At 61.9% G+C, this 115,343-nt stretch carries 89 protein-coding genes (2 of these 89 cut by a window edge); 61 read left to right on the plus strand and 28 right to left on the minus strand.

Features of this window, described 5'->3' with window-relative positions; all coding sequences use genetic code 11:
• The 17 genes from VSP_RS02395 to VSP_RS33490 all read right to left on the minus strand — a co-directional run.
• Positions 1 to 593 carry the 5' portion of a hypothetical protein gene (locus VSP_RS02395; protein WP_009958479.1) on the minus strand. It extends 337 nt beyond the left edge of the window, so 593 of the gene's 930 nt are visible here — the first part of the coding sequence; the start codon lies at positions 591 to 593; the stop codon falls past the left edge of the window.
• On the minus strand, positions 569 to 1,348 hold the full coding sequence (locus VSP_RS02400) for an ABC transporter permease (protein WP_009958480.1): 780 nt from the start codon (positions 1,346 to 1,348) through the stop codon (positions 569 to 571). Before VSP_RS02400 ends, VSP_RS02395 begins: the two co-directional genes overlap by 25 nt.
• The gene (locus VSP_RS02405; RefSeq protein ID WP_157210693.1) at positions 1,345 to 2,031 is read right to left on the minus strand and encodes an ATP-binding cassette domain-containing protein; all 687 of its coding nucleotides are present in this window, start codon (positions 2,029 to 2,031) and stop codon (positions 1,345 to 1,347) included. The genes VSP_RS02400 and VSP_RS02405 overlap by 4 nt, the downstream gene beginning before the upstream one ends.
• A 25-nt stretch (positions 2,032 to 2,056) precedes the next feature.
• Complete coding sequence (locus VSP_RS02410; RefSeq protein ID WP_029190114.1) at positions 2,057 to 2,479, minus strand: type II secretion system protein; 423 nt, start codon at positions 2,477 to 2,479, stop codon at positions 2,057 to 2,059.
• A gap of 5 nt (positions 2,480 to 2,484) precedes the next feature.
• Complete coding sequence (locus VSP_RS02415; protein WP_009958484.1) at positions 2,485 to 2,964, minus strand: hypothetical protein; 480 nt, start codon at positions 2,962 to 2,964, stop codon at positions 2,485 to 2,487.
• A 15-nt stretch (positions 2,965 to 2,979) separates the two neighbouring features.
• Positions 2,980 to 4,197, minus strand: a complete 1,218-nt coding sequence (locus VSP_RS02420; RefSeq protein ID WP_009958485.1) for a type II secretion system F family protein — start codon at positions 4,195 to 4,197, stop codon at positions 2,980 to 2,982.
• A 6-nt stretch (positions 4,198 to 4,203) separates the two neighbouring features.
• A complete protein-coding gene (locus VSP_RS02425; protein ID WP_009958486.1) occupies positions 4,204 to 5,895 on the minus strand; it encodes a GspE/PulE family protein in 1,692 nt (563 codons plus the stop codon).
• Positions 5,892 to 6,515 carry a hypothetical protein gene (locus tag VSP_RS02430; RefSeq protein ID WP_009958487.1) on the minus strand — a complete coding sequence of 208 codons (624 nt, stop codon included), beginning with the start codon at positions 6,513 to 6,515 and terminating at the stop codon, positions 5,892 to 5,894. Before VSP_RS02430 ends, VSP_RS02425 begins: the two co-directional genes overlap by 4 nt.
• Positions 6,512 to 8,596 carry a type II secretion system protein GspD gene (locus tag VSP_RS02435; RefSeq protein WP_029190115.1) on the minus strand — a complete coding sequence of 695 codons (2,085 nt, stop codon included), beginning with the start codon at positions 8,594 to 8,596 and terminating at the stop codon, positions 6,512 to 6,514. Before VSP_RS02435 ends, VSP_RS02430 begins: the two co-directional genes overlap by 4 nt.
• Entirely contained in the window at positions 8,593 to 9,213 is a 621-nt protein-coding gene (locus VSP_RS02440; RefSeq protein WP_009958490.1) for a hypothetical protein, read from the minus strand. The genes VSP_RS02435 and VSP_RS02440 overlap by 4 nt, the downstream gene beginning before the upstream one ends.
• A complete protein-coding gene (locus VSP_RS02445; protein WP_009958491.1) occupies positions 9,210 to 9,773 on the minus strand; it encodes a hypothetical protein in 564 nt (187 codons plus the stop codon). The genes VSP_RS02440 and VSP_RS02445 overlap by 4 nt, the downstream gene beginning before the upstream one ends.
• A gap of 3 nt (positions 9,774 to 9,776) precedes the next feature.
• Positions 9,777 to 11,654: a hypothetical protein gene (locus VSP_RS02450; RefSeq protein ID WP_009958492.1), complete on the minus strand. Its 1,878-nt coding sequence runs from the start codon at positions 11,652 to 11,654 to the stop codon at positions 9,777 to 9,779.
• Positions 11,655 to 11,699: 45 nt separating this feature from the next.
• Positions 11,700 to 12,107 (minus strand): type II secretion system protein, encoded by a 408-nt coding sequence (locus VSP_RS02455; protein WP_009958493.1) that lies wholly within the window; start codon positions 12,105 to 12,107, stop codon positions 11,700 to 11,702.
• Between the two features lie 275 nt (positions 12,108 to 12,382).
• On the minus strand, positions 12,383 to 12,871 hold the full coding sequence (locus tag VSP_RS02465) for a hypothetical protein (protein ID WP_009958494.1): 489 nt from the start codon (positions 12,869 to 12,871) through the stop codon (positions 12,383 to 12,385).
• A gap of 102 nt (positions 12,872 to 12,973) precedes the next feature.
• Complete coding sequence (locus VSP_RS02470) at positions 12,974 to 13,948, minus strand: D-2-hydroxyacid dehydrogenase (protein WP_009958495.1); 975 nt, start codon at positions 13,946 to 13,948, stop codon at positions 12,974 to 12,976.
• Positions 13,949 to 13,987: 39 nt separating this feature from the next.
• Positions 13,988 to 14,692 carry an LrgB family protein gene (locus VSP_RS02475; RefSeq protein WP_009958496.1) on the minus strand — a complete coding sequence of 235 codons (705 nt, stop codon included), beginning with the start codon at positions 14,690 to 14,692 and terminating at the stop codon, positions 13,988 to 13,990.
• The gene (locus VSP_RS33490) at positions 14,676 to 15,050 is read right to left on the minus strand and encodes a CidA/LrgA family protein (RefSeq protein ID WP_009958498.1); all 375 of its coding nucleotides are present in this window, start codon (positions 15,048 to 15,050) and stop codon (positions 14,676 to 14,678) included. The genes VSP_RS02475 and VSP_RS33490 overlap by 17 nt, the downstream gene beginning before the upstream one ends.
• Positions 15,051 to 15,131: 81 nt before the next feature.
• On the opposite strand from VSP_RS33490, the gene VSP_RS02485 reads away from it, so the two are divergent.
• The gene (locus VSP_RS02485; RefSeq protein WP_009958500.1) at positions 15,132 to 16,034 is read left to right on the plus strand and encodes a LysR family transcriptional regulator; all 903 of its coding nucleotides are present in this window, start codon (positions 15,132 to 15,134) and stop codon (positions 16,032 to 16,034) included.
• 598 nt (positions 16,035 to 16,632) lie between these two features.
• Here the strand turns inward: VSP_RS02485 and VSP_RS02490 are convergent.
• Both VSP_RS02490 and VSP_RS02495 read right to left on the minus strand, forming a co-directional pair.
• Complete coding sequence (locus VSP_RS02490; protein ID WP_029190118.1) at positions 16,633 to 18,825, minus strand: sialate O-acetylesterase; 2,193 nt, start codon at positions 18,823 to 18,825, stop codon at positions 16,633 to 16,635.
• A 109-nt stretch (positions 18,826 to 18,934) separates the two neighbouring features.
• Positions 18,935 to 20,221 (minus strand): hypothetical protein, encoded by a 1,287-nt coding sequence (locus VSP_RS02495; protein WP_009958503.1) that lies wholly within the window; start codon positions 20,219 to 20,221, stop codon positions 18,935 to 18,937.
• Between the two features lie 153 nt (positions 20,222 to 20,374).
• On the opposite strand from VSP_RS02495, the gene VSP_RS33495 reads away from it, so the two are divergent.
• The 12 genes from VSP_RS33495 (at position 20,375) to VSP_RS33505 (ending at position 40,585) form a co-directional block, all read left to right on the plus strand.
• Complete coding sequence (locus VSP_RS33495) at positions 20,375 to 24,571, plus strand: PVC-type heme-binding CxxCH protein (protein ID WP_009958504.1); 4,197 nt, start codon at positions 20,375 to 20,377, stop codon at positions 24,569 to 24,571.
• A gap of 265 nt (positions 24,572 to 24,836) precedes the next feature.
• Positions 24,837 to 26,000: a PepSY-associated TM helix domain-containing protein gene (locus VSP_RS02505; RefSeq protein ID WP_009958505.1), complete on the plus strand. Its 1,164-nt coding sequence runs from the start codon at positions 24,837 to 24,839 to the stop codon at positions 25,998 to 26,000.
• 25 nt (positions 26,001 to 26,025) lie between these two features.
• On the plus strand, positions 26,026 to 28,158 hold the full coding sequence (locus VSP_RS02510; protein ID WP_009958506.1) for a TonB-dependent siderophore receptor: 2,133 nt from the start codon (positions 26,026 to 26,028) through the stop codon (positions 28,156 to 28,158).
• Positions 28,159 to 28,367: 209 nt separating this feature from the next.
• Positions 28,368 to 29,204 (plus strand): hypothetical protein, encoded by an 837-nt coding sequence (locus tag VSP_RS02515; protein WP_009958508.1) that lies wholly within the window; start codon positions 28,368 to 28,370, stop codon positions 29,202 to 29,204.
• A gap of 286 nt (positions 29,205 to 29,490) precedes the next feature.
• Entirely contained in the window at positions 29,491 to 31,299 is a 1,809-nt protein-coding gene (locus tag VSP_RS33500; protein WP_157210694.1) for an IucA/IucC family protein, read from the plus strand.
• On the plus strand, positions 31,296 to 32,567 hold the full coding sequence (locus VSP_RS02525; RefSeq protein WP_009958510.1) for an AMP-binding protein: 1,272 nt from the start codon (positions 31,296 to 31,298) through the stop codon (positions 32,565 to 32,567). The genes VSP_RS33500 and VSP_RS02525 overlap by 4 nt, the downstream gene beginning before the upstream one ends.
• 1 nt (position 32,568) lies before the next feature.
• A complete protein-coding gene (locus VSP_RS02530; RefSeq protein ID WP_009958512.1) occupies positions 32,569 to 33,864 on the plus strand; it encodes a DUF6005 family protein in 1,296 nt (431 codons plus the stop codon).
• Complete coding sequence (locus VSP_RS02535; protein ID WP_009958513.1) at positions 33,861 to 34,724, plus strand: sugar phosphate isomerase/epimerase family protein; 864 nt, start codon at positions 33,861 to 33,863, stop codon at positions 34,722 to 34,724. Before VSP_RS02530 ends, VSP_RS02535 begins: the two co-directional genes overlap by 4 nt.
• 14 nt (positions 34,725 to 34,738) lie before the next feature.
• Positions 34,739 to 35,890, plus strand: a complete 1,152-nt coding sequence (locus VSP_RS02540) for a carboxynorspermidine decarboxylase (RefSeq protein ID WP_009958514.1) — start codon at positions 34,739 to 34,741, stop codon at positions 35,888 to 35,890.
• A gap of 33 nt (positions 35,891 to 35,923) precedes the next feature.
• Positions 35,924 to 37,186, plus strand: a complete 1,263-nt coding sequence (locus VSP_RS02545) for a saccharopine dehydrogenase family protein (RefSeq protein ID WP_009958517.1) — start codon at positions 35,924 to 35,926, stop codon at positions 37,184 to 37,186.
• Between the two features lie 16 nt (positions 37,187 to 37,202).
• The gene (locus VSP_RS02550; protein WP_009958518.1) at positions 37,203 to 38,597 is read left to right on the plus strand and encodes an MATE family efflux transporter; all 1,395 of its coding nucleotides are present in this window, start codon (positions 37,203 to 37,205) and stop codon (positions 38,595 to 38,597) included.
• A gap of 11 nt (positions 38,598 to 38,608) precedes the next feature.
• Positions 38,609 to 40,585, plus strand: a complete 1,977-nt coding sequence (locus VSP_RS33505) for an IucA/IucC family protein (RefSeq protein WP_009958519.1) — start codon at positions 38,609 to 38,611, stop codon at positions 40,583 to 40,585.
• Positions 40,586 to 40,817: 232 nt separating this feature from the next.
• Here VSP_RS33505 and VSP_RS33510 read toward each other — a convergent pair whose 3' ends face one another.
• Both VSP_RS33510 and VSP_RS02565 read right to left on the minus strand, forming a co-directional pair.
• Positions 40,818 to 41,141 carry a DUF2218 domain-containing protein gene (locus VSP_RS33510; RefSeq protein ID WP_009958520.1) on the minus strand — a complete coding sequence of 108 codons (324 nt, stop codon included), beginning with the start codon at positions 41,139 to 41,141 and terminating at the stop codon, positions 40,818 to 40,820.
• Positions 41,142 to 41,163: 22 nt separating this feature from the next.
• A complete protein-coding gene (locus VSP_RS02565) occupies positions 41,164 to 42,870 on the minus strand; it encodes a flavin-containing monooxygenase (RefSeq protein WP_029190120.1) in 1,707 nt (568 codons plus the stop codon).
• A gap of 670 nt (positions 42,871 to 43,540) precedes the next feature.
• On the opposite strand from VSP_RS02565, the gene VSP_RS02570 reads away from it, so the two are divergent.
• Both VSP_RS02570 and VSP_RS02575 read left to right on the plus strand, forming a co-directional pair.
• Positions 43,541 to 44,290 (plus strand): ABC transporter ATP-binding protein, encoded by a 750-nt coding sequence (locus VSP_RS02570; RefSeq protein WP_044133866.1) that lies wholly within the window; start codon positions 43,541 to 43,543, stop codon positions 44,288 to 44,290.
• Complete coding sequence (locus VSP_RS02575; protein WP_009958527.1) at positions 44,287 to 47,070, plus strand: FtsX-like permease family protein; 2,784 nt, start codon at positions 44,287 to 44,289, stop codon at positions 47,068 to 47,070. The genes VSP_RS02570 and VSP_RS02575 overlap by 4 nt, the downstream gene beginning before the upstream one ends.
• A gap of 19 nt (positions 47,071 to 47,089) precedes the next feature.
• Here the strand turns inward: VSP_RS02575 and VSP_RS41855 are convergent, their stop codons facing one another.
• A complete protein-coding gene (locus tag VSP_RS41855; protein WP_157210696.1) occupies positions 47,090 to 47,470 on the minus strand; it encodes a hypothetical protein in 381 nt (126 codons plus the stop codon).
• Between the two features lie 25 nt (positions 47,471 to 47,495).
• Positions 47,496 to 48,500 carry an MBL fold metallo-hydrolase gene (locus VSP_RS33520; protein WP_009958529.1) on the minus strand — a complete coding sequence of 335 codons (1,005 nt, stop codon included), beginning with the start codon at positions 48,498 to 48,500 and terminating at the stop codon, positions 47,496 to 47,498.
• Between the two features lie 256 nt (positions 48,501 to 48,756).
• On the opposite strand from VSP_RS33520, the gene VSP_RS02590 reads away from it, so the two are divergent.
• The 37 genes from VSP_RS02590 (at position 48,757) to VSP_RS02770 (ending at position 90,863) form a co-directional block, all read left to right on the plus strand.
• Entirely contained in the window at positions 48,757 to 51,471 is a 2,715-nt protein-coding gene (locus VSP_RS02590) for a hypothetical protein (protein WP_157210697.1), read from the plus strand.
• Between the two features lie 71 nt (positions 51,472 to 51,542).
• Positions 51,543 to 52,094 (plus strand): transcription termination/antitermination protein NusG, encoded by a 552-nt coding sequence (gene nusG / locus VSP_RS02595; RefSeq protein WP_157210698.1) that lies wholly within the window; start codon positions 51,543 to 51,545, stop codon positions 52,092 to 52,094.
• Between the two features lie 416 nt (positions 52,095 to 52,510).
• On the plus strand, positions 52,511 to 53,587 hold the full coding sequence (locus tag VSP_RS02600) for a 3-deoxy-7-phosphoheptulonate synthase (protein WP_009958533.1): 1,077 nt from the start codon (positions 52,511 to 52,513) through the stop codon (positions 53,585 to 53,587).
• Between the two features lie 51 nt (positions 53,588 to 53,638).
• A complete protein-coding gene (gene rfaE1 / locus VSP_RS02605) occupies positions 53,639 to 54,625 on the plus strand; it encodes a D-glycero-beta-D-manno-heptose-7-phosphate kinase (RefSeq protein WP_009958535.1) in 987 nt (328 codons plus the stop codon).
• Between the two features lie 47 nt (positions 54,626 to 54,672).
• Positions 54,673 to 55,629: an FkbM family methyltransferase gene (locus tag VSP_RS02610; protein ID WP_009958536.1), complete on the plus strand. Its 957-nt coding sequence runs from the start codon at positions 54,673 to 54,675 to the stop codon at positions 55,627 to 55,629.
• Complete coding sequence (locus VSP_RS38810; protein ID WP_009958537.1) at positions 55,626 to 56,471, plus strand: glycosyltransferase; 846 nt, start codon at positions 55,626 to 55,628, stop codon at positions 56,469 to 56,471. Before VSP_RS02610 ends, VSP_RS38810 begins: the two co-directional genes overlap by 4 nt.
• A 28-nt stretch (positions 56,472 to 56,499) precedes the next feature.
• Positions 56,500 to 57,108 carry a D-sedoheptulose 7-phosphate isomerase gene (locus VSP_RS02620; protein WP_009958538.1) on the plus strand — a complete coding sequence of 203 codons (609 nt, stop codon included), beginning with the start codon at positions 56,500 to 56,502 and terminating at the stop codon, positions 57,106 to 57,108.
• 5 nt (positions 57,109 to 57,113) lie between these two features.
• Complete coding sequence (locus VSP_RS02625) at positions 57,114 to 58,025, plus strand: glycosyltransferase (RefSeq protein WP_009958539.1); 912 nt, start codon at positions 57,114 to 57,116, stop codon at positions 58,023 to 58,025.
• Between the two features lie 12 nt (positions 58,026 to 58,037).
• Positions 58,038 to 59,159, plus strand: coding sequence for an acyltransferase family protein (locus VSP_RS02630; RefSeq protein ID WP_009958540.1), 1,122 nt, complete (start codon positions 58,038 to 58,040; stop codon positions 59,157 to 59,159).
• A 52-nt stretch (positions 59,160 to 59,211) separates the two neighbouring features.
• Complete coding sequence (locus VSP_RS33530; protein WP_009958541.1) at positions 59,212 to 59,901, plus strand: CmcI family methyltransferase; 690 nt, start codon at positions 59,212 to 59,214, stop codon at positions 59,899 to 59,901.
• 28 nt (positions 59,902 to 59,929) lie between these two features.
• Positions 59,930 to 61,291, plus strand: a complete 1,362-nt coding sequence (locus VSP_RS02640; RefSeq protein ID WP_009958542.1) for an oligosaccharide flippase family protein — start codon at positions 59,930 to 59,932, stop codon at positions 61,289 to 61,291.
• 3 nt (positions 61,292 to 61,294) lie between these two features.
• A complete protein-coding gene (locus VSP_RS38815; protein WP_009958543.1) occupies positions 61,295 to 62,182 on the plus strand; it encodes a class I SAM-dependent methyltransferase in 888 nt (295 codons plus the stop codon).
• 28 nt (positions 62,183 to 62,210) lie between these two features.
• Positions 62,211 to 63,749, plus strand: a complete 1,539-nt coding sequence (locus VSP_RS02650) for a hypothetical protein (protein WP_009958544.1) — start codon at positions 62,211 to 62,213, stop codon at positions 63,747 to 63,749.
• Positions 63,750 to 63,769: 20 nt separating this feature from the next.
• The gene (locus VSP_RS02655; protein ID WP_009958548.1) at positions 63,770 to 64,882 is read left to right on the plus strand and encodes a glycosyltransferase family 4 protein; all 1,113 of its coding nucleotides are present in this window, start codon (positions 63,770 to 63,772) and stop codon (positions 64,880 to 64,882) included.
• 9 nt (positions 64,883 to 64,891) lie between these two features.
• Complete coding sequence (locus VSP_RS38820) at positions 64,892 to 65,581, plus strand: class I SAM-dependent methyltransferase (RefSeq protein WP_009958550.1); 690 nt, start codon at positions 64,892 to 64,894, stop codon at positions 65,579 to 65,581.
• Positions 65,578 to 66,750: a glycosyltransferase family 4 protein gene (locus VSP_RS02665; RefSeq protein WP_009958551.1), complete on the plus strand. Its 1,173-nt coding sequence runs from the start codon at positions 65,578 to 65,580 to the stop codon at positions 66,748 to 66,750. Before VSP_RS38820 ends, VSP_RS02665 begins: the two co-directional genes overlap by 4 nt.
• A complete protein-coding gene (locus tag VSP_RS38825) occupies positions 66,743 to 67,939 on the plus strand; it encodes a glycosyltransferase (RefSeq protein ID WP_009958552.1) in 1,197 nt (398 codons plus the stop codon). The genes VSP_RS02665 and VSP_RS38825 overlap by 8 nt, the downstream gene beginning before the upstream one ends.
• A 6-nt stretch (positions 67,940 to 67,945) precedes the next feature.
• Positions 67,946 to 69,070 (plus strand): glycosyltransferase family 4 protein, encoded by a 1,125-nt coding sequence (locus VSP_RS02675; RefSeq protein ID WP_009958553.1) that lies wholly within the window; start codon positions 67,946 to 67,948, stop codon positions 69,068 to 69,070.
• Positions 69,067 to 70,059: an exosortase/archaeosortase family protein gene (locus VSP_RS02680; protein ID WP_009958554.1), complete on the plus strand. Its 993-nt coding sequence runs from the start codon at positions 69,067 to 69,069 to the stop codon at positions 70,057 to 70,059. The genes VSP_RS02675 and VSP_RS02680 overlap by 4 nt, the downstream gene beginning before the upstream one ends.
• Before the next feature lie 13 nt (positions 70,060 to 70,072).
• Positions 70,073 to 70,822: an exosortase-associated EpsI family protein gene (locus tag VSP_RS02685; protein WP_009958555.1), complete on the plus strand. Its 750-nt coding sequence runs from the start codon at positions 70,073 to 70,075 to the stop codon at positions 70,820 to 70,822.
• The gene (larE, locus tag VSP_RS33550) at positions 70,812 to 71,660 is read left to right on the plus strand and encodes an ATP-dependent sacrificial sulfur transferase LarE (protein WP_157210701.1); all 849 of its coding nucleotides are present in this window, start codon (positions 70,812 to 70,814) and stop codon (positions 71,658 to 71,660) included. Before VSP_RS02685 ends, larE begins: the two co-directional genes overlap by 11 nt.
• Before the next feature lie 38 nt (positions 71,661 to 71,698).
• Positions 71,699 to 72,610 (plus strand): class I SAM-dependent methyltransferase, encoded by a 912-nt coding sequence (locus VSP_RS38830; protein WP_009958557.1) that lies wholly within the window; start codon positions 71,699 to 71,701, stop codon positions 72,608 to 72,610.
• Positions 72,607 to 73,359 carry a nickel pincer cofactor biosynthesis protein LarB gene (larB, locus tag VSP_RS02700; protein ID WP_009958558.1) on the plus strand — a complete coding sequence of 251 codons (753 nt, stop codon included), beginning with the start codon at positions 72,607 to 72,609 and terminating at the stop codon, positions 73,357 to 73,359. The genes VSP_RS38830 and larB overlap by 4 nt, the downstream gene beginning before the upstream one ends.
• Before the next feature lie 37 nt (positions 73,360 to 73,396).
• A complete protein-coding gene (gene larC, locus VSP_RS02705; RefSeq protein WP_009958560.1) occupies positions 73,397 to 74,593 on the plus strand; it encodes a nickel pincer cofactor biosynthesis protein LarC in 1,197 nt (398 codons plus the stop codon).
• A 1-nt stretch (position 74,594) separates the two neighbouring features.
• Positions 74,595 to 75,992, plus strand: a complete 1,398-nt coding sequence (locus tag VSP_RS02710; RefSeq protein ID WP_053332297.1) for a DUF362 domain-containing protein — start codon at positions 74,595 to 74,597, stop codon at positions 75,990 to 75,992.
• Positions 75,993 to 76,008: 16 nt separating this feature from the next.
• Positions 76,009 to 77,385, plus strand: coding sequence for a phenylacetate--CoA ligase family protein (locus VSP_RS02715; RefSeq protein WP_009958563.1), 1,377 nt, complete (start codon positions 76,009 to 76,011; stop codon positions 77,383 to 77,385).
• A 678-nt stretch (positions 77,386 to 78,063) separates the two neighbouring features.
• The gene (tnpA, locus tag VSP_RS02720; RefSeq protein WP_009958564.1) at positions 78,064 to 78,510 is read left to right on the plus strand and encodes an IS200/IS605 family transposase; all 447 of its coding nucleotides are present in this window, start codon (positions 78,064 to 78,066) and stop codon (positions 78,508 to 78,510) included.
• A gap of 334 nt (positions 78,511 to 78,844) precedes the next feature.
• Positions 78,845 to 81,010, plus strand: a complete 2,166-nt coding sequence (locus VSP_RS33560; protein ID WP_009958566.1) for a bi-domain-containing oxidoreductase — start codon at positions 78,845 to 78,847, stop codon at positions 81,008 to 81,010.
• Between the two features lie 15 nt (positions 81,011 to 81,025).
• Entirely contained in the window at positions 81,026 to 82,849 is a 1,824-nt protein-coding gene (locus VSP_RS02730) for a heparinase II/III family protein (protein ID WP_081452362.1), read from the plus strand.
• Positions 82,850 to 82,884: 35 nt separating this feature from the next.
• On the plus strand, positions 82,885 to 84,186 hold the full coding sequence (locus VSP_RS02735; protein ID WP_009958568.1) for a nucleotide sugar dehydrogenase: 1,302 nt from the start codon (positions 82,885 to 82,887) through the stop codon (positions 84,184 to 84,186).
• A gap of 5 nt (positions 84,187 to 84,191) precedes the next feature.
• Complete coding sequence (locus VSP_RS02740) at positions 84,192 to 85,382, plus strand: glycosyltransferase family 4 protein (protein WP_009958569.1); 1,191 nt, start codon at positions 84,192 to 84,194, stop codon at positions 85,380 to 85,382.
• Positions 85,383 to 85,397: 15 nt separating this feature from the next.
• Positions 85,398 to 87,293, plus strand: coding sequence for an O-antigen ligase family protein (locus tag VSP_RS02745; RefSeq protein WP_009958570.1), 1,896 nt, complete (start codon positions 85,398 to 85,400; stop codon positions 87,291 to 87,293).
• Positions 87,294 to 87,413: 120 nt separating this feature from the next.
• Positions 87,414 to 88,352 (plus strand): ribose-phosphate diphosphokinase, encoded by a 939-nt coding sequence (locus tag VSP_RS02750; protein ID WP_009958572.1) that lies wholly within the window; start codon positions 87,414 to 87,416, stop codon positions 88,350 to 88,352.
• Between the two features lie 69 nt (positions 88,353 to 88,421).
• Positions 88,422 to 89,096, plus strand: coding sequence for a 50S ribosomal protein L25 (locus VSP_RS33565; protein WP_009958573.1), 675 nt, complete (start codon positions 88,422 to 88,424; stop codon positions 89,094 to 89,096).
• Positions 89,097 to 89,116: 20 nt separating this feature from the next.
• On the plus strand, positions 89,117 to 89,746 hold the full coding sequence (gene pth / locus VSP_RS02760; RefSeq protein ID WP_081452364.1) for an aminoacyl-tRNA hydrolase: 630 nt from the start codon (positions 89,117 to 89,119) through the stop codon (positions 89,744 to 89,746).
• Positions 89,743 to 90,027: a 30S ribosomal protein S6 gene (rpsF, locus tag VSP_RS02765; protein ID WP_009958576.1), complete on the plus strand. Its 285-nt coding sequence runs from the start codon at positions 89,743 to 89,745 to the stop codon at positions 90,025 to 90,027. Before pth ends, rpsF begins: the two co-directional genes overlap by 4 nt.
• A gap of 236 nt (positions 90,028 to 90,263) precedes the next feature.
• A complete protein-coding gene (locus VSP_RS02770; protein ID WP_009958577.1) occupies positions 90,264 to 90,863 on the plus strand; it encodes a single-stranded DNA-binding protein in 600 nt (199 codons plus the stop codon).
• Positions 90,864 to 91,107: 244 nt separating this feature from the next.
• On the opposite strand, the gene VSP_RS33570 is transcribed toward VSP_RS02770, so the two are convergent.
• The 3 genes from VSP_RS33570 to zwf all read right to left on the minus strand — a co-directional run bounded on the left by VSP_RS33570 (position 91,108) and on the right by zwf (position 94,934).
• Positions 91,108 to 92,013, minus strand: a complete 906-nt coding sequence (locus VSP_RS33570; protein ID WP_009958578.1) for a methyltransferase domain-containing protein — start codon at positions 92,011 to 92,013, stop codon at positions 91,108 to 91,110.
• A gap of 267 nt (positions 92,014 to 92,280) precedes the next feature.
• A complete protein-coding gene (locus VSP_RS02780; RefSeq protein ID WP_009958580.1) occupies positions 92,281 to 93,336 on the minus strand; it encodes a glucose-6-phosphate dehydrogenase assembly protein OpcA in 1,056 nt (351 codons plus the stop codon).
• Positions 93,337 to 93,392: 56 nt separating this feature from the next.
• Positions 93,393 to 94,934, minus strand: coding sequence for a glucose-6-phosphate dehydrogenase (gene zwf / locus VSP_RS02785; protein WP_029190125.1), 1,542 nt, complete (start codon positions 94,932 to 94,934; stop codon positions 93,393 to 93,395).
• A gap of 284 nt (positions 94,935 to 95,218) precedes the next feature.
• On the opposite strand from zwf, the gene VSP_RS02795 reads away from it, so the two are divergent.
• The gene (locus tag VSP_RS02795; RefSeq protein WP_009958584.1) at positions 95,219 to 96,310 is read left to right on the plus strand and encodes a winged helix DNA-binding domain-containing protein; all 1,092 of its coding nucleotides are present in this window, start codon (positions 95,219 to 95,221) and stop codon (positions 96,308 to 96,310) included.
• Between the two features lie 5 nt (positions 96,311 to 96,315).
• On the opposite strand, the gene VSP_RS02800 is transcribed toward VSP_RS02795, so the two are convergent.
• Positions 96,316 to 97,143, minus strand: coding sequence for a DeoR/GlpR family DNA-binding transcription regulator (locus VSP_RS02800; RefSeq protein ID WP_044133411.1), 828 nt, complete (start codon positions 97,141 to 97,143; stop codon positions 96,316 to 96,318).
• Between the two features lie 129 nt (positions 97,144 to 97,272).
• Here VSP_RS02800 and VSP_RS02805 point away from each other — a divergent pair, with 129 nt between their 5' ends.
• From VSP_RS02805 to glpX, 5 genes are all read left to right on the plus strand, one after another.
• Positions 97,273 to 99,024 (plus strand): PTS fructose-like transporter subunit IIB, encoded by a 1,752-nt coding sequence (locus VSP_RS02805; protein WP_009958586.1) that lies wholly within the window; start codon positions 97,273 to 97,275, stop codon positions 99,022 to 99,024.
• Positions 99,021 to 101,552: a phosphoenolpyruvate--protein phosphotransferase gene (gene ptsP, locus VSP_RS02810; RefSeq protein ID WP_009958589.1), complete on the plus strand. Its 2,532-nt coding sequence runs from the start codon at positions 99,021 to 99,023 to the stop codon at positions 101,550 to 101,552. Before VSP_RS02805 ends, ptsP begins: the two co-directional genes overlap by 4 nt.
• A gap of 30 nt (positions 101,553 to 101,582) precedes the next feature.
• The gene (gene pfkB, locus VSP_RS33575; RefSeq protein WP_009958590.1) at positions 101,583 to 102,512 is read left to right on the plus strand and encodes a 1-phosphofructokinase; all 930 of its coding nucleotides are present in this window, start codon (positions 101,583 to 101,585) and stop codon (positions 102,510 to 102,512) included.
• A gap of 185 nt (positions 102,513 to 102,697) precedes the next feature.
• On the plus strand, positions 102,698 to 103,996 hold the full coding sequence (locus tag VSP_RS02820; protein ID WP_009958592.1) for a carbohydrate porin: 1,299 nt from the start codon (positions 102,698 to 102,700) through the stop codon (positions 103,994 to 103,996).
• A gap of 35 nt (positions 103,997 to 104,031) precedes the next feature.
• Entirely contained in the window at positions 104,032 to 105,108 is a 1,077-nt protein-coding gene (gene glpX / locus VSP_RS02825) for a class II fructose-bisphosphatase (protein WP_198141298.1), read from the plus strand.
• A 144-nt stretch (positions 105,109 to 105,252) separates the two neighbouring features.
• On the opposite strand, the gene VSP_RS43900 is transcribed toward glpX, so the two are convergent.
• On the minus strand, positions 105,253 to 105,465 hold the full coding sequence (locus VSP_RS43900) for a hypothetical protein (RefSeq protein WP_009958594.1): 213 nt from the start codon (positions 105,463 to 105,465) through the stop codon (positions 105,253 to 105,255).
• Between the two features lie 3,041 nt (positions 105,466 to 108,506).
• On the opposite strand from VSP_RS43900, the gene VSP_RS02840 reads away from it, so the two are divergent.
• The 3 genes from VSP_RS02840 to VSP_RS02850 form a co-directional block, all read left to right on the plus strand.
• Complete coding sequence (locus VSP_RS02840) at positions 108,507 to 113,291, plus strand: beta strand repeat-containing protein (protein WP_009958598.1); 4,785 nt, start codon at positions 108,507 to 108,509, stop codon at positions 113,289 to 113,291.
• A 67-nt stretch (positions 113,292 to 113,358) separates the two neighbouring features.
• Positions 113,359 to 114,768: an arylsulfatase B gene (locus VSP_RS02845; RefSeq protein ID WP_029190131.1), complete on the plus strand. Its 1,410-nt coding sequence runs from the start codon at positions 113,359 to 113,361 to the stop codon at positions 114,766 to 114,768.
• Positions 114,769 to 114,912: 144 nt separating this feature from the next.
• Positions 114,913 to 115,343, plus strand: partial view of a hypothetical protein gene (locus VSP_RS02850; RefSeq protein ID WP_029190132.1) — the 5' portion only. 217 nt of this gene lie beyond the right edge of the window; the window shows 431 of its 648 coding nt (coding positions 1–431); the start codon lies at positions 114,913 to 114,915; its stop codon lies off the right edge, out of view.

A 115,343-nucleotide genomic window follows, 5' to 3' on the forward strand; every position in this document is an offset into this window, starting at 1 on the left:
AGTTCTTCAGAGGCCTTCAGAGCAGCTTCGGGAGAGCCCGCCCTGGATTGAATCTGGAAGTGAAGGATCTCGTAGAGCACCGCGTCGCCGGGGTCCAGCTGGCAGGCCAGACGCAGGCGCCAGTCGGCGGCGGCGTTGAGGTAGCGGCTGTGAGCTGCGGAGAGAGCCAGCGGGCCATCCCTGCGGGTGCGGGCGGCATCGAGGCGGGCGATGAGTTTGACTCCTCGATCCAGAACGGAGCCGCTGGCTTCCTCTGGAGTCTCCACGACCGATGCAGGGGCTGAGGGGGGCGGAGGCATGGGAGGCTGGCCCCGACGCGCCAGCCGGCCCGGCATGGCGGGTGGTGGTGGCGTTTGGCTGGTTGCGCCCGGTGCGACGGCTGCGGGCTGGTGATTGCGCGTTTGCTCTCCGCCATGCCAGTAGGCATACAGGGAGTCTCGCATGAGCCTGGCGACCAGGCTGCCATAGGCGCTGCCTGCCATGCCAAACGCCGGCGGGGCCGCGTGCGGCATGGCGGGGACAGGGGCGGCAAAACGGCCGGCGCCCCACACTGCGGCCGCGGCACCAATCAGGAGCGGGTACGAAATGCGCATATGCCGAGAAGGAAGAACGCCAGGCCTTCAAGACCCAGGCAGATGACGGTTTGGAGGAACGAGGCCATGGGTAGCGGCCCCATCTTGAAAACCAGGCGCGGGGTGAGGTCCGCCAGATGATAGTGGGGGATGAGCATCCACACCGTCTTGAACACCCCATTGTCACCGGAGGTGAGCATGGGTTCGAGCCAACCACTGCCGAAGAGTCCCAGGAAGAGCAAAGCCACCGGTACCAGGAAGGCGATCACCTCCGAGGTACGGGTGCCCAGGGCCACACTGAGCATGAGCAGCGGCACGGCCACCGCGCCATAGAGCACCGCGTACTGGACGACGAGCCCAAACCAGCGGGCGGCCTCCGTGGGATTGGAAGGGCTGCAGAAGACGACGCATATACCGGACGCGATGACCGCCAGGGCGGCCGCCCAGATGAGTACGGAGGCATTGATCTGCATGAAGAGCTGGGCGGGCTTCAGGCCGCCGGCGCGCAGATGCTCCAGAATGCCCTCCCGCCGCAGACGATGGCCCAGGGCAGCGCCTTGAAACGGCAGCCAGGTGAAGAGTGCCAGCCAGGCATAGAGCCAGGCCGCCTGGGCCCGGGCGGGCTGTAGGATCACTGGCTTCTCCTCCCAGGGTGTGACCAACGGGGCGAGCCAGGCAAACAGGAGAGCTCCCCCCAGAAGCAGCCAACAGCTTCCCCTCACAGTGAAGCTCGAGGTGCATACATGAAACAACGGCCAGGTACGTTCGGATCTCATTGGTGAAGGGCTTGATAGGTGTCGAACCAGGAGTCTCCTTGGCGGGATCCCGTGTGGTGCAGCCGGCCGGACCGGATGGTGAACAGAGAGTCGGCCCGGCGGACGCTTTCCAGTTCATGGAGGATAACGAGACGCAGCGCATCTTTGCTGGCTTCTGCCCAAAGCGCGGTGACGACTTCCCGGGTCTCTGCATCCAGGCCGGAGAGCGGTTCGTCCATGAGGAGCACGCTGTGGCCTGTTTGATGGAGGCGCGTCTCTGCGATAATGAGAAGCACCTTCTGGCGGTTGCCGCGAGAGAGCCTGCCGATAGGGCAGGAGAGATTGAGATTGAGGATCTCCGCCAGCCGTTCGGCTTCATGGAGCGCCCGGCCTTTGAACAGGGAGCGGAAGAGGGCCATCGGTTTGAGCTCCTCGTCCATCTTCAGTTCATCTGAGAGATAGAGCACGCGCCCGTCCACTTTCAGTCTGCCGCCCAGGGTGGGGCTCAGACCGGCCAGGGAACGCAGGAGGGTGGTTTTACCGGCCCCATTGGGTGCTACGAACAGGTGGAGCCCGGTGCCAATATGGACGGGCTCACTGGCCTCGACAAGCGTCCGGGGCTGGCGGTGCCAGAACGGGCCGACATGGTAGCCAAAACGCGTGCCGGGGGCGATGCTGAGGCTGGGAGAGGGGATGGCTTTCATGATGAAAACATCGCGGTTCAAGGAGTCACTGTCCCGCATCCCAGAGCCCGTCTGTCTGGGTGGTCGAGGGATCGTAGCGGGTCGTGCCGACGGCGAAATAGGGAGGCATGACGGAATGGACCACGGTCAGGGGCTCACCCTTGAGTCCGGTGGCGGTGGGGATGGTTGCCCATCCCTCTGGCAGGTAAGGCAGAAGATCGGCGGCGGAGACGCCCTGGATGTCGGTGGTGGGGTGGTCGGCGAGATAGCTTCTCTGGGCGGCATGCACTGCCTGGAGGGAGATCGCGGCACTCTTTGCCTTCTTCCAGTCTTGAACAGCATTGATGCTGAAGCCAGTGAGCATGCCGAGACCGAGAATCAGAGAGATCACGAGACTGATCTCCAGCAGCGTAAAGCCAGCCACGGCGCGGTGGTTCTGACGGTGGGGAGTGACACGGATGGTTTTCATGGCAATCACGGTTTGGTGGGCGGGGCCGGGCTGGTGGGGGGCACCAACGCTCGGGGAATGATCCGGATTTTTCCTTCGGCCAGCGGTTCCTGGAGAGTGATGGGGACTGAAGCTTCAGCCGTGTCGCCAGTGGCCGGTTCACCTGCCTCTGGAACGGCACGGGGAGGAATCTTGAATGTGCCGCTACGACGGACGACCAGGATGCGGGCCCGGTCCATGTCGAGGGGGATTGGAGCTGCCCTCGCGAGGTCGGCGGCCGGTGAAGGCTCCGGCGCGGGGATAAAGGGAATAACAGGTGGCTGCACCTCCGTCCCTTTGTCCTGTGCCGTTGTCGTGCCGGGAAGGGGGCGGGGGGCAAGCTTGGGTTTCACCACAAAAATCTCCGGTTTCGGAGGGTCGGCAGACGCACCTGCGAGGGGTGCAAACGCCATCGCCAGCGTCAGGGAGCCAAGGTGAAACTGGAGGGGTGAAAGCCGCAATTTCATGGGGAGGACGGGTGCTTACATGGCCCCGGAGGCCATCATGCGGGGACCCATGAGGAAGATGGGCAGCATGGCTCCGGCAAAGACGAGAGCGATGAGGCACATGGCCATGGCCAGGGTGATGAAGTTGATGATCTGCGTGAAGTCCGACATGGTCTGGGCGGTGTCCTCCTCGTAGATGTCCCGGAGCATTTCGAGCTGTTCGGGAAGGGAGGCGGACTTTTCCCCGATGCCGATCATGTGGATGACCTGGGGGTCGAGCACGGCGTTTTTCTTGAGCGCCTCCGCGAACGGGAGGCCGGAGGATTCGTAGATCTGCGCTGATGTGAGCAGCGGGGTGTAGATGGGTGTTTCCTGAACCACCTTGGCGGCCAGGGTGGCGGCTCGTGCCAGGTTGATGCCGTTGGCATAGAGCATCTGGAGGGTGCCCACATAGGCGGTCTGCCGCAGGCCCATGACCAGCTTGGTGAGAAGCCGCCAGCGGCCCATGAAGAATTGCAGGAGGCGGGCGCGGAGCTCCTTGGAGCGGAACATGCCGACGATGAAGGCCGTCAGGGCGATGATGAAGAACGGCCAGGTCATCTGGACGACGTGACTGAAGGAAAAGATCACCTTGGAAAGGGGATCGGGTTCCTGGCGGATGCTTTTGAGCGTGCCCTCCACCTGGCTGACGACGCTGACCTGGGACCAGATGAAGAGGACAATCTGGAAGAGGATGACGAGGCAGGGCACCATGAGAGCGTTGCGCAGCTTGCTGGCAAACATCATCTCCACCTTCAGCTTCCGGGCCATGGAGCTGAAGGCTTCGTGCAATTGGCCCGCGTCGGCACCGGCCTCGATCATGGTGATGATGGTCGCATCAAACTTGCGTTCCTTGGCAAAGGCGATGTGAACCGGCAGACCTGCTTCAAGCCGGTTGCGGATGCTGATGAGCGAGCCCTGCAGTGCCGGATCCGGCAGGCCCTGGGCGTAGTAGAGGAGTGCGTCTGCCGTGCTGATGTTGGCCCTCAACATGGAGGCGAGGCCCCGGAAGAGCTTGATCGCGTCCTTGGTGGAGATGGGACGATTGGTCTGGGTGCGCTGGTGACTGCTGGGCAGGGGTTTCACCAGCGCCACCCGGAATCCTTCACGGGCGGCGAGCAGGGAGGCCTGGTCCCGGTTGAGCGCTTCAACAGAGATCACCTTGGAGACCTCAGGCTTCTTGATGTTCCGGAGGGTGACTTGGAAACCGTTCATGACTGGCTAGGATTCATAGGTGAGGTCCAGCACCTTGCGCAGGGCATCCATGTCCGTGCGCCCGGCTTCCAGCAGTTTGAGACCGTTGTCCCGCAGGGAGGGCAGATTGCTCTCTTTCCGGATCGCCTGCTCCAGCTCGAACGGGGTGATCTGGCCCTTGGCAAGGGCATCGCCAATGCGCGGGCTGATGGGCAGGATTTCCAAAATGGCGGTGCGGCCGGCGTAGCCGCGGCCTTTGCACTCCGGGCAGCCTTCTTTGCGATGGGTGTAAACCGTGCGCTGGAGCCACGCCGGATCCAGCTGGAACAGACGCACTTCGCGCTCGCTCAGCCCCGTTTGCTTCTCGCGACAGGCTGGGCAGAGCAGCTTGACCAGACGCTGAGCGCAGGCGGCCTTCAGAGTCTGGGCAATCTTCCAACGCTCCATGCCGAGCTGCTCGAACCGCTCAATGATCTGGGAGGCGCGCGGGGTGTGGATGGTGGTCAGCACCTTGTGACCGGTGATGGCGGCCTCGATGGCCAGCTCGGCGGACTCGCGGTCCCGGACCTCCCCCATGAGGATGATGTCCGGATCCGACCGCATGAAGCTGGTGATCATGGGCTTGAACTCCGAGGAGTCGCGCAAATCGCAGTGAGTCACACCAGGAATTTCGTCCTCCACCGGGTTTTCCAGGGTCAGGATGTTGTCCTCTGGCCGGTTGAGCTCCCGCAGCATGGCGTTGAGGGTTGTCGATTTCCCAGAACCCGTAGGCCCCGACATGACGATGATGCCTGTCGGCACAGCCATGGCCTTCTCCAGCTCGAACAGCGTTTCCTCGTCGAAGGCCAGCGTCCCCATGCCAAGCCGGGCTTCAAGATGGGTCTTGTCCAGCAGGCGCATCGTCACGTGATAACCACGGTAGGTGCGGTGTCGCTCGTAGCGCACCCCGACCGCACGTCCGTAATAGGTGGCGGTAAAACGCCCAGATATGCCCGGACGTTTGTTGCGTTCCTCGGGAGGCAGACGCATGAGGTTGAGCAAGAACGCATCAATGCGGTCGCGAAGTTTGACTGGCATCTCCACTTTGGAACCCAGGTCTCCATCGATGCGGTAACTGTAGGCGATTGAAGTTTTTTCCGTCTTGATGTGAATGTCGGAAGCGTGGAGTTTGATCGCATCCGACACCATGCTGGCCACCAGCTGGGCGATGGGTTCCTCGTACTGGCGGGTGACGTCGAAGTCTGGGATCTCCAGGCTGAACTCGTCCACCTCAAGCGCTTCCAGGTCAGCACGGCTGGGCCCGGAGCTTGCGGCGGAGCCTTCGATCACCGTGGAGACCTCGGAGGCCAGGGTCACGACCTTCAGTATTTCCTCGTCAGGGAAGCGGGTGGCGCAGTAGTCGTCCGCCCTGTAGTCCCAGGGATTGGCGACGGCGAGCAGGATCTGCTCGTTGCTGCGACGCAGCGGGACAAAGAGCCCACGCGAGAGGGCGGAGGGATCACAATAGCCGACCAGTTCGGAGTCGGCGAGGTCGCGCACCTGGGGGAAGGCTGGCAGGCCTGACGCCTTGCCCACCGCACCCAGAATCCGCACCTTGGAGCTCTTGCGCACGATGGCTTCGTCCGAGAGAAACTCGTCTTGCGAGTTGTTCTCCCGGAGCTGCTCCACGATCAGCGACCGGATGGTGTCGTTGAATTCGACGCCAAGGTTCAAGTTCATGCGGCAAAGTGGCGTTGGACCAGACCTTCCCAGAGCGGGAGATCCACGATGAAGGAAAAAATGAAGGGCGCGTCTGCCTGCCCACCTGCGGTCATCTCATGACGGATCCAGTCTGCGGCGACCACAGCGGACATGGGGTTCAAGGAGGCAATGTGCACGATGCTGGTCTCACCGGCCAGGACGGCGGGGCAGCCCAGCAGGGAGCAGGCGACCCGGAGGGCGGGGCTGTGCTCATAAAGGGACTTCGGCCTTCCTGGCAGCGGACCCACGCTCCAGTAGTGCACATGATCATGCAGGCGGTGGCGCAGCACTTTCTGCATCCGGGCCACTTCTCCTTCGGACGTCAGCTCGTGGATCTTCGATTGCGTGCGCGCGGCGAAAGACAGGAAATCGGTGATAGTAGGCGAGTCTTGAGCGCTTCCTGAACGGAGGTGCGCGCGATAGTTGGCCAGGATCTCCCGGGCCTCGTCGTCCGTCATATAGCCCCCCTGCTGCAGGTGGCTGGCGGTGCAAGATGCGATTTTCTCCAGAGCACCCATGCCCGCGCTCAGCTGCCGCGAGGCCTCCTGGGGGAGGTACGCCAGGCCACTGATGTTGGCAGTGATCCTTGCAGAGTTCATGGACGGTGGGCGGAGCCGGTGATCGGGGGTTGTTCTTCGCGGGAGAAAATGCGCTTGAGCCAGGGGCGGGACGGCGGATTCCCCTGGGGGGGCGGTGAACTTTCGCCGCCTTCAACAGGCAGAGCGCGGGATGGGCCGGGGGATTTTCCGGAAGGGCCGCCGCCCATGGGCACGAGCCATGAGGGTTCAAGCCTCCGGCTCATTTCTTCCAGCTGGGGCCGTTCCATGCCGGAATAGGCACGGACTTCTTCGTTCACGCGCTGGATGCTGGGGACGCTGCCAGCATCATACGCACTGGGCGTGATGATGAACACCAGGCTGACCTTCTCCATGGTTTTTTCCTTGTACCGGAAGAGGTGTTTGAGCACGGGAACGTTGCCCAGCACCGGCACCTTGTTCTTGTTGTTGCTGCTGCTGTAGTCGTAGAATCCGCCGAGAATGAGCGACTGCCCGGCGGGGATGCGGCTGATGGCGTCGGCGGTGGATTCGCTGACCCGGGGATAGACATTGCCGTTGTTGCCCTGAACCAGCTCCACGATCTTGGCCACACGGGGGCGGAGCTTCATGCGCACGGTCCCATCGGGCAGCATGGTGGGGGTGACGGTCAGGGTGACGCCGATTTCGCGGCTCTTGTCCGGCTCCTCCATGGCATCCGGGTCGTCCTTGTCCACCTTGTAACGCACCTCGTCCGTGATGGTCTGCCCGGCGTCGGTCTGGGAGACGTTGGTGGTGACGATGGGGAAGCGGTCCACGATGGAGATGATGCCCTGTTCATTGTCCTCTGTGATGATGGTGGGGCAGGACTCCTGGGAGACGATGCCGTTCTGCTCCAGGGCGTGCACGATGGCCTGCACTTGCATGGCATCGAAGACGAGGCCCGGGCCATCCTGGTAGAGGCTGTTGTGTTCTGAGCTGCTGGCGGTCGTTTTGAACCCCTCAGAGGTGCTGGCATTGTCGTAGTTGGAGGTCCCGGGGACTCCCACCACTCCCGCTGCCGTGGTGATATTCGTAAAGGAGTCGGTCATCTCCCGAGCCACGCTGCTCGCCTTCGTCAGCGTGCTGGTGTCTGGGAGGTTGAACATGGCGTTCAGGCTCTGTTCGGCTGAGATGGTGATGCCGTCTCCCAGGGAGGTTCTCCAGTCCACCCCCAGCTTTTTGCCCCGTGTGTTGGTGACGCGCAGCACGCGCACATTCACGGCGATCTGCTGCTTCGGACGGTCCAGCTTTTCCAGGAGCTCCCGCACGCGCCGGAGCTTCACCGTGTTGTCCGTGATGAGCAGGGTGTTGGTTTTTTCCTCAAACTCGATCTGGCCCACGTTTTTCGTGAGCAGGGGGCGCATGATGGATTTGAGCTTCTCAAAGTCCTGCTGTTCAGTTCCGGAGGAGGCGGCCGCCTCGCTGCCCGCGCTGGCCGAGTTGCGGCTGAGCGGTGAACCGCGCAGGTACTTGAGCGGGTAGCTCATGATTTCCACGGGCAGCCTTGCGAGCTGCATCTCGTTCATCATATAGACCGTGGAGCCCTGCTGGTAGAGACTCAGCCCGTAGGCCACGGCGATCTCCTCCATCTGGCGGAGCGGGTTGTCCAGCTCCAGATGACCGGTGAGGATGAACTGCGGCCCGTTGATCTCAGTGTTGTAGAAATATTGCAGCCTAGCCTTGCGGGCGAGGTACTGGAAGACTTCGTTGAGGGGAGCGTTGTCCACCCAGTAGCCGGTGGCATCCACAGAGGGGAGTGAGGCGGTCGAGGAAACTCCTGCTGCAGAGGGGCTGGACACCTGCGGGAGGGGGGCGGGCAGTCCCAGTTGGGGAAGAGGTTCGGAGACCGGGGCGGAGGGAGCAGGAGCATCCTCCGGGCTGGCCGGCACCACCAGGGCGGCGGCGGGAATGTCCACCATCGGAGCCGGGGACGGGGAAGCGGAAGGCGTGGGAGAAACGGGTGCAGCGGACGGTGCTGGAGCCGCAGGTGCCGGAGCCTCTGGCGCGGCCGGGGCTGAGGCGGGTTTTAGATGCAGGGGATCACCCAGCAGCAGGACCGGGCCTGCGAGGGATGCCAGGGTGATGATAGCCTTCCAGACGGTCATGGATTGGGGGGGCTCGGGGGTTCGAGGGGGGCAAGATGCGCGTCCAGCCGGGAGGCAGTCGTCTGCATCGGTTCCAGCCGGAGGTTGCGGACCATGGAGTGGGGCATCAATCCGGTTTCGGCCCTGTCAATGTCCCGGAAGACCACTGCCGTGGCGCCCACTTCGACTACCAGGGCACGGAAGAGTTCTCCGCGGAAGGAGAGTTCGATGACATCACCCTCGAAAACGCTGCGTGCGCCGATGATGAACTCCCTGGTGTCCAGGTTGACGGCGTTGAGCTTCAGCGTTTGCAGCGCCTGGTTCAAGGTAAGCTTGGGTGTGGGCCGGGCGGGGTCCTCCTCCACAATGAGGGGAAGGGTGTCTTCCCGGGGAAAGGTCGGCACACCGAAGGGGTCCAGGTTTCTCACACGGGAGCTGAGGCGCTGGGCGAGGACTTCCACGTCTCCGGCCTTGGGCAAACTGGGGGCCTTGGGCAGCCAGGGGGCGGTGTCGATGCCAAAGAAGAGGGGTTTGGCTTTTTCTGCGGGCTTTGAGACAGGGGCCTTCGGGGCGGGGGCACCCAGAGTGGTGGCTGCTGTGGCGAGGGCCACTGCGGTGAGGAGGCGGGGGAACTTCATGGCCGGGCCTCCCCTGCTTTCCAGCACGCGTGGGTGGTGTCGATCACGAGGTAGTCTGGCCGCTTCATGAGCAGGTCGGACTTCCGGGTAATCTTCAGTTCCTCCAGCATGGCCTGGGGCATCAAGCTTTCAACCTGGAGGAGGGATTCCTGCATGGGGCCGATCCCGCCCTGGTAGCTGGCCTTCACGCGGGTGACGTCGCACTTCACGCTTTTCCCAACCTTGCCGCGGTCCTGCGGGAAGATGAGGCTGCTGCGTTCCAGTTCGATGTCCTTGTACCGCGGCAGAGCGGTGTCGAGGATCTTGGTGTAGAGCTGGCCAGGATCCGCCCCTAGCATCTTTTTCTGGTCTTCAAAGGCTTTGCGCCGCGGGGCGATGCGGGCTTCCAGCACCTTCATGCCGGCGAGCCGCCTGGTCTCTTCATCATAGCGCAGTTCCTTTTCCGCCCGTACGGAGGCAAGCTTGGCGGTGCCTGCTGCGACGCCGGCCAGCAGGACACAGTTGAAGATGGCCGGAGTGACCAGACCGAATCGGATGATGGGCTTGGTGTAGGCACTCATGTTCTAGAACGGTTTGGCGATCGGCACCGCGAGGGGGTCCTTTTCCGAGAGGGTCTGGACGATGGTGGTCTCGAAGGTGTACGAAAAAGAGAGCGAAGGATCGCGGGCCACATCGGCCGCGCTGGCAGCGGTGGTGTAGCGGGGGTTCCGGTTCTGGGTGAGGGTGATCCGGAACTGGCGTTCGGCGCTGGGCGCGAAGCTGGTGTCTTGGGTGACGTCGGCGAGGCTGGCAAAGAAGGCTGTGAGTCCGCGCTGGCTGTTCAAGTTGTTGAGAAGCTCCAGGCCCTTGGCTTTGGCCAGGCCCTTGAAGGTCCACTCCCGCTCAAGGCCAACCGCATCTTTCGTTGCTGCGGCACCACCTGGTTGAGGCCCCGATGGCACAGCACTGTTTAAAGTGTAACTGAAGGACTCCAGCCGTACGCCGGATTCCTCCGGAAAGAGCTGCAGCAGAAGCTCCACATTCGTCCACCCCTTGGAGCGGGGCAGAAGCAGACGCTCGGTCACATTAATCTGCCGCTCCTCGGTGATCAGCTTGGCGTGGTTGGCCTCAGTCAGCTTCACCTGCTCAGGAGTCAGATGCCAGGAGGGGTGGTTCATCGCGGCGAACAGCGAGAAGGTGGTGTACCCTCCGAGTCCGATGAGAAGGAACCCGAGGAAATAAACAAACCAGGTGGAAAGCTTCAGCAGCCGGAGGTCCGCCAGTGAAGGGTAGAGGGCGTCCAGCTTCGCCGTGTGGAAAAAATTTTGCGAAGCCCAGCCGTCCCAAAGATTCCTGAACGTCTCCGCCTTTGCCAGCGGCGTTTGACGGGCGGCGACAGCCTGGGCCATCTTGGGGTCGTAAAGCAGGAATTCAGGGCGGTGGCCTGGGAGTGACTCCGTGGCCGCCAGGCTGGCCAGCTCGACTTTCCTGCAGTCCAGCTTCTGGCGTGAGAGGGAGTAGATCTCCAGATCCCGCATGGCTTCCTCCAGGGAGGCGGGGTTTGATGAAACAAGGATGATCTTGGGCGGAACGGGGCCTGACTCACCAGAGGCGACCAGCTCTGCCCCCACGGCGATGTTCCAGAGCAGATCGCCGAAACTTGCGGGCACGGTGTTGTTGCCGCGATGCGAAAGGCTTCGGGCGGACCGGAGTTCACCTGAGTGCGTGAGCGCGAAAACGGCGGTGAATTTCAAGTAAGGCAGCACGATCAAGCAGCCGCCAGAAAGTTCAGGCATGGCCACGGCCATGGCGGCAAACGCCTCGGCAGGGGCGCTGGTGACAGAGACGCGAACCGGAAGGCGGAGTTGCTCACCGCTTTCCACAAGCCGGTTGAGAAAGGCTTCACGCTGGCGGGTCAGGGCGATGGCCGCGGAACGTTGCTGGCCTGCCGCCGCACCCCAGAAGGGGAGGAGTCTCCAGGACATTGTATCCACTGAAACTTCGCGGTCCGCGAGCGTTTCCTTGGGAGAGTCCACCAAGTTATACCGGATCAATCCAAATTCATCCGCAGAGTCCCCGGCGGAATCCGTGAAGGCAGCCACTTCCGCCAGGGAGAAGTCATCAGCAACGTGGAGGACTACGCCCAGTGCCTTGGGCCGTGTGCCAAAGTACTCGGCCGAGAGCAGGTTCCCAAGCATTTCGGGCATGCCCTCGGCCGTGGTCAGGCTGGCCAGCGGCAGGGATGGTCCCTGCCGCCAGCGTCCTTCAGAGCGGGAGAAGGTGGCGGAACACACCTCCCTCCCCCCGTCGAACCAAAGGTGCCATTGGAAGGCGATCTCCCCAGGTTCCTTGTACCAGTTGCTGTCAGATGCCCGGCTCGTCTTGGACGCCACCATCCGTGCCTGACGATAGACATCGGCAGGCTTGAGATCATAGGGGTCCGAGATGGTGGTAACAGCCACAACAACTGGGGTGGGAGAACTCTGGGAGAGACTTCCAAGGGAGGCTTACCAGTCGGCGATGGTGCTGGCGACCAAGGCGTGGGAGGGAGGTCCCGTCACGGCGCAAGTCGCGAAGGCGGAGCCAATCGCGGGCACCAGACCGGTGACCGCAGGGGTGGACCCGTCGCTGGGGCATGGGGGAAGAGCGTCCATGTAGCTGCCAGGAGCAGCAGCGGGCACCGCGTCACCCACAGCCAGGTTGTTGTAGTTGGCGTAGGAACGCACCGCTTTCTGGATCGTGGCGAGCTGCATCCGGCACTTGGCCTGATCTGCTCCTTTACGATAGGCACCGAGACCGAGGAAGACCACGGCGATGAGGCCAAGGAGAAGGGCGATGACCAAGCTAACTTCAATCAATGTGAAGCCAGCAGCACGATTGAAACGACGGGTTTTGTGGAGGTGATGGATTTTCATGGCGTTAGATTATTTGCAGCACGCCATAAATTATTTAGAAATTATGGAAAAAGCAATCATCCGTGTCGCTTGCGAACAATGCGACTGGGTGAAAAAAATTCGCTTGACGCTCAAACCCTTATATTTCTAGGGGAAAATTTCTGGCCTCGATCGGGCAATGGAATTAATTTTCTAGCGAACAATGGACAAAAATTGTCCATTTTGAGCCACGTGATAGTGCAATTTAAGACCGAAAATGTCCACTTTTTACCAGATTTTTCGGTATTTCCTGGAAATTACAGATCCGACGGAAGGCCTACTCCTTCGAGTTCCTTGTTCGTCACAGACATCAGTTTCCAGTCAGACGGCTTCCAGCCTTCCTTCTTCCAGGTGAAGACCCAGGGCTCCTGCATCTGGTTGACCTTGGTCATGACCATCTGGCTCACGCCCATGCCGTTGCCTTCCATCCGTGCGTGACCCCGGACTTTGACGATGGTCTCATTGGCCGAGATTTCTGTGTCCTCCCACTTGATCTCCAGGATGATGAAGCCCGCCATCAGGTCACGGGCCAGATCCAGGGCTTCAGAGGGGCGGCTGCCCCACTGATCCTCGTAGTTGGGGGAGAGGAAGGTCCCCGCCGTTTTCCAGTCACGTTTGGAGGCCAGCTTGAAGAGTTCCCTGTGGCGGGCCTTGGCCTGTTTTTCGGCAGACTGGAGATAGGGCCAGGCCAGCCAGCCCAGTACGAGGACAGCAACAACGACGGCGATACGAATGATGAGGCGCATGGGGTTTTTTTATGGGGTTTGGGGTACCCCATTTCAACACGATCCCTGCCTGCATGGCAAAACCAATCGGAGGTCACGCAGGCATTGCGTCATCTCAAGGGATTACATCACCCTGTTGTTCAGGGGTTTGCCAGCGAGGTGGCGATCGAAGTTGTCCAGAAAATGCCGGAATACGGTGTCCAGTTCATCGTGGTGGCCTCCGGCGATATGTGGCGTGATGAAGCAGTTTGGCAGCTCGCGGAGCGGGTGACCTTCAGGAAGCGGTTCTGGGTCGGTCACATCCAGCCAGGCGGCGGCGGGCTTGCCGGATGGCAAGGCGCTGGCGAGAGCCGTTTGATCCACGGTCGTTCCCCGCCCGATATTGTAAAAAATGGCCCCTGGCTTCATGGCCGAGAAGTGGGCAGTCCCAAAAAGCCCGCGGGATTCGGCATTTTCCGGCAGAATGTTGATGACGTGATCTGCCGCAGGCAACTCAGGCAGAAGGGATTCGGGAGGGATGATGCGGATGCCTTCGTCGCCCCGGGCGGTGCGGCGCATGGCGGTGATGTTCATGTCAAACGGGGCCAGCAGCTTCACGAGCCTGGCCGCGATGGCTCCGTACCCGGCGATGAGAATGGATTGCCCCTGGAGACTTCGGCACCCGTGGCGCAGGGCCATCCACGCCTCGCTGCCGTTGGGGAGATGGGAGCCCAGCGATTGCGGGAGGAGTCGGGCCTGGGCCAGCATGAACGAAAAGACGTGCTCTGCACAGGCCTGGTCATAGACGCCAGAGCTATTGGTCACGGTGAGGCCCCGGGACTGTGCTGCGAGCCGGAACTCGGGAGTGTCATAGCGGGTGAATCCCGCGGAGCTGACCTGGAGCCAGCGAACTCTGGGGGAGCTCAGGACACCCTCAGTTCGTGGTTGCCCCAGAAGGATGTCGGCCTCCGCCATGAGAGGATCAACCGGAGCTTCTGCCAACACTGAGGTCCCGGGTTGGGTGGGGAGGAGGAGTTGATGGGGCTGGATTTGTTCCTGGAACCAGGCCAGCAGCTCCACTGGGGCTTTGATGTCGGTGAAGATCTTGAGAGGAGTCATCAGGCTGAAGAAGGGGGAGTGAAACCAATACGACTGAGATCAGGTGATGCGGGGGAAGATTGCCAGCAGGAGGGTGATGCCCACCACATTGAGCAGTCCTGCCATGATCATGATCACGCCTGCCACGGCACCTTCCTCCCGGCCCAGTTCGTAGGCCTTGGCCGTGCCCGCCCCATGGGCGCCCATGCCGAGCATGGCACCCCGGGCAAATGCGGTGCGAAGGGGGAGCCAGGAGATGAGTGCCTCGCCCATCGCCGCTCCGAAGAGGCCCGTCACTGCCACCAGACACGCGGTGAGTTCTGGCAGACCGCCGATCTCCCGGGATACGGCTTGGGCAAACGGTGTGGTAACTGAGTGTGGCAGCAGGCTGGCCTGCCATTCGGGGGAAAAGTGCAGGACCTTGGCCAGGATCCATGCACTGGCCAGGGCGAGCAGACTGCCGAAAACCACGCCGACCGCGAGTGTGCCCCAGTGCTTGCGGATCAACTGCCGGTGCTCATGCACCACCACGGCAAAGGCCACAGTGGCGGGACCGAGCATGCTGCCCAGCCACCAAGTGCCGCGCAGGTATTCGCCATAGGGAATGCCAGTGAGCAACAACAAGGCACCGCAGCCCACCCAGGCGATCACCATGGGAGAGGTCCACCAGCGCGGGAGACGCTGGTAGAGCTGACGTCCACCGGCGTAGAGGCCCAGGGTCACACCGGCCCAGAGGCCCGGAGACAGGTCAATTTCCATCGCCATGGCGCACCCTCCATCGCAAGCTGGCTTCCACCACCAGTGCGGTTCCGATCATCACCGTCAGCGTGCCCGCGATGGTGGCGAGCACCAGCTTCACGCCATCAAGGCTCACGAGCTCTTTGTACTTCACCACGGCGAGCATGGCAGGAACGAAGAACAGCGAGAGGTGCTTCAGCATGCCGGTGGATCCATACTGCACCCAGGAAACGGGAATCCAGCGGAAAAGCAGGCAGCTCAGGAGGCCGAAGAATCCGAGCACGCTACCGGGTACGGGAAGGTGGAGCGCCTTGACGATCATCTCGCCAGCCAGCCAGAAGGCCACGAGGACCAGACATTGGAGGAGGACGAGGGACTGGCGCATCGCGGAGCATCCCTCACCTACTTGAATAGATGAAATGAATCCATGGAATACTTTGGATTCCAGTTTAGAATACAGGGCGCTATGGAATCACGAGCTTTGGCCGTCTTTGCGGAAGTCGTGCGGCAGAAGAGCTTCTCTGCGGCGGGCAAGATCTTGGGGTTGACCCAGCCCACGATCAGCAAGGCGGTGCAGCAGCTGGAACACGATTGTGGGTGCCTCCTCTTTGACCGACAGGGGAAGAAGTTCAGGCTGACTGCCGCTGGTGAGGTGGTGTACCAGCGTGCCCAGGTCATCCTCAAGGAACACGAGCGCCTGCGGGACGAACTGGCGGGCATCCACGGGCTGGAGCGTGGCCGGCTTCGGTTGGGGCTGCCGTCTTTGGGCAGCAGCCTGCTCTTTGCGCCTCATGTGGCCAGCTTTCGCCGCCAGCATCCGGGGATCGAGATTGAGCTCCATGAGCAGGGCAGCCTGCATCTCCAGGAGCGGGTGCGCGCCGGGGAGATTGAGGTGGGAGTGTCCCTGGGCCCCGTGCCAGAGGAGTTCGACTGGCAGCCGGTGAGTGATGAGCCGCTGGTGGCGCTGCTGCCTGCGGGGCATCCACTGGAGCGGGAGACCAGCTTGGAACTGGCGGATCTGAAGGACACGCCGTTCGTGCTCTTTGAGCCCGGCTTTTCCCTGAATGCGGTCATTCTCGATGCCTGTCGTCAGCGGGGCTTTTCCCCTGTGGAAGCTGCGCGAAGTGGGCACGTGGATTTCATCATTGCCCTGGTCGCGGCGGGGCTGGGCGTGGCCCTGCTGCCCCGTTTGATCGTGAATTCGAGGGAACAACGGGTCTGTACCGTGGTGCCGCTGCGCGATGAAGATTTGCGCTGGCGGCTGGGCCTGATCTGGAGACGGGGCGGGGATCTGTCGCCAGCCGCGAGGCGCTGGCTGGAGGTGGTGCAAGAAGGCTCCAGATTCGAAGACACAAGACCCAAGACTTGAGCTGGCGCACCAGAGCCAGTGCGTCAGTACGTCAGTGGGCAGTGCGTCAAGGCGTTGAAACCGATGCTCCAAGGGGGCCACGGCTCCAGCCTGCGCACGTCAGTAGAGCAACTCCGACGAAGCTGTCAGCAAAGGGAGCGAGGGACATTCCTGTCCCGGTTCGATCCAAACGTCCCATGATGTTGCTGTTTGGTCAGTCGACACATCCCACGCTTCTGGGAAGCTCGGGGGAGCGCACGCATCCTGTGTGCAGTTCGCGGCATCTTGCCGCGATCGTCAGTCAGCGCGCGACATGACGTCCGACTGTCGTGGAGGTGTTGACGGCGGTGGGGAGGAAACGGATGTCGTCGGCCTTCCCACCTGATCAATCTCTGCGGAGGCCCCCAACGTTGACTCGCTTAAGGCTCGTCCAACGTTGGGCTGTGTGAGAGATCCCCGCTGGGGATCAGCTTCGAACTGAGATGGATGCCGCCGGTTCCTTGTCGGTCACCCCAAGTAAGCGCCAGCGGGTCGGTGCCTGGTCAGGGGACGCGCGAGGGAAGGGGAGATGGAATCCCCAGCTCCTTTTCTGGGTCGCGCGCCTCCTGGCCGGGGTGAGTTATTTCATCTTCACCAGCACACGCAGGCGCTTGTACAGATAACCTGAGGCGTTCTGCGTGAAGGTCCAGTCCTTGGTCTGGCCGGGGCTGTTGCCGATCCCGATGTCCGCCTGGGGGCCGACCACCCAGTGGTTGATGGCGATCAGGGTGGTGTTGCTCCCATGGTGGTTCACCTGCATGGAGCCATAGCCATCGACCAGTTCGCTGATCTGGTCGCCGGTGTCGTACTCGGCGTCGGAGGCACCGGGCACTGCGGCGGTGTTGGCGGGACCGTAGTTGTCGGGCCAGAACTCGAGGTTCAAGGCGTCACCTGCCGGGCCGGTGGGAACGCCGGGGACGTTGCTCAGGATCACGCCGTTTTTCACAGGGATCTGGAACTTGGCACCCGAGGCGGAGGTGGGCACCCCCAGCTTTTTCAGGTCATTGGTGAAGGCGTCCACGGAGACAAAGCAGTACTTGGCGGGGCTGGAGGGTTCCTTGAGCTCGAGGAGCCACGCCACCTTTTCCACCGTGCCCTTCAGGGTGCCGGCGTTGTTGACCTCATAAGCAAGGGTGTTGCTCAGTTTGGCGAGGTCCAGATCATAGAGCACCTGGAAGCCGGCGGTTTCCGGCAGCTTCTTCTCCAACAGATCAGGCCACTGTACCTTGCCCGCCTGGAAGGGATAGGCAGGCCATCCCGCCCCGTTCACAAGATTGGGCTCAGCGAGCTTGCTCCAACCAAACCGGACCGCTGTGGGCTTGGCCACACCTGGCGCAGCGAGCACCACGGTGTTGCCTTCAATGGTCGCCTGTGCCTTCACGTAGCCCGTGTCCTCGCCGATCACCTCGAACCAGTCGAGCGGCTGGCCATTGCGGGACTTCAGGCCGCCATCGGCGTGTTCAAAGGTGACCCGCAGGCGTCCTTCTTCTGGCTGCACGGATTTGACGATGGGGCCGGAGGCAACCACGTCCTTCCTGCCATAAGTGTGCTTGAGCGCCTGCTGGGCCAGACGGCGGCCCACCTCTTGTTTGTTCTTGGGGTGGATGTCGTTGAGCTCAGCAATATCCGTGGTGGGCACGATGCCGGTGTAGGGGATGGAGAGCGCCGCGTACTGTGCCTCCCAGAAGGAAGGCAGGATATCCGGCGGGGATTCACCATACTGGAACGGGGCGATCTGCACATAGTAGAACGGGAAGTCCCCCAGTCCCCAGGCCTTGCGCCAGCCGCCCACGAGGGCCTTCATCTTCTCGGTGTAGAGAGTGCCCTCGCCATGGTTGGATTCACCCTGGTACCAGATGGCACCACGGATGGGAAAGCCCACATAGGGATGAATCATTGCATTGTAGAGCGTGGTCGGATCACCATGCGTGGCAAAGGGAGTCAGCTCGCCGGGGAAGGCTGGGCTGGGCGGGACACCGTTGCCAGAATCCAGCGCGCCGGGGACGGCTTTGGTCCAGGCTTCAAGGTCCGCTGCATGCTTCAAGACGCGCTCGCGGTACTGGGGATTGCCGGGTTGTTTCAGCTTCACGAGGGTGGCAATGTCACGGAGCCGCTCCAGTCCCTCGAAGCCTGCCGCAGGAACCCAGGGTTCAATCCGGGTGCCGCCCCAGGAGGCGTTGATCAAGCCCACCGGCACCTTCAGGTGCTTCTGCAGTTCCCGGGCCATGAAATAACCGGCGGCGGTGAACCCGCCCACCGTGGCAGGGCTGGCAGTCTGCCAGGAACCGTTGAAATCATCCTGCGGCACGGGCTTGGGCACCAGCGGCACTTTGATGTGGCGGATGGTGGGATCATTGGCCGAGGCAATCTCCTGGGCGCTGTTCAAACTGTTCTGCACCACCCACTCCATGTTGGACTGGCCGGAGCAGAGCCAGACCTCACCCACCAGGATGTCGCGCACCGCGAGGGTGTTGGAGGCGGTCACATTCAGCTCCAGAGGTCCGCCACCGGCAGCCAGGGCGGGCAATTCCACCCGCCACTTGCCGTCCTTGCCCGCAGTGGTTTCCACCGGAGCTGACAGGCCTAGTTTGACCGAGACCTTTTCGCCCGGATCCGCCCAGCCCCAGACGGGGATCTTCACGTCCCGCTGGAGCACCATGTGATCCGTGAAAATATGCGGCAGCTTGACCGCTGCATGCATGAAGGCGGGCAGGAGACCCGCCAGCGCCAGCAGCGCCAGGGATCCGCGTCGAGAGAGGGAGGGTGAGAGCATGGTGAGGAGAGAACAGTGGTTGGGCGTCAGGGGCCCGGAATCGCCGACCATACAGAAAATCATGGCCGGAAAGTACAAAAATCCTCAGCTCAGCAACCGAAGGTGCGGATCAGAGAAGGCCTTCCCGGCGGGCCTTCCAGTACATGGCGATGTGATAGACGATCCCGCAGCTGGACATGTGGGCGTAGTCAGACTGAACCAGGAACTTCCGCATCCACTCCTGCTGGGAGGCGGGGATTTTGGGGTCGTTCACCATCATCGGCACCAGTGCAGACTCTCCCGCCTCGCGGATGTTGTGCCAGACCTTGCGGTACTCGCCCCACTGCGGGTTCATGTAGCCCTTCTGGTTCTTCCATTCCGGAACGTAGCGCCAGTCGGGGCCGACCATGGCCAGCATTTCCGGGCTCATCTGCGCGAGACGTGCGCCTGTTTCGGCGGTCCGTTTCATGGCGATGTCACCCACATGCACCATGGTCTCGCGGATGCGGATCTTGAGGGCGGGATCGGACTCCAAGTGGTAGAGCACCTCAAGGGAGCACTGCATCTGGAGCATGGCGTAGGCGGGTTTCTTCTCATCGGGATGAGCTGACTGCTCCACAGCGGGCACCAGGTAGCGGCGGTATTGTTGATGAAATGTTTCGTTGCCGGTGACGTCCCAGGCCACGGCATAGATCATGGGCAGACGGGCTGCTTCATGAGCCTGCACCTCCCACATCTTGCAGATGCCCAGCCCGCATGGCTTGTCATCGGCGCGGAGGAAGTCGTAGCCGTTTTCCGGAGTGACGTTCTTGATCATCCGGTGGGCGATCGCGGTCATGATGGCCCTGATCTCCAGCTTGGTCGGCTCGTCGCAGAGCGGGCTGTGATAGTAGCGCCAAAGGCCATGGACGCAGTGGGTGACCTGGTCCCGGGAGGAGTTGATGTACACGCCGCCGGGGTAGTTCGGGCTGATGCCCCGGGCGACGAAGCCTTCTTTGCCATGCACTGTGACGCATGCCTTGATGCCGTTGAAAACGCGACGCGCCTCGGCTTTCAGTGAAGACTCCTGGGTGACGTCATAGCGGTCACTCAGCACGCTGAGCATCGCCCCGCCCAGGATCATGCAGTCTTCCATGCCCGTGCTGTAGCCGCAGGGGTTGGGGTACTGGCGTTTCACTTCCTCCCCAGTCGGCAGATGAGCGAGTTCCTTGCCAGGTTCGTAGCTGCTCAGGTAGTCGTAAAAGAGTTCCGTCTTGGGACTAAAAAAGCGCTGCCAGGCGATGGTCCACGCTTCCTCGGCCTGTAGGGCGAGCTGTTTGGCGGAGTCCTTCACGGGCTCCCCGCTTGCGAGCGTCGCCGTAGTGAGCGTGACGAGTGCGAGGATGGAGGCGAGTAGAGACGAGAAGGGGAGTGCCATAAGGGAAAGGGAATCAAACGGTCGCAGGGAGGTTTTTTTGAACCGAACACGACTTTTGAATGCGGGAAGCTGCAAAAAATTCTTGTTTTTGATGTCTCAACCCGTTCAGCATCCGCCATTGCCCCTCCCAAGCCCCCCTTACTCAATCCTTCCATGATCCGAAAACTCATTCCCTTCACCGTTTTCGTCGCTTTGGCGGCGATGGCGGGCGCTCAGGAGACGTTGCACTTCCCTGCCAAATCTGGCGTGGGTGCGGGCAACGGCAAACGTGTCGTCCTCGTCTCGGGCGACGAAGAATATCGTACCGAGGAGAGCTTCCCCATGCTGGCGAAGATCCTCAGTCAGAAGCATGGGTTTGACTGCACCGTGCTCTTCGCCGTCAACCCGGATGGGGGATACATTGACCCCAACTTCCAGAAGAACATTCCTGGCACGGCGGTTCTGGACAATGCAGACCTTATGATCATTGGCACCCGGTTCCGCCAGCTGCCAGACGATCAACTTGCCCGTTTTGCGGCGTATTTGAACGCTGGAAAGCCCGTGATCGGAGTACGCACCGCGACGCACGCATTTACAGGCAGCGCGATGACCGGCGACTTCAAGTGGGCGGAGTTTGGGCTCAAGGTGTTGGGGGAAAAATGGGTGAACCATCACGGTGCCCATGGCAAGCAGGGCACCCGGTCCGTCGTGGAGTCGGCCAACGCCTCCAATGAGGTCCTGCGGGGGGTGGGCGAGATCTTTGCCCCCACGGATGTGTACGGCATTGCCAATCTGGACCAGAAGGCGGCCACCATCCTGCTTCGTGGCGCAGTGACGGAGTCGCTCGACCCCGCTTCCAAGGCGATCGATGGCCCCAAAAACAATCCCATGATGCCGCTGGCCTGGCTGAGGGAGTACGCTGGTCCCAATGGCACGGCCAAAGGGCGCGCGTTCTGCACGACGCTTGGGGCTTCTTCGGACTTTGCCGATGAAGATCTGCGTCGTCTCGTGGTCAATGTGTCTCACGCCTTGCTCGGGCTGAAGGTGCCGGACAAGGCTGATGTGGCCTATGTGGATGCCTTTGAGCCGACCTTCTACGGCACGAACAACAGCGCCTTCTACAAGACCCTGAACCGGAAGCCGGGTGACTACGCCCTGGGCAAGAGCCCGGCCACAGGCAAAGCAGCGTCCAAGCCCGCGGATGCGAAGCCTGCGGCGGAAAAGAAAGATGAGGTGCCTCCGCACGCCTTCAATGTCGAGCCCGCCCCCGCCAAGACCAGGCGCGATCAATCCGTGGCCGCCCCTGCCAAAGGCGAGCGCATTGTACTGGTTGGCAACGGTCTGGCCGAGCGCGACGTTTACTACGGTCGGATCGAGACGGAACTGAACCTGCGCTATCCTGAGAAGGAGCTCTTCTTCCGCAATATGGGCCATGTGGGGGACACCCCCGGATTTCGCCCGCACCCTGCGCGTGTTTCGCAGTGGGCCTTCCCCGGGGCGGAGAAGTTTCACCCAGACAAGAATGTGCACCATGGCAAGGGTTTCTTCCCCACACCGGACCAGTGGCTCACCCACCTGAAGGCGGACACCATTGTCGGGTTCTTTGGTTACAATGAGTCCTTCGACGGTGCCAGCAAAGTGGGCAACTTTGAAGCGGAGCTTGATGCGTGGGTGGCCCACACCCTGAGCAAGGCCTACAATGGCAAAGAAGCCCCCCGTGTGGTGCTGGTGTCTCCGATCGCCTATGAAGACCAGAGCGCCAAGCGCGATCTGCCGGACGGTCATACGGAGAATGCCAACCTGCTGCTCTACGCTGCCGCCATGGAGAAGGTGGCCAAGAAGCATGGGGTGACCTACATCGACCTTTTCACGCCCACCAAGGAGATCTACGCCAAGGGGGGACCGGCCTTTACCACAGGCGGATTCATCCCCACCAGTGAAGGCTACAAGACCATCGCTGAAGTGCTGGCCACAGGCCTCTATGGCCACCAGTCCCGCGTCTCCAAGGCAGACCCGGAGAAAGTGCATGCTGCGGTGCAGCAGAAGCAGTGGTTCTGGAACACGGACTACAACATCCTCAACGGGGTGCACACCCACGGTCAACGGTACAAACCCTATGGCCCGCAGAACTATCCGGACGAGGTGAAGAAGTCCCGTGAGATGACCGCTCTGCGTGATCAGCTCATCCATGACCTGGCCAGCGGCAAGAAGAATGATCTCGTGGTGGATGACTCCAAGACGCATGTGCTGCCTCCGGTTCCCTCCAACTATCAGCCGAGTGCCAAGAACGGCAGCGAGAAGTACCTCTATGGCGAAGAGGCTGTAAAAACCCTGTCTGTGCCCGAGGGGTACAAGGTGGAGCTTTTTGCCAGTGAGAAGGAATTCCCCAATCTGGCCAACCCCATGCAGGTCTCCTTCGATGACAAGGGGCGTCTCTGGGTGGCCGTGATGCCGACCTATCCGCACTACCGCCCTGGCGATGCGATGCCGAACGACAAGCTCCTCATCTATGAGGACACCAACGGCGACGGCAAGGCGGACAAGGAGACGGTCTTTGCAGACCACCTGCATCTGCCCATCGGGTTCGAGTTCGCCCCTGAAGGCGTCTATGTCTCCCAGGAGCCGAATCTTGTGCTGCTGCGCGACACCAACGGTGACGACAAGGCGGACAGCACGGAGATTGTTCTGGGCGGGTTTGACTCCCATGATACTCACCATGCCATCAGCGCCTACGCGGCGGATCCCAGCGGTGCCTTCATGCTTTGCGAAGGGGTGTTCCTTCACTCCAATGTCGAGACCCCCTATGGGCCGGTGCGTTGCGTGGACGGCGGGTTCCTGCGCTACAGCCCGCAGCGGGGCCACCTGGAGCGCACCGCGCAGCTTTCCATCCCCAATCCCTGGGGAGTGGTCTTCGACAAGTGGGGCCAGGATTTCTTCCTGCACACCTCAGGCCCCAGCATGAACTGGATGCTGCCTGTCTCGGTAAAGCCCACCTTTGGCAGCAAGACGCCCTCCACCCCGGACCTCATCCCCAAGGGGCAGTCCGTGCGTCCCACGACCGGGCTTGAGGTTGTTTCCTCCCGCCACTTCCCGGATGAAGTGCAGGGCGATCTCATCCTCTGCAATGCCATCGGCTTTCTGGGCATCAAACAGCACCAGATCCAGGACGAAGGCACCGGTTGGAAGACCACCTTCCGCCATGACCTGCTGAAGAGCACGGACGGGAACTTCCGTCCGGCGGATCTGGAGTTTGCCCCGGACGGTTCATTGTATGTGCTGGACTGGCACAACGTCCTCATCGGCCACATGCAGCACAATGCGCGTGATCCGCTTCGTGACCATGTGCATGGCCGCATCTACCGCATCACCTATCCCTCGCGGCCACTGGTGAAGCCGGCCCAGGTGGCGGGAGCGTCTGTGCAGACCTTGCTCAACAACCTCAAGGAGCCTGAACTGCGCACCCGCTACCGCTCGCGCCGCGCGCTGCGTGGTCATTCCACCAGCGAGGTGCTGCCCGCGGTGAAGGCTTGGGTTGCCGGGCTCGACAAGAACGACGCCCAGTACGAGCACAACGTGCTGGAGGCCCTTTGGGTGACCTGGGGCATGAACGAGGTGGACGAAACCCTGCTGCGCCAGATGCTTGATGCCAAAGACTTCCACGCCCGCGCCGGCGCGGTGCGGGTGCTGAGGTACAACACCCATCGCGTGGCGGATCATGTGGCCCTGCTGGAAAAGGCCGCTGCCGATGAGCACGGCCGCGTGCGTCTGGAAGCCATCGTCGCTGCCTCCTGGCTGCCAAACACGACCGCTGCCAAGAACATCGTCGCCATCGGTTCCAAACAACCGCTTGATGAGTGGAGCAAGAACGCCGCAAAGACGGCCGCCGACCGGCTTGCCGGGGTGGCGGAGGTGGCCGCACCGGAGAACCCGGTGATTCCGGCCCCGGCCTATCTCTCGCCCGAGGCGAAGAAGCAGTTCATGCTGGGTCAGGAAGTTTACTTCCGCGAAGGACACTGCACCACCTGCCACCAGCCCCACGGCGGTGGTCTGGATCCTGCCTTCCCCTCACTCCAAAAGAGTCCCTGGGTCACGGGCGATCAGGATCGCTTGATCAAGCTGGTGCTCTACGGATTGATCGGACCCATTGAAGTGGACGGCAAGAAGTACAACGGCCAGGTGCCCATGACCCCCTTTGGCGGCATGCTGAAGGACGAGGAAGTGGCGGCGGTGGTCACATTCGTGCGCAACCATTTCGGCAACAAGGCCGAGCCGGTGACCGCGAAGGACGTGAAGGCCATCCGCGATGCCAACCCGGGACGGATGATGTTCTACACGGTCGAGGAGTTGCTGAAGCAGCATCCGATGAAATAACAACGTTGAAGTTGTCCCACCCGGCCCGCTTCGCCATCGCTTGATGGTTGGAGCGGGCCTTTTTGTTTCTGGCAAGGTGGCATCGTCAGCCAGTTCATTGGGTCAACACCAGTCCTTTGGGCGGCTTGTACTAGTCCCTTGATTTGCGAAAGCAGGCTGCTGGGTCTGACTGCTTTGGGTTGTCACTTTTGTTAATACTGCGCTTGCATTGACATTGAAACTGCGTCTCAGTAGCGTTCTCATTAGGCATTTCTGTTGGAATTGCATGACTCTTCGCAAAAGCTTCTTCTGGTGCCATCTCGTCGCCGGCCTCATTGCCGGCCCGATCATCGCGATCATGTCGGTGACCGGGATTGCGATCGCCTTCGAGGAAGAGATTTTGCGATGGCATGACCGGCGGGAGAGCCGCCTGGAAGGCATTCCCGGAAAAGAAAGGGTTCCTTTGCCCATCGCAGAACTCACCCGGAAGATCGAAGCGGACCACGCGGGGGGAAAGGTCTCCTCCATCGCGATGTTCAGCGATCCCGGGCGCGCTTGGGAGGTGCATCTGGGTGATGACGGGCCGTTTTATCTGGATCCGTTCACCGGTGACACGCGAGCATCACGTGCCCACCGCGCTCATGAAATCATCCACAAGCTGGAGGAGTGGCACCGATGGTTGGGAGCCGACGAGGGGCAGACCTCCATGGCGCGCATCGTTACGGGCGTCTCGAACCTCGCGCTTGTGGCCCTTTGCGTGACGGGCCTGTATTTGTGGTTTCCCCGCCAGTGGACCTGGAGGGCGCCCCCCCCCCTGCTGCTGCTCAAAACGGGCTTCAAGGGCAGGGCTCGGGACTTCAATTGGCACAACGTCTGCGGCTTCTGGGCGCAGCCCGTGGTCCTCGTCCTGGCGCTCACAGCGGTGGCCATTTCGTTCGAGTGGGGTCACCGCCTGGTTTTCATCCTGGCTGGCGAGGAACCTCCGAAATCTCGCAACTACGGGATGATGGCCGTACCGCCGCCCTCGGTGCCTGCCCCAGCCCCAGGGACAACTCCCGTCCCCCTTGATACTTGCTTCGCGCACATCGCCGCGGCATTCCCGAACTGGGAGTCCATCACCCTGGAATCGATGCCCGATCCCGCCGGCAGCCCGTTGGAGCCTCTGGAATTCGGCGTCACGGTGCCGGACCACATGCCTAGCCGGGCCTACATCCCGGTGAAGTCTCATCCGTTCACCGGAGAGATTCTCCAGCAAGTGCCCTTCCAGGACCGCAGCGTTGGGCTTCAGGCGCGCGTGTGGATCCGCTTCCTGCACACCGGTGGGGCGTTCGGACTGCCGGGCAAGATCATCGCCTCCCTGGCCACTGCAGCACTGCTCGTCCTCGTGTGGACCGGCTTTGCGCTGAGCTGGCACCGGTTTTTTCGCAGAGCCCGTACCCAGGCCGCGTGAGCCATTTCTTCCTGCCTCTCTCATCATGAAACGAAAACACAACAACCTAACAAGCACTCCCGCCGCCATCGCCGTTTGCTGTGGTCTGGCAGCCTCCAGCCTCCTTGGCCAAAGCTCTCCGCCCCCAGCGACGCCAAAGCCTGAGGACACCGAAACGATGGCCGAGGTTGTGGTGACCTCAGAGTTCCCAATTCGCTATCTGGAAACTTCCACCACAGCCGCGCTGTTCTCGGACATTCCGCTGATTGAGACGCCTTTCAGCGTCAGCGTGTACAACGAGGAGTTGATCGAGGATCGGCGTGCCTTCACCCTCAAGGATGTCCTGCAACACGACCCGAGCATCGCGATTCAGATGCCTGGCGGCTACTACGGCACGCAAAACTTCGGCCTGCGCGGCTTCCGGGTGGACAACTTCAACGGCTACCGCATGGACGGGGTGCCGATCATCAACACCGTTGCCCCCACCCTTGACGACAAGTCACGGGTAGAACTGCTTAAAGGCCCCTCCGCACTTCAATTCGGTTTCATGCCCCCCGGCGGTGCCATCAATCTTGTGCGTAAACATCCCCAGGACTTCTCGACCAGCCTGCAATTTGACGTCGACACCTTCGGGAGTGTGTATGGCCAGATTGATACCAGCGACATCGTGGCCGGAGGAAAGTTTGGCTACCGTCTGGTGCTTGCGGCCGACGAGTTTGACAGCTTCTACGACAACGCTGACGGCAACCGCTTCATGGGCTCGTTGTACACCGAGTGGAAGCCGACCGATGGGGTGACCATTTGGAGCGCGATCGGTGGCCAGGATCTTGAGCGCAGCGGCTACTACGGTCCTATGATCACGGCCAACGGGCGCGTGCTGGACACTGGCGTGAAGACCAACATCATGCAGGATTGGGCGCGCAACGAGCAGCAGACCTTCGACGCCGCGGTCGGCATCGACGCTGAGCTCAGTGAGGACTGGAAGTTGCGTCTCGCCGTGAACTACCAGGATGCCCAGAGGGATTCCCGTTTGAGCTATCCCTACTCGGTACTGGAGAACGGTGATTTCACAGACGGTGCCTTGCTCACCAATGGCCCCTTCGAGTGGGAATCCTGGGGCATTCATGCTCACGTGGAAGGCAACTTCAACACCGGCAGCCTGAAACACAAAACCGTGGTTGGCACCCAGTGGCGCGCCTACGACACCTCTGGCGAGCGCAGCTTTCCTGACGTGGGGCCCAACAACGCCTATAACTTGAGTTCACTTCCCATCCCGGCTGCGGCTGGTTGGACGGCGCTCGATTTCGAATACAATGAGATCGGCGTTTTCGCGACCGACATCATCGAATTCAACGAGTACTGGTCGATCTTGTTGGGCGGGCGCTTTGGCCGCTTTGAGAACACCTATCCGACGGATCCCGCCGCCGATGACACGGTTGATGCATGGACCCCGACGGCAGCATTGATGTTCTCGCCGACCGAGAATGTGCACACCTACTTCACCTACACTCAGGGTGTGCAGGATGGTGGAACCGCCAGCCGCGCGGCAACGAACGCCTTTGCGCCGCTCGGTGTACAGAGATCCGAACAATTCGAACTCGGCGTGAAGACTGAATTGTTGGAAGGCCGGCTTGCAGGCGAGCTTGCCCTGTTCCAAATCGATCAGGATCTCGCCGCCATGAATCCGGCCACTGGCATCGAATCGTTCTCAGGCGTCCAACGTCATCGGGGCATTGAGGTTACCCTTCGGGGCAAAATCACAGACTCCCTGCAGACGGGTTTCGCCTTCATGCTTCTGGATGCCGAGCAAAAGGACACCGGCTACGCCGAGCTCGACGGGCGGACACCGCAGTATGTTCCGGAGTATCAGGCAAATCTTTGGGCCATTCTGGACATCCCGCAAGTGCCTGGCCTCTCGCTGAACGCGAACGCCCGTTTTGTGGACAAGCAGTATCTTGATCAGACGGAGCAGTTCGCCACGGATTCCTACGTTGTGGTGGATGTGGGAGCCACCTACCGGCGCAAAATTGCCGATGCGGACTGGACGTTCCGCGTGGGCATTCGCAACCTGCTGGATGAGCGCTACTACGAGTCCGGCGAGTTCTACCCCGGAGACGCTGGCTATCTGGCTCACGGATCACCGATCTCCGCGGTGTTTTCCATTCAGGTGGACTTTTAACTCGTAACGGAGGCTCACCTCCGCCGCCATGGCTGCGGCACCCGGAAAGTTCCAGGTGCCGCGGCTTGTTATCAGAACGCATTTCCCTCAAGGAAAGGGCATGGCGGTCCCTGATGCCGCTCAATGGCTATCAATGATTTCCTCGATCTGTGATCTGACGCCGCTGAGAGGGCGCATCCTTTCGATGTTGTGATCCCAGTCTATTGATCATGTCTGCCCATCACCTTGCTTGCCTCGTGATTCTCGCTGCCTCCGCGACCTGCCTTCGCGCGGGGGGGCAAGCTGTTGCTGAGCCCGAAGCCGGATCCATGTTCAGTGGGGAAATTGGCATTGCGGTGGCGAATCAGTACATCACCCGCGGATTCGTCGTGCAAGATGAGGGGACCTCTTTTCAGCCCCATCTCGATCTGAGCGTCACCTTGTACCAAGGCAACGGCTTCATCAACTCGGCCTCGGCCTTCACTGGCATGTGGGGGGCCATTGGATCGACTCCCTACGAAGGTCTTGGCAAAGATGGCGGCCGGTTCACAGAATTCGACTACGGATTAGGTGCCTCCATCACCTTCGCCGAACGCTGGACGATCTCCAGCTTCTACAACCGCTGGACAAGCCCCGCAGGAGCCTATGGCGACGGCCACTGGATCAGCGCGACGCTTGAGTTTGATGACCATGGTCTCTTCCCAGGGTCTTTCTCCCTGGAGCCCTTTTTCCAGATCGCACACGAGTTTGGCAGCGACCTCGCGCCTGGTCTTTGTTTAGAGCCCGGCATCCGCCCCAATGTGACGTTGTTTCCCGAAAGCGACACGCCCTTCAACGCTGCCCTGCTGGTCATGGCAGGACTGGGGCGCGGATACTATGGTGTGGACTACGGTTACTTCGTCATCGGCCCGCAGCTATCCATCCCCCTTGGTTTCATCGATCCCACGGCCGGAAACTGGACCTTCACCGCGGAATGCCTTTACTACGATTTCGGCCGCACCACGACGGCTGAGAATGGACAGGGCCACAGCTGGTTGGTCAGTCTCAAACTGGCCGTTAGTTTCTAACTGCCGACGCCTCACTGTGGCTTGCCTGGACGCTGCAGCCTGAGCGGGCACCGGATGCAAGAGATACAAGAAGTGATGACCGAAAAAAAAGAAAAAGGTCGGAGCATCTGGAACTGGCCTTCCAGATTTGTGCCCAAAAAGCATCCCCGGGTTATTTTCAAATTAGGATAATCCCTAATGCCGTAACGGCTTAAAAATTTAGGTTGCACTAATGGCATCACAGCAAACAATGTGACTGCGACGCAGTCTCAGTCGCATCTTTCAACAGTTGTAACCATTGAATTCCTTGGATCCACAAAACCCCATTCGTGCTGAGAAACTGCAAGAAGGCGTTGGATACACTCCGGACGAGGCAGACAGCCGCGTCATCCGTCAGTTCGTTGAAGCCTTGTTGTTTGAGCGGTTGGTGAAATACCACGTTGCGCCTCGTACCGCGTCCTCTCCCGGAGCGCACGATGCAGCGCCCATCTACGACATGCAGGTGGACTTTCCGGTGGGAGAACTGCATTTCCGGTGTCTGGCAGCTTTTTCGTCCTTCGACCGCGTGCGGATCGCGCATGGAACCGTGGTCCAGATTGTCGGGGACAAACCCACAGCCTTCCGCCTGGCAGATCTCCTCCGGGCGATGGAGGTGCCACCGGCGGGGAAACAACGCCTGCTTGAGGAACTGACGCAGACGATTGAACTCCACCGGTGGAACCGCGCCCACCTCGATCACCACCGGAACCCTCGCCGGGAACTTGGTTTTCAGGCGTTGGAATCGGCCATCGTCGAAGGACACCAGTACCACCCGAGCTTCAAGACTCGGACGGGGTTTTCCCTTGCTGATCATCAAGCCTATGGCTCGGAAGCGGGCAGCACCTTCCAGTTGCATTTCGTGGCCGTGAGCCGTGACCTTCTGCGGACCGCATTGCCCGGGAACGAAGCCGACTTCTGGAAGGCGGAACTGGGTGCCGCCACCTGCGACTGGCTCGCCGGGCGGCTTGAAGAGCTCGGCGGCGACTTCGAGCATTATTTCATCGTTCCCACCCACCCCTGGCAGGCCAAGGATCTGCGGGAACGTGGCTTCGGAGAGGCTCTCGACTCAGGGGCCTTGATTCCGCTCGGCCCGGCGGGCGATTATTATCATGCTTCCCAGTCGCTGCGCACGCTGGTCAATGCCTCTCATCCCGAGAAGGCGAATATCAAGCTGCCGCTCGACATCGTTTGCACCTCGTCACGCCGCAATCTTGAGCCGCACTTCGTCTGCACGGCTCCTCTCCTTTCCCAGTGGCTGGTTTCCCTCGTCGCGGAGGATCCCTTCCTCCAGGAGGGCAACCGCCTGCAACTGCTCAGCGAGTACGCCGCGGTCTCTTACGAGCCAGAGGAAGACGAGGACACGGCGGGGCTGCTCGGGGTCATTTTCCGAGAGAGCATCGTCGGCCGACTGGGAGAGGGGGAGGTGGCGATCCCCTTTACCTCCCTGACATTGGTTGAATCTGATGGGCGCCCCTTCATTGCTGACTGGATCGAAACCTACGGTGCCGAACGCTGGGCCGAACGACTCATCGAGGTCGTGGTGATGCCTATCTGGCACATGCTCGTCCATCACGGCATCGCCTTCGAGGCGCACGCACAGAACCTCATTCTCGTCCAACAGAACGGTTGGCCGAAACGGATCGTACTGCGCGACTTCCACGAAGACACCGAATTCGTTCCCGAGTTCCTCGGTCGTCCCGAAACCGAACCGGACTTCGCCTCTGTTGATCCCTTCTTCGAAACCATCCCGCTCGACGACGGCTATCGCATGGACTTGGTCGAGTCCCTGCGACAGCTCTATGTGGACACGGTTTACGTCTTCAACCTCGCGGATGTGTCGTTCCTGCTGGAGCGCTTTCATGGCCTCGCCGAAAAGGAATTCTGGGGCCTTGTAAGAGCGAAGCTGGACGCCTATGCCGCATCCGGAGTCACTGAAGCCTCGCGCATCGCGAGCCTCGAAGCGGACAAAGCCGGCATCATTGTGGAGTCACTTTTGACCAAAACCATCCACCGCGGCGGAACGCTCGACTACTACGAGCACGAAGTCCGGAACACTCTGAGCCGCGAAGCGCCATGATCCACGTTGACGACCAGTCCTACGACAAGGGATATTTCAAAAACCGGTTCGCCCAGTTTGACTCCCACCCCGTGCTCTCCGGATGCGCCGGGCGCCGCCTCGCGGTGTGCCTGCAAGACACCGCCCTGTGGGTTGCCCTCTGCCTCTACATCAAGGAAAAAGGCGGCGCCGTATTTCCTCTACCCATCGACACACCGCTGGAGGGCGCACGCCGCCGCGCCGAGCGCAGCGGCTGCGAGGTCCTGCTTGTCACCTCTCACGACGAGGAGCTTGGAGTCGTCGCGATCGATGCGGGAAATGCTCTTCCCGACGCCCCGGCCGGGCTCATCCAGACGAGTTCCGGAACCACCGGCGAACCCAAGTTCATCGAACGGAGCTGGGCCAGCATCAACACGGAAATCGAAAGCTATGTGAGCCATTTTCCTGAGGCGAACGACTGGGCGCCCATTGTGGCCTGCCCGGCCACCCACTCGTATGGGCTGATCTGCGGGATTCTCGTCGCGCTACGGCGGGGCCTGCAGCCGGTCATCATCCGGAACTTCAATCCGAAGTTTATTCTCCGGAAATTACGCGAGGCGCCATCCTCCATTCTCTACTCGTCCCCGGCCATGATCACCACGCTGGCCATGCTGGTGAAGGAGGGGGAACCACTGTGGGCGGTGATGACCTCAGGCACGGTGCTCCAGAAGGCGACCTTCGAAAAGCTTGCGAAAAAGGTGCGCCATCTCTACCAGCAGTACGGCTGTTCCGAGGCGGGCTGCCTGTCCCTCGGCACCGGGCTTCTCGCAGCGAATGACCAGGGCAAACCTCTGCCACACATCGCCATTGCCGCAGGAACCAACGCCGGGGAACCTGCTGACATCGTCGTGACCCTGCCCGATGGCCGGACCGTGGAGACGCGCGACCTGGGTTATTTCATCGGTGACCGGCTGCACTTTGTCTCGCGGATCGATGAAATGATCAATGTCGCGGGATTCAACGTCTATCCCGGCGAAGTCGAGGAGGTCGTCCTCGCGATGCCCGGCATTCGGGACGCGGTGGTTTTCAAAAGGAGCCGCGGGTTTGGGGGCGAGCAGGTTTGTCTTCACTTCGTCTCGGAAGAAACCATCCCCGCGGAAGTCGTGCGCGAATTCTGCGCCGGACGCCTCGCCACGCACCAGATCCCCATGAACATCGCGCGCGTGGAAGCCATCCCCCGCCTGCCCAACGGAAAAATCAGCCGCAAGGCCCTCGCAGAGGCCCCTCCCGCACCCTCCCTGACATTCTGACATGAAAACGAGAGAACAAATCGTCGAGAGCATCTATCAATCGCTCGCGAGCAACATGCCGCACCTCGATCTGAGCGGCTTCCACAGCGACGCGCGGCTGAAAGAGGACCTCGGACTCGACTCGGCCGACACGCTCGAACTCCTCGTCAGCCTGGAGGTGAAATACAACCTCTCCCTGCCTGACTCCGCCATCATGGACAAGGACTTCTCCACGGTGCGTGCCGTGGCCAAGCTCTTTTACGACGCCCAGCCACGCCCCAATCCTGAGAAACTGCTGGAGTACGAGGAGGACATCAAACTCCACTGCTTCGTAAGCTGCCTCAGCGAAGTGATCAAGCGCTTCAACTTCGACCAGCGCACCCTCTACTTTGGCGTCTGGGATTCAGAGATCGTCGTCACCGAGAAGTGCCAGATTTCCTACCACAGCGAGCGGATCAGTCATCAGTTTTTCCTCGACTGGTATGAAAGGCTCTTCGGCATCAAGGTCGAGCCCTGGTTCGACCATGACATAAGCCGCGAGGAAAATGTCCGACGTCTGGTCTCCCTCGTGGAGAACCGTACGCCCGACCAGCACATCATGGTGATGCTCGACATGCACCGCCTTCCCGAACGCGTGAACGAGTTCAACAAGGACCCCTTCCCGCACTATCTGATGCTCGGTCCGACGGAGAAGCCGGAGACATGGTTCGTGTACGACCCCGACTACCGGTGGGAGGGAGTGACGACCAAGGAGCGGCTCCTCCATGCGGCTCGGCACCCCGCCGTGGGTGGCGGCTACGTCTTCTCCGACAAATCCGCGCACGAACCGCACCCGACCCAGATCCGCGCTTATTACGAGCACTGCATGCTCCTCGGCCGCCATCTCATGACCGAGGCGGTGCGCCAGGTCATCGAGGCCCATCTCGGAGGCTGTGACAAGAACGGCGACGAACTGCCGCTTGCGGCCTTGCGGCACGCCCTCGACGACGTGCCCATCCTTTCCATCCGCAAGTACTCCTACGAGCATGGCTTCGCTTTCTTCTGGCGCGAGCTGGAACTGGAGGAGGCGGAGTTCGACCACTGGTGCGAGGTCATCGACGAACTGGCGAAGACTTACACCCTCATCCAGTTCCACGCCATCAAGCTGGCCACCACCGGCGACCGCCGACTCGGCGACAAGATTTTCGACCTGCTCGACAAACAAGTTGAGCGCGAGAACCGCATCAAGGCGCGGATGCAGGAGGTTTTCGAGATGTGGTGCGAGCAAAACTTCTCCCGGGAAACAACTGCCATCGCCGAACTGGAGTCCGTTCGATGAAACTTTCCCTCTGCACCATCTCCTTCCGTCACCACCTGATCTCACTGAAGCAAGTGGTGGAATGGGCCGCACCACGCGGGTTCTCAGGCATCGAGCTCTGGGGCGTGCATGCCATCAACCTGCGCGACCGGCCGGGCTACGACCTCGACTGGCTCCGGTCCCACGGACTCTGCGTCCCCATGCTAAGCGATTACCTGCCCGTGCAGGGAGATCGCCAGGCCGTGATTGACAAGACCGTTGACCTCTGCCGCCTCGCGCAAAGTTGGGGGGCAAGCAAGCTCCGCACCTTTGCCGGCAACAAGGCCAGCCAGGAAGTCTCCGCCGAGGATCGCCGCGACTGGACTCTGCGCATGCGCGAGCTCTGCCACACCGCCGAAGGGCACGGCATGAAGCTTGTCGTGGAGATGCATCCTCACACCCTTGCCGACACGAGGGAATCGACGCGGCAGCTCATCGAGGAAATCAACCACCCCGCGCTGCGGCTCAACTTCGACGTCCTTCACGTGTGGGAATCAGGAGCCGACCCCTTCGAAGTCATCGGCGAGTTTGAGCCGCTCGTCGCCCACGTGCACCTCAAGAATGTGCGCTCCCGCTCCTTCCTCCAGGAGTTCCTGCCCGGCAATGTTTATGCCCCCGCAGGCAGCCGTGCCGGCATGGTGAGCCTTTTCAACGGGGCCTTCGACTACCGTAAGTTCCTCGCCCATGTCATGAACGAAACAGCGCTCTGGCCCACGCTCGACGCCTCGCTCGAATGGTTTGGCCCCAACGTTCTTGGCACACTGGAGCGGGACGCTGAGCAGCTTTCCCTGCTGGAGGCAGAAACGCTCGGCCTCCAGGCCCTGACCACCGCTGCGCTTTAACCACTGGCACACGCATGCGGCTTTCCACTCCCTATTACCTGATCGACGAGGCGCGGATGCTCCCCGCCATGGAGCGCATCCGCCTGGTCCAGGAGCGCTCCGGGGCCAAGTGTGTGCTCGCGCTGAAATGTTTCTCAAGCTGGTGCGCCTTCGACTTCATGCGCCAGTATCTCGTCGGCACCACCAGCAGCAGCCTTTGGGAGACGCGGCTGGGCCACGAGAAGTTCGGGGGGGAGACACACGGCTACTCGGTCGCCTACGCGGACGACGAGATCGCGGAAGTCGCGGGATATTGCGACAAGATCATCTTCAACTCGCTCGGCCAACTCAATCGCCTGGGCCACCATGCTGCAGGAATCTCAATGGGCTTGCGCCTCAATCCGGGCATTGGCCATTCTTGCTCCGAACTGAGCAATCCCGTCTGCCAGTATTCCCGGCTTGGCGTGCGCGCTGAGGAGCTGCCAGAGGACATCGGCTCGCGCATTCAGGGGGCGATGATTCACGTCAATTGTGACAACGACGACCTGGCCAGCTTCTGCTCGCAGCTTGATGTCATCGAGGAGCGCTTCGGCAAGCTCCTGCCCCACCTTCAGTGGTTGAGCTTCGGTGGAGGAATCGCGTTCACTGACGAAGCCTATCCGATTGACGACTTCTGCCGCCGCCTTCGTGAATTCTCCCAGCGTCATTCCCTGGAAATTTACCTAGAACCCGGTGAGGCCGCTGTCACCCACTCGACCAGCCTGGTGGTCAAGGTGCTCGACGTCGTCGAAAACGAGGTGCCCACCCTCGTCGTCGATGCAGGGGTGGAGACGCACCTGCTCGACGTGCTGACCTATGGATACACGCCGGAAGTCGATGGTGCTGAACCCCTGGCCAGGGACGCGAAGGACCTGGGCGGACGCGCCGGACACGTCTATCGTATTTGCGGGCGCACCTGCCTCGCCGGCGACCACTTCGGCAACTACGTTTTCCCCCGTCCCGTCGCCCTCGGCGACGAGCTCCGTTTCCCCAATGTGGGGGGTTACTCGATGGTGAAGAAGAACTACTTCAATGGCATCCGCATGCCGGCCATCTACCACCGGAACCTCTCCGGCGAACTCCGCCTCGTCCAACAGCCGACTTACGAGGATTTCCGTGAAGCCCTGACAAACACGCACCTCGTCTAGCTCATCCAGCCTTTTTATTCGCAGCCAACCATCATGAAAAAGAATGTCCTCATCATTGGAGCAGGCGCCGTGGGCGCAGTCGTGGCACACAAGTGCGCCCAAAACAACCAGGTGTTTGGCTCGATCTGCCTGAGTTCGCGAAACTTTGAAAATTGCCAGACGGTGATCCGGTCCATCGAGGCCAGGAACTACCGCCGCGAAGAGTCTTTTCAAATCTTCGCCCGCACCGTGGATGCCTCCGATTCCGCCCAGGTCGCGGGCCTCATTCGCGAGACGGAATCCCACATCGTCATCAATGTCTGCACGGCCTTCGTCAACATGTCGGTCATGGATGCCTGCCTGGAGACCGGCGCGGCTTACATCGACACTGCCGTCCACGAGGACTCTGCGGTGATGAATGCGCCCTATCCCTGGTATGCGAACTTCGAGTGGAAGAAACGGGAGCAATTCGCCCAAAAAGGCGTCACAGCCATTCTCGGGGTCGGTTTTGACCCCGGCGTCGTCAACGCCTACTGCGCCTATGCCGCACGCTACGAATTCGACTCGATCACTTCCATCGACATCATGGATGTGAACGACGGCAGTCACGGTCGCTTTTTTTCCACGAACTTCGACCCCGAAATCAACCTGCGTGAGATCATCGAGGACGCCGGTTGCCTGGAGGACGGCGAATGGCGCACGTTTCCCCACCACTCCCGCACCACTGATTACGACTTCCCTGAGGTGGGCGAGAAGAAGCTGTATCTGATGGGGCACGATGAGGTTCACTCCCTCTCGAAGCACATCCAGGGTGTCGAGACTGTGCGCTTCTGGATGGGATTCGACGACCACTACCTGCGCTGCCTGGAGGTCTTCGAAAAGACCGGCCTGCTCAACCACGAGAAAGTCACCACCTCCTGCGGCCAGAGTGTTGTCCCGCTCCGTGTGCTCAAGGCCTGCCTGCCCAACCCCGCCAGCCTCGCGCCAGACTACACGGGCAAGACCTGCATCGGCACCCTCATCAAGGGCCACAGCAAGGGCGAGCACAAGGAAATCTTCATCTACAACATCTGCAGCCACGAGGAGACTTTTGCCGATGTGGGCTCCCAGGCCATCGCCTTCACTGCCGGCGTCCCGCCCGTTGCCGCCGCCATGCTCCTGGCCCAGGGCGACTGGGACGTGAAGGGCATGGCCAACGTCGAGGAACTGCCCCCGCTCCCATTCCTGAAACTGCTTTCGCACCTCGGACTTTCGATGGCGATCCGCAAGGGCACGGAGGCGGATGCGCCTGAGCCCGGCGAACTGATCTGCGCCTGACCTTTTCCTCGAACCGATGACTCCCGAGAAAAATCCCGCGCTGAACGGCGCGGTGCTGCCCACCTTCTTTTACTACGCGGTCCCGTCCATGGTGGGGTTGATCGCGCTCACCACGACGAGCCTCGTTGATGGCATCTTCGTGGGAAACTATGTCGGTGCAGACGCTCTCGCCGCGGTCACCCTCCTCGTCCCGCTCCTCACTGTGCTCTACGCCCTCGCGCTGATGTTTGCTATCGGTGGATCGGTGGGCGCGGGCACGCACATGGGTGCGAAGGATCCAGGCACGGCATCCTCGGTCTTTAGCCAGACCCTCATCGCCACGGTCGCTACCACGACTCTCTTCACCCTCGCGAGCATTGTCTTCGAGCCCTGGCTGTTCCGGCTGCTCAATATCCCGACCGAGTTGGTGCCCATGGTCGGCGAATATTTCGGCATCCTGCGCTGGACCCTCATCATCCAGCTCACGACGATGGTTCTCTACTACTTCGTGCGGGCCGACGGCCATCCGATTCTTGCCACGATCTCGCTTCTCGTCGGCTCGCTGGGGAACATTGGTCTCGACGTGTTCTTCGTCTGCCAATGGGGGTGGGGCCTCGCCGGTGCCGCGTGGTCCACCGCCATCGCCCAGGTGGCGCAGGCCGCGGTGCTCTGCATCTACTTCTTCAGCCGGAGGCGGACGCTGCATTTCATCTGGCGGCAGACCCGTTGGTCCCATCTTTTCAAGGCCTGCTACAACGGGGTGTCAGAATTCATCAACGAGATCTCCGCTGGCATCATCATCTGGCTGCTGAACTTCCTCCTCATCGGCCGCCTGGGCGTGGACGGCGTCGCCGCTTTCAGCGTCGTGAGTTATTACATCTACCTCAGCTTGATGCTGACCTACGGGGTAGCTGACGCCCTCCATCTCCTTGTCAGTCAGAACTTCGGCGCGGGGAACCACCAGCGCATCCGGCAGTTCCTCTCCACTGCGCTCATTGGATCGAGTGGCATCGGCCTCAGTCTCGCCGTCTCTCTGCTGCTTTTCGGCGACCAGCTCACCGGTTGGTTCCTGAGCGGTGAGGATGCCGCCATCGTCGAAGAGGCAAGCCGCCTTGCCTTTGCCATCTGGCCGCTCTTCCTCGTCAACGGCGTCAACGTCATTCTGAGTTGCTACCTCACCGCCATCCACAGGCCAACCCCATCGGCCATCGTGGCGATTCTGCGCGGTCTCATCCTGCCTGCCTGCTTCCTCCTTGGCCTCGCCCACCTTTTCGACCAGGCAGCCCTCCGGGACAGCTCTTCACAATGGTCCTTCCTCTGGGCTTTACCGCTCGCCGAATGGATCACCTTCGCCGTCGCCATCGCCTTTTGCTACCGCCATCGCCCCGACCGATTCGAACCTGCATTCCCGATTCAACCCGTCGAGGACTGATTTTCCCCCCCATGCAACTCACCGCTGCCGACGCCTCGCTCCAGGCTTTTTGCAACTGTTACCTCCGCGAAGTCAACGAAGGGTTCTGGCACGAGCCCGGACATTTCTTCGCCCACTTCGGCCTCGCCGCCGGGACCGGGGTCCGCGATGTCGTGGAGCTTTCACTTCCGCAGGTCCGCACGACCCTCGCCCTCTTCATTCGCTACCGATCCCTGGTGGGACGTCATACAATCGCCGAAGTCCACGAACGCTCCGCCGGTGCATCAGCCTGGCAGAAGCTCGATGCACTGACGGCTCAGCTCCGGCTCATCGACGAAATCTACGCGAAACATCCCGGCAGCCCACAACGCCTCGAACTGCTGTCGCGGGTTGTCGAGAGCCATCAGGTGATGGAGCGCTATCTCGCCCACCGCCGCGCGAGGAGGGATCTAGGAAATCCAGAACGCGAGACCTCGTTCATCGAATCCGAACAGGCCGTCGTCACGGGCCACTGGCTCCATCCCACGCCCAAGTCGCGCCAGGGCATGCACGCCTGGCAGCACCCCGTTTACACTCCCGAGCTCCACGGGCGGTTCCGGCTGCAATTCTTCGCTGCCCGCCACGAGCTTGTCATCCAGGATTCCCTCCTGGACATGTCTGCTGAGACCCTAAGCTTTGAGATCGCGTGCCACGGACTCGACGAAACCGCTCGCCAACGTCTCGCCGATCTCGCTGCCTCTGGCTACGCTCTGCTGCCCGTCCATCCGCTGCAGGCCCACTGGCTTCATCACCAGCCTCACGTGCGGGAACTCCTGGCCGCAAAGTCGCTGATCGCCCTCGGCGAGCTGGGGCCCTGTTTCACCCCCACATCCTCGGTGCGCACTGTTTATTCGGAAGATCTCGACTGGATGCTCAAACTCTCCATTCCGGTGAAACTCACGAACTCCCTCCGGCTCAATCTCAAGAGCGAGCTCGGCGACAGTGTCTGGATCACCCAACTCCTGCGAGAATGTCGCGTGGAGGACGAGTTTCCCGGCTTCTTCGTCCTTGAAGACCCCGCCTATCTGGGCCTCGACCTGCCTGGGATCGAGGAAACAGGATTTGAGGCCATTTTTCGCGCCAATCCCTTTCGCGACTCAACTCGTCACCCAGCCGTCCACTCCATTGCCGCCCTCACCGAGGATCCTCTTACTGACGCGGACCACTCACGTCTCTTCGACCTTGTGTGGCGTCTGGCTGAGCGGCGCAGCATCTCCCTGTCCGAAGCCGCGCAACGCTGGTTCGATGCCTACTGGATCGTGGCCATCGCCCCCGTCCTCGGTGTGTATGACCAGCACGGCATCGCCCTTGAGGCGCACCAGCAGAATGTCGTCATCGGCTTTGCTGGCGACGGAATACCCGAGGCCTCCTACTACCGCGACATTCAGGGCATCGCCCTGGCCGAAAGTCATCGCGGGACCCTCGTCGCACTTGTGCCTGAGCTTGCCGACCTTCCAAAAGTATTCGAGCCCGATGACATCGTTCGCAACGGTCTCGGCTATTATCTTGTCTTCAACCACCTCTTCGCCATCGTCCATCGCTTCGGCGCTGATGGATTGATTGACGAGCAGGTCCTCCTTAGCCACATCGAAGCCAAACTCGACGCTGTACGCGCCGCCATGGAAGGCCCCGGTGCCGCCCTCATCGACATCCTTCTGCAAAGCGACTCCCTGCCTTGCAAGGCGAACCTCCTCACCCGCATTGAGGACCGCGACGAAATCGAGTCCGAATGCGAACTCGCCGTTTATGTACCGATTGCCAATCCGCTGGAGCGAGGATTCGGAGATGGCGTGAAAGGAGCCGATTACAACACGGCAGGGAAGAACCGCATCGAGCGTCTCGCCACCCAGAAAAACTATGGGCAGCACGGCATCCCGGTCACCACGGACATCGTCCCCAGTGCGGACCACGACGAAATAGAACTTTTCCCCGCGGTCCAGAAGTTGCTCGAAGGCGAGATCATCAAATGAGAGCGCAGTTTTCTGAGTTGCCTTGATCCGACTCAGTGGTTGCCCAAGCAAGAGCAGAGGCGGCGCGGGCATCAAAGGAGTGACATGCTTTAGCTTGTCTCAGTCCGACGTGGGTGGCGCGGTGGACAGGTTAGAACCTGTCACTACTTTGCCGCCAAGACTGGCTTGAAGGTGGCCTTGCGCACTGCCCCTCGAATGCCACCCCTGCGCCCCGCCCCCGGCCGGGTAGGTGCTAGGGTGTTTCCCAAATCAGGCGCAGGCCGCCCTCGCGTGCCGCGAAGCGGTCGAGGTGGTCATCAATCGCGCCCCAGTAGGCGTCGAGCTGTGTCATTGTGAACGCAGTGAGATGGACATCGAGCCGGGACTCCGTCGAGCGGAAGAGGGCCGTCGCATCCTCGGGATAGTCGGGGTCGTCTTCTTCTTTTGGAAAAACGACTTTGGCCCCCTCGTCATCAAGCTGGACGTCGAATTTGCGCGCCCAATGCTTGCAGAGAATGTTGATATAGCGTCGGCCGTTTTGGACTTCGGCCGTGCCGCTGCGTGTGAGAGTGGTCATGGGTAATTTCCTGTGTTTGCTACTAGGGCATCATATGTTTCGGGTGCACCGACGTGGGCATCATCCGCAGCACTGACATGTGGTAGCACATGTTGCCACGGTCCTCGACGGGCTCGGAGTACAGGTCGGCCAGGGCGGCCTCGCGGAAGCTGTGCGGCCCCACGATGCGGTAGGCTGAGGGGTTGAAGCTGCCGAACCAGACCTGGATGAACAGCTTCGGGTTGAGGAACAACATGCGAAGCGGCAGGAGGCAGCCGATCTCCCGCGCGAGAGCGTCAAGGTATAGAACCTGGGAGGGGTGGGATTCGGTGTGCCGGGGGCTCAGCCCGGTCCAGTACTCCTCCCAGCTCTTCTCCTCGGCGATGACCTCGGCGAGGTTGGGAGGCGGCTGCAACTTCCCGCTGAGCACCCGTGCGAAGTAACGGGCCTGCATCTCCGCGCAGATCGGGATACCGCCGGAGAAGGGACGCAGGAAGCCGATGAAGGCGACCCTGCCATCGTGACCGGGATGCAGAAAGTGCCGGTAGAGGTTGCGGACGTTGCCGTCTTCGATGCTCAGATCCCCCAGCGTCAGATCGCGCTCGTAGCCGGTGCAAAGCACCACCGCGTCGTACTCGGCGTGCACACCATCTTTGAAGTGGACGGTGTTGCCCTCGGCACGTGCCAGCCCGGTGTCGTTCACCACCACTTTGCCGTTCACTATGCTCGGGATGAAGCTGACGTTCTTGCAGAAGATGCCGCGAGGGCTCCAGCTGCCTTCCGGGTGGGACTTCTCGTTCCACTTTTTGATCAAGTCCCAGTTTTCCTTCTCCTCCTCGCAGCCCACGTCCATCTTGTAGGGCACCATGGGCTCGCCGAGCAGGTTGACGTCTGCGTAGGTCCGCGGCTTGATCCGCTCACGCAGGGCCTGCACGATGCCACCAAGGGACGAAATCAGCCCCAGGCCGACTGACATGGCACCGAATGCCGTCTTGGCCAGCCGACTGCTGCCCCAGAACGTTTTGTAAGGCACGGGGCGCTTGGTGGCGCGATCGTACATCTCGTGATGGTGCGCCCGCACGGTGCGGCTGTCGGTGCTACGGTGGTCATCCACGATCCGCGCCAGCAGGAAAGTGTAGGAGCGAATGGCCAGGGTGGTCTTGGAGGCGGTCTCGCTGATCTCCCGCACAATGTCGGCCCCGGACTCAGCCAGGCCGACGATCAGCACGCGCTTGCCGCGGAAGCGCTCGGCGTTGCGATACCCCGCGGAATGCACGATCTCGCCGGTGAAGCCGGCCAGCTCGGGGAACTGACGTTGGGGCGTCTTGAAAGGGCCGGAGCACATCGCCACCGCGTCGAAGTTCTCACTGACCTCGACTCCGCGGCAGCAGGATGTGACGACATAACCCTGACTGGTCTTCCTGACATCGGTAACCTCCGTGTCGGAGCGAATGCAGCCCAAAAGGTTGAAGCGGGTGGCGTACTCGGTCAGGTAGTCGAAGTACTCCTGCCGGGAATAGAATTTGCGGCCACCCTTGAAGGGAAAATCTGAGAAGGCCATCAACCGCATGGAGATGGTCAGCTTCAGGTGGTCGAACGCCTTCGTCTTCGTGCCGTCGTCCCCGTCACGGAGCCAGATCCCGCCGACGCCGGAGTTCTTGTCGTAGCAGACGACCTCGTGTCCCTCATCGCGCAACTGTTTGACCGTAGTCAGTCCACACGGACCTGCTCCAACAACACAAACTCTCATCTACGAAATCTCCTTTTTTTATGTTTGGTGGTTCTTGCGGCGCCACCGCAGATCGATCGCTTCGATTGCGGGTGGCAGTTTTTCGAATCGATTATCTGATATTGAGATTCATTAGCTCTGTCAACATGAGAAAATGTGCTGGATTTGTTGTAGGCCGTTTGGCAGGCGAGGAAGCTGGAACGGCAAGGCGACAAGATGTGATCGACTTGGTTATGACCTCGACATGCTGGTGATGTGTGGATAAAACCTATTCCGGCTTTGAGACGCGCTGGATGCGAAGTGCCCATATTTTTACCTATGAAATGGGTGGGAGAATCTTTTTCACGGTGCCGGACTCCGCAGCATTGAAGCCGCGGCAGAACCCTTGGTAGTTTGTCTGCCAATCGAATTCCGCGATGCCGCTTTTGGCACCCCGGTCGTTGTAGATTCCATTTCTCTCCTCAAACCGTTTTGAAGGTCCTCGCCTCGTTGTTTCATCTGCCGGTCGTCTCCTGGAGACCGCTGCTGGCATTGACCTCTCTCAATCTTCTGGGAGGGGCCGGATGGTCACCTGGACCAGATGTTCCCCGCCCCTTGCTGTGAGCGGCTCCAGCTGAACGATGACAATCTGGCCGAGGACAGGCTTAACGCAGTCAATACCCGAACCATTTTCCTGCCAGGCAAATCCATCATGAACTCATTCGGTGATCATCCCGTCAGGCTGGAACGCCTGGTCAAAATCTATGCCCAGGGCCTGCGACAGATCCATGCGCTCCAGCAGGTCGATCTCACGGTAAAGTCCGGTGAGTTCGTCGCCATCATGGGAGCTTCTGGCTCGGGCAAGAGCACGCTCCTGCATGCCATTGCCGGCTTGACGGATGTGAATGAGGGCAAAGTGATCGTGGCGGGCCAGGACCTCGCCGCCTTCTCAGACGCAGCATTGACCCGATTTCGACGGAAACAGGTGGGCATGGTGTTTCAAGCCTTTAACCTGATCCCCAGCCTTACGGCGGAGGAGAACATCCAGCTCCCTGCCATGGAGCTGCCGGATGTGAAACAGCGGGCGGAGGCGATCATGACGCGCATGGGTCTGCTGGACCGCCGGCACCACCGGCCCGATGCCCTCTCCGGAGGGGAGCAGCAACGCGTGGCCATTGGCCGGGCTCTCATGATGGAGCCCGCCATACTGCTGGCAGATGAGCCCACGGGAAGTCTCGACTCCCGCACCGGGCAGGAGCTTTGCCAGGTGCTGAGTGACCTCGTGACACGAGAGGGGCGCACCACGGTGATGGTGACCCATGAGCCCCGTGTGGCGATGTGGGCGGACCGGGTGGTGGTGTTCAAGGACGGCCGGTGCCTCTCGGAGTTTCCTGTAACCCCCGGGGCTGGGGCGGAAGCGGTCGCCCTGGCTTATGAACACGCGCTGCAATCAGCTGTATGAAGACGCTTCTAAGGCTGTCCTGGGCCCATGTGCGGGAACATCCCCTGCGCCTCACCCTCACCTCGCTGGCCACTGCGGCGGCCGCGGCCATGGTGATCTGGGTGGTGAGCGGCTATGATGCGCTGCTCAAGACGTTCGATGAGTACGCGAACCTCGCGCTCGGCCGCTATGAGCTCTCCGTGGCCCCCATCAGCCACTTCAGCCAGGTGGCACCCGGCGTCATCCCGGCTCCCGCGCAGAAGGACGTGCCGGTGGAGTCCGTGGCGCTGTTGCGCGCCGATCCCGCGGTGCGGGTGGTGGATCCCATGTGGGCTGCGCAGACCACCGTGGACCGGGCGGAGCCTTCCGGCGCCGCAGGTCGGCGCGGTGAGCTGCCGGGCACGGTGGTGGGAACGGATGCGGAAGCTCCGCCCTTTGAGCTGGTGGACGGCCGGTGGATACGATTGGCCGACGGAGCGGAGGCCGAGGGCGTACTGAGCCTCGCCGCAGCGGAGGCTGCGGGAGTGCGGGTGGGGGATGAGCTGGTCGTCGGTTCAGGGAAACGACGGCAGCGTCTCCGTGTCGTGGGGCTGGTCCGCAGCCCGGACGTGTCCGGCTGGAGTGCCTCCGTGGCGAAGACGCAGACGATGACCCCCGCAGTGGGAGGGGTGTTTGTCTCCACGAACCTGTTGGAACGGGCCACAGGTGAGGCCCGCCGCATCAGTTTCATAGGGGTGGGTTTGAGAGAGGGAGCCGACCTCACCCGGTTCCGCTTCCAGTGGTCTCCCCGGCTGAGTGCTCTGGCCACGCCTTGCCAGTTCCAGGAGGCCCATGACATCGAGGAGGCGCTGGATGAAAGCGCCTCTGCGGAGAATCTCGAATTCCAAGGGCACATGGCCGCAGTCGTCGCCATGCTGGCCGCGTTCTTCATCATCCTGAGCACGCTGAACATGGGGGTGACGGAACGCATCCGGCAGCTCGCCATCCTGCGAGCGGTGGCGCTCACCCGGATGCAGACGGCCCTGCTGGTGGTGCTGGAGGCGCTGTTGCTCGGGGCGGTGGGTTACGTGGTCGGTTGCACCAGCGGCTGGCTTCTCATGAAGCTGGCGGTGGCCAGGGCTCCTGACCTGCTGGAAGACGGGGCGGTGGTGGGCTCGTTCAGTCTGATGCTCGCTGCGGTGTGTGCCTTTGGCGGGGCGTTGCTGGCCTCTTTCTGGCCGACGTGGCGGGCCATGCGGGTGCGCCCGCTGGATGTGATGGGCAAGCTCGCTGAGCCGCCTTCTGGAGGGCTCCGGCCCGGCTGGCTGGCACTGGGACTGGTCCTGCTCACGGTGTATCCCCTGGTGGCCCGCGTGCTGCCGCATGGGGATGAGGCGCCCTTTGTTGCCTACCTGGTGGTGGGGCAGTGCTGTCTGGCGGCGGGTGTCGTGCTGTGCAGCCCGGCGCTCGTGCATCTGGTGGATCGCGGCCTGAGTCCGCTGCTGGCCCGCGCCCTGGGCATCCCGCCGCGGCTGCTGTTGAGTCAGATTTCATCGAACTTGTCCCGCACCCTCGCCACGTCTGTCGCCCTCAGCGTCGGGCTCGGCCTGCTCATCGGCATTCACGTCTGGGGGCATACCATGCTGGGCGGGTTCCTTCCCGGTCGCTGGGCGCCGGACGCGATGATCGCCTTCCGCCCGGGCGGCATCGATCCCGCCGCGGCCGCCCAGATGAGTTCGTGGAAAGGCATCACGGAAGCCCTGCCGGTGGTCGTGGAACAACCCCGGCTCAAGGAGGATCTCACCCACAGTGCGGTGCGCGCCACCGTGGTGCGGCAGGACAGCGTTGTCATCGTGGGGGTGGATGCCCAGCGTGCCTTTGGCGGGAGCTCGCCGCTGTTCAAGTTTCAGTGGGTTCAAGGTCATGCGGAGCAGGCCGTGGCGCTGCTCCGGCAGGGGCGCGGTTGCATCGTGCCCGATCACTTTCTGAGGGAGTCCGGATTGAAGCTGGGGGATTCCTTTGAGCTGGTGCCGCCGGAACGTCCCGGGCAGCCGGTCGCCTACGTCATCGCGGCCACCGTGAAGATGCCCGGCTGGCATTGGCAGACGAAACCCACCGGCATGCGCACCCGCACCCACCGGGCGGCTGCCCTGGTCTTCGCGGACTACGCCACGGTGGCGCAGGACTTCCAGTTTCAGGCCGTCCCGTACGTGTGGCTCAACTGGGACCTTGACCAGACCCGCAGAGAGGCGGTGGAGGAGGCCGCCAGAAGGTTGTTGGAAATCTCCTCCGGAAAACCCGCTGTGGTGGGCGATCCGACCGCTGGGAGTGAGCAGCCCTACATCAAGTTGCACAGCATCGAGGACATTCGTGACATCGTGAATGCCCACTCCCGGCAGTGGCTCTGGGTCCTGAGCCGGCTGCCAGTGGTGGTGCTTCTCATCACCTCGGTGGGAGTGTTCAACACTCTGCTCGCCTCGGTGCATGCGCGGCGCTGGGACTTTGGCATTCTACGCTCCGTCGGCTACACCCGCAGCCTGTTGGTGCGTCTGGTGGTGGCGGAGGGTGTTTTGATCGGTGTCGTCGCAGGCGGCCTAAGCCTGGTATTTGGCACCCTTTCTGGATGGTGCGGCGCTGGCATGTCACGCTATATCAGCTTCTTTGGAGGGATGAACACCGATCTTGTCGTGCCCTGGCCGGAGGTGCTCAGCAGCTTGGCCGCTGTCCTCCTGCTGTCCAGCCTTGCCGCCCTGTGGCCCGCAATCTCCATCGGGCGCACCAAGCCGCTGCATCTCCTCCAACAGGGCCGGGGAGGCTTCTAATCCCCTTCGAAGATGAGCTTCAGATTGAGCTACGGCCGGTGTTGAAGGTGGATCGACGGAAGGTGAGTGCTGGCACCTGGTGTTTTGCTTGAGGCACGCTGACAGGACTGGCGGTCGGCGCTTGCAAGTGCCTTTCCAATCCCTGGCTCCACTTGCTGGTCGCAAGTCCCATGCCGAGAAGCACGAACAAGGCGCCTGCCGTGCGGTTCAGCCAGGTGCCGCAGCTTGGGCGCTCGCGCAAATGCCGTCCCAAGGAGCAGGCAAAAAGGGCGAGGAAAAAACCCCAGGTCGTGCCGGTGGTCTCAAAGGTAAGGCCGGACGGCCTTGATTTCTCTTCGATCTCTTCGTGCCATGCTGGCGATACCCATTCGAATGCTCCCTCGTCCAAGGGTATGCTCAAGTCTCGCGGAGATCAAGCTGGCGGTTCATCCCGCCGCTCGCATGGACGACCAGAGACCGAGCTGTTCCATGACTTGGTACCCCGAGTCTTCCTCCTCACGCAGTGGCACGGGCACGGAAGGGATGGGGACAGGTGTCGGAGCGGGGGCAGGGGGTGGGGTTGGCGCTGGTTCCAGTGCCTCCTCTACTGGAGCGACTTCTGGGAACGGGGCTGCGACCGGTGGGGCCAGGACGGCATGGGTCCGTCGGGCGACCTCCAGCCAGGGGAGGGGCTCGTGGCGGTTCGCGCAATGCACCTGGGCTGAGGTGACTCCGGCGGAGTGCAATGCTGCGGTGATCTTCTGGCGGGCCACGTTGGGGCAGTTGCAGTCTTCGCTGAGGTGACCCAGGATCACGTGCTGGAGATGCTCGTGCGCGAGATGCTGCACGAGCTCGGCGGCCTGTTCATTGGAAAGGTGGCCGTGCCGGCCGCTGATGCGCTGTTTCGTAGCCCAAGGGCGTTTGGTATCAGCTTCCAGCAGAGGGCCATCGTAGTTGGCCTCCATGAAGAGGGTGTGCACCCCCTTCAACCGGTCACGGATGAGGTTGGTGATGAAGCCCACATCGCTGAGCACTCCCAGGCGGGAATCTTCATCCTGAATGAGGAAGCCGACAGGATCGACCGCATCGTGCGGGACCGGGAAACACTCGATGCGGAGATCTTGAAACTGGAAGGCCGCGCCGGTTTGCATGATCCGCCACCGGGGCCTGGCTTTCTCAAAGCTGCTCATCAGGGTTTCCTGGGTGAGCGGGGTGCAGAAGAGGGGTACCTCATGTTTCCGACAAAGGACCTCCAGCCCGGCAGTGTGGTCGCCATGCTCGTGAGTGAGCAGAATGCCATCGAGCTGGCCGACGCTCAAGCCCACCTGTTCCAGCCGCTGAGTGATGCGGCGCGCGCTCAGCCCGGCATCCACGAGCAGGCAGGTGCGCTCTGTGCGGAGCACTGCACAATTGCCTGAACTGCCGCTGCCGAGCACCGTGAGGGAAAGCATGGCCGAGCTTAGCGGGAGATGGCCGTGGTGAAAAGCAGAAATGCCTGCGAGGGAACGCCTTCTGGCGACGGAGCATCTACACAATGCCTTCAGCGTTGAGGGCCTCTCTGACCGTGCCCCACGTTGGCTCGCTTAGGGCTCTTAGATCGCCGTTGGGGATCAACTTCGGGAGGTGGCCACGGGGAGCGCGACAGTTTGATCCGTTCTCTACAGGTCCGAAGCAGATTCTTTGCACCCGTAGAAAGGGCAGGCTATCATGCCGGGAATGTATGTGTGGATCCGCCGACTGATCTTGCTGGTGCTGCTGGGCACCGGCATCTCGGCGGCTGGGTATGTGCGTAGCGATGGGTTCTCCCGCAAATGGCGCGAGTTCGTGATCGAGCAGTTCAAGCACCGTGGGGTGTACTTGACGCTGGACCGCCTGACGCTGGATCCGTTTGAAGGGGTGGTGGCGCGTGGCATCACCGTGTTTCAGGACGCTGATCGCAAAAGCGTCGTCGCCGAGGTGGACCGGCTCCACCTGGATCTGGACTACGGGAAGATGCTGCGCAACGAGCTCTTTCTCGAAGGCGTGGACTTGCGGGAAGCAAATTTGTCTTTTGCCGTGGATCCCGACGAGGCGGATTCGGAGGTCATCAAGCTGGAAGACATCAGCGCCCGCCTCTACATGATCGGCGATCGCATCGAGGTGCGAAAAGCGGAGGCGAAGCTCTTTGGCCTGGCGCTGCACCTCCGGGGATCGGTGTTGAAGCCCAAGTTCACCGGCCAGCGTGAGGATCCCGCCGCGGCGGAGGAGCGCAAGCGTCGGCGCATGGCGCTGCTCAAGGCCCGGCGGGGCTTGATCCTGGACACGGCCCGCGTGCTCAAGCACTTCGAGACGGCGGTGGCACCCAACCTGGATGTGGAGATCACCGGGGATCTGGCCAAGCCGGAGGAGATGAATGCCACCATGCACCTCCGGGCGAGCAACCTCCGGCATGGCACCTATGTGTGTGAGGATCTGGATGTGCTGGCCAGCTACTCTGGGGAGACTGTGGACCTTTCCCACCTGCGGGTGCGGGATCGTTTGGGGCAGTTGGAGCTGGCGGCGGCATGGACCTTGGGGGGGCAGGATGTGGATTTCCACTTCCGCTCCACCGCAGATCTTCCCGGCTTGTGCGCGGCGGTCTTTGAAAAGGAGGCGTTTCGCGAAGTGGTCTTCTATGAGCCCGTGAGTGTGCGGGCAGAGGGGATCTACCACCTCAACCAGCCCACGGCGGAAGGGCGCGGCCTGCCCGTGAACTGCGTGGGGAGTGTGGATGCAGGACGTTTTGCCACCCGGGGAGAGATGCTGGAGGGGTTGTCAGGCAGCTTTGGGCTTGCTCCGGAGGGGTGGTATGTACGAGATGTGCGGTTGAGGCACTCCACGGGCAGCCTCGGGCTGCAGGCCATGTGGCGTCAGGGGGAGGGTTTCAAGTATCGGGCGCTGCTCCAGATGGATCCGCATGTGTTCCTGCCTTTCACGAACCGTCCCCAGACGCAGGAGATCATCAAGCGGTTCAAGTTCCGGCACGAATCAAGCATCTTTGCCGAAGTGGAGGGTGCCGGACCGGACCCCAACATCGCCAACTGCACCAATCAGGGCCGTGCGGAGGTCCACAATTTTGCGTACCGTGGGCAGGACTTCGAGCGACTGAGCGCCGACTTCGAGTTCACCGGACCCCGGGCCACTTACAGCAGGGTTGAAATTGAGCGTAAGGAGGGGCGGGCCTCCGCCAGAGAGGTCAAAGTCGATGATGCCGCCAAGACAGCATTGCTGTCGGGAGTGCTGTCGGATCTGGACCCTGTGGCGCTGACCAGTTGCTTCAACGAGCAGACGGCGGCGGTGATCAAGGGCTACCGTTTTGACAAACATCCCCGTGTGGAGCTGGACGGGCTGATTGGCTACAAGTATGGCAACAGCGACTTCAAGGTGAAGTTCAAGTCCGCGGGCACCGCGCACTATGTGCTGTGGGATGAGGATTACACGATCCACCTGCCCGCCGGGGAACTGAAGTTCAAGGGGCGTCAGCTGGGCTATGCCGTGACGGGCAAAGTCTTCGGTCAGGACATGACCTGCCGTGGCGCTGCGGATCTCACTCCGGATGTGCATGACTACACGGTGTCCTTCCAGTCGGGCAGCTTTCCTTACGGCGTTTTTGGCAAGCCGTTGCCCTTTGAGCGGGTCACAGCGGAGGTGGTGTGCAAAAAGGGCGTAGTGACGTTCAATGCCGGGGCGCGGCTCTTCAACGGCAGCTTCACGCTGAAGGGTAAGATCAACGACGCGATCCGCCAGCCCGCCTACGAGGGCGAACTGCGTATGAATGGCCTGAGTTTCAAGCGCTTCGCCCGCGTGTATTCACCCTCCAATGACACCGAGGGGGACCTGACAGGCCATTTTATCTTTTCTGGCAAACTGGGGGACTGGCGGACGCTGAAGGGGCGCGGGGCACTCATCATTCTCAATGGCAACCTCTATGCGGTGCCCATCCTCGGGCCGCTCACTCCCCTGATCGGAGCGCTGCTGCCCCGACCCATGAGCGGTTACAACCTTGCCAAGGAGGCGGATTGCACCTTCCAGGTGGCCGACGGATTTGTGCGCACGGACGATCTGGAGGCTCTCACGGGAGTGTTCAGGCTGGTTTCCAAGGGGCAGGTGGACTTTCTGGAGGATCGCATCAAGTTTGAAGCGCAGGTAAAATTCCGCGGTCTGCCAGGGCTGGTGCTTTTCCCAGTCAGCGAGATTTTTGAGTACGTGGGAGAAGGCAGCGTGGGGGAGCCCATGTGGCGTCCGCGATACTTCAGCACCACCCAGGAGAAGGAGAAATTTCGCAAACCCGGTGAAGCCCCGGATGTGGAAGCTGCTGCCGGATCGGTGCCCAGGGCCATCCCCGTCGGACCGCCTGCCCGGAGTGGTCGCGCCACCGGCAGCCCTACTCGCAAGGGCCCCTGATCTGGCCGACAGCAAGATAGCTCTTGCATCCCCCTGCGGACGGGATGATGCACCGCAGCAGATCACCCACGATGCCCGAGACTGAGACAGCCCATTGGTATTGCGTTCATACTAAACCGAAGTGTGAACACATCGCGGCAGCCTCCATGCGGCAGTTGGAGCATGTGGAGACCTTCTGCCCTCGCATCCGCTTCCAGCGCAGCACGCCGCGGGGGAAGGTCTGGTTTGTGGAGGCCCTCTTTCCCAGCTATTTCTTTGCACGCTTTGTGTACTCGGAAGCGCATCGCGCGGTCAAGCATACCCATAACGTCATCCGAATCGTGGGATTCGGGGGGGATCCGGCTCCGATCCCAGACTTAACGATCGAGAACCTTCGGGAGGAGATGCAGGGGGCGGAACTCCGTGAGGTGAAATACGGTGTGGAGGTGGGTGACACCGTGGAAGTGGCGGAAGGTCCCATGCGTGGGCTGAAAGGGGTCGTGGAAAGCCTGGCCAGCGGGGAGCAGCGCGTGAAGCTTCTTCTTGAGTTTCTAGGCCGCCAAAGTCTCGTGGAGGTGCAGGCTTCCAAATTGCTGAGCGAAAAAGCCCCTCGGGATGTGATGGCAGCCAAAAAAGGCCCGTGAGCCCCCTGCGGATCATTTCGCCATCCGGAGTTGAAAGTACCGCTTGCAAAGCAGGAGGGGGATTTTTTATTTTCGCCGACTTTTTAACTTTGCAAAGCGCCTGGCCGTTATAAAATTACCATAATTGTAATGATTTCCGATATTGAGAGTCTGCGGGCGCTGCCAATGTCCACATCCTCACAAGGGGAGATTAGCCGCGAGTCCCACTTTTACGGTGCGTCTTGCCATTGAAAACGAACGATGTGTTGACGATAACGGTTCTGGCTTGGCCCAGTTGACCGGGGGCGGCAGCTTGATCAGGAGGGGAGAGCCCTCTTTGAATCCGACCGATGGCATGCTGAGATTCTGACGAATCACTTGCGCGTCGGCCCCACCCGCGGACTTTGGCCATCCCCCTTTCCACAGGGGACCCGATCATGAGTGACAAGCACCGTACAGACGACCTTCGCATTGAGCATATTCGCGACCTCGTGTCGCCGAGCATCTTCATGGACCAGATTCCCTTGGGAGAGGCCCACGAAGACTTTGTGACGGCGTCTCGTGTTTCAGCCGAAGACATTCTCATGGGACGCGGCGACCGCTTGCTGGTGGTGGCAGGCCCGTGCTCCATTCACGATCCCAAGTCTGCCCTGGAATATGCCGAGCTGCTGAAGGGGGCCCGTGAGAAGTATGCGGAGGAGCTGGAACTGGTGATGCGTGTCTATTTTGAGAAGCCGCGGACCACCGTCGGCTGGAAGGGCTTCATCAATGATCCTGGATTGGACGAGAGCTTCGACATCAACACCGGTCTGCGGGAAGGCCGCAAGCTGCTCGTGAAGATCGCGGAGATGGGCGTGCCCGCTGGCACGGAGTTTCTGGATGTGATCACGCCGCAGTACATTGCGGACGTGGTGAGTTGGGGGGCCATTGGTGCCCGCACCACGGAGAGCCAGGTGCATCGCCAGCTCGCCTCCGGCTTGTCCATGCCTGTGGGCTTCAAGAACGGCACGGATGGCAATATCCAGATCGCGCTGGACGCCATTGCGGCGGCCCAGGGTTCGCATGTATTTCTCTCTGTGACCAAGCACGGCACCGCAGCGATCGTCCAGACCAAAGGAAACAACGCCTGCCATGTGATCCTGCGCGGGGGCAAAGCCTCCCCGAACTACGATGCCGCCAGCGTGAGCAATGCGGTGGAGCAGCTTCGTTCCCGCGGTCTGCCCCCGCACCTGATGGTGGATTGCAGCCACGGCAACAGCCTGAAGGACTACAGCCGCCAGCCGCTGGTGGCCAAGGATGTTGCGTCCCAGATCGCCTCTGGCAGCACCGGGGTGGCAGGGGTGATGATCGAAAGCCACCTCTGCGGCGGGCGCCAGGATGTGAAGCCGGGCCAGGAGCTTACCTATGGTCAGAGCATCACAGACGCCTGCGTCTCCTGGGAAACCACGCTGGAGATGTTCGACGACCTCGCCGCGGCAGTCCGGGCACGGCGTGCCCTTGCAGCGAAGGCATAAAGGGACCGCGCCCCGGCCCGCCCAGACCGTGATCCAGACTCCCGCCACCGCGTGACCTCAGCCGACCTCGCCCGCTTCCGCCAGACCCGCATCCTCGTTATTGGGGATGTGATGCTCGACCACTTTGTCCGCGGCAACGTGCGCCGCATCTCCCCAGAGGCCCCAGTGCCTGTCGTGGAGGTGACAGAGGAGACCTTCAACCCGGGTGGTGCGGCCAATGTGGCCTGCAACATCGCTGGCTTTTCCAACCAGGTGTCTTTGATGGGACGGATCGGACGAGACCATGCTGCGGATCATCTGGGGCGCCTGCTCCAGAGCGAAGGCGTGGGCACCCAGTCCATGCTGGTGAGCAATACGATCCCGACGATCTCCAAGGCGCGCGTGGTGGCCCGACAGCAACAGATTGTGCGGGTGGACCGCGAGAAGCTCGTGGCCCTGACTGCTGAGGAGCTGGAAGAGGTGGAACAGAAGCTCAGCGCAGCCGCTGGCGAACTGGACGCCATCATCCTGGAGGACTATGGCAAGGGATTTATCACGGAGCCATTGATGCGCTCCGTGACTCGCATCGCCCGGGCTTCCAACATTTTGGTCACCGTAGATCCATCGCCTCGCAATCCGTTGCCCTGGAGCGGAGTGAACCTGGTCAAGCCCAATCGGCTTGAAGCCTTTGCGGCTGCCGGACTGGAGGATCATCATCTGCCAGTGCCGGCGGAGCAGAACGAAGAACTGCTGCGCGTGGGGCACACCCTCCTGGAGCGCTGGGACACACCCATGGTGCTCGTGACTCTGGGTGAGCAGGGCATGATGCTCTTCCGCCGCCATGAGGCACCGCATCACATTCCCACCCGGGCTCGTGAGGTCTATGACGTGAGCGGCGCGGGGGACACCGCCATCGCCGTGCTGACCATGGCGCTGGCCAGCGGGCTGGACCCGGTGCAGGCCGCAGACGTGGCCAACCATGCCAGTGGCATCGTCGTTGGCAAGCTGGGCACCGCCTGTGTCACGCCTGAGGAGTTGCGGGCGGCGTACGATTCGTAGCGCTGCCGCGCGTATCAGGACGTCGCTTCCTGAAACCAATCCGGATCATGAACTACGTGTTTGCCAAGGAGGTGGGCCCGGTCCGCTATGTCTGGAGGCGCTGCCTCTGGCGGCTGCTGCAATCTCTGGGGGGGCGTCCTACGGACTACCTGCTTCCCACCGGCCTCCGGCTTCCCCTGCCCAAGGGGAATTATTTTGCCTCGGATGTCTTCGTCACCCAGGCCTCGGTGGACTGGCATGCCGAGCACATTCTGGCGCGGTACCTGATGGAGCATCCCGGTAGCAGGCAGGGTGATTTCCTCGATGTGGGCTCGCACATTGGATATTACGCACTGCTCCTGGCTCCGCTCGTGCGACGGGTGTATGCCTTTGAGCCTGATCCGAGAAACCGTGAGGCCATGGCCCGTACGGCCGCCCGTGCGGCCAACGTGGAGGTGGTGGAAAGGGCAGTGGCCGACCAGGACGGCCAGGTGGGTTTCTGCGAAGGAGAGGCCTCCTCAGTCAGCCATCTCGCCGACAAGGCGGAAGACGCCCAGCAGTGGGTGGAGGCGGTGACGCTGGATCGATTTGTGGAAGAGCGCCAACTTCGGCCCCTGGCGGTGAAGGTGGACATCGAGGGCTTCGACATTCTCGCCCTGGAAGGTGCGCGTCTGACGGCCCGTCGGCACCGGCCCGTGTTTCTGGTGGAGTTCAACCTGGAAGACGAGCGGCCCAATTCCCATGAACGCCTCGGAACTTTTTTGGCGGAGGTGGGCTATGAGCTCCTGGCCATCGTCAGGACGGAGGCCGGGCCCTTTCGCTGTGCATACGAGTTCAAGAAACTGTCCGCCTCTGAGGTGGCAGCCGCCCACACGAAAATGTTGTTTCTTGTTCCTGCGGGCGATCGATGGTTTGCTGCGTATCTGCAGAGCCGCCCACGCTGGAGTTCCCTCGCACTCCGGCCTGCGGGAGTGTCCCGTGTGCTGGCGGAAAGCGTGCTACCCTCCAACCCCAAAAACGGATGAAAGGTTTGACGGATGAAGCCCAGCCGGCGGTCCCCAAGGCGCCTGTGACAGGTGTGGTGGTGAGCTTCAACGAGGCGGATCTTCTGGAACGCTGCCTGCCCTCGCTCTCCTTCTGTGATGAGGTGCTGGTGGTGAACATGGAGTGCACGGATGCCACACCGGAGGTGACCGCCCGGCACGGAGCCCGGATGGTGGAGCACCATCGTGTGCCCACCGTAGAGCTGGTGCTGGAGTGGGCCTCCACCCAGGCTCGGAATGACTGGATCCTGAGCATCGACCCCGATGAAGTGGTGGACCCCAAGCTGGGGCGTCAGATCACCGAGCTGGTGGCGGGTCCTGAAGAGCCCCGCCTCGCCCGGGTGGAGCTGCCCTGGCTATTCTACTTCAAAGACCACGCCCTGAAGGGCCCCTACTGGGGCGGGGAGAACTACAAGCGGGGCACGATGTACCACCGCCACCGCGTCACCCATGTGCATCATGTCCACCATCGGCCCACCGCAAATGAGGGGTTCGAGTCCCGTGTCATTCCGTGGGAGGGGGACAATGTCTTGCATCACTACTGGATGACCAGCTACGCCAAGTTCGTGGAGAAGCACCTCCGCTACATCAAGCTCGAGGGACCCCGCCGCAAGCACGCCGGGGACAAGTTCTCGTGGTGGAAGACCATTTGGGACACAGGCTATTCCTTCGCGTGGTCGGTCATCCGACGTCGCGGTTACAAAGACGGCATGGTAGGCCTGGGACTGAGCGGTCTGTACGCGTGGTACGTCGGGTCTAGCTGGCTCTCCCTGCGGCGGCTGGAGAAAGAATTGAAAGCTTCCCAGACGGCTCCCAAGGCGTAGATTCCGGCCTGCCATCCCATCCCATTTCATGAAAGTTGCTGACCCTTCCGTTGAATCTGAATCTCTGATCCTGAACCACCTAGAGGATCATCTTGCCGTGGTCGCGGCGCTTAAGTCGTTCACGCCGCTCATCGACACCCTGTACCGTCGCATCGTCGAAAGTCTGGAGGTCGGCGGGAAAGTCCTCTTCTTTGGCAATGGCGGCAGCGCCGCAGACGCCCAGCATCTGGCTGCGGAGTTTGTGGTGCGTTTCCGGCAGAACCGCCGGGCGCTGGCCGGCATCGCCCTGACGACGGATACCAGCATCCTGACGGCAGGCGGGAATGACTTTGGTTTTGAGAGCATTTATGCCCGTCAAGTGGAGGCGCTGGCCCGACCGGGGGATGTGGTGATCGGCCTCTCCACCTCAGGCAACAGTGCAAACGTGCTGGCCGGGCTGGAGGAAGCCAGGAAGCAAAAGTGTTTCACCGTGGCATTCACCGCCTTGGGAGGCGGACGGTGCGCGGAAGTGGCGGATCTGGCGTTCAAGGCCCCGTCACCCACCACGGCCCGCGCCCAGGAGTGCCACCTGCTGGTGGGCCACATTTTGTGCGATCTCATTGAAGAGCATCTGCTGGCGCAAGAGCGTGGCAACTGATCTCGATGAACGGGCGTTTTGCCCAGGATTTCGAGTTTTCATCTGATCTGAAATCCCCGAGCCAATCTGTCTGGATGGTGATCCCGGTGTTCAACCGCCGGGAGATCACCTTGGGCTGCCTGGAGCACCTTCATGCCATCGGCGTCATGGGGTGGTGCCAGGTGGTGGTGGCGGATGGGGGCTCCTCAGACGGGACCGTGCAGGCCATTCGGACCCGCTTCCCCGAAGTGACGGTGCTGGAAGGCCGGTGGTGGTGGATGGAGGGGATCCGTGCAGGTATGGAGCACGCGCAAAACCAGGGTGCCGACATGTATGTCTGGCTCAATGACGACTGCCGCCCCACGGCGGGCAGTGTGGAGGCGCTGGTGGATCGGGCTCACACGACGGGCCATGTCTGCGGTGGCGTGACGCGATCCCCGCTGGGGGCGTATGCGGGCATGCGAAAGACTTCTTTCGGTCTGCGGCCGTTGGATGTCTCCGCCTTGAAGCCGGGGGAGGTGCTGCCGGTGGATTCGCTGGTGGGAAACTTTGTCGCCTGGCCCGGAAAGGTGGTGGCCGCCACTGGGCTGCCGGATGCGGTGGTGTTTCCTCATCTCTGCGCGGATCACTACTACACTCTGGAGGCTGGCCGGCATGGTTTTCCGCGTGAACTGGTGGGCGGGGTGGAGGCCGAGGACGTTCATCCTGACATGGGATGGGCCCGGCAGTCCATCCTGCGGGGCGATCAACCGGTGGGATTTGTCGCCAGGTGGCTGCTCCAGTGGAATCCCCGGGCCGGTCTGCTGCCGGAACTGCGATTGCACCGCCGCTTCTGGGGGCCGGCGGGGGTGCTGATCCCGCTGGGACCGTGGCTTAAAAAGTGGCTCCTCCTTTCCTTGCGCATTGTTTTGCCAAAGGCGTTGCGGTCACGGCTCTGAACGTTCTATTTCATGAACCCGGTCACACATGATGCAAGAAGACTGCCTTCCCTGGATGGTCTGCGGGCGGTCGCGGCGATGATGGTGGTCTTCGCCCATTGTCAGGCCACCCAGGGCTGGCCGGACTGGCGGATCCTCAATGAAGCCATCAAAACCGCCTCGGGATTCCTGGGAGTGCAGGTGTTCTTCGTGATCAGCGGCTTCATCATCACCCGCCTGCTGCTGTTGGAAAAACTAGATGCCGGAGCGGTATCTCTCCCGCGCTTCTGGTCACGGCGGTTTCTCCGGATCATCCCCCCGCTGGCGGTGTACCTGCTCTGTTTGTCCTTGTTGAAGGCTCAGGGGGCGGTCTCCGTCACGACGCTCTCCCAGGTGGGCAGTCTCTTCTTCTTCCGGAATCATCTTCCGGAGGTGGACGGTCTCAATGCCCACTGCTGGTCCCTGTCTGTGGAGGAACAGTTTTACCTGGCCTGGCCGTTCTGCGTGGCCTTCCTGCAGGTGAAGCACCTGCGTATGGTGGCGCTGACGGTGATGGCGATCTCACTGGTAGCACGGACGGCCACGAATGCGCTTGGTGGCACGGAGTGGCGGTGGCTGATATATCATGCGGACTGCCTTATGGCCGGGGCGCTGGCCGCCATCTGGCTCCAGGAGAAAGGGTTCGAGGTGATTAAGCCGCTCAAGCGCAGCGGCATCATCTGGCATTTTGTGGGACTGATGGGGATGCTGATCCTCAGCCGCGCCTGTGCCACGAATCTGTCCCGCTTCTTTGCGCCGATCCAGCCCACCTTCGTGGCGGTGTTTGTGTCTTGGTGGATCCTCCGCCTCGTGAGTGTGCGGGAGGGGGTGACGTATGCCATCCTGAACACCCGGGTGGCGGTCTGGCTGGGGGCGATCTCCTACAGCACCTATCTCTGGCAGCAACTCGTGAGCGCCCCGGCCAAGAGCTGGCTCCATGGCACACCCTGGTTTGCCCATTTTCCTCTCAATGTGCCCATGTGCATTGTGGCGGGGGCTCTGAGCTACTATCTCCTGGAAAAGCCCCTCCAGAACCTCCGCCGGCGCTGGGATGCGTGGGTGGGTGCCAAATCCAAGACCCCGCCTGCGGCCCCGGTCGAGCCGGCGGGAAATTGAGGGCACCATCATCGCGGCCGCCGCTTCAAAACAAGATCAACTGTCATATCCTATGGCTGAGAACCCGCTTGAAAAACACTGGTTGATGTCCAATCCCCTCCTGCGGGTCATCCGCAAGGTGGCGGCCCGGATTTACTATGACACCCTCATCCGCAAGACCCAGACTTTTGGTGATGTGACCTGGCTGGGAAGGCCGGTATGGCAGAACGTGCAGGACCTGTGGACGCTCCAGGAGGTAATCTGCCGGATCAAACCCTCGCTCATCATCGAGTGCGGGACGAATCGCGGGGGCTCCTCCTTCTTCTTTGCGACCCTCTTTGACCTGATGGGGACGGAGGGGAAGATCGTCACGGTTGATGTTGAGAAGCTGCACGACATGAGCCATCCACGCATCACGTACCTGCTGGGCAGTTCCACCTCGGATGAGATCTACAACCAGATCAAGGCGATGGCTGATGGAGTGACGGGGCCGATCCTGGTCATGCTGGACAGTGACCACTCTCAGAAGCATGTCGCCGGGGAACTGGAGCGCTACGCGCCCCTGGCGACGGTGGGGAGCTACTGCTTCGTTCAGGACGGCTGCATCGATACCGAATTCATGTACCGCAAGGCGCGACCAGGTCCGCTGCCAGCGATCAAGGAGTACGTGGCCGCCCATCCGGAGTTTCAGGTGGATCATGCACTGTGCGAGCGGTTCGTGGTAACACATCATCCTCTGGGCTGGTTGAAACGGGTCGCCTGAGGCGACGCCGCGCCGACATCTCCGCCCCATGGAAGAATCCGCTCCAACGCCCGCCAAACCGCAGTCATTTCTCGCCTGGTTCCGCAAGAGCCGCGGGACGACGGTGGTGAGAAACATCGGCTGGCAGTTTGCGACCAAGGTGGTCACCACCCTGCTGGCATTGGCCGCGGCGGGATTCGTGGCAAGAGCCTTGGGTCCGGAAGGCATGGGGCTCTACCGGAACGGGCAGGCGGTGGCGGGTCTTCTGGCCTCCGTGGGAGGGGTGGTATCCCAGCAGGTGCTGATCCACCGCATGCTGACGCATCCCGACCGTGAAAGCAGCTACCTGGGCTCGGCCATGGTGCTGGTGGGCGTAGGGGGGCTGGTGGCGATGCTCGTGGGGGCTTTGGTGCCCTGGAGTTTCGAAGGGACGAGTGGTCGGTTGGTGGTCATGGCGGCGACCTCGTACTTTGTGGTGCTCTTCATGGTGCCCATGGCTGCCTGGTTTGAGTCCCGCATGGCCGGGCGCGTCCTGGCGGTGTCGAACATGGCGGGGCTGGCCCTGACTCGGGTGTGGGAGATCGGCTGTTCAGTTTTGGGCGTGGGGGTCGTGACTTTTGCGTTCTCGCAGCCCTTGGGCATGGTGATGATGTCGGCGCTCGTCGTGCTGGCTTATCGGCGGCGCAAGGACCGCCCCGCTCACTTGCAGTGGGACCGGACGGCAGCCCGGGACATGCTCACAGCGTCGCTGGCGTGGGCGGGGCTCGGAGTGGTAAATCATGCCCAGTTGCGGTGTGAACTGTTTTTCCTGACCGGGATGAAGGGTACGGCTGCTGGTGGGCAGTACAGTGCAGCCAGTGAGCTGGTGCAGCCTTTCCTGGTCATCCCCGGGTTCATGATGTCATCGCTCTTTCCCAGTGTGGTGCGATCCTATGCTGCGGATCATGAACTCGGGCAGGCAAGGCTGGTGCAGTATCTGCGGCTCAGCGCGGCGCTGGGGCTGCTCAGCGCGCTGTCCATTTCCGTGGCAGGGCCTTTTCTGGCCCATTTGATTTATGGACCCAAGTTTGATGCCGTGGCTCCCATGATCCGGATCCTGGGGTGGTATCTGGTCCCGGCGTTCCTCGCCCCACCCTGTGTGGCGTGGATGGTGAAGGAGAACCTGGGGTGGCTGGCGGCCATCTATTCGGTGGCAGGCCTGCTGCTCACAGTGGCCATTGATTTGACTTTGATACCTGTGGCCGGTGCCATCGGGGCGGCGATCGCGACACCCTTGGCGGCCGTGTTGATTGGGACGGCGCTGCCGCTTCTCCATGGTCGGACGCGCTGGCTGGCGGCGACCCAATGGCGGGCGCTTTTGTGGCCGATACCGGACCTGCAGGCGATCATTCCAAAGGAAAACAGGACCTGATCTATGGGCATTGATCTCAATACGGTGCGCTTTCTCACCTGGACCAAGAGCCGGGGAGTGTCGTTCCGCAAAACGGCCATGCTGGGACGCCAGGGGTTCATGGGGGTGAGGCCGTCCCAGCTTGCCAGGTGGCAGTCGGCAGCACCGGAGGGTGCCCGGCCCGGGGTGGAGATTCTGACGGATCCCCGGCAGTATTGCGAGCCGCTCTTCAAGGCATTGAAAGCGGAAACCATTCATAGCTACGACTTCAGCAGCTACGAGAACGCCACCCATCTTTGGGACCTCAATGAAGCGCCACCTGCGGCGTCGCTGGGGGCCTATTCCGTGGTGTTTGACGGAGGGACGCTGGAGCATGTGTTTGACTTCCCCAGGGCGCTTCAGGGGGCGCTTCAACTCCTCGAACCTGGCGGGCACTACATTTCTGTGACTCCGGCCAGTGGATGGTTCGGGCACGGGTTCTACCAGTTCAGCGCAGAACTTTTCCAGCAGATCTTCACCGCAGGCAACGGCTGTGAACTCACGGCGTTGATGATGTTTGAGGATCGGGAGGACGCGGCAATCTATGAGGTGCTGCCTCCTGGACCGGGGCATGAGCGGCACAAGTTTGCCTCCCTGCGACCGGCGTCTCTCGCGGTCGTGGCGCGGCGGGTCGGGCCCGTGCCTGATCGCTTGCGGGCGCAGCAGTCGGACTATGTCGCCGCTTGGGAGACGAGTTCTGCGGGTGCTGGCGCCCAAGCGCCGACGATGGCGGGATCTGCCAGCTCCTCGTTGGCAAGCCTGGCTGGCGGGCGATGGGGTGCGGTCATGCGCCGCTGGCTGAAGGGCCGGTATCTGGCGATGGGAGGGAACCCCTTCTTTGACACCAGCATGTACCGGAAGGTGGAAATGTAAGCCCGGGGAGGAGGTAAACCGACATCACATGAACAACCGGCTCATCACAGTCTTTGTCATGGTCCTGGGACTGATCTGCAGCGTCTTCGTGATTCTGCAGATCATCTTCAACCCCACCGGGGGGCTGGCGGGCCTGCTCAAGTACGTGGCGGTGCCGCTGGTGTTGATCAGTTTCCTGACACCGAAAACGGGGCTGGTACTTCTCTGCTGGGTCAATTTCTACGCAGATTATTACAAGAAACTGGCCGTGTACTACGGCACCTCCAGCATGATGACGGTGATGGAGGTGCTGGCGCTCTCCATGGCCATGGTGGGGGCCATTCTGCTGGGCACGACGGCCCAGTCTCTGTTGCGCGGACCCGTGCCGGACCGGACGTCGATCATCATCTCCCTCGCTTCTGCCGTCATGACGGCGATGCTGTTCTTCTCCGATTCCAGCGGGGGCATGAGCGGGCGGGTGCAGTATGCGGTCAACGGCGGACTCTATCTGGGGCTGTCTGCGGTCATGTGCTATTTGCTGCCCGACAAGGAGGCGGCCATGAGGCTGTGCCGGTTGCAGTTTTGGCTGGGCGTGCCCTGGGTCCTCTGGGCCGTGCGCCAGTACATCTGGGGCTTCACGGAGATGGAGTGGTTCTACGCCCGGAAGGGCTTTTCCCCGGTGCTGTCCGGTCAGATGCTGGGGGCGGGGGAGGAGGCCCGGCCTTATGGTTTTGCCGGGAGTTCCTCCGCATTTGGCGTCATCACCTACCTCTTCATGTTCGGCGTGTGGCATGCCATCCGCTATGAGAAGATGCGGGCGCTGTTCTGGCTTGGCTCCATCATTTATTTCATCGGACTGGTTGTGTCCACGCAGCGGACGATTCTGATTTTGCCGTTCATCACCTTTGGTGCGTACCTGTTGTTCCGCACCCCGGCTGGGACGAAGTTCTTCTACGGTGCGACGGCCGTGGCCCTGCTGTCAGGCATTCTGGCTTCAGACTTTCTCCTGGCACGGCTCGGCGATGCCAATGACAGCATGCGCATTGAAGGGGGCGGCTGGGCGTCCAAGGTGGTGCAGGTGGGAACCTTTGCCGATCGCCTCAAGGGCTGGACCCGGTTGAAAAAAGCCAAGTCGTACAGCCTGTTTGGGAAGGGCAACGCGATCGTGGCCTTCGACAGCGATGACTACAGTCACGACGTCATCAACCGTATCTTGATCGACTATGGCATCGTGGGGCTGACGATCAGCATGGGCTTCCTCATCTGGATGGCCAAGACGGTGCACACCTTCACGTTCCGCATTCGTGATCCAGTGAACCGGGATGTGATCATCTTTGTGGTGGCGGTGGTGGGCGTGAACGGCATCGGCACGCTCATGTCGGGGAACAATACCCACACCGTTCCCATCAACCTGGTGCTGGCCACGCTCGTGGGCCTGGCCGCCGTGGTGTACCGTCGTGGTCAGGAAGCAGAGGCAGAAGAAGCTGCGCTGGAGCCAGTGGCCGCCCCGCTGCCCAGAGGTCTGCCGTTGGCAGGCGTGTCAAGAGAGGAGCGGGCGCGCATCCGCATGCGTCCGAACCGGCGGTGATGGCACGTGAACCTTCGCCAATGAATCGTCCCGTCAGACTGCTCCTGGTGTCCTTCACTCTGCCGCAAGTGGGCGGGCTGGAGACCATGGTCAGGTTGATCGCCCGTGAGTTTGTACGGCTCGCGGAGGTGGAGATCCGCATTGTGACACCCACAGCAGGTGAGTGGGATCCACATTTGCCCGGCGTCACCGTGCACCGTCAGCCCTCACTGATGCAACTTCACAGCCACTACCAGTGGGCGGATGCGGTGTTCTTCAACCACTTCTATTTGAAGGTTGCCCTGCCCTTGTTCTGGATGCCGTCCAAGCCCGCGGTGCTGTCCATCTCTGGATACACGCCGCCTGCGCAGGTGGAGCACTGGAAGCACCGCTGGATGGGCAGACTGATGCTGGCATTACTGTTTCGGGCGCACGCCGTGATTGCGTGCAATGCCTGGTGCCGGGATCTGTTGCCGGTGGAATCCACGATCGTGCGCAATCCCTATGACGAAGAACGGTTCACACTGCATCCTGTGGAAGGAGCCCGTCCGGGTGATGTGCTGTTTGCCGGGCGGATCACCTGGTCAAAAGGATGCGAAGAGTTGATCGAAGCTTTTGCGCAGATTCTAGGGCCAGCACCGGCGGACGACTCACCCCGGCTCACTCTGGTGGGGGATGGCGAACTGCGAGAAGTGCTGATCGCTCGTGCGGCCAGTTTGGGAATTGCCCGTTGGGTGACCTTCACCGGACCCACGGATGGCGAAGGCGTGGTACGGGAAATGCGCCGCCATCGCATCTTGGTGGTGCCATCCCGGTACCAGGAGCCGGTGGGTATCGTGGCGCTGGAAGGCATCGCCTCCGGCTGTGTGGTGGTGGGCTCTGAGGGCGGCGGGCTGGCGGAGACCATCGGGCCCTATGGATTCACTTTTCCCAATCGCAATGTGCCGGGGCTGATTCAGGCACTAAAAGCGGCGCTGGCGCTCTCTCCGGCAGAACGCGCGGAGCGTTTGCAGGGGCGTGAGTTGCACCTGGAGCCCTACCGCGCCGGCGAGGTGGCCCGCGGCTATTTGAAGGTTGTGTCCGGCGTTCTGCCGCCGGATTTGCGCGTGAGTTTCCCCGCTCTGTTCGCGGGCTCCCCATCATCCCCCCACTGAGTTTTCCCCATGTTGCGATCCCTCTTCCGAAGATTCTGCTACACCCAGAACACCATCCGCTACCGGGTGGAATGGCCCCGGCTGCGTGATGCTTTCGAAAAGATTCCCCGGGCGGGGGTGTTGTTTGACGGTGGTGCCGGTTCGGGCGAGTTCATGCGCAAGGCGCTGGTGGGCGGCTATGCGGAGAAGGGAATCGCCCTGGAGTTTGATGAGCCAACTTTTCAGGTGATGCGCGCCAACCTGGGACGGCGTCCGGATGCGACGCTCATCCAGGGCTCTCTGCTGGAGGTGCCGCTGCCGGATCACACGGCGGACGTGGTGATGTCCACCCAGGTGCTGGAGCACATCGAAGATCACCAGAAGGCGGCTTCGGAGCTCATCCGGGTGCTCAAGCCGGGCGGCCACGCCATCATCACCGTGCCGCATCCGCCGGAGCCCTTCCCGAATGACGGGCATGTGCGGGAGGGCTACACCGAGGAGGATCTGCGTGCGCTGTTTGAGCCGCTGGGCATGACCCTGCTTCATACAGATTATTTCCTCACCCGGGGCACGGTGAACCGGTTCATGAAGGCGGACAAGCTGCCGGTGCACGGGGCCTTTGTCCCGGTGGCGCTCATTGACGCGGAGACCTCCCTGGGGCCGGAAGACCGCCGCGCTGACCTTCCCTTTGGGATTCTGGGCCTGTTCAAGAAGGCATGAAGCTGCTCATCGTCGATCCAAACGTCAGTCTGACCAGCCCCTCCATGAAGGGCGTGGTGCGGTCCCTGCCGCGCTTCAAGGAGCAGGGCTTCGAGATTGAGGTCTGGTGCTGGTATTGCGACGAGGGGTTGCCGATTGACCGGATCGTGAAACTTCCCGCTCTGGGGCGTCTGCATACCATTGGTGGTTATGTCTTTGCCCTCTGGGCACGTCTGCGCTCCTGGTGGTTGTTCCAAAAGAAGCGTCAGCCGCGTCCCGATCTCGTGTACACCATCGCGTGGTATCTGCCGGACTGTGACGTGTGCCATGTGCAGTTCTCCCCCTTTGACTGGGAACTGCGCCAGCGGGTGCTGGGCATCAAGTCCCTGCGGGATGTGTACGAGCGGGTGGTGAACCTCGTGACGCTGGTGATGGCCCGGCATTTCTTGAAGACCACCACGGCGCGCCTCTTCATCCCGGCGTCGGATGCGGTGGCGAATGATCTGCGTGAGGAGGGGCTGGAGACCCGCATCCAGGTGCTGCCAAACTCCTACGACGCCGCGCGCTTCCATGAAGGGGTGCGGGCGCTGCATCGTGAGGCGACAAGGAAACAACTCAACCTGCTGCCGGGTGACCGGGTGTTTGTGTTCGCCAGCGCCGGTCACTACCGTCGCAAGGGCTTCTTCCTGGCGGTGGAGGCGCTCAGGATCGTGCGCCAGCGGCACCCGCAGGTGAAACTGCTCGTGGTCGGCGGCACGCCGGCAAGACTCCAGGCCCTGCAGGATTCTCTGGACAAGTCGCATCCCGACTGGCGGGAGTGGATGGTGTTCTCCGGCATGGTCTCTGATGTGGAGCGCTACTATGCCGCGGGGGATGCCTTTCTGTTTCCTTCGTACTCAGAGGCTTTTGCCCTGGTGGAGGTCGAGGCCGCAGCATCGGGGCTGCCGCTCTTTCTCACCCGTCATCATGGCTCTGAGATGATCCTGGATGACGGACGCAACGGCCGGTTCATGGAGTTTGACCCGGTGCAGATGGCGGAAGTGATTGAGCCCTTTGTGACAGGGGCATGGCAGCCGGGAGATCTGCATGTGCATGCGGCCATGGACAGCGAGACGTATGCCCGCCGTCTGGCGGACGAACTGGTGATGACGGCGGCCGCCAAACCGAGGAGTGAGGTGCAGGATGTCTGAACCGACGGTGGCCATCGTGACCAAGGCTCGCGGTACCTTTTTCAAGCCGCTGTACGAGGCCTTCGCCCAGGCTCAGCCGGAGGGCTGGCGCACGATGCTGCTCTGGCCTGCGGAGCACGGCAGCGAACATCCTGAGGAACTGGTGACACCGCGTGCTGACAATCTCGATATCGTGCCGTTGCATTCGACGAGTCACGATCTGAAGGCCAATGATGCCGCTTTGGAAGGACGGGCCACGCGATACCAGACACAGTTGCCAGCCCGGGAGATGTGGGCCCGGCTCGCGGAGCGCGATGTGCGGGGCATCTTGATCCACGAGTTCTCGCCCTTCACGTTGCAGGCTCTTCTGTACGCCCGATGGCACCGGATTCCTGTCTGCGTCTCCACCGAGGTGGGGCGGGGGAATGCACCGTTCTTCGGGCGTCGTACGCGCTGGTGGCATGCGCTCTGGGGCAGGCTCGTAGATGGTGTGGTGGCGTGTTGCCCAGCCGCGCATCATCCGCTGAGCCGGAAACAGTTGCCGACGGTCTCGACTTATCATGCGGTGGACAGCCGCCTCTATGTGCCGGTTGACCACGCTCCAAGCCAGGTGGTGACCTTTGCCTACCTGGGCCAGTTGATTCGCCGCAAGGGCTTGGACCTGCTTCTGCAGGCCGCCGCCCGCATGAAGGAGAACGGAGAGAACCGCTTCCGGATCCGGCTCATTGGAGGAGGGGATGCGGGTTGGCTCCATGAACTCGCCCACGCCCTGGGCCTGTGGGAGCAGGTGGAGTTTACCGGGTTTCTGAGCGGCGCGGCCATCCGCGAAGCGCTGGCCAGTGCCGATGTCTTTGTGCTGCCCACTCGTCAGGACACTTACGCTGCCGTGGTGCACGAGGCCGCCTGCCTTGGTCTGCCCTTGCTCATCAGCAAGCACGCGGGGGCGGCGGAGGCGCTCGTGAAGCCCGGGCGGAACGGATACATTTTTGAGCCTGAGGACACCGCCTCTTTTGCCGCGAAGATGCAGTCGCTCATGCCCGCCCGGGTGAGGGAGCCGATGCGGAAGATCTCCCGCGAAGTGGGCGAGGCCCACAGCGCGCATGCCCGGGGTGCCGCCCTCTGGGAATGGATGGTGGATCATGCCCTGGTCACCACGCGGCACGGGGAAGTGACGCTGGAGCGCCACGTCACCCAGGAGGCCGGACTCTAGGACAACATGGCTGTGAATCATCCCATCATCCTGCTGGCTCCTGTGCTCCGTGCGGAGAAGTGGACCAGCATCGACCTGCACAAGGCGAACACGCTGGAGCAGTACGCCCGCTCTGCGCCGGACTGGCGGGTCGTGGATATCGCCCCGGAGGAAGGGCTGGCCAGCCTCCCGTTTGGCAAGCGGATCATTCGTGATTTCCTTTATCCCTGGCGTGCCCGTCGTATGGGGGCGCAATACAACCAGAGCGGAACCCGGCCGATCCTCCATGTCATTGACCACAGTTACGGACATCTCTGTGCGGCGTGGCAGCCCAGTGTGGTGACCTGCCACGACCTGAACCATTTCACGGCGCCGACCCTCACGGGACCCGCCCTGCATGCCTGGAGGCTGCGGGTCAGCATGATGAAGCGCGCCGAGCGCATCTTTACTGTGAGCGAGACTCTCGCCAGGGAGGTGCGTCACCATCTGGATCTGCCCGATGAGAAAGTCGTGGTGGCTTACAATGGCATCGATACGGAGGTGTTTCGCCCCCTGCCGCGCGAGCTTGCCGCGGCAAGGTTCCCGGAACTGGCGGCACTGGCGGAGGGGAATCTGCTGGTGCTGAACATTGGGAACAACATCGAGCGGAAGAATCTGCCGACGCTGCTGAAAGCGGTGGCCCATCTTCGGAAGGAAAGGGGCTTGCCGGTCCAGCTCGTGAAGGTGGGTCCCAACCTGCGGGGAGATGGCTTTGGGCCGATGATCGATGAACTGGGAATTTCGGAGGCGATCATTGATTTGGGAGTGATCCCGCCCGCAGATGTGGCGCTGGTCTGCCAGCTTTGTCACGCGCTGTCCTTTCCCAGTACGTATGAAGGATTTGGGAGACCTACTCTTGAAGCCCAGGCCTGTCGTCTGCCCGCCGTGCTGGCAGATGCCTCCTGCATGAAGGAGGTGGGGGGCGCTGGAGCCCTGTACCATGAGCCAAAAAACCCAGTGCAACTTTCACAATTTCTGGAAAAAGTAATGACGGATGCACCCGTTCGTGAAAGGCTTTGCGATGAAGGGGAAAAAAACATCCAGGGCTTTACCTGGGAGGCTCATGTGAAGAAGCTGGTATCCGTTTACGAAGAGATCGCTGCCAAAGCATGAGCACCCTCTCGGACACTTCTGCCGCCGCGCCCTCAGCCTCCCAGGTTGAGTCGGATGGATCATGGAAGCGGTGGATCCCATTAGGGCTGGTGATGCTTCCGCTCTTCTGGCTGGTCTTCATCCTGCCGTATGCGGCGGGCTACGGAGATTTCCGTCGCACTATTTTCAAGATGCTGTTGAACTCCTGGTCTGACCCCACCTGGCAGCATGGTGCGCTCGCGCTGCCCATGGCGGTCTTTCTGGGCTGGCGGCGGAGAAAGGAACTTGAGTCGCTGCCCGAGCAGCCGTCTGTCTGGGGGCTGGTGGTGGCTTTTCTGGCCATGGCGATGTACTGGGCGGGCTATCGGGGGAACTTCTACTACTTTGGCTACGCCAGCATTCAGCTCTTCGTGGCGGCCATCATCCTGTGGCTCTGGGGATGGCGGCAATTTCGCGTTCTCGTGTTTGCCTGGTTCATCCTGGGGTTTGCGTGGCCCTATCTGTTTCTGGAAGACACGCTGGCCTTCAAGCTCCGGTACCTGATGGTCACGGTGACGGCCAAGGTGCTGAACTTCTTCTCGGTGGACACGGTGCAGGATGGCACCCGTCTCATCTCGGCGGCGACGCCCACCCGGCTGGAGGGAAGCTGGTTTCGCCTGAATGTGGACGGGCCCTGCAGCGGTCTGCGGTCACTCTTCGCGCTCATCATGGTCTCGGCATTGTTTGCCTACTTTCGCCAGCGGACGTTCTGGCGTCAGGTGGTGCTTTTTGCCATGAGCATCCCTCTGGCGATTGTGGCGAACATGATCCGGATCCTGGCCCTGATCGGTGCGACGATGCTCTTCGGGCAGGAGTTCGCCTTGGGCAAAGGGGAGGAGTACACCTCAAACTTTCACCTCATCACTGGAGTGGCTGTCTTCATTCTCGCCATCGCCGGCCTGATGGGGGTGGAAACTCTGCTCAATCGGGTGCTCGGACCGGAGAAACCCCGCTCCTACTGGAAAGATTGAGAAGCCTGATGTCATGATCTACCGCGCCCTCATCATCAGCCTGTTCCTCACCGCCACCGTGGTGGTGTGTATCTATTCCCCCGAGATCCGGGGTGGGCAGGAGTCCGGAGTGATCATGACGCTGCCTGAGGATCTGACCAAGTTTGTGGCGGAGATGGAGGAGCCTGATCCGGTGGAAAAGGCTCTTTTGCCGGAAGATACGGAGTTCGCCAAGGCGAAGTATTACACGCCGACATTGGACCTGAATCGACGCGACATTGCCCACTGCTCCATTGTGCTCAGCGGCGCGGAACGCAAGAGCATCCACCGTCCGGAAGTGTGCCTCCAGGGACAGGGCTGGAACCTGATGGAGAGCCGCATCATTCAGGTGGAGCTGGGCGAAGGGAAGAGGCTCCGGGTGAAGGACCTGTACATTGCGAAGCCCATCACGATGTCAGACGGCAGCAAACGCCAGTTGCGCGGGCACTATCTCTACTGGTTCGTAGGCACGGATGTCACCACCCCCAGCAACAGTGAACGCATCTGGCTGACCCTCTGGGACAACGTGGCCCGCAATATCAATCACCGCTGGGCCTATCCGTCGGTGATGGCCATCGTGACGGAGGACTTCACCCCGGAAGAGGTGGGGCAGCGACGTCGGAACAGTGATGAGACGGTGGCGATGCTGGCGGACCTGATCCGGCAGCTGGCTCCGAAGTTTCAGAAGGGATTGATGCCGGACAGCCCTGACAAGGGCCATGCGGCCGTGAGTCATGGGAAATAACGAAACCGGGATCCTCATGGGGAAGCTGGACGCGTTGCACCGCCATCTGGCGGAGATGAAGCAGGCGGCAGTCGCTTTCTCGGGCGGGGTGGACAGCTCCCTGTTGCTCAAGGTGGCTGTGGATGTGCTGGGGGATGATGCTGTGGGAGTCGTGGCGGTGTCTGCCAGCCTGCCCAGAAAGGAGCGCGACGATGCTTCTGAACTGGCGAGGTTCATGGGAGCCAGGCTGGTGTTCCTTGAGACCCAGGAGCTGGATGATCCTGCCTATGCGGCGAATGCTCCCAACCGTTGTTTTCACTGCAAGGATCATGTCTATGCCGCCCTGCTGAACTACGCCCGGGGGCAGGGCATACCCCACATCCTGGATGGCATGAACGCCGAGGACACGCTTGATTTGAGACCGGGGCGGGCTGCGGCGAAGAAGCACGGTGTGTCCAGTCCCCTGCATGAACTGGGCTTCAGCAAGGCGGAAGTCCGGGAGGCCGCACGGCATCTTGGTCTGCCAAACTGGGACAAACCTGCCGCTGCCTGCCTCTCCTCCCGCATCCCGTATGGCACTGCGGTCACCAGCAGCCTTCTGGCGAGGATCGAGGCCGCGGAGATGTTTGTCAGGTCCCTTGGTTTCCGCGAACTCCGCGTCCGTCATCATGGCGACATTGCCCGTCTGGAAGTGCCCTCATCAAGCTTCGCCCAGGCTTTGGAACGTCAGGCTGAATTGGTCGGTGGACTTAAGGCGCTGGGATGGGTGTACGTCACCCTGGATCTGGACGGACTTTCCATGGGCAGCATGAACAAAGTGTTGAAGACGGGCCGTGGTGCCCCGATGCAAGATCCCTGACGGCTCGGTTCCACACCCATCCTTAAAGTTGTCTCCTTATGAGCTCGCTAAACCCACCTCCCCAACCGTCGCCTGAATCAGACGATCAGGCCCGGGCTATTGAAAAATGGGGCACGCAGCGGACGACGAATCTCAATCACGAGATCGAAGCGTCGGATCTGGCGGTGAACGAAAAGAACCGGGTCTGGTGGGAGAATCTTCCCATGACCTATGCGGATTGGGAATCACAACAGCGTGAACCGGTGACCGCAGAGGACTTTGACCGGACGGACGGGTTCTATTTTGGCACCAATCCTTACATCCGTGAACAGGTTGATTTCACTTCCCTTGCGGGCAAGCAGGTGCTGGAAATTGGCTGCGGCGCGGGTTCTGCCGCCTGTGCCTTTGCCCGGGCGGGAGCCCATGTCACCGCGGTGGACATCACAGAACAGGCGGTAAAGCTCACCCGGAGAAATGCCGAGCTCAAAGGCATCACCAACCTGGAGGTGCTGCGGATGGATGCGGAGAAGCTGGACGGGCTTGCAGATGGGCGTTTTGATTTTGTGTACTCCTGGGGGGTGCTGCATCACAGCAGCAACCCTGAGCGGTGCTACCAGCAGGTGGCCCGGGTGATGAAACCCGGGGGCACCGGTCTCATCATGGTGTACCATCGCAACAGCATGCGTTACTGGTTGAAGGGGCTGTACTGGCTGGTGGTCAAGGGGAAGGTCCTGCAGGGACATTCGTTCCCGAGTGTCCAGCGCTTCTACACGGACGGGTATTATCACAAGCACTATTCCGCCAGCCAGTGTGCCGAATCCCTGCATCAGGCGGGGTTGGTGACGGAGCGCACTGCGGTCACGCACATGAGCTCCCGCATGATCCCGTTTGTGCCTGAAGGACTTCGCCAGTGGTTGAAGTCCCGGATCGGCTGGCTGCTGGTGGCCCATGTGAGGAAATCCGACTCATGAGCAACGGCTGGAACATTGAAGAGCTCTTGCAGGGGGTCGCTGCGGGGCGGGTTGGGATTGAGGAGGCAACGGAGCGTCTCCGCTCGTTGCCCTTCAGTGAGTCACCTGGCTTGACGCTCGACACGCACCGTGTGCTGCGGCTGGGCCTGCCTGAGGTGGTCTATGGCCGGCACAAGAGCGAAGCGCAGATCCGGGCGGCCCTGGAGGGCCTGGTGGCGGCGCATGGCTGTGCTCTGGCCACCTGGGTTTCCCAGGCGCACTCGAGCAGTCTCTTGAAGACCTTTCCGGAGGGAGCCTACGATTCGACATCGAGGTTATTTCAAATAGGTCGCATGCCGGTGCCTGCCGCAGTGAAGACGGTGGCCGTCGTGTGTGCTGGCACGTCGGATCTTTCCGTGGCGGAGGAGGCGGCGCGCACGGTGGAGTTTGCGGGGCATCACGCTCTGCGGGTTCACGACGTGGGCGTGGCGGGATTGCATCGCCTGCTGGCCCGGCTGGACGATTTGAAATCAGCCCGGGTCATCATTGCTGTTGCAGGGATGGAGGGTGCCCTGCCCAGTGTGCTGGCGGGGCTGGTCCGGCCCCCAGTCATCGCGGTGCCGACGAGCGTGGGTTATGGCACCAACCTCGGCGGACTCACTGCGCTCATGGCCATGCTCACCTCCTGCTCCACCGGCATCGGTGTGGTGAATGTGGACAATGGCTTTGGTGCGGCGATGCTGGCGCTGCGTATCGTACAAGGGGATTGAGACTGACCCCCAGACCTGCCAGATCTCGAATTATTTCATGAAAACCGCCTACTTTGACTGCATTGCCGGAGCCAGTGGCGACATGCTCCTGGGCGCGCTGCTGGATGCTGGCTTGCAAGAAGCCGACCTGCGGGCGGAACTGGCCAAGCTCCCCATCAGCGGTTGGGACATTCGCGTCCGCCGCGTGGACAAGAACTGCTTTACCGCCACCAAGGTGGATGTGCTCGTGAGTCCCCAGCCGCATTCGCGGCCCCTGCCCGAGATTGAAAGGGTGGTGCGGGAGAGCACGCTGAGCGACGCGGTCAAACAGCAGGCCTTGCAAGTGATTCGCATCATCGCCGCAGAGGAGGCCCGCATCCATGGCATGCTTGTGGAGGAGGTGCATCTGCATGAGGTGAGCGGTGAAGACGCCATCATCGACATCGTGGGCACCATCGCCGGGATTGAACTGCTGGGAATTGATCGTGTTCATTGCAGTCCGCTGCCTTTGGGGCGTGGCTTCATCCAGGGGGCGCATGGCTCCATTCCGCTGCCCTCACCGGCCACGGTGGGCATCTTGAAAGGCGTGCCCATTGTGGGATCGCCCATCCAGGCGGAACTGGTGACTCCTACGGGAGCGGCCTTGCTGAAACATTTGTCTTCGCATTTTGGTGAGTTGCCGGCCATGCGTCTGGATGCGGTGGGCTATGGAGCGGGCACATGGGATCTTACCATCCCGAATCTCTGCCGTGTGTTCATTGGCGAAGGTGCTGGTGATTTGAAGTTCGACACAGACACCGTGGCGGTGCTGGAGACCAACATCGATGATCAGACGGCGGAAGAACATGGCCACGTCATGGAGCGGCTGCTGGAGGCTGGAGCCCTGGATGTGACCATGACGCCCACGCACATGAAGAAGAACCGCCCAGGCGTGATCTTGAATGTGATCGCCAAGCCGGAGGATCAGCCGGCCATGCGGGAACTGATTCTCACGGAGACGAGCTCCCTGGGGGTGCGTGAGCAGAACATGCAGCGCAGCACGCTGCCGCGGGACTGCATCCGGGTGAGGACCCAGTTCGGCGAGGCCATTGTCAAAGTCTCCCATCTTCCCGGAGGGGCGCACAAGTATGCGCCGGAGTTCGAGGAATGTCGCATTCTGGCCCGCAAGGCCGGGGTGCCCCTGCGCGATGTGTATGTCGCGGCCGAGGCGGCAGCACGGTCGGTTCATGAAGGGGCGCATGGTCACAAACACTGACATGGGAACTCCCACTGACTTGATTCCTGGCTTTGGTGTTCCTCTGGTCTCGGTGGAGCAGGGCGCTGCCACCTATGGAGACGGACCAGAAGTGGTCGCGATGACGCGAAGGGCGCTGGATGCGCTTGATCTGGCGTCGGACTTCATCCGGCCCGGCGAGAAGGTCGTGCTTAAACCCAACTGGGTGAAGGAGCATGATGAACGTCATCCTGGCCCGGATCAATGGGAGCATGTGGTGACCCATCCCGCCGTGATCGAAGGAGTCATCCGCTGGGTGGCACCGTTGTTGCATGAGAGCGGCTCCATCATCATCTGCGATGCTCCCCAGACGGACTCATCCTTCGCGACTCTGCGCAAGTATTGCCGCCTGGATGAGATGGTGGCCCGTTGCCAGCAGGACTTTCCGGGGGTGAAGATTGCCCTGCTCGATCTGCGACCCGAGGAGTGGCATGCGGTGGACGGTGTGACGGTCAGCAAGACGGAGCTTCCCGGTGACCCGCTGGGCTCCACCCATGTGCGGTTGAATGCGGACAGTGAGTTCGTCCGCTTCCACGGGCTTGGAAAACTCTACGGGGCCTCCTACAATATGGCGGAGACCAATGAGCGCCATCAGGAGGAGACGCATGAGTACATGCTCTGCCGCACGCCGATGGATGCGGACGTGCTCATCAACATCCCAAAGCTCAAGTGCCACAAGAAGGTGGGGCTCACCTGTGCGCTGAAGAACCTGGTGGGCATCAACGCCAACAAAAACTGGCTGCCCCACCATACTGAGGGTACTCCCGATCAGGGCGGCGACCAGTTTCCGACGGCGACGGTGAAGGCGAAGCTGGAACACTCCCTCATGGGCAAGATCAAGAAGGTGCTCTTTGGCAAGCACATCCTGAGCAAGCTCTTTGTCCCGTTGAAGAAGGTGGGGCGACTCATCTTCGGCGACACGCAGAAAGTGGTTCGATCCGGCAACTGGCATGGCAACGACACTTGCTGGCGCATGGTGGTGGACCTCAACAAGTGTCTCTTCTACTTCGACGGTTCTGGCGCGCCACGCACGACCCCCCGCCGCTATCTCGCGGTGGTGGATGGCATTGTGGGCGGGGAGGGGAATGGCCCGATGGCTCCTGATCCCAAAGCCTGCGGCGTGATCGTGGCCGGGCAGAATCCGCTGGCCGTGGATACCGTGTGCGCTGGCCTGATGGGTTTCGACTGGCAAAAGGTGCGCATGCTGACCGGAGCGTTTGCGGTGAATCGCAAGCCAGTGTCCGGATTCAAGTTCGATGACATCACGGTGCGGTCCAATGATCCGCGCTGGAGCCGTGCCCTGAGCCGGTTCGAGACGGCGGATACGTATCATTTCAAGCCGCACTTCGGCTGGGTAAACCATGTGGAGCGGAAGTCGTAGCACTCCTGCCTGATTCATGTCCCTGGAAGACAAGCTCTACCCGCTCCTGCGGGTTTACGAGGCAGCCCCCCAGCCGGTGAAATCGCTGGTGGGACGGGCCTACCGGGCCATTCCGGCCAGGCTGCGCCATGGCAAGGAATATGAGCGCTTCCAGCGCGAGGCTGCGGCCTCGGAAGGCTGGTCTCCGGAAGAGATCGCGAAGTATCAGGTGAAGGAGTTGCGGGAGACATTGCTCGCGGCCGGTGAGTCTTCCTTCTATCGGGAGCGATTTCAGGATGCAGGGGTGGATCCCAGGAAACTGGAGTCGCTGGAACAGTTGAAGGACTATCCTCTACTCACCAAGCAGAATTTGATCGCGAGTCGCGAAGAGATGGTGAATCCGCGCTTTGGTGCGGCAGACCGGCTCTACATCACCACCGGCGGAAGCAGCGGCGTCCCTGTCGGCTTTTACCTTCAGAAAGGCGTGAGCCGCCCCAAGGAGCAGGCCTATCTGGAGGCGCAATGGTCTCGGCGTGGCTACCGGGTGGGGGACAAGGTGGCGGTGGTCCGGGGGATGGTGACCTCATCCAAGGCCCGCGGCGGCATCAGCTACTTTGACGCCACGCGGAACTGGCTGGTGCTTTCATCGTACCACCTGACTCCGGAGCGCATGGATGAGTATGTGACTGCGCTGAACAGGTTTCAGCCGCGCCATCTTCACATGTATCCTTCGGCGGCACTGATCCTGGCGAGGTTGCTGGAGCAATCTGGTCGCAAGCTGGAGTTCAAGCCGGTGTCGCTGCTCTGCGGTTCCGAAAAGTTGACGCTGGAAGCTCAGCAGTATCTGGAGGGCGTGTTCGGTGCTCCCGTGTTCCATTGGTATGGGCACAGTGAGCGGGCAGTGCTGGCGGGGCAGGGCCGACAGTCCAATCTGCTCCATTTCTGGCCGGGCTATGGTTACGTGGAGTTCGGAGCGCCCAATGATGAAGGATTTCAGGAGGTCATTGGCACCACGTTTCACAACCATGTGATGCCCTTGGTGCGCTACCGCACGGGAGACTACGTGAAGCTGGCGTCCCAAGGCGCAGGCGAGTGGCCGTGGCCCGCCGTGGAAGCCGTGGCCGGCCGGGAGTATGAGTTTCTTGTCAGCGCCACGGGTCGGCAGATTTCGTTTACGGCCATTAACATGCACGACCGGATTTTCGATGGCTTGTGCGCCGTGCAGTTCTATCAGGCAGAACCCGGCAAGGTGGAGTTGCGGTATCAAACCGGCCTGGGATGGACTGGGGCCACCCGCGGCATCCAGGAAGGTTTGAGCCGGAAGTTGGGCGATGATTTTGAGCTGGTGATGCGTGAGGTTCAGGAAGTGGAAAAGACCGCCGCAGGGAAGCACAAGTGGCTGGTGAAGAAGTAGCGGAATGCGGAAGATGAGGCCTTGTGGAAGAAAGCGGGCTTGGTCTTGAATCCGGCGTATGAGCTTTGGGATATGGCGTCAGGGGCGGGCAAAGCGATGGGCGAACCGCTCCGCGGTTCAGATCTGGCCCTGTGTACCATAGGTAGTCCTCGCTCCGCTCGGCCGACCTATGGCTATTCATGGTGAACCCTCCGGGTTCGAGTTTCGAAGCATTCCAAGGTTTGTCGTGCAAAATGAGTCCTTCGAATTCCGGTCGTTTGCATTACCCTAAAAAGGAAGATGGAAGTGGTGAAAACAGCGCTTCCCGCTGTGTTGCAACGATTTGAACCGGAGGACGTTATCATTTAAAAGTTTCATCGCGGAGCGATGGGAATTCATACATCGTGAAGGCCTTGGGCATCTTCACTGTAGTTTCATTTTCCTTTTTAGGATTACGAAAGCGGGGGGCGAGCCCCGAAGCTATTGCTGCCTACAAGAGCCCAATTTGTGTCAGGCATCACCCATTCTCTCGCACGGCACTTGTGGTGAACTTATCTGTTTTGGAGTGTACGCAGCCTGAACCCGGAGGGTTCGCCAACCGTAGCCATGGGTCGGCCGAGCATAGCGAGGACTACCCATGGTAGAGGCAGAGCAACTTGAACCGCGAAGCGGTTCGCCCATCGCAGCCAACCGCCCCTGATGTCCACCTACACCCAGATCCTCTACCACGTGGTGTTCTCGACCAAGGATCGAGAGCGGGTCCTTGCCAAAGCCGGACGCGATGATCTCTACCGTTTCATCTGGGGCACGCTCAAAGAGCGCGAATCGCATCTCTATCGGATCGGTGGCGTGGAAGATCATGTGCATATGCTGATCACGTTGCATCCATCTATTGCGCTGGCGGATCTTGTGAAGGAGGTGAAAACCGCCTCATCCAAATGGATCAAGGGCACCGGCACGTTCCCCCATTTCACAAGTTGGCAGCCGGGATATGGGGCGTTTACGCACTCCCTGGCGGAGAAGGACGACTTGATTGAATACATCAAGAGCCAGGAGGAGCATCACAAGGTGGTGTCCTTCCGGGAGGAGTATGAGGCCATGTTGAAGAAAGCGGGCTTGGTCTTGAATCCGGCGTATGAGTATTGAGGATATGGCGTCAGGGGCGGGCAAGGCGATGGGCGAACCGCTCCGCGGTTCAATCCTCGGCACGCCAACCATAGGTAGTCCTCGCTCCGCTCGGCCGACCTATGGCTATTCATGGTGAACCCTCCGGGTTCGAGTTGCGCTGCATTACATGGTTCGGTGCTGAGCTGACGATGGAGGCGCTTCGTGCCTAATGTCGGATCCAGAACGCGCCTTGGGATTCGTCTTCCTCATAGCCCGCCCGCCCGCCGCCATCCCAATCCTGTTAATCTTTAGAAATCTTGTTAATCCTGTCTGAAAATTCGCCCACCCCACCCTTTCACACTCTCTCCCCACTTTGAAACAACTCGCGCAATATCAGGACGGCCGGCTTGAACTTCAGGAGGTGCCTGCACCGACGCCTCCTCCGGGGGGCATCCTCGTCCGGGTCACGCACTCGGTGATCAGCCCGGGTACGGAAAAGATGAAGGTGGAGCAGGCCCGTATGTCGCTGCTGCAAAAGGCGAAGGCGCGGCCGGACCAGGTGAAGAAGGTGCTGGACACGGCCCGCACCCTGGGTTGGAGGGCGGCGATGGAGAAGGTGAAGAACCGCCTCGAATCGCCTTCGCCACTCGGTTACAGCGCGGCGGGGGAAATCATCGCGGTGGACGAAGGCAACACCCGGTTCCGCGTGGGGGATAAGGTGGCGTGTGGGGGGGCGGAGTGCGCGTTTCACGCCGAGCTCGTGGCGGTGCCGGATCTCTTGGCTTCTCCGGTGCCGGATGGCGTCGCGGGCTGGCAGGCGGCTTACACCACGCTGGCCTCCATTTCCATGCAAGCCGTCCGGCAGGCCGATGTGAAGCTGGGAGATCGCGTGCTGGTCGTGGGCCAGGGGCTGGTGGGGCAGTTGGCCACGTCGCTCCTCGCTGCCAGCGGCGCGCGCGTCATGGGTGTGGACCTCGTCTCGTCACGTCTGGAGGTGGCCCGGCAGATGGGCGCGGAGCGCGTGGTGCATCCCGGTCAGACGAAGGTCGAAGATGCGGTGCGCGAATGGACGGAAGGCCTGGGAGTAGATGCAGTGCTGCTCTGCGTGGGGGGCAAGTCTCCGGCTCCAGCCGAGCAGGCGATCACGTGCCTGCGGGATCGCGGCACCATGGTGATCGTCGGTATCTATGACGCCACGCTGGAGTGGAAGACCGCTTACATGAAGGACATCCAGGTGCGCTACTCCCGCAGCTATGGTCCGGGGCGCTACGATCCCCAGTATGAATGGGGCGGTCGGGATTACCCGGTGGGTTATGTGCGGTGGACGGAGAACCGCAACTTTGAAGCGGCGTTGCACTTGATGAAGTCCGGCGGATTGAATCTGTCACCGGTGACGACGCGGCGGGCCGCCTTTCATGATGCCGTCTCGGTGTATAACGATCTGATGGCTTCAGACAACGCAGACATTGGCGTGGTCCTGGAGTACGCAGCGTCTTCCTCGGGATCGGGCGAGATTGTGCCAACCATCAACACCCGCCCGGCACCGGAGGTTCGAGGAGAGAAGAAACTGACGGGGCCCGTGCCCGCGCTTCACGTCATCGGGGCGGGCAACTTTGCCCGCACCATGCTGCTGCCGCATCTGAAAGGGCGGGTGCCTTTTGGAACCATCGTCAACCAGACCAGTCTGAGTGCCCGGCATGTGAAGGAGAAGTTCGGCTTTGCTGAGGCGGCGACTGATGCGGCCTCCGTGCTGGCCGCCTCGCCGGAAAGAGCAGGCGTGGTCATTGCCACCCGACATCACTTGCATGCGCCCCTGGTCCTGCAAGCGCTGGCAAAGCAGGCGCACGTCTTTGTGGAGAAGCCGTTGTGCCTCACTCGTCAGGAGCTTGCCGAGATCGATGCGGCCATGGCCTCTTCTTCCGGCAGCGTCCTGGTGGGTTTCAACCGTCGTTTTGCCCCGGCCACAGCGGAAGTGAAGAAGGCGCTCTTTGGTATTCCCGGGCCAAAGACGCTGTCCTTCCATGTCTTTGCCGGCAAGCTGGCCCCTGACCATTGGTATGCGAACTTGGATGAAAGCGGCGGTCGGGTGTTGGGGGAGGCCTGCCACTTCTTTGACTTTGCCTGCCACCTCTTGGGGCGTCCCGTTCAGGTCACGGCACAGACGGTCTGGCCGGTGCGAGGAAGCCACAGCTTCCCGGACTCTGTCACGGCACAGATCGCGTTCGAAGACGGATCCTGCGCGCAGATCATCTACACGGCAGAAGGCGACTACGCGTTCCCCAAGGAGACGTTCCGCGTCTTTGCCCCGGGTCTGGTGGCGGAGTGTGAGAACTTCCAGAAGCTGACGCTGTACAAGGGTCGCAAGGCCGTGACGCATAAGTACGGCTCCAAGGGCCACGCGGAGGAGATGCAGCAGTGGGCTGCTTTCCTGAGCGGCGGCGCTCCTCATCCGCTGCCTTATGTGGACTCGCGCCAGAGCATGTTGCTGACCTTTGGTGTGCTGGAGAGCCTCCAGCAGAATGCGCCGGTCAAGCTGTAGGTCCGGTTTCAATTCATGTCGATAGGATGGTATCTGCATCGCCTCCGGGCGATGAGCCCCCCGGAGCTTTGGCACCGGGTGACGGAGCGCTGGAAACACCGGTCTGACGCGGGTTTTGCAGCGCGTGTGCGCCCTGTGAAAACCGGTGAGTGTGTGCCGGGTGTCCCTCATTTGCCAGAGGCAGGCGATGCTCCTCCATCGTTGAAACAACGGCTCGCTAAAGATGCCATCAACCTGCGGGCAGGGAGATGGCATCTCTTTGGCTGGCGGGAGGTGCAACTTGCCTGTCCGCCTTCATGGCATCGGGATCCCTTGGGCGATCTTGTGACGCCCAAGGACAGGCTGGCACATCGATTGAATCACCGGTCGCTGCCCGCCGGAGTGGATGTACGCACCCTCTGGGAGATCAGCCGGTGGTCAGAGATGGTGCGTCTGGCCATGCACGGCTGGCTGAACCAAGATGCCGCCGCCATCTCGACCGCCCAGGACTGGCTGGAGGACTGGGTTCAGGAAAATCCGGTGGGCTACGGCATCCACTGGACGAGCCCGCTGGAGGCGGGGCTGCGGCTTATCAATTTCACCTGGTTCGATGCCCTGGTGCACGCAGGTGGCGACTCGGCCCTGCTGGAGCGTCAGTCCCGGCTGGTCCAGCAGGTGGTGGTGCCTCACGCGCTGTGGGTCTGGCGCTACCTGTCCTTTGGTTCCTCTGCCAACAACCACTTGCTGGGCGAGCTGGCGGGACTGCTGCACGCGGTGAAACGCTGGCCGGATCTTGAGGCGGTGGTCTGCCCGGCCGGCCGGCTGTGGTCCGAGGTGGAGCGTTGTGTCCTCGAACAATTCGCGCCGGACGGGGGCAACCGTGAACAGGCGCTGCACTACCACCTCTTTGCGTGGGAGATGGCGTGGCACTGCGCCCGCCTCATGAAGGTGGAGCGGGGTGAGCCCTGGAACCGGCTGCTGCGGGCGGCCTCATTCTTTGCCCACGCGGTGCAGCCTACGGAACCCTGGCACTACGGAGACTCTGACGACGCCGAAGTAGTGCCTCTGTGCCTGGACCGGCATCTGGCGGAGGGCGAGTGGCAGGCCTGGCTCATGGGGCAACCAACTGGTGAATCCCTGCGTTTTTGGCTGGGGACCCCGCCCAAGGCCTCGGCGACCACTTCAGGATGGTGGGTGGCTCCGGACAGCGGGATGGCGACCTATGAAAACCACGGGTGGAAGCTGCGGGTGGATGCCTCGCTGCTCGGGTTTGGGGCCATGGCCGCCCATGGGCATGGGGACGCGTTGCACGTCTCCGTATGGGACGGCGAACTCGCGCTCATCATTGATCCGGGGACCGGTGGCTACTACGGCATGAAAGAGCAGCGCGCAGCTCTGGCCGCCTGGGAGGCCCACAATGGCCCGCAGCCCGTGGGAGGCTTCCAAACCCCGCGCCGCCTGGGCACATTTCTCCTTCTGGACCACCATGTGGCTCCCCGATTGGAGGATGAAAGCGGCAGGCTGACTGCGAGTCTCCAGCACGAGGGCAGGGATTGGAAACGGTCCGTGATGATCGTCGGAGGGGGCCGGATCTGCATAGAGGATGCCGTGACGGGAGGCTCCGCTTTTGACCTGCGGACCCGCTGGCATCTGGCTCCTGAGGTGGAGGTGACTCCTGCTGGTGAGGCTGAATTCCTGCTACGGCGGCAGGGCAGGCGCTGGCGGGTATCCTTTGAAGACGCCACCTCCTGCACTTTGATGACCGGGATGGCGTCCCGTCGTTATGGCAGCTTTGAGGACTGCCAGGTGATCGAGGTGGTCGGAGAATTGAACATAAAAAGTGTTTGGACGCGGGAGTGATCTCGTGATGGTGGGCGCGAGCACTTCACAGCACTATGCAGGTTAGCATCTTTGGACTCGGATATGTCGGCGCCGTCACCGCAGCCTGTCTTGCGGACAAAGGTCATGGAGTCATCGGAGCCGATGTGCAACAGGCCAAGGTGGATGCCTTTAATGCCGGGGAATCGCCGATTGTCGAACCCGGTCTGGATGCGCTGATGCAGGCTGCCCGGCAGGGCGGGCGGCTGCGGGCCACCACGGATGTGGCGGAGGCCGTCTCGGAATCGGAGGTCTCGATTGTCTGTGTGGGCACGCCTTCGCTGGAGTCCGGGCGGCTGAATCTGGACTTCGTGCGGAAGGTCTCCCAGCAACTGGTGGACGCCGTCAAGGAAAAGGACGGGGCGCACACCATCATCTTCCGCAGCACCATGCTGCCCGGGAGCACCCGCACGATGGTGCACGACTTCTTCCAGCCGCTGCTCGATGCCGGGCTGGTGACCATCTACTACTGCCCGGAGTTCCTGCGGGAAGGCACGGCGGTGCGGGATTTCCGTGAACCCTCCCTCTGCGTGGTGGGGACTCATGACGGCGGTCCTCCCACTGGCACGGAGCCGTTTGAGCTTCTCGGCGAGAATGCCGAGATCCTCGCATGGGAAGGGGCGGAGACCATCAAGTACGCCTGCAACTACTTCCACGCGCTCAAGGTGGGGTTTGCCAATGAGATTGGCCGCATCAGCAAGCACCTGGCCGTGGACGGTGCCCGCATCATGGATGTGGTCTGCCGGGATGAGAAGCTGAACATCTCCCGTTATTACATGAAGCCCGGCAACCCCTTTGGCGGCTCCTGTCTGCCGAAGGACGTCAGCGCGTTGAGCTCCTTCGCCCGCATGGAGGGGGTGAGCCTGCCGGTGCTGGACAGTGTGCTGAGCAGCAACCAATCTCACCTGGATGCGCTGTTGAAGCTCATCACCAGCAAGGGTTCCCGGAAAGTGGGCATCCTGGGTCTGGCCTTCAAGTCGGATACGGATGACCTGCGGGGCAGTCCGATGGTGGCGGTGGCGGAGACGCTGCTCGGCCGGGGCTACCAGTTGAGCGTGTACGACCCACAGCTCAACCTCTCCCGTCTGATGGGGGCGAACGAGGCGGAGATGCAGCGCCGCATGCCGCACCTGGCACAACTGCTGCGGGCCACCGCAGCCGAGGTGGTGGCGCAGAGCGAGGTGGTGATCGCCGCGCAGAAGTGTGCGCCGCTGGAGGAGCTGGCCACGGCAGTGACGGCGGACCATTGGGTCATCGATGTCAACGGATGGCGGGAGCTCGATACGCTGTCCTGGAAGTACGAGGGCAGCTGCTGGTAGAGCCCATGTCGAAGCCCCTGCGCATCCTCATCATTGTCGAGAACCTGCCGGTGCCTCTGGATCGACGGGTGTGGCAGGAGGCCTGCGCGTTGCGGGATGCCGGGCACGATGTCACGGTGATCTGTCCGCAGATGCGGGGCTACACCACGCCGGAGGAGATCCTGGATGGCATCCAGATCTACCGGCACTGGATCACCGAGGAGGCCAAGGGCATCAAGGGGTTCCTGGGAGAGTACGCCAGTGCGTTGTGGGGTGAGCTGGGCTGCGCGCTCAAGGCCTGGCGTCGCAAAGGGTTCGATGTGGTGCATCTGTGCAATCCGCCTGATCTGCTGTTTCTGGTAGCCCTGCCCTTCAAGTTGATCGGAGGCGTGAAGGTCATCTTCGATGTGCATGACCTTTGGCCTGAGATGTTCGAGGCCAAGTTTGGCCGGCGGGGGCTGCTCTACTGGGCGGTCCGAATGGCGGAGCGCTGTACTCTGGCTGTCGCGGATGTGGTCATGGCCACGAACCAGAGCGTGCTGGCGGCAGTGAAGCGGCGTGGCGGGAAAAAGGACGACGAGGTCTTTGTGGTCCGCACCGCGCCGAACCGTCTCAACACCTCGCTTCCCGCTGACGAGGGCCTCAGGAAGGGGCGCAAGCATCTGGTCGGATACATCGGGGTGATGGGCAATGCCGATGGCGTGAACTATCTGGTGGATGCCGCCCGCTACATCGTGCAGGACCGCAGGCGGAATGACGTGCAGTTCCTGCTGATGGGGTCTGGCCCCGAGCATGCGGATTTGGTGAAACAACGCGACGCGCTGGGCCTGCAGGATCATGTGGACATGCCGGGGCGGGTCAGCAACGAGTTCCTTTTCACCGGGCTGAAGACGATGGACCTGGGCGTGGCGTGTGATCCCATCAACGACTACAACGACCATTGCACCATGAACAAGACGCTGGAGTACATGGCGTTTGGCAAGGCGCAGGTCATGTTCGGCACGCGGGAGGGGCGTTATTCCGCCGGAGGGGCGGCCCGCTACGTGATGGAGAACTCCGCGGAGCGTCTGGGGGATGCGATCCTGGAGATGCTGGACGATCCTGTTGAGAGCGCACAACTGGGGCGCATCGGCTACGACCGTCTGACCCGGGAGCTGAGCTGGGAGAAGTCCGTCGAGCAGTTGCTGGCGGCCTATGAGCGGGCGCTGCAGCCCTGAGGCGACAAAGGAACCATGGCCGCACGATTCATCACTGCCGTCATCGTCGGGCTCTTCCTGCTGGGCCTGCTGCTGACGGGCGTGCTGGGCACAGAGACGCGGTTGCTCTTCTACTGGCCTGCCTGCGTGGCACTGGGGCTTGCGGCCGTGGGGGCGTCACTAAGATGGCGCTGGCGGCTGAAGTTTGCGCCCGCGGACGTCTGCCTGGCGTCAGTGCTGGTGCTGGCGGTCTATTTTGTCGGTCGGCAGCTGACATCGCCCGTGGTGACTCATGCGCGGGAGGATCTCTTCATCCTGCTGGGCTGTCTGGTCACCTACACGCTCTCGGCCACGGTGTTGAGCCATCCTGGAGCGAGGCTGTGGGTTCTAGGAGTATTGCTTTTCACCACGCTGGGAAATCTGGTGGTGGGCTTCATTCATTTCTCGGGCCGGTGGTCGTTTCACGTGGTGCCCAGCTACATGCGTGCCTTCGGCGAGGAGCAACGCATCGGCGGATTTTACAACAACCCCAACCACCTTGCGGCCTTCCTGACGATGATGTCCCTGGTGCTGGCCGGGATGGCGTTGTTCGGCCGTGGAGGGGCGGCCAGGAAGCTGCTCCTGGGATTTGTCGCCCTGTCGGCCGCGATTGGCGTGGCGCTGACGGTCAGCCGGGGTGCCCTGGTGGGACTGGCCGCCGGCGGGGTGGTGCTGGCGGCGTTGAGCCTTTTCATCTTGTGGAAGACCTACCCGCATCTGGTCGGGAAGCTGCTGGTCGCGACGGCGGTGGTGCTGGCCATGGGGGGCATGGTGCTCTTTGGCGTGTTCTCAGAGCAGTTGCAGCGTCGCTTTGGCATGTCGGCGTTTTCTGAGGGGGAGCCCCGCATGCAGATCTGGAAGGCGGCGCTGGAGCAGCATCAGACGCATCCCCTGATCGGCGCGGGAGCCCGCATGTTCTATGAAGGGTGCGTGACCTACCGCCAGGCCATCGCGCCCCTCTGGCTCCAGGAGGCGGAGTTTGTACACAATGAATGGCTGCAGACACTGGCGGACTACGGCTGGGTGGGGCTGGGGCTGGTGATCGCGGTTCTAGGCATTCACCTGCGCAATGTGGCCGGATTCCTCCGGTGGTTCGTCACAGACAAGTTCGACCGCACCGCCACGGTCATGAGCAACGGGCTCGGACTCGCCGTCGGTGCCGCGGCTGCCATTGTGGCCACCATGGCGCATGCAGGGTTTGAGTTTCACTTTCACGTGGCGGCACCGGCCCTGCTTGCTGCCTATCTGCTGGGGGTGCTGGCCAATCCGGGATTCTCTCCCGAGGGGTGGAAGCCGTTGCGCGTGCCCGGGTGCCGGCCGTTGTTGAAGTTCGCGCTCTTCGCCGCCGGAGCGGTCATGCTCTTCGGTTCATGGAAATATGGCCGTGCCGAATTCTACGCGGAAAAGGCCTCGCTGCTTGAGAAGGACAAGAGCCCGGAGGTGACGATGGAGCGGCTCGACTGGCTGACCCGTGCGGCAGAGCTCGATCCTGAGAACGGAGACTACTGGTACCAGCGCGGTCTGGTGCGGCTTGAGACTGCGGCTGGCCAGCCCGAGACCCTGGCGAAGAGTCTGTTGAAAAGAGGGGCAGAGGACCTGGATCGTGCGCACCGCCTCAATCCCTATAGCATGTACCCTTCCCTGGCGCTGGCCGACGCGTACGACGCCCTTGATGAACCCACGCGGGCAGTGCAGGCCATTGATGATGCGCTCCGCGTCGCGCCGCTGTATGAGATGCCCCGGCTGGCCTATGCCCTTCATCTGCACCGCCAGCGGCGCTGGGCAGAGGCGGAGGAGGCCTACTTCTGGGCGGATCAGGCGGCAGCCGGACGGACAGGGGAGGCGCACCCGTTTTACTTGAGGATGCTCAAGGACGCTGCCGCAGCCCCGTAGCGGTCGCTTCAAGGTCTTCAACATCACACCCAAATGGGGCCGGGGCGTTGCCCGGCCTTTTTCGTTTCCCTGCATCGCCGGGTTGATTTGTCAGGGAATCTTTGTTCACTGCCTTCGTTCATGAACAACAAGCTCCGAATCCTCAGCGGTACTGCCCATCCTGCCTTGTCCCAAGCCATCGCGGACAACCTGGGGGTGCCCTTGGGTTCAGCAGTGGTTGAGACCTTCCCGGACGGCGAGACCTTCGTGCAGATCAACGAGAACATTCGTGGGCGTGACGTCTTCATCGTGCAGCCGACCTGCCCACCGGCCAACCAGAACCTGATGGAGCTGCTCATCATGGTGGATGCCGTCCGCCGCGCCAGTGCGCACCGCATCACCGCCGTGCTGCCGTTCTTCGGCTATGCCCGTCAGGACCGCAAGGACCGCCCCCGTGTGCCCATCACCGCCAAGCTGGTGGCCAACCTGCTGGTGGCTGCCGGGGTGAACCGCGTGCTCACCATGGACCTGCACGCTGGCCAGATTCAGGGCTTCTTCGACATCCCGGTGGATCATCTGTACGCTTCCCCTGTGCTCATCAAGGCCATCCGCGAGCGGGGCTTGGAGGACATCGTCGTCGTATCACCCGACGTTGGCGGTTTGAAGATGTCCCACGCTTATGCGAAGGCCCTGGGCGCTCCGTTTGCCATTGTCGCCAAGAATCGCATCAGCGCTGAAGAAGTGGAGGCTCTGAGCGTGATCGGCGATGTGAAGGATCGCAATGTTCTGCTCGTGGATGACCTTACGGAATCCGCCGGCACCCTCACTGCGGCGGCCCGGTTGCTGGCGGAGAAAGGGGCCAAGAACATCTACGCGGGCGTTTCCCACGGCGTCCTGAGTGAAAAAGGGCACGAGCGCCTGAAAAATTCACCGATTATCGAGCTCTTTTCCACGGATTCCGTTCCGCAGGCACATGGCAATAAAGTCACCGTATTGAGTGTGGCACCTCTGCTGGGCGAGGCGATTAAACGCATCCATTCGGATGAGTCGGTGACGTCACTCTTTGACATCAGGGGTTGACAGTTTTCGGAAAGCGGGTAGCTTCCCCGCCCTTTTCCCAAAACCGATATACCTCAGGAGACCTCGATCATGGCCAAAATTCTCGATTTGCAAGCCAAGGTGCGCACCGCCGAAGGCACCAGTGCCGTCAAGCGCCTGCGCAAGGCCGGCAGCATCCCTGCCGTCATCTATGGCAAGAAGCACTCGAACGCCAAGGTCGAAGTGAACAGCAAGACGTTCACCGCCATCATCGAGCACAGCGCCTCCGACAACATCCTCGTCAACCTGAAGATCGACGGTGAAGCCAATGACGCTCTCGCCCTGGTTCAGGAAGTGCAGCACGACTACCTTCGTGGTGGCATCCTTCACGTTGATTTCCACGCGGTGGCCGCTGATGAAGACATTCACGCCGCCGTGCCGGTGGTGCTTAGCGGTATTGAAGCTGCTGAGAAAAAAGGCGGCAAGCTCGAGTTCGTGCTTCACAGCCTCGAAGTGCATTGCCTTCCCAAGGATCTTCCTGAGTCCATCGCTCTTGACGTGTCCTATCTGAACGTCGGCGAAGCCACTCACGTTAGCGAGCTCGCTCTTCCTGAAGGCGTCTCCTCCAAGCTGGAAGGCGACGTGGTCGTGGCCATCTTGAAAGAGCCTCTCGTGGCTGAAGAAGCTCCCGCTCCTGCCGCTGACGCCAAGGCTCCTGCCAAAGGCAAGGGTGCCCCGGCAGCCAAGGCCGCCGCTCCGGCTGCAAAGCCCGCCGGCAAGAAGTAATCATCTTCTTTTGACTGGATGTGTCCGGGGGTGGCCAAAAATTGTTGATACGGCCGAGATTGATTGTCGGCTTAGGCAACCCCGGACGCGAGTACGCCGATACGCGCCACAACATTGGATTCATGGTCGTGGACGCGCTCGCCGGTCAATTCTCCGCCTCTTGGGGGCACGAGAAGCGCTGGGATTGTGCCCTCGCCAAGTTTTCGGGTGGGTGGCTGCTCAAGCCATTCACTTATATGAATGCCAGCGGCGAGGCGGTGTCATCCGTCTGCCGCTTTTACAAGATTCAGCCGGAGGAGGTGCTCGCCGTCTATGACGACGTGGATCTGTCCCTCGGCTCGATGCGTTTCCGGATGAACGGCCGACCAGCCGGTCACAACGGTGTCAGATCTCTGATTTCCCATCTCGGCACGGAGGAGTTTCCCCGGTTGAAGGTGGGGATTGCCGGGGAGCAGGGCCGTCCCGCGGGTGACCGCATGGTGGGCCATGTGCTGGGTCGCTTCAGCGAGGCTGAGCAGCCCCTGGTGCAGACCGCCGTGAGCCGGGCCGTGGAGGCCGTGCGCTCCGCGCTCAACACCGGCCTGGAAAACGCGATGAATCTCTACAACCGCAAAGAATCAACCACGAACCAAACTACGCCAAAACCATGAGCCGCAAATACGAAGCGATGATTGTCCTCGACATGAAGGGCAAAGAGGAAAACGTCGAGACCCTGGTCAGCCAGCTGGGCCGCGAGTTCGAACAAAACGGTGCCAAGCTCGAGCAGGTGGACAACCTCGGGAAGAAGAAGTTCCCCTATGCCCCGCGTCACGTGGAGTCCGGCTACTACATCAACTTCCACTTTGAAGCCGCTCCTGAAGCCATCAACGGCCTCCAGACGAAGCTCAAGCTCAACGAGAACATCTATCAGCAGTACTTCCAGCGCCGCTAATTGCGGTGATCTGGGCTGCGTGCTCCTCCGCCCCGTGGGTCCTCGGATCCAGGGCCGGGAAGTGAGGTGCTCGCTGCTGTCTGTTTTGCAGTTCCTCCAGCGGGCGGATTCATGATCCGCCCCGCCCTCCAGCCAGTTTTCTGCTGTGCCCGGGCTGGTCGTGTCTTGGAGACACGGGTCGTAAACTCCAAAAACCTGTCGCCAAACTAGGCGGCGCCCGCTAACTTCACCGCGCTATGGCTTCGTACAACAAAGTGATGCTCATGGGGAATCTCACGCGAGATCCCGAAGTCCGGTACACCCCCAAAGGCAGCGCTGTGGCTGATTTGGCGATCGCGGTGAACCGTGTGTACACGGCCGAGAATGGCGAAAAGCGTGAGGAAGTGACCTACGTGGACGTGGTACTGTGGGCCCGATTGGCGGAGTTGGCCGGTCAGTACCTGCACAAAGGCCGTCCGGTCTTCATTGAAGGCCGTCTTCAGATGGACCAGTGGGAAGACAAGCAGACTGGCCAGAAGCGCAGCCGACTGCGCGTGGTGGGCGAGGTGATGCAGTTCCTCGACAGCAAGCGCGAAGGCGGCATGGATGACGCCGGCCAGGGTGGCGGCGCAAGCAGCAGCGGTCCCAGCGGCGGCGGCGGTGGCGGTGGCTACCAGCAGCGTCCCCCGCAGCAAGCCCGTGGTGGTGGTGGTGGTGGTTACGGCGGCGGTGGTGGTGGCGGCAGCTATGGTGCCCGCCCGCCGCAGGGCGGCAATCGTCCGGCTCCCGCAAACAGCGAAGACTTCGGCGACGGTCCGATCACGGACGGCCTGGAAGACGATGACATCCCGTTTTGATCGGCGCTCTCGCGATTCGCGATATTGATTTCAAGCAACGAAGGACCGGCTTAGGCCGGTCCTTTGTTGTTTTAGGGATCGGGGTGTGCCGAAGGCGGAGGCGAAAGGGATGGCGGTGGCAGGATGCTCAGGGTGTTGGCTGGCAGGCGGTTGTTCCGTCCCTTTGGCGAACTGAGCCGATGGGGACCGTCGGACGACTCCTGTGGCCTCGCTGAAGGGGTAGTCCGAGCCCGCCCGACCGTTCCTACTGTCCCGGCCTCGAGCCCGGCTCGGCCCGGTCCCAGACTTCCACTTCCTCTTTCTTCAGTACCATGATGACCTCGTGGCCATTGCGCAGCAATCCCTCAAACTCCCAGGGGAACCCGAAGTCCGCCTTCAGTCTCATGAACATTTCCAGCATGTCGAACTGGGTCCACACGTGGAAGTGGATGTCGAGGTGGGGCAGGGCGTGGACTTCCTCGCGAGTGAGGAGTTCCTTGGTCATCGTGTTGGAGCCCACCCCTTTGATGGCGTTGTGACGATGCACATCCAGATAGTGATCGTACAAGCTTTGCGCGGGGCCTTCCTGGTGGTCCTTCACCAGGTGTTCGTAGGGGGTGATGGGCCGGTTGAAGTCGAATGTGTAGCGTTTGTCAGGGAGGGTGATGAAGAGGTGGCCACCCAGCTTCAACTTGCTCATGAAGACCTGCAGCGTGCCGATCACATCCTGGCAATGTTCCAGCATGTGGTTCGCTATGAGATGATCCAGGCTGTCGTCAGGGATCAGTTCCAGCTTTTCGCCGTCGCCCACATAGTCCACATGCACGAGTTCGTTGCCCTCGGCCGCCAGTTCCGGGCAGCGGGCCTTGTTGTCTTCTGCGCTCAAGTAGTCGTAGTACTTGGTCACCACGCCATCGGCGGTGGGGGTGGGGCGATGCAGGGCACCGATCTCCAATCCCTTCCCCCGCAGGAAACGGATGCTCATGAAGGCGCGTCCTTCATCGATCATGGGCCCGACGCCCTTGTTCTTGCCCAGGCGTTTCCGCGCAGCATGCACCTCCTTTTTCAAAGTGCCCAGTTCCTTCTGCGCCGCTTCAAGCTTCTGGCGTGTGTCGTCGAGTTTCTGACGCAGGGAGCTGGCGGTCTTGGCTTTGACGAACGGAAATTTCATGGAACTGGGTGGAGCGCTCGTGGCTCTTGTGGCCCGTGCGGAGCGCCTTTGGCTGGTATTTTTGCCGTGTGTTTAGCACCGATGTTCTCCGCCCAGAGAGCATTTTGCATGCACTTTGACAAGAGCATTCGACATGGAGGCGACTTGATTCAGTCGAATCAATCCCGCCGGGGGGGAGCGTTCCTGTGGTAGTCTGCAAACAAAAGGCCGCAGTCCGAAGACTGCGGCCTTGATGATTGGGCACCAATGGGTGGGGAAGGGCAGGGCCTACCCCAGCATCTGGCGGAGTACGGGCACCATCTGCACATACAGACTCTGACCGCCGAGGCGGCTGAGCTGGTCGGTGATGAGGGCTGGATCGTCTGGGAGGTCGGCGGGCAGGCTCTCTTCGTTGATGTGCTCACCCAGTTCCACGCGCGTGCAGATGCGGTTGCCGCCGCAGGTGCGATTCACGGTGAACTTGCCGCCAGCGGTGACCAGCGTCATTTCCTGGAGCGGCTCGGTGCCAGTGCCTTCATGCACATTGACCGTGACCGTTTGGCCGTCGGGCAGGACCAGTGCGAAGCGGTCGCCTTCGCGTTTCAATTCGCATTTCATGCGGACTGTCATCCAGGCGACGAGCAGCAGGCCGGCGATGCGCTGGCCTGGGGCGTGGGCCACCTCGATGCTCTGGAGTTGCCGCAGCTCCGCAATGGCGGCGGTGGACTGGAAGCAGGAGGCCAGCGCAGTGCGGAAGAGGTGGGAGCGCAGCCAGCTCAGATCGTAGCTGCGGAAACGGGCGGTCTTCTGGCTCTGGGCTTCTTCCAGGGTGGAGAACGCCTTCGCGGGGTCGGTCCAGGTGGAGCTGTCCACAAAGAGCAGGTCAAAGACGCTGTAGAGGCGCTCGCTGAAGCTCTGGGTGAGATCGCCCTGCCACCAGCAGACCAACGGGAGGTCGGAGTCCAGGTGGGCGAAGACGATGTTCCGGACTTCGTCCAGATTGCCGCCCTGTAGCAAGAAGGAAATCTGCTCACTGCAGACGGACTTGTGTCCTTCATGGAGCTGGCAGTGGGCGGTGATCCAGGCGCGCGGGGTGGTGGCGGTCTTGCCTGGCTGAGCCAGGATGAGCAGGCCACGGCAGGCGTGTTCCTGGGTGATCTCGGCCAGGAGGGTGGTGTTCTTCTCCAGGGAGGATGACTCCTCGCTGTAGATGGCAAAGTTCATCAGGGAGGCCTTGGTGCGCGCGTTGTCCGCGCCCCAGAGTTCCTTTAGCGCCTTGTCCACGCGGCCGAGGGGGACTTCCTGGCCCAGGATGGCTAGCGAATCTTCCGTAAGGGTGCTCATGTGCTCAGTCAGCAGGGGTAGCTTAGCTTGGGCTTGGCAGACAGGGGAAGAGGCGACTAAAGACGACGCCAGACGCGGCCATCGCTCTGGAGGAGCTCGTCCGCTTCCTTCGGGCCCCAGGAGCCGGCGGGGTACTCGCACATGGGCGGCTGTGGGCCGTCATTGTGCCAGGCGTGCTCGATCTCGTCGATGAAGGCCCATGCGTTCTCCACTTCGTCGCGACGCGCGAAGAGGGTGGCGTCACCGGCCATCGCGTCCAGGAGCAGGCGCTCATACGCCTCCGGGCTGGCCTTGCCGAAGCTGGTGCTGTAGCGGAAGTCCATCTTCACCGGCTGCATGAGGAGCTGCACGCCGGGGAGCTTGGACATCATGCGCAGGGAGATGCCCTCATCCGGCTGGATGCGGAACACCAGCACGTTGCGGGTGCCGCCCTGACCTTTGGTGGCGAAGGGGACCTGCGGCGGGTGGTTGAAGTGCACGGAGATCTCCGTCGCTTTCTTGGGAAGCTGCTTGCCCACGCGCATGTAGAAGGGCACACCCTGCCAGCGCCAGGTGTCGATGAAGAGGCGCAGGGCCACGTAGGTTTCCGTGTTGGACTGCGGGTTCACTCGGTCTTCCTGGCGGTAGCCCACGCGCTCCACACCGTCCACGCTGCCCTTGGTGTACTGGGCGCGGATCACGTTGCGGGCGATCTCGTCCGTCCCACGCCAGCGGCGCAGGGAGCGGATGACCTTGACCTTTTCATCGCGGACGGCGTCGGCGCTCAGGCCGGTCGGCGGCTCCATGGCCACCAGGCTCAGAAGCTGGAAGAGGTGGTTCTGCACCATGTCACGCAGGGCTCCGGCGGTGTCGTAGTAGCCGCCGCGGCCGCCTTCCATGCCGAGGTTCTCGGCGCAGGTGATCTCCACGTGGTCGATGAATCGGCTGTTCCAGAGCGGCTCAAAGATGTGGTTGGCAAAGCGCATCACCATGATGTTCTGGGCGGTTTCCTTGCCCAGATAGTGGTCGATGCGGTAGGTGTCGCTCTCGTGGAAGGTGGCGTTCACCACTTCGTTGAGGTGACGGGCGGTCTTGAGATCCTTGCCGAACGGTTTTTCACAGACCACACGGGCCCACTTGCCGCCCGCGCCTTCGTTCAGGCCGCTCTCGCGGAGCATGAGCATGATCTGGTCAAAAAACTCAGGGGCCGAGGCGAGGTAGAAGAGTCGGTTGGCGGGGGCGCCGCGCTCCGCATCGAACTTTTCCAGCAGGGTCTTGAGTTCTTTGTAGCCTTCCAGGTCCTGGAATTCGCTCTTGTGGTAATGGATGCTGCTGCCGAAGTTTGCCCAGACCGTGTCGTCGTGGCCCTGGCGGGAGTGCTTCTTGTTGGCCGCCTCCAGCTCGGTGCGGAACTCGTCGTCAGACTTGTCGCGCCGGGCAAAACCCACCACCTTGAACTGCGGGGGCAGGTCGCCGCCCACGGCCAGATTGTAGAGGGCGGGGATCAGTTTGCGATGGGTCAGGTCCCCAGTGGCACCAAAGATCACCACGGTGCAGGGCTCGGCGCTGTGGCGTTGAATGAGCGTTTCCTGGAAGGGATTCTCGAAGTCTTCGGACATGTGCTGTGGCAGAGGGGAGAGGGAGATTGGAATCGCCTGAGGCCCGGAGGCCATCAGGGTGGGGAGACTACGCCGCGAAAAACCGCCGCGCAACCACGGAGCGAGCCCCCTGCAAGGCGGGGCAATGAAAGGTTTTCATGCGGGTAATGAGCGGGAACCGGCGGATCATGAACGGGTAACGACTGATCGGCGCAGGGAGATGCAGGGGGGGGAAGTGTCGAAAAAGCTCCATCGGCACCCTGCTTGCGGAGTCTGCCCAGGTGGTGCAGGTATCGGGCCACGCCATGACGCCTGCTGAAGCTGCCCGCACTCGATCCGTTTCCCAAGGCCTGGCTGCCGGAGGTCCGCCCTTCAAATCGGCCGGGGAAGTGGTGGAGCACTTGGGGGGGATGCAGGCGCAGGATTTCCTTCAGGCTCTGTGGGCGCTGGGCTCGCGCCTGCCGGAGGGCACGACGGAGATTCGGGTGGAGGAGGCCATCGCCCGCCGGGAACTCGTCCGCACCTGGCCCATGCGTGGGACGTTGCACTTTGTCCCGCCGGCGGATGTGCACTGGATGCTGGAGCTGCTCACGCCGCGGGTCATCGCAGGCACCGGCACCCGGCAGAAACAACTCGAGCTGGATGCCAGTGTTTTTGCCAAGGCGGAGAAGGTGCTTCTCAAAGCGCTGCGCGGTGGCGGCATGCTGAGCCGGGAGGACATGCAGGCGACGCTGGACAAGGCGGGCATCTCCACGGCCGGACAGCGGGGCTACCACATCCTCTGGCGGCTGAGCTCCGAGCGCCTCCTCTGCGTGGGGCCGCGCATGGGCAAGTCGCAGACCTTCGTGCTGCTGGATGAATGGGTGACGGCTCCCCGCAAGCTGGACCGGGTGTCGTCGATCGCCCTGCTGGCGGAGCGTTATTTCCTGAGCCGGGGGCCGGCCTCGGTGGCGGACTTTGCCGCCTGGTCGGGGCTGACCATGCCGGACGCCCGCGCCGGACTGGAGGCGGTGAAGCCGAAGCTGGCGAAAGACACGCTGGAGGGGAAGGAGGTCTGGCATGCGCCGGATGTCGCGCCGCCTGCTGCGCAGAAGCCGCAGGTACGGCTGGTCGCCGGGTTTGATGAAATGATCCTCGGCTACAAGGACCGCAGCCCTTCCATCACGGATCCGGCCCATGCCGCGAAGATCGTCCCCGGTGGCAATGGCATGTTCCATCCCGTCATGCTGGTGGACGGACGCGTTACGGGGATCTGGAAGAGGACGATCAAGAAGAAGTCCGTAGAGGTGCAACTGCAGCCCTTCAGCCCGCTGGGCCAGACGCAGAGCAGGGCATTCGCCCGGGAAGCAGGACGGTATGGTGATTTCCTCGGACTGCCGGCGGAGGTGGTGCTGTAGGCGCACTACACCACCTCGACCTCCATCCCCAGGCTTTCGATCTCCCGTCGTGCCGTGGTGGGCAGCCCGTGGTCTGTGATGAGCACCTGTGCGGCTGTGAGCGGGGCCACGCGTACCATGCCGGAGGTGGACCACTTGCTGGAGTCTGCCAGCAGGGTGACCCGCCGCGCGGAGCGGATCATGGCGCGCTTGATCTGGGCGATGTCGAGGTTCGTGTCTGTCACGCCGTGATGAAGGTCCATAGCCTGCACGCCCATGAAGAGATGGTCCACGAGCAGCTCCTTGAGCATCTCTTCTGTCCTCGAACCCAGCGTGCTTCCTGAATCCCTGCCCACCGTGCCACCCAGCAGGATGACGTTGGCGGAGGTGTGGGCCGTGGCGGCCAGGGCGACGTTCAGCGCATTCGTGACGATGGTGAGCCCCTCCAGCTGCGCCAGATGGGGGATCATCTCGATGGCTGTGGTGCCGGCGTCCAGGATCAGGGACTGCCCGGCGTGAATGCGCCTTGCGGCGGCCGCGGCAATGCGGCGCTTCACCTCAATGTGCAGGCTCATGCGGTGATCCAGATCTGGCAGGGCGGTGACCGTACGAGTCATCACCACAGGGAGCGCCCCCCCGCGATCCCGCACCAGTTTGCCTTCGCGCTCCAGGTGATCGAGGTCCGTCCGGATGGTCACCTCCGAGACACCGAAGCGTTTGGCCAGCTCCGTGACGCGCACCGCGCCCTCCTCGCGCACCAGCGCCGTGATCTGTCCGCGGCGTTGCGCCGTCATCAATGTGGCATCTGACGGGGGAGTGGACGCTTTCGCCGTATTTTTGGAAGGGGTTCCCATCACAAGTATTCGAAGGCGTTTACAAGAATTCGCAAGGGAAATCCCCTGTGAGTTGCCGACTTTTGCAATTTTAGGCTCGACATTTTGCGAAAACTTTCGCAAACTTTCGTTAATTCACGAAAATAGCCGATGAAAATTGCCGCACTCACATCTTGTCCCACTGGCGTCGCCCATACCTTCATGGCGGCGGAGGCGTTGAAAAAGGCCGCTGCCATCCTGGGGCATACCATCCGGGTGGAGACCCAGGGGGCGCAAGGCACCCGGGACGCTCTGACGGAAGCGGAGATCGCGGAGGCCGACGTGGTGATTCTCGCCACCGACGTCCGGGCCGATGTAGGGCGCTTCGCGGGCAAGCCGACCTTGGAGACTTCCACAAGCGAGGCCATCCGTCATACTCGCGAGGTGATCGAACGAAGTATGGCCATTGTGCCTGCTCGCCAGGAGGTCACTGCGTCGGTTGACTCTGCGGCTCCGGCCGTCCTGGCCCCGGCGGTGACTGGCGGCAAGAAACTCGTCGGCATCACCTCCTGCCCCACGGGGATCGCGCACACCTTTATGGCTGCCGAGGCGTTGCAGAAGGCCGCCAAGGCTCTGGGGCATGAGATCAAGGTGGAGACACAGGGCTCTGTGGGCGCTAAGAACCAGCTGACTCCTGAGGATATCGCCGCTGCGGATGCGGTGGTCATCGCGGCCGATGCCAAGGTGGACACCTCCCGCTTTGCCGGGAAGCCGCTCTTCATGACGGGCACCAAGCATGCGATGCACAAGGGCAAGGAAGTCATCGAGACGGCGCTCAAACAACCCGTCAGCACCGGAGGCGATCTGGTGAGCGCGATGGAGCAAGCGAAGGCGGAGCGCTCCAAGTCCCGCACGGGACCCTACAAACACCTGATGACGGGAGTTTCCTATATGCTGCCCATCGTGATTGCGGGTGGTCTGGCCATCGCGCTTGCGTTTGCTTTCGGTGGGATTTACGCGGGAGATCAAAAGGGCACGCTGGCCGCAGCGTTGAGCCAGATCGGCGGGGGCGCGGCCTTCAGTCTCTTCGTCGCGGTGCTCTCCGGCTTCATTGCCTACTCCATCGCCGACCGGCCTGGCATCGCGCCCGGCATGGTGGGGGGCCTGTTGGCGCAGAATCTGGGCGCGGGTTTCCTGGGCGGCATCGTCTCCGGTTTCCTGGCGGGGTATCTCACGCGCTTCCTGGCGGACAAGATCAAGCTGCCCAACACGCTGGAGGGGCTGAAGCCGGTGCTCATCCTGCCGTTCCTTTCGACCATCATCGTGGGCCTGCTCATGATCTTTGTGATCGCGCCTCCGGTGCAGGGGGCGCTGAATGCGATGACGGAGTGGCTCAACAGCATGCGCGGCACGAATGCGGCGCTGCTGGGCATCATCCTCGGTGCCATGATGGCCTTCGACATGGGCGGCCCCATCAACAAGGCGGCCTACACGTTCTCTGTGGGGCTGCTGGCGAGCAAGGTGTACACGCCCATGGCGGCGACGATGGCGGCGGGCATGACGCCGCCGCTGGGTCTGGCGCTGGCGTGTTTCCTCTTTAAGAACCGGTTTGATGCTGAGGAGCGCACGGCGGGCACCCCCGCCCTGGTGCTGGGCTTTTCCTTCATCACAGAGGGGGCCATCCCCTTCGCGGCCAAGGATCCGCTTCGCGTCATCCCGGCGCTGGTGCTGGGCTCGGCGGTGGCAGGGGCCATCTCCATGGCCAGCAATGTGCAGCTCCTGGTGCCGCATGGCGGGATCTTCGCCGCGATGATCCCCGGGGCAGTGACCAATCTCGTGCCCTACCTCATCGCCATCGTGGCCGGCACGGTCGTCACCACCACCGCCCTGTTCTTCCTTAAACGTCCTGTTGTGTCCGCATGAGCTCCCGTTCTTTCCCGAAACCACCGACCGGAACTGCCGTCCTCACCGAACCTACGCACACCATGATCACCCTCGCGCCGCAAAACATCCGCCTGCAGGCCAGAGCCCGAACCAAGGAGGAGGCCATCCGGGCCGCTGGCCAGGTGCTGGTGGACTGCGGGGCCATCGCCCCCGGGTATGTGGACAGCATGATGGGCCGCGAGCGCCAGGCCAACACCTACCTGAGCCACGGCATCGCCATCCCCCACGGCATGCCGCAGGACCGGGAGCTGATCCATCGCACGGCCATCTCTGTGGTGCAGGTGCCGGAGGGCGTGATCTGGAACGACGGCCAGACGGTGCGGCTGATCGTGGGTATCGCGGCGAAGTCAGACGAGCATCTGGGCATCCTGGCGGCACTGACGGATGTGCTGGATGATGCCGGTGCCGCCGCCCGCCTTGCGCATACCTCGAACCCTCAGGACATCATCGCCGCCCTCTCCAGAAGACAGGAGACGGGCGGGGCGGGCGCGGATCTCGCGGGAGCGAAGGAGGTGGAGGTCATCATGGCCTGCAGTGCGGGATTGCATGCCCGGCCGGCCACGTTCTTCGTGGAGGTGGCGTCGAAGTTCTCCTCGGACATCGCGGTGAAGTTCGGGGAAAAAACCGCCAACGGCAAGGCCATGGCCTCGCTGCTGAAGCTGGGTGTTCCCGGAGGTGCCAGCGTGCGCATTCAGGCGGCGGGAGCCGATGCCGACGCGGCGCTCAAGGCGCTGGCGGAAGCGGTGGCCGCGGGCCTGGGCGATGAAGAGGAGGAGGACCTGGTCCCCGCAGCGGGAGCGATGGCCGCCTGGACGGCGCATTCCTATGGCCGGGCGATCACCGGGGTCTCCGCCTCGCCAGGCCTGGCGATTGGGCGGCTCCACATCTTCCAGCCCACGCGGTTGTTCTTCAGCGACTCGGCACAGAATCTGGAGCTGGAAAAACGCTCTCTGATCGGGGCGCTCGAAGCGGCCCGCATTCAGCTCGACGAGATCCACGACGCCGTGATGGCCCGCTGTGGCAAGAGCAAGGCGGCCATCTTCAAGGCGCATCAAGCTTTGCTGGATGATGAAGACCTTCTTCACGAGGTGCAGGTGCGCATCGACTCCGGTCGCAGCGCCGCGTGGTCCTGGCAGCACAGCATTGAGAACCGCGTGGTGGAGATGCGCCAGATCGCGGACGAACGGATCGCCGCCCGCGCCGTGGATCTGCATGATGTGGGGCAGCGGGTGCTGCGCCTGCTGGCGGGTGCGGATCACGAGACGTCTCTGCCGGAAGGCGAGCCGGTGATCCTGGTGGCGGATGATCTCACGCCGTCGGATACGGCCAAGCTCGATCCCAGTCGTGTGCTTGGCCTCTGTACTGCCTCCGGTGGCCCGACCTCCCACACGGCCATCATCGCCCGCTCGCTGGACATCCCGGCGGTGGTAGGTGCCGGGCAGGCCGTGCTGGAGCAGACCAACGGCATCCTCTGCATCCTGGACGGGGCCACGGGTCAGTTGTACATCGAACCCAGCGCCCAGGACATCGAGTCCGCCCGCCAGTATCAGCAGGATCTGCATTCCCGTCGTGAAGACGAAGCCGCAGCCCGTTATCAGCCCGCGATGCTGACGGATGGTCACCGCGTGGAGGTGGTGGCCAATATTGGCAAGGTGTCCGAAGCGGCGGCGGCGGTGGAGGCCGGGGCGGAAGGCGTGGGCCTGCTGCGCACGGAGTTCTTCTTCCTGGATCGCGATGCGCCGCCCTCTGAACAGGAGCAGTATGAGGCCTATCGGACGATGATCGAGGCACTCAACGGGCTGCCGCTCATCATTCGCACGCTGGACATTGGTGGTGACAAAGTGTTGCCCTACCTGCCACTGGCGGAGGAGGAGAATCCCTTCCTGGGAGTGCGGGGCATCCGGCTCTGTCTGCGCAAGCCGGAGATCTTCATCCCGCAACTGCGTGCCATCTACCGGGCGTCGGTGCATGGGCCGGTAAAGATCATGTTCCCCATGATCGCCACGCTGGAAGACCTGCGCGCGGCGCGGGAGATGGCGGAACAGGTGCGCCAGGAGCTGGGCGTTGCGCCGGTGGAGATCGGCATCATGATCGAGGTGCCCTCGGCAGTGATGATGGCGCATGAACTGGCGCGTGAGACGGACTTCTTCTCCATCGGCACCAACGACCTCACGCAGTATGTCCTGGCCATGGACCGCATGCACCCCGCGCTGGCGAAGCAGGTGGACGGCCTGCACCCGGCGGTGCTGCGCATGGTGGACCTCACGGTGAAAGCTGCGCAGAAGTGCGGCAAGTGGGTGGGCGTGTGCGGCGGCGTGGCGGGCGATCCCCTGGGGGCGGCCATCCTCACCGGGCTGGGTGTGGCGGAGCTGAGCATGGCCGTGCCGAGTGTGGCGGCGGTGAAGGCGCGGCTGAGGGAGCTCTCCCTGCCTGCGGCCCAGAAACTGGCGCGGCGTGCTCTGGCTTGTGCCAGTGCCACAGAGGTGCGGGCCCTGGCCGTGAGCTGAGGACTGCGGCAAATAAAGACACTCTATTTCATGAACCCAGCAGAGATCATCACCGTCACCCTCAATCCGGCGATCGACCGGACCCTCACCATCCCGCAATTCACTGCCGGGGAGGTGAACCGGGTGGAGCATGTGCGGGACAATCCCGGGGGTAAAGGAGTCAACGTGGCCTCCTCCCTGGCGGACCTCGGTCACCGGGTGGTGGCCACGGGGTTGCTCGGGCGGGAGAACTGCGGCCCCTTTGAGGAGCTCTTCACGCAGAAGAACATCGAGGATGCCTTTGTCCGGCTGCCTGGTTCCACGCGGGTGGGCATCAAGATCCTGGACCCGGTCAAGCGCCAGACCACGGACATCAACTTCCCCGGCCTGGCCCCGACGCGGGAGGATGTAGCAGCCCTGCGTGAGCGCATCGAGACCCTGACGGCTCCTTGGTACGTGCTGGCAGGGAGCCTGCCTGCGGGACTTGATGCCAAAGAGTACTACCGTCTGGTGCAGACGATCCACGGGCGGGGCGGGCGCGTCATGCTGGACACCAGCGGTGCTCCATTGCTAGAAGCGCTGGCTGCGGGTCCGGATGCGATCAAGCCCAATGCGGATGAACTGGGGGCCATGCTGGGCCGGTCTCTGGACTCGCATGACGAGGTGGTGGCCGCGGCCCGGGAGCTGGTGCAACAGGGCGTGAGTCTGGTGGTCGTCTCCATGGGAGCAAAGGGGGCGGTGTTTGTCACCGCTGACTCGGTCGTCACCGCTTGCCCCCCGCACATGGAGGTGCGCAGCACCGTGGGAGCGGGTGACGCCATGGTGGCGGGCACGGTCTCCGGCTTGTTGCGTGGACTGCCGCTGCCAGAGGTGGCGCGCCTGGCCACGGCCTGCTCCATGGATGTCCTGTCCCGCCCTGAACCGGGCCTGCCCTCTGATGTGAATTTTGATGCGCTGCTCGCCAGCGTGACCATCACCTAAGTCAACCCACGTCCTCCGCATTCCCCAAGCGGAGGCATTTCCCACCCAACCCCACAACGCTCCAAGCAAAGCATACACGGCGGCCTGCCGTGGCGGGAGATCTCACGCCTGCGTCCTGCGCCAACCAGCTTTCCCCCAACTCGACTCGTTCAGCTCAAACTAAACCACAACTGCCTCTACTGAATATGAAACACACCTCCCTGTCACTCCTGGTTGCAGCGTTCGCTGCCCTGCCTGCGCCCGCGCTCCTGGCGGGAACTCCGGCCGATGCCGTCACTCCCGCTGCGCCTTCCTCCACCCGCTGGGTGGATGGCGACTACTTCACCGGAGACTGGGGCGGTCTGCGCACTGATCTCGCCGCCTGGGGCCTCACGGTCGATGCGTATTACGTCAACAACTTCGCGGGCAATGTCTCGGGAGGTTTTGACCAGGGCTCAGAGTATGCGGACAACGCGTATCTCGGTCTGCTGTTTGACCTGGAAAAGATCTGGGGCTGGGATGGTGCGAGCTTCCTCGTCAGCGGCATCAACCGCTCGGGCGACAGCATCACGGCGAACTACGTGGGCAGCCAGTATGACTCCATGCAGGTGGTGGGAGGCCAGACGATCTTCCTCTACCAGGTGCTCTTTGAGCAGAAGTGGGCGGATGACCGGGCCTCGCTGAAGATCGGCCGCTTCAGCGCCTCGGACGACTTCAACACGTCCTCGCTCTACGGTTACTACATGAGCAATGCGTTCGACGGGAACCTGCGTGCGGTGTTGTTCAATACGCAATTCTCCGCCTATCCCTTCGCCACCTGGGGGGCGCGGGTCCGGTTTGACCCCACGCCGGAGTCGAACCTCCAGTTCGGCATCTTTCAGGCGCAGGACGATGTGTTTGACCGTGACCTGCATGGCCTGGACTTCGGCGTGGAATCCGGTGACGGCGTGTGGATGATCACCCAGCTCGGCTGGACGCCCACCTTCGGCGGCGATGAGAAGACGGGGCTGCCGGGGCACTACTGGTTTGGCGCGTACTATTCGCCGTGGGAAGGGTACACGCAGTTCCGCACCGGGGAAAAGGTGGGGGACTCGTACGGCTTCTATGTGCATGGGGACCAGATGGTGTATCGGGAAGCGGCAGGCAGCGACCAGGGCCTGGTGCTCTGGAGCGCCGTGACGCATGACCCGAATGAGGACATCGCCATTGTGCCGTTTCAGGTGAACGTGGGTGCGGTGTACCGCGGGCTCATCCCTGGGCGTGATCGCGACGCGACCATCCTGGGTTTTGCCTACGGCAAGTTCAGCGATGACTATGCAGATGTGGTGGAGGCCCGCGGGGACGGCCGGCCCAAGCATGAGATCGTGCTGGAGGCGGCGTACCGGTATGAGCTCACCAAGTTCGCTTATGTACAGCCGGGGGTGCAGTACGTCATCCGACCCGGCGGGACCGGGCAAATCGGCGACGCATTTGTACTGGGCCTGCAAATGGGCATCAAATTTTAATGCACAAAGGTCGCATGGCGATACAACTAGGCAAAATGATGACTGAACTGACGTCCAACCGCGACATCGAGCGCCTGATCCAGCTTGACTTCCTCCGCGCCACGGAAGTGGCCGCCCTCAACGTGATGAAATGGGTGGGGAAGGGGAACAAGGAGGCTGCCGATGAAGCGGCTTGCGACGCCATTCGCGGGATGTTCGACCTCATGAACATCCGCGGCGAGGTGGTGATCGGTGAGGGCATCAAGGACGAGGCTCCGGGCATCTTCAAAGGGGAGAAGGTGGGCACCTGGCTGGCAGGCACGCCCAAGTTCCACGTGGCGCTGGACCCCGTGGACGGCACCACGAACTGCAGCAAGGGCATGCCCAACTCCATCTCCTGCATCGCGGCGGTGAAGGTGGACGACGGCGAAGAGGCCCACCTGCTGGACATTCCGGCGTTTTACATGCGGAAGCTGGCCTATCCCCAGGTGGTGCGGCGTGCGTGGATGGCCGATCCCTCCCTGCCCATCAGTGTGGACGCTCCCATCAAGGAAGTGCTCCCGGTGGTGGCGAAGCTGCTCGGCAAGTCCGTGCGTGACGTCACGGTGATGGTGCTGGACCGCCCGAGAAACCAGGATCTGGTGGATGACGTCCGGAGCATGGGCGCCTCTCTGCGCATGATCGCAGAGGGTGACATCACGGCCTGTCTGGCCCCGGCTCTGCCGGGCTCGGGCATTGACCTGTACTGCGGCATCGGCGGTGCGCCAGAGGGCGTGCTGGCAGCGGCCGCACTGCGCTGCCTGGGTGGCGGCATGCAGGGCAAGATCTGGCCTGCCAATGACCGCGAGAAGCAGTCGCTCATTGATGCGGGCTGGGGCCACCGGCTGGACGAGGTGTTCCGCTCCCGCGACCTGGCCTTTGCCGATGAGATCATCTTCTGCGCCACCGGCATCAGCGACAGCCCGCTGCTCCGCGGCGTGCGCGTGCAGGGCCACACGGCCACCACGCACAGCGTGCTCATGCGGGCGAAGAACCACACCGTGCGGTTCATTGAAACGCACCACGACCTGGAGGCGAAGACCATTCACCTGCGCTCCTCGAAGCAGGAGGTGTTCCTCAACCAGCCGGGTTGACGGGCTTGCGGGGGCTGACGGGAGGCGTGTGGGTTTCCTGAAGCCGGAGGGTTCGCCATGTTGCCATGGGCAGCATTCACCCGCCTTGCGCATGCACGTCAGGTTGACGGGCAATGTCTGAGCGGTGAGGGTGAGTCCTTGTCTTCATGGCGGAAGCCCACGCCAACGGCGTGATACATAACAGCCCGGGGTGGCGATACGATGGTGCGGAACTCCAAGGGTGTGGTAGTAGTAGAACAACCCCTCCGCGCCCATGCCGGGGTTCTCCTCCACCGAGTAGTACTCCCCCAGCCATTGCAGCGCCTCCTGCACGCGGGGATCCTCCGGCGTCAGACCGGCGTAGATGAAGCTGGGCATGCTCGCGAGTGATGGCGGCCTGCACCTCGTGAAGTTCTCATGGCAGGTGAAAAGACGCTGTTTGCGTGGGGTCAACGTGGGGGCGGTTCGTCGATTTCGTGCATTTCGTGCTTTTCGTACTTCGTACGGCGATATTCAGCGCCGCAGGGCTGCTGGTCCATTTCGTTCTTTTCGTGCATTTCGTACTTCGTAAAGTGATTTACGGAGGCGGGTCGGCCAACGGGCCCGGCCTGAGCATGGTCCGCAAGGCTGGCCAGTGGAGTGTCCAGGATGATGGTGTGTGATATTGTATGGAGAAAAAACGCGGTAGGGGAGAAACGCACGCGTTTTCTCCCTGGCTCTCTCTCTCCTCTCTCTCTCGCTCTCTCGTAGAGAGACGAATTGGAGAGGAGGGAAGCTGTCCAGTAGTCTATCCTGGGCAGCCTCTGGTAGCTGGTGGGATGGCACATCCGGCCTACACCCGAGGCGACGCAGCGGGCGTAGTCCGAGGGTCCCCGTCGGCGCGGGAGCGAAGGGGGATGATGGGAGAAGTCGAGGACAACAGACCGACCCGCTGGCGGCGTCCTGGTCGGAGAGGGTGCCTCTCGACAAACTCCGCATCCTGCGCGCGCGTGTGGCGGACCAGAGTCTGTCGAAACTGGGTGACCTCGGCCAGCAGGCGAGGCTTGCAGACGCATCAGCTAGTGCCCCCTCACGTTGACAACTACAGGGGCGCTGCAGTGGGTGAGAGCAGAGGCGTGGGCCATCGGGGTGTGTGCGGAGGCAGAAGGTCTTTGAGGAAACCCTCTGCCGTGTGGCCAACAACGTCGGTCGTAGTTGACGACGTGAGGAGGCGCTAACTCCCCGGTATGCGGTGTTTCCCCATGGAGTGCTGCCAAGTGCCCAAGGGCTGCTCTATGGCCGCGAGGCGCGACAGAACCAAACACTCCAGACATCTGCTTCCCGAGGAGGGTGCAACTTCGGAATGAGGCGGGCATTCCAGGCACCGCAGGAGCGGATCTTCTCTTAACGAAGTACGAAATGCACGAAAAGAACGAAATCGACGAACCGACGCGACCTGGGCAGCGAGGCCCCTGAGGCGAAGGAGATTGGTGATTTGGACGCGTGCGTTCCTGCGGCGACTGAGCCGGATGGCACATCCGGCCTACACCCGAGGCGACGCAGCGGGCGTAGTCCGAGGGTCCCCGTCGGCGCGGGAGCGAAGGGGGATGATGGGAGAAGTCGAGGACAACAGACCGACCCGCTGGCGGCGTCCTGGTCGGAGAGGGTGCCTCTCGACAAACTCCGCATCCTGCGCGCGCGCGTGTGGCGGACCAGAGTCTGTCGAAACTGGGTGACCTCGGCCAGCAGGCGAGGCTTGCAGACGCATCAGCTAGTGCCCCCTCACGTTGACAACTACAGGGGCGCTGGGTGGTGAGCGAGCAAACACCAGTGGGTGAGAGCAGAGGCGTGGGCCATCGGGGTGTGTGCGGAGGCAGAAGGTCTTTGAGGAAACCCTCTGCCGTGTGGCCAACAACGTCGGTCGTAGTTGACGACGTGAGGAGGCGCTAACTCCCCGGTATGCGGTGTTTCCCCATGGAGTGCTGCCAAGTGCCCAAGGGCTGCTCTATGGCCGCGAGGCGCGACAGAACCAAACACTCCAGACATCTGCTTCCCGAGGAGGGTGCAACTTCGGAATGAGGCGGGCATTCCAGGCACCGCAGGAGCGGATCTTCTCTTAACGAAGTACGAAATGCACGAAAAGAACGAAATCGACGAACCGACGCGACCTGGGCAGCGAGGCCCCTGAGGCGAAGGAGATTGGTGATTTGGACGCGTGCGTTCCTGCGGCGACTGAGCCGGATGGCACATCCGGCCTACACCCGAGGCGACGCAGCGGGCGTAGTCCGAGGGTCCCCGTCGGCGCGGGAGCGAAGGGGGATGATGGGAGAAGTCGAGGACAACAGACCGACCCGCTGGCGGCGTCCTGGTCGGAGAGGGTGCCTCTCGACAAACTCCGCATCCTGCGCGCGCGCGTGTGGCGGACCAGAGTCTGTCGAAACTGGGTGACCTCGGCCAGCAGGCGAGGCTTGCAGACGCATCAGCTAGTGCCCCCTCACGTTGACAACTACAGGGGCGCTGGGTGGTGAGCGAGCAAACACCAGTGGGTGAGAGCAGAGGCGTGGGCCATCGGGGTGTGTGCGGAGGCAGAAGGTCTTTGAGGAAACCCTCTGCCGTGTGGCCAACAACGTCGGTCGTAGTTGACGACGTGAGGAGGCGCTAACTCCCCGGTATGCGGTGTTTCCCCATGGAGTGCTGCCAAGTGCCCAAGGGCTGCTCTATGGCCGCGAGGCGCGACAGAACCAAACACTCCAGACATCTGCTTCCCGAGGAGGGGGCAACTTCGGAATGAGGCGGGCATTCCGGGCACCGCAGGAGCGGATCTTCTCTTAACGAAGTACGAAATGCACGAAAAGAACGAAATCGACGAACTGTAACCTCCCCTCTGAGCCAACCACCCGGTCCCTTGCTGTTTTGGCTGGGTGAACGGTTGAACAACCAGCGTGACCTCGACCCTTGTGCAAACCGTCGCACCCGCCCAGAAAAATTTCCATTGGACAAATTCCCCTCGGTGGCTACCTTCAATCCACACTAAACCAGTGTGAATGCATCCGATCTCGGAGCATTTGGCCGATCCGCACGAAGGAAGGTTCTCGTTTCAAACTTCCTGCCCGATCCCACCTGGGAAGCCTGTCAGGTCTCCACCGTCTCGTGACGGTCCCGTTCCCATGTCCGTGCTCCTGCTTGATCCATACAGACCCCGCCCCATCCGCATACCGGTCCCGCGGGGCAGAGACTGCTGCTGACGGTCTGCGCTGAATCGCCGTCCCATCTCATCAACCACCTTTTGAACGCCTGCCCCACTGCGGGGCGGTGCGGATGAGCCTGCATGCCTCTGTGCCAGGACCAACCCTGCTTCTGCGAGTAATTTAATGTTCTTTCCCATATCCTCTATCCTTCAGTCCCGACGCCCACCTGCTGGTGCCGGAGCTCCCTTGATCATGCCCCTGCTGCTCGCTTTGTTGCTGGCGGGGACCTCCCGATCCTTTGCGGCCCCCTTGTATTGGGATCTCAATGGAGATGTCGCAGGCAGCGGCTCCGCGACACCCACTGGCGTGTGGGACCTGACCACGCAGAACTGGAATGCCACCGCTACAGGAGATGTCACACTGCCTGGCGTGTGGGCCAACACCGGTGCCGATACGGCCGTCTTTTCCGCAGGGACAGACGCGACTGGCAGCTATGAAATCACGGTAAATGGCGCGCTGCTGCTATCCGGCATCACCATTGAAGAAGGCGGCCCCATCACGCTGGCGCAGGGCACGGATGCGGCCCTGGGTTTCGGTGCCGTGCAGGCGCAGATTTATGTCGCTCCGGGAGCCACCTTGATCTCCAACGTCGCTCTCTCCGGCACGGCGGGACTCGCCAAGTCTGGCGCAGGCACGCTGTATCTGAACAACGCCTCTGCTCCCTCCGGTCCGTATCTGGTCAGCTCCGGCACGCTGGTGATTGGCGACGGCCTGTCCATCAGCGGGACGACGCTGAATCTGGGTGGCGTGGCAGGGCTGTCCTCCACCGTCACCCTGGGCACGGGCACCGTCTATAATCTGGCAGGCGCGATTAATTTCCTGAATGCCAACACGCCCCTCACAGCGCTCATTCAGGGCGGGACCATCACGCTCAATGGCACGCGCAACCTCTCCGCGCAGAACATCGCCGCGCTGATCGATCTGGAGATTCGATCGGTCATCGCGGACGGCACGGCTTCCTCCGGCGTTAACAAGACTTCTGCAGGGACGATCCTCCTCTCTGGCAGCAACACCTACACCGGGGTCACCAACGTGACGGCCGGGACGCTGCAGATTTCAGGCGGTGGTTCCATCGCCTCCAGTTCTGCCGCGACGGTGGCGGCTGGCACCACACTCACCTTTGGTTCCAATACCGACACCGTGGCGGTGAACCGCGTGGGAGATGCAGCCATCATCACACTCACGGCCGGAGGCAACAACGATGTGACCAACCTCAACTTCAATGGCTCCGATTTCGCGACCCAGACCGTGCAGGTGGAAACCGTCGGTGGGCTGGTCATTGCCGGCCAGGCCCGCTCATATGTATCCCTAAAGGCGGGCGCTGGCGATGAGTATGAACTGAGACTGGGCTCTCTCACCCGGAGCGGGGACGCCTTGGGGTTGATCCGCGCAGACGGCCTGGGGCAGAGTGCGGGAACGGCGGGGGCTGTGAGAATTTATGTCAGCGAACCGCTCAATCTCTTCGGCACTACAGGCGGCATTTTGACCTGGCTGGTGGGAGATTCATCCACCACGGGAACGGGCACCGGATTCCTCACCTATGACTCCACGAACGGCCTGCGTCTGCTGAACTCCAGCGAGTACACCCTGGTCACGGCCACCTCCCTGACGGCAGGGGTGAATGCCGTGAAATCCGCTGCCGGTGCCTTGACGCTGTCGAACTCAGTGCGCGTGAACTCCTGGGCGGCGAACAACACGGGTGCGGTCACTCTGGGCACAGGCGTGACCCTGGGCATTGACAGCGGCGGTCTGCTCTTCTCCGCCAATGGAGCCTTCACGGCAGGTGTGGTGGATCTCGCCTCCTACACTCAGGGCATCGTGCATCTGGCGAGCGGCGGCAACCTCACCGCCACCATCAGCAGCGTTCTGGCCGGGGATTCCGGCGTGCTCTACAACGGCACCGGCAGCGGCACCAAGATTCTCGCGTTGGGTGGAGACAACACTTTCACCGGTGGATTGACTGTGATGAACGGCACGGTGGAATTGAGGACCAGCGAGGCCCTGAACAAGTCAGGAGTCAACTCGCTCAACATGCTGGGTGGCACACTTCGACTGAATGGCTACAATGCGACCGTCGCCTCGTTGGATGGAGGCGGCACGGTCAACAACAACGCCGCCACTGCCAGCACGCTTACCGTCAATGGCGGCGGCACCTTCACTGGCAACCTCAACAACGGATCGACCGGCGCGCTTGCGTTGACCAAAAAAGGGGGCGGAACCTTGATCCTCGGAGGTGCCAACGCCTACACCGGAGAGACGATCGTGGAGGAGGGCATCCTCTATGTGAACCAGACCGGAAATTCGAGCACTGGCGGCACCCTCAGTGGCACCACCACCATCACGGTGAAGCAGGGCGGCACCTTCCGCATCAACAACGGCAATGCCAGCAACAACAGTGGCAACCGCGTCAACGATGCTGCGGTGATCACCTTGGCCGGCGGTGCGTTTACGTATGCTTCCAACAATACGGCCGGGTTGAACTACAGTGAAACTGTGGGCACCTTGAATCTCACCACCGGAGCGAGCGTGCTCACCACGCAGCCTGCGGATGCGGCCAACACCTCCACGTTCACCTTTGCCAGCTTCGGCACCCGCGCTGCTGGTGCCACGTTAAACTTCGGCGGCGGCAGCCTGGGCACAACCCAGAACAAAGTGGTCTTCATCAGCGGTGTCGCTGACGGCTTTCTGGGGGGCTGGGCCACGAGCGGTAACGAATTTGTGAAGTACGTCACCGGCACCGGCATCATCGCCATGAGCGGCTCGGATTATCTCACCACCGCCGCCACGGGCTGGAATTCCACCGTCCACGCCAAGCCCTCAGCCGACCAGACGCTCAGCACCTCCTATGACGTTGCCTCATTGAACCTCGTGGCGGGGATCGACGTGAATCTGGGAGCTAATACCCTGGCCACAGCCAGCGGCGGCTTGATCAAGTCCGGCGGCACGGTGGATGGCACAGGCTCCAGCATCAGCATCATCTCGGGTACCGGCAAATTGACGGCGGGAAACACGGCGGCGGCGGCCGAACTGTTTGTAAGAATCACCGGGGCCAATCTCCGCGTAGGGGCCGTGGTGGGCGACAATGCAGCAGGCGGCGTTGTCTCCGTGGTGAAGGCCGGAGCGGGTACGGTCGAACTGAATGTCGCGAACACCTACACTGGCAGCACCTACTTCAATGAAGGCACGATCCTGATCAGTCATGGGGATGCCTTGGGGGTTGGCGGCTCGCTGATCTTCAACGGCGGCAAACTCAAGTACGCGAGCGCGGCAACGGCATTCGATGCCTCCACCCGCAGCACCTTGTTTCTGGGCGATGCGATCTTCGACACCCAGGCATTCATGGTCACATTTGCCAACGCGATCGGTGGCGGTGGGAGCGGTCGCTTTATCAAGATGGGCACGGGTGTTCTGAACCTGTCCTCCACCACCAACGCCCTGAATTACACGGGCATCACACGTGTCACCGAAGGCACCCTGCGCTTCACCGGCACGGGGGCGGTGCATGGCGTGAATGGATTGATCCTCGGTGGGACGGCCGTTAAAACCTTGCTCGATGTGGGGGAGGGCAATCTCCTGAATCTGAATGGAAACATCGCCGCTTTCGCCGAGGGGAAAGATGCTGCTCTGATTCAAAATGGCACGGTGGCCCTTAACGGCAACCGGACGGTGGACGTGGCCTTCAGCGCCGCGACGGATGCTGCCAACGTGCTGGAGGCGACCTCCACCCTCACGGATGGCACCGTGAGCGGCTCCCGGTTGACCAAGACGGGTGCTGGCACTTTGAAGCTCCTGTCCGACAACAGCTACACGGGCCGCACGGAGATCTGGGATGGCAAGCTGGTGTTGAACGACCTCGAAGCTCTGGGCATCACCTCCGGTGAAGAGAATGCTCTCGTGCTGGGGGCCGCCGCTACGACCGGCACCTTCAGCTACGAGGGAACGGATGATGTGTCCTCGAACCGCAAGCTGCTGTTGAACGGCGAATCCGGCGGCGGGGTGTTGCAGGCTGAGAAGACGGGCGCGCTGGACTGGTCCGGGCAGGTGATGATTTCGCAGACCGGGACCAAGACACTGACCCTGGGTGGCGCTGCGGCAGCCTCCGTGCAGAATCAGGTCAGTGGAGTGATTTCCGACAACCCCGCGGTGCAGGCCACGGTGAATGTGCTGAAGACCGGCGCCGCCACCTGGCGGCTCACCGGGCAGAACACCTATCGCGGCACCACCACCGTGCAGCAGGGCGTGCTCCAGGTCGGCTCCGGCGGCAATGGCAGCAGCCTGGGCCAGGCTCTCACTGCGGGCACCACCGGCACTGGGCGCACCACCGTCACGACCGGGGGCGTGGTCAGTGGCACCGGGGTCATCAAGACAGGGCTTGCCCTGAAGGGTGGGGAAGTGCGGCCGGGAGATCCCGTGCTCGCCGGTGCAGAGTCCTCCTTTGACGCTGGCGGCAAGCTGGGCACGCTCTGGGTGAATGGCGACGTGCTGTTTGAGAGCGGCACGCTCACCTTCCAGGTGCAGGCGGCCACGGTGCATGTGGCGGCATTGGCGAATCCCACATCGGAGGGCTATGCCACAGCTTTGTCAGGGCTGGCCACTGACTACGCGGCTGAGCTGTCAGGCCCGGTCAACCAGTCCGGCTTTCAACACGATCACTTGGAAATAACGGGCACTTTCGCCGCCACCACCAGCGGCACCAAGTCCATCGTCATCGTACCCACGGATGGCGCTACGTTTGCCGCGGGGGATGTGTTCAACCTCGTGGACTGGAACGGGCTCGCCGCATTTTCCTCTGCGACACCCACCTTCGTGCTGCCGCAGCTCTCAGACAGCTCCCTCACGTGGGACACCAGCCTGTTCTCCAGTCAGGGAATGGTCTTTGTCACGCTTGCTCCCGAGCCCTCGCGTGGAGTGCTGCTGGTGGCCGCCTTGTCCATGCTGGTGCTGCGCCGTCGTCGTCCCCGGCATGATTCTGTGTGAAGAAGCGCGCTTCTTCTTCGTTTCCCAGCCACGTCTCCCTCTCCCTCCCACTCCCCAATTGCGCAACATGCTCCATCGTATCGTTTCCCTGTTGTTGCTGGCCATTGCCGCCAGCGAGGTCTCTGCCGCCGAGGCTCCCCGCCCGAATATTGTCTTCATCCTGGCCGATGATCTGGGCTCCCATGACGTGGGCTGGCGCGGCAGTGAGATCAAGACCCCACATCTGGATGAGCTCGCCCGTGCCGGTGCCACGCTGGACCAGTTCTATGTGCAGCCCGTGTGCTCTCCCACCCGCGCCGCTCTGCTGACGGGCCGCTACCCTTTCCGCTACGGATTCCAGACCGGCGTGGTGCGCCCCTGGGCGGAGTATGGTCTGCCGTTGGAGGAGCGAACCCTGCCTCAAGCGCTGAAAGAAGCAGGCTATGAAACCGCCATCACTGGCAAGTGGCACCTCGGCCACTTCCAGCCCGCCTATCTGCCCACCAAGAGGGGCTTTGATCACCAGTATGGCCACTACAACGGCATGCTGGACTACTACACCCACATCCGCCATGGCGGGTTCGACTGGCATCGCAATGACCAGGAGAATCACGACGAAGGCTACTCCACCGAGCTCGTTGGCAAGGAAGCCGCCCGCCGCGTGCGCGAGCGCGACAAGTCCCGGCCGCTCTTCCTCTACGTGCCTTTCAACGGCGTGCACTCCCCCCATCAGGTGCCGGTCGAGTATGAGACCCCCTACACGCAGTTCGAGGGCAAACGCAAGACCTACGCGGGCATGGTGACCGCGCTGGACGCGGCGGTGGGCAGGATTGTGCAGGCGGTGCGGGATGAGAAGCTCGTGGAAAACACGCTTTTCATCTTCTCCAGCGACAACGGCGGGCCGAATCCGAAGCAGCTCACCAGCAACGGTCCCCTGCGTGCGGGCAAGGGCACAGTGTATGAGGGCGGCGTGCGCGTCTGCGCCTTCGCCACCTGGCCGGGCAAGATCAAACCCGGCACCTCCGTTCAGGCGCCCATCCACATTGCCGACTGGTTCCCGACCCTGCTCGGCCTCGCCGGGGCCTCTTTGAAACAACCTCTGCCGCTGGATGGCAGGGATGTCTGGGCCACGGTCGCGGAAGGGGCCGCGTCTCCTCATGACACCATCCTCATCAACACCACGCCCAGCGGCGGGGCCATCCGCTCCGGCGACTGGAAGCTCGTCATCGGCGGTGCGAATCGCGATGACGAAGACGGCCCCGGCGACGCTGCCAAGGGCAAAGGCAAGAAGGGGCGCGAACAACCCGCCCAAGGCGTGGAGCTCTTCAACCTGGCCAGTGACGTGGGTGAGAAGAACAACCTTGCCGAGGCCAACCCGGAGAAGGTGCAGGAACTGCGCGCCCGCTATGACAAGCTCGCCGCAGAAGCCATCGCGCCCAAGAGCGGCCCGGCCCCCAAGGGGTTCAAGACTCCGCGTGTCTGGGGGCAGGCAGACTGATCTGGCATGGTAAGGGCCTTTCCGAAGGTTTCTGACGCTCCAGGTGGCAACCCCTGGAGCGTCTTCGTTTTTCCGCCACAGGGCAGACATTTTCCTTACAATTTACGGGTTCCCGACCTCGGGCGGGAGGACTAGGATGGCGGCATGAATGGCTTATTTCCGATCTTGCTCTGCCTTTTTGCCCTCGCTTTCGCACCGGTTCGAGCGCATGCCGAAAGTCCCGCAGAGAAGTTGCTGGATGAGACGACGCAGTTCATCTTCTTCAGCGTGCTGGAGGGGCTCTATGAAACAGGGCTTTCTGAGGGGGATGTGGCCCAGATCTTGATGAAGAAGGAAGGCCAGACGTACTTCCACTTCATCTATGCATGCCCGGTCTGCAATGCCACCGTCTGTGCGCTGCAGGCTTATCAGGCACGGCCTGATCGCTTTTATGGCGTGAAGCTGACAATCTCCACGTTCGGGCTAGGGCTGGACAAGCAGTCAAAGGAGATGCTGCATGACGAGGACCCGGTGCAACGGCTGCAGGCCATCAATGAACTCGTGAACCGCTGGATGGCGGCAAGGATGAAGAAGCT

Origin of the sequence: Verrucomicrobium spinosum DSM 4136 = JCM 18804 (genome assembly GCF_000172155.1) — a bacterium.
GTDB lineage: Bacteria > Verrucomicrobiota > Verrucomicrobiia > Verrucomicrobiales > Verrucomicrobiaceae > Verrucomicrobium > Verrucomicrobium spinosum.

Bases quoted from the DNA above. Each gene is read 5' to 3' on its own strand.
- VSP_RS02400 (WP_009958480.1), bottom strand. From the start codon at position 1,348: ATGAGATCCGAACGTACCTGGCCGTTGTTTCATGTATGCACCTCGAGC.
- VSP_RS02405 (WP_157210693.1), bottom strand. From the start codon at position 2,031: ATGAAAGCCATCCCCTCTCCCAGCCTCAGCATCGCCCCCGGCACGCGT.
- VSP_RS02410 (WP_029190114.1), bottom strand. From the start codon at position 2,479: ATGAAAACCATCCGTGTCACTCCCCACCGTCAGAACCACCGCGCCGTG.
- VSP_RS02415 (WP_009958484.1), bottom strand. From the start codon at position 2,964: ATGAAATTGCGGCTTTCACCCCTCCAGTTTCACCTTGGCTCCCTGACG.
- VSP_RS02420 (WP_009958485.1), bottom strand. From the start codon at position 4,197: ATGAACGGTTTCCAAGTCACCCTCCGGAACATCAAGAAGCCTGAGGTC.
- VSP_RS02425 (WP_009958486.1), bottom strand. From the start codon at position 5,895: ATGAACTTGAACCTTGGCGTCGAATTCAACGACACCATCCGGTCGCTG.
- VSP_RS02430 (WP_009958487.1), bottom strand. From the start codon at position 6,515: ATGAACTCTGCAAGGATCACTGCCAACATCAGTGGCCTGGCGTACCTC.
- VSP_RS02435 (WP_029190115.1), bottom strand. From the start codon at position 8,596: ATGACCGTCTGGAAGGCTATCATCACCCTGGCATCCCTCGCAGGCCCG.
- VSP_RS02440 (WP_009958490.1), bottom strand. From the start codon at position 9,213: ATGAAGTTCCCCCGCCTCCTCACCGCAGTGGCCCTCGCCACAGCAGCC.
- VSP_RS02445 (WP_009958491.1), bottom strand. From the start codon at position 9,773: ATGAGTGCCTACACCAAGCCCATCATCCGATTCGGTCTGGTCACTCCG.
- VSP_RS02455 (WP_009958493.1), bottom strand. From the start codon at position 12,107: ATGAAAATCCATCACCTCCACAAAACCCGTCGTTTCAATCGTGCTGCT.
- VSP_RS02465 (WP_009958494.1), bottom strand. From the start codon at position 12,871: ATGCGCCTCATCATTCGTATCGCCGTCGTTGTTGCTGTCCTCGTACTG.
- VSP_RS02470 (WP_009958495.1), bottom strand. From the start codon at position 13,948: ATGACTCCTCTCAAGATCTTCACCGACATCAAAGCCCCAGTGGAGCTG.
- VSP_RS02475 (WP_009958496.1), bottom strand. From the start codon at position 14,692: ATGGCGATGGAAATTGACCTGTCTCCGGGCCTCTGGGCCGGTGTGACC.
- VSP_RS33490 (WP_009958498.1), bottom strand. From the start codon at position 15,050: ATGCGCCAGTCCCTCGTCCTCCTCCAATGTCTGGTCCTCGTGGCCTTC.
- VSP_RS02485 (WP_009958500.1), top strand. From the start codon at position 15,132: ATGGAATCACGAGCTTTGGCCGTCTTTGCGGAAGTCGTGCGGCAGAAG.
- VSP_RS02490 (WP_029190118.1), bottom strand. From the start codon at position 18,825: ATGCTCTCACCCTCCCTCTCTCGACGCGGATCCCTGGCGCTGCTGGCG.
- VSP_RS02495 (WP_009958503.1), bottom strand. From the start codon at position 20,221: ATGGCACTCCCCTTCTCGTCTCTACTCGCCTCCATCCTCGCACTCGTC.
- VSP_RS33495 (WP_009958504.1), top strand. From the start codon at position 20,375: ATGATCCGAAAACTCATTCCCTTCACCGTTTTCGTCGCTTTGGCGGCG.
- VSP_RS02505 (WP_009958505.1), top strand. From the start codon at position 24,837: ATGACTCTTCGCAAAAGCTTCTTCTGGTGCCATCTCGTCGCCGGCCTC.
- VSP_RS02510 (WP_009958506.1), top strand. From the start codon at position 26,026: ATGAAACGAAAACACAACAACCTAACAAGCACTCCCGCCGCCATCGCC.
- VSP_RS02515 (WP_009958508.1), top strand. From the start codon at position 28,368: ATGTCTGCCCATCACCTTGCTTGCCTCGTGATTCTCGCTGCCTCCGCG.
- VSP_RS02525 (WP_009958510.1), top strand. From the start codon at position 31,296: ATGATCCACGTTGACGACCAGTCCTACGACAAGGGATATTTCAAAAAC.
- VSP_RS02530 (WP_009958512.1), top strand. From the start codon at position 32,569: ATGAAAACGAGAGAACAAATCGTCGAGAGCATCTATCAATCGCTCGCG.
- VSP_RS02535 (WP_009958513.1), top strand. From the start codon at position 33,861: ATGAAACTTTCCCTCTGCACCATCTCCTTCCGTCACCACCTGATCTCA.
- VSP_RS02540 (WP_009958514.1), top strand. From the start codon at position 34,739: ATGCGGCTTTCCACTCCCTATTACCTGATCGACGAGGCGCGGATGCTC.
- VSP_RS02545 (WP_009958517.1), top strand. From the start codon at position 35,924: ATGAAAAAGAATGTCCTCATCATTGGAGCAGGCGCCGTGGGCGCAGTC.
- VSP_RS02550 (WP_009958518.1), top strand. From the start codon at position 37,203: ATGACTCCCGAGAAAAATCCCGCGCTGAACGGCGCGGTGCTGCCCACC.
- VSP_RS33505 (WP_009958519.1), top strand. From the start codon at position 38,609: ATGCAACTCACCGCTGCCGACGCCTCGCTCCAGGCTTTTTGCAACTGT.
- VSP_RS33510 (WP_009958520.1), bottom strand. From the start codon at position 41,141: ATGACCACTCTCACACGCAGCGGCACGGCCGAAGTCCAAAACGGCCGA.
- VSP_RS02565 (WP_029190120.1), bottom strand. From the start codon at position 42,870: ATGAGAGTTTGTGTTGTTGGAGCAGGTCCGTGTGGACTGACTACGGTC.
- VSP_RS02570 (WP_044133866.1), top strand. From the start codon at position 43,541: ATGAACTCATTCGGTGATCATCCCGTCAGGCTGGAACGCCTGGTCAAA.
- VSP_RS02575 (WP_009958527.1), top strand. From the start codon at position 44,287: ATGAAGACGCTTCTAAGGCTGTCCTGGGCCCATGTGCGGGAACATCCC.
- VSP_RS33520 (WP_009958529.1), bottom strand. From the start codon at position 48,500: ATGCTTTCCCTCACGGTGCTCGGCAGCGGCAGTTCAGGCAATTGTGCA.
- VSP_RS02590 (WP_157210697.1), top strand. From the start codon at position 48,757: ATGCCGGGAATGTATGTGTGGATCCGCCGACTGATCTTGCTGGTGCTG.
- nusG (WP_157210698.1), top strand. From the start codon at position 51,543: ATGCCCGAGACTGAGACAGCCCATTGGTATTGCGTTCATACTAAACCG.
- VSP_RS02600 (WP_009958533.1), top strand. From the start codon at position 52,511: ATGAGTGACAAGCACCGTACAGACGACCTTCGCATTGAGCATATTCGC.
- VSP_RS02610 (WP_009958536.1), top strand. From the start codon at position 54,673: ATGAACTACGTGTTTGCCAAGGAGGTGGGCCCGGTCCGCTATGTCTGG.
- VSP_RS38810 (WP_009958537.1), top strand. From the start codon at position 55,626: ATGAAAGGTTTGACGGATGAAGCCCAGCCGGCGGTCCCCAAGGCGCCT.
- VSP_RS02620 (WP_009958538.1), top strand. From the start codon at position 56,500: ATGAAAGTTGCTGACCCTTCCGTTGAATCTGAATCTCTGATCCTGAAC.
- VSP_RS02625 (WP_009958539.1), top strand. From the start codon at position 57,114: ATGAACGGGCGTTTTGCCCAGGATTTCGAGTTTTCATCTGATCTGAAA.
- VSP_RS02630 (WP_009958540.1), top strand. From the start codon at position 58,038: ATGAACCCGGTCACACATGATGCAAGAAGACTGCCTTCCCTGGATGGT.
- VSP_RS33530 (WP_009958541.1), top strand. From the start codon at position 59,212: ATGGCTGAGAACCCGCTTGAAAAACACTGGTTGATGTCCAATCCCCTC.
- VSP_RS02640 (WP_009958542.1), top strand. From the start codon at position 59,930: ATGGAAGAATCCGCTCCAACGCCCGCCAAACCGCAGTCATTTCTCGCC.
- VSP_RS38815 (WP_009958543.1), top strand. From the start codon at position 61,295: ATGGGCATTGATCTCAATACGGTGCGCTTTCTCACCTGGACCAAGAGC.
- VSP_RS02650 (WP_009958544.1), top strand. From the start codon at position 62,211: ATGAACAACCGGCTCATCACAGTCTTTGTCATGGTCCTGGGACTGATC.
- VSP_RS02655 (WP_009958548.1), top strand. From the start codon at position 63,770: ATGAATCGTCCCGTCAGACTGCTCCTGGTGTCCTTCACTCTGCCGCAA.
- VSP_RS38820 (WP_009958550.1), top strand. From the start codon at position 64,892: ATGTTGCGATCCCTCTTCCGAAGATTCTGCTACACCCAGAACACCATC.
- VSP_RS02665 (WP_009958551.1), top strand. From the start codon at position 65,578: ATGAAGCTGCTCATCGTCGATCCAAACGTCAGTCTGACCAGCCCCTCC.
- VSP_RS38825 (WP_009958552.1), top strand. From the start codon at position 66,743: ATGTCTGAACCGACGGTGGCCATCGTGACCAAGGCTCGCGGTACCTTT.
- VSP_RS02675 (WP_009958553.1), top strand. From the start codon at position 67,946: ATGGCTGTGAATCATCCCATCATCCTGCTGGCTCCTGTGCTCCGTGCG.
- VSP_RS02680 (WP_009958554.1), top strand. From the start codon at position 69,067: ATGAGCACCCTCTCGGACACTTCTGCCGCCGCGCCCTCAGCCTCCCAG.
- VSP_RS02685 (WP_009958555.1), top strand. From the start codon at position 70,073: ATGATCTACCGCGCCCTCATCATCAGCCTGTTCCTCACCGCCACCGTG.
- larE (WP_157210701.1), top strand. From the start codon at position 70,812: ATGGGAAATAACGAAACCGGGATCCTCATGGGGAAGCTGGACGCGTTG.
- VSP_RS38830 (WP_009958557.1), top strand. From the start codon at position 71,699: ATGAGCTCGCTAAACCCACCTCCCCAACCGTCGCCTGAATCAGACGAT.
- larB (WP_009958558.1), top strand. From the start codon at position 72,607: ATGAGCAACGGCTGGAACATTGAAGAGCTCTTGCAGGGGGTCGCTGCG.
- larC (WP_009958560.1), top strand. From the start codon at position 73,397: ATGAAAACCGCCTACTTTGACTGCATTGCCGGAGCCAGTGGCGACATG.
- VSP_RS02710 (WP_053332297.1), top strand. From the start codon at position 74,595: ATGGGAACTCCCACTGACTTGATTCCTGGCTTTGGTGTTCCTCTGGTC.
- VSP_RS02715 (WP_009958563.1), top strand. From the start codon at position 76,009: ATGTCCCTGGAAGACAAGCTCTACCCGCTCCTGCGGGTTTACGAGGCA.
- tnpA (WP_009958564.1), top strand. From the start codon at position 78,064: ATGTCCACCTACACCCAGATCCTCTACCACGTGGTGTTCTCGACCAAG.
- VSP_RS02730 (WP_081452362.1), top strand. From the start codon at position 81,026: ATGTCGATAGGATGGTATCTGCATCGCCTCCGGGCGATGAGCCCCCCG.
- VSP_RS02735 (WP_009958568.1), top strand. From the start codon at position 82,885: ATGCAGGTTAGCATCTTTGGACTCGGATATGTCGGCGCCGTCACCGCA.
- VSP_RS02740 (WP_009958569.1), top strand. From the start codon at position 84,192: ATGTCGAAGCCCCTGCGCATCCTCATCATTGTCGAGAACCTGCCGGTG.
- VSP_RS02745 (WP_009958570.1), top strand. From the start codon at position 85,398: ATGGCCGCACGATTCATCACTGCCGTCATCGTCGGGCTCTTCCTGCTG.
- VSP_RS02750 (WP_009958572.1), top strand. From the start codon at position 87,414: ATGAACAACAAGCTCCGAATCCTCAGCGGTACTGCCCATCCTGCCTTG.
- VSP_RS33565 (WP_009958573.1), top strand. From the start codon at position 88,422: ATGGCCAAAATTCTCGATTTGCAAGCCAAGGTGCGCACCGCCGAAGGC.
- rpsF (WP_009958576.1), top strand. From the start codon at position 89,743: ATGAGCCGCAAATACGAAGCGATGATTGTCCTCGACATGAAGGGCAAA.
- VSP_RS02770 (WP_009958577.1), top strand. From the start codon at position 90,264: ATGGCTTCGTACAACAAAGTGATGCTCATGGGGAATCTCACGCGAGAT.
- VSP_RS33570 (WP_009958578.1), bottom strand. From the start codon at position 92,013: ATGAAATTTCCGTTCGTCAAAGCCAAGACCGCCAGCTCCCTGCGTCAG.
- VSP_RS02780 (WP_009958580.1), bottom strand. From the start codon at position 93,336: ATGAGCACCCTTACGGAAGATTCGCTAGCCATCCTGGGCCAGGAAGTC.
- zwf (WP_029190125.1), bottom strand. From the start codon at position 94,934: ATGTCCGAAGACTTCGAGAATCCCTTCCAGGAAACGCTCATTCAACGC.
- VSP_RS02795 (WP_009958584.1), top strand. From the start codon at position 95,219: ATGACGCCTGCTGAAGCTGCCCGCACTCGATCCGTTTCCCAAGGCCTG.
- VSP_RS02800 (WP_044133411.1), bottom strand. From the start codon at position 97,143: ATGGGAACCCCTTCCAAAAATACGGCGAAAGCGTCCACTCCCCCGTCA.
- VSP_RS02805 (WP_009958586.1), top strand. From the start codon at position 97,273: ATGAAAATTGCCGCACTCACATCTTGTCCCACTGGCGTCGCCCATACC.
- ptsP (WP_009958589.1), top strand. From the start codon at position 99,021: ATGAGCTCCCGTTCTTTCCCGAAACCACCGACCGGAACTGCCGTCCTC.
- pfkB (WP_009958590.1), top strand. From the start codon at position 101,583: ATGAACCCAGCAGAGATCATCACCGTCACCCTCAATCCGGCGATCGAC.
- VSP_RS02820 (WP_009958592.1), top strand. From the start codon at position 102,698: ATGAAACACACCTCCCTGTCACTCCTGGTTGCAGCGTTCGCTGCCCTG.
- glpX (WP_198141298.1), top strand. From the start codon at position 104,032: ATGATGACTGAACTGACGTCCAACCGCGACATCGAGCGCCTGATCCAG.
- VSP_RS43900 (WP_009958594.1), bottom strand. From the start codon at position 105,465: ATGCCCAGCTTCATCTACGCCGGTCTGACGCCGGAGGATCCCCGCGTG.
- VSP_RS02840 (WP_009958598.1), top strand. From the start codon at position 108,507: ATGCCCCTGCTGCTCGCTTTGTTGCTGGCGGGGACCTCCCGATCCTTT.
- VSP_RS02845 (WP_029190131.1), top strand. From the start codon at position 113,359: ATGCTCCATCGTATCGTTTCCCTGTTGTTGCTGGCCATTGCCGCCAGC.